General features: G+C 49.7%; 92 protein-coding genes, 1 tRNA gene, 1 other RNA gene and 1 riboswitch (1 of these 95 only partly in view). Of the genes, 31 read left to right on the forward strand and 63 right to left on the reverse strand.

Annotation, left to right across the window (positions count from 1 at the left end):
- Positions 1-118, forward strand: partial view of a thioredoxin family protein gene (locus J7E85_RS13660; protein WP_076325752.1) — the end only. 410 nt of this gene lie to the left of the window's left edge; only the last 118 of its 528 coding nucleotides appear in the window; its start codon lies beyond the left edge, outside the window; its stop codon occupies positions 116-118.
- Positions 115-570: a PCYCGC motif-containing (lipo)protein gene (locus tag J7E85_RS13665; protein ID WP_098747967.1), complete on the forward strand. Its 456-nt coding sequence runs from the start codon at positions 115-117 to the stop codon at positions 568-570. Before J7E85_RS13660 ends, J7E85_RS13665 begins: the two co-directional genes overlap by 4 nt.
- Positions 571-653: 83 nt before the next feature.
- Here the strand turns inward: J7E85_RS13665 and J7E85_RS13670 are convergent, their stop codons facing one another.
- Genes J7E85_RS13670 through J7E85_RS13680 form a run of 3 tightly spaced genes read right to left on the reverse strand, consistent with a single transcriptional unit; the run spans position 654 to position 3,018 of the window.
- Entirely contained in the window at positions 654-1,097 is a 444-nt protein-coding gene (locus tag J7E85_RS13670) for a DUF309 domain-containing protein (protein ID WP_215158606.1), read from the reverse strand.
- Positions 1,087-1,899: a GTP diphosphokinase gene (gene yjbM, locus J7E85_RS13675; protein WP_215158608.1), complete on the reverse strand. Its 813-nt coding sequence runs from the start codon at positions 1,897-1,899 to the stop codon at positions 1,087-1,089. The genes J7E85_RS13670 and yjbM overlap by 11 nt, the downstream gene beginning before the upstream one ends.
- A 24-nt stretch (positions 1,900-1,923) precedes the next feature.
- Complete coding sequence (locus J7E85_RS13680; protein ID WP_215158870.1) at positions 1,924-3,018, reverse strand: quinone-dependent dihydroorotate dehydrogenase; 1,095 nt, start codon at positions 3,016-3,018, stop codon at positions 1,924-1,926.
- Positions 3,019-3,215: 197 nt separating this feature from the next.
- Here J7E85_RS13680 and J7E85_RS13685 point away from each other — a divergent pair, with 197 nt between their 5' ends.
- Positions 3,216-3,353 (forward strand): hypothetical protein, encoded by a 138-nt coding sequence (locus J7E85_RS13685; protein WP_015736685.1) that lies wholly within the window; start codon positions 3,216-3,218, stop codon positions 3,351-3,353.
- Here the strand turns inward: J7E85_RS13685 and J7E85_RS13690 are convergent.
- From J7E85_RS13690 to J7E85_RS13705, 4 genes are all read right to left on the reverse strand, one after another.
- Entirely contained in the window at positions 3,350-4,759 is a 1,410-nt protein-coding gene (locus J7E85_RS13690; protein ID WP_215158610.1) for a L,D-transpeptidase, read from the reverse strand. The two genes, J7E85_RS13685 and J7E85_RS13690, sit on opposite strands and share 4 nt — an antisense overlap.
- A gap of 168 nt (positions 4,760-4,927) precedes the next feature.
- Positions 4,928-5,167, reverse strand: coding sequence for a ferredoxin (locus J7E85_RS13695; protein WP_009594795.1), 240 nt, complete (start codon positions 5,165-5,167; stop codon positions 4,928-4,930).
- A gap of 186 nt (positions 5,168-5,353) precedes the next feature.
- Positions 5,354-6,685, reverse strand: a complete 1,332-nt coding sequence (locus J7E85_RS13700; protein ID WP_215158612.1) for a DNA polymerase IV — start codon at positions 6,683-6,685, stop codon at positions 5,354-5,356.
- Between the two features lie 33 nt (positions 6,686-6,718).
- Positions 6,719-7,555 carry an MBL fold metallo-hydrolase gene (locus tag J7E85_RS13705; protein ID WP_215158614.1) on the reverse strand — a complete coding sequence of 279 codons (837 nt, stop codon included), beginning with the start codon at positions 7,553-7,555 and terminating at the stop codon, positions 6,719-6,721.
- Positions 7,556-7,796: 241 nt separating this feature from the next.
- On the opposite strand from J7E85_RS13705, the gene cimA reads away from it, so the two are divergent.
- Complete coding sequence (cimA, locus tag J7E85_RS13710) at positions 7,797-9,413, forward strand: citramalate synthase (RefSeq protein WP_215158616.1); 1,617 nt, start codon at positions 7,797-7,799, stop codon at positions 9,411-9,413.
- Positions 9,414-9,505: 92 nt separating this feature from the next.
- On the opposite strand, the gene J7E85_RS13715 is transcribed toward cimA, so the two are convergent.
- Positions 9,506-10,057 carry a TlpA family protein disulfide reductase gene (locus J7E85_RS13715; RefSeq protein ID WP_215158618.1) on the reverse strand — a complete coding sequence of 184 codons (552 nt, stop codon included), beginning with the start codon at positions 10,055-10,057 and terminating at the stop codon, positions 9,506-9,508.
- A 106-nt stretch (positions 10,058-10,163) separates the two neighbouring features.
- Between J7E85_RS13715 and J7E85_RS13720 the strand changes: the two genes are divergently transcribed.
- Positions 10,164-10,697: a M67 family metallopeptidase gene (locus J7E85_RS13720; protein WP_215158620.1), complete on the forward strand. Its 534-nt coding sequence runs from the start codon at positions 10,164-10,166 to the stop codon at positions 10,695-10,697.
- Between the two features lie 33 nt (positions 10,698-10,730).
- Here J7E85_RS13720 and J7E85_RS13725 read toward each other — a convergent pair whose 3' ends face one another.
- The 3 genes from J7E85_RS13725 to J7E85_RS13735 are packed head-to-tail and all read right to left on the reverse strand — an operon-like array spanning position 10,731 to position 14,035.
- Positions 10,731-11,471 carry a 3'-5' exonuclease gene (locus tag J7E85_RS13725; RefSeq protein ID WP_215158622.1) on the reverse strand — a complete coding sequence of 247 codons (741 nt, stop codon included), beginning with the start codon at positions 11,469-11,471 and terminating at the stop codon, positions 10,731-10,733.
- A complete protein-coding gene (locus J7E85_RS13730; protein ID WP_215158624.1) occupies positions 11,468-12,547 on the reverse strand; it encodes a DUF294 nucleotidyltransferase-like domain-containing protein in 1,080 nt (359 codons plus the stop codon). Before J7E85_RS13730 ends, J7E85_RS13725 begins: the two co-directional genes overlap by 4 nt.
- A gap of 48 nt (positions 12,548-12,595) precedes the next feature.
- Positions 12,596-14,035 carry an ammonium transporter gene (locus tag J7E85_RS13735; RefSeq protein ID WP_215158626.1) on the reverse strand — a complete coding sequence of 480 codons (1,440 nt, stop codon included), beginning with the start codon at positions 14,033-14,035 and terminating at the stop codon, positions 12,596-12,598.
- A 319-nt stretch (positions 14,036-14,354) separates the two neighbouring features.
- Here J7E85_RS13735 and J7E85_RS13740 point away from each other — a divergent pair, with 319 nt between their 5' ends.
- Complete coding sequence (locus tag J7E85_RS13740; protein ID WP_076325738.1) at positions 14,355-14,804, forward strand: MerR family transcriptional regulator; 450 nt, start codon at positions 14,355-14,357, stop codon at positions 14,802-14,804.
- 42 nt (positions 14,805-14,846) lie between these two features.
- Positions 14,847-15,527, forward strand: coding sequence for a zinc metallopeptidase (locus J7E85_RS13745; RefSeq protein WP_215158628.1), 681 nt, complete (start codon positions 14,847-14,849; stop codon positions 15,525-15,527).
- Between the two features lie 102 nt (positions 15,528-15,629).
- Here the strand turns inward: J7E85_RS13745 and gltC are convergent, their stop codons facing one another.
- Positions 15,630-16,565 (reverse strand): glutamate biosynthesis transcriptional regulator GltC, encoded by a 936-nt coding sequence (gltC, locus tag J7E85_RS13750; RefSeq protein WP_098748002.1) that lies wholly within the window; start codon positions 16,563-16,565, stop codon positions 15,630-15,632.
- A 91-nt stretch (positions 16,566-16,656) separates the two neighbouring features.
- Positions 16,657-17,271: a rhomboid family intramembrane serine protease gene (locus tag J7E85_RS13755; RefSeq protein WP_215158630.1), complete on the reverse strand. Its 615-nt coding sequence runs from the start codon at positions 17,269-17,271 to the stop codon at positions 16,657-16,659.
- A gap of 122 nt (positions 17,272-17,393) precedes the next feature.
- Between J7E85_RS13755 and tpx the strand changes: the two genes are divergently transcribed.
- Complete coding sequence (gene tpx / locus J7E85_RS13760) at positions 17,394-17,912, forward strand: thiol peroxidase (RefSeq protein WP_098748007.1); 519 nt, start codon at positions 17,394-17,396, stop codon at positions 17,910-17,912.
- 72 nt (positions 17,913-17,984) lie between these two features.
- Here the strand turns inward: tpx and J7E85_RS13765 are convergent, their stop codons facing one another.
- The 3 genes from J7E85_RS13765 to J7E85_RS13775 all read right to left on the reverse strand — a co-directional run bounded on the left by J7E85_RS13765 (position 17,985) and on the right by J7E85_RS13775 (position 19,561).
- Positions 17,985-18,377, reverse strand: coding sequence for a DUF1499 domain-containing protein (locus J7E85_RS13765; RefSeq protein ID WP_006211699.1), 393 nt, complete (start codon positions 18,375-18,377; stop codon positions 17,985-17,987).
- Positions 18,378-18,521: 144 nt separating this feature from the next.
- A non-coding RNA gene (gene ssrS, locus J7E85_RS13770) (6S RNA) lies at positions 18,522-18,713 on the reverse strand.
- A 44-nt stretch (positions 18,714-18,757) separates the two neighbouring features.
- Complete coding sequence (locus J7E85_RS13775) at positions 18,758-19,561, reverse strand: YesL family protein (protein ID WP_215158632.1); 804 nt, start codon at positions 19,559-19,561, stop codon at positions 18,758-18,760.
- Between the two features lie 188 nt (positions 19,562-19,749).
- Between J7E85_RS13775 and J7E85_RS13780 the strand changes: the two genes are divergently transcribed.
- Complete coding sequence (locus J7E85_RS13780; protein ID WP_215158634.1) at positions 19,750-19,854, forward strand: YjcZ family sporulation protein; 105 nt, start codon at positions 19,750-19,752, stop codon at positions 19,852-19,854.
- Positions 19,855-20,041: 187 nt separating this feature from the next.
- On the opposite strand, the gene cshA is transcribed toward J7E85_RS13780, so the two are convergent.
- Positions 20,042-21,649, reverse strand: a complete 1,608-nt coding sequence (gene cshA, locus J7E85_RS13785) for a degradosome RNA helicase CshA (protein ID WP_215158636.1) — start codon at positions 21,647-21,649, stop codon at positions 20,042-20,044.
- 287 nt (positions 21,650-21,936) lie between these two features.
- On the opposite strand from cshA, the gene J7E85_RS13790 reads away from it, so the two are divergent.
- The 4 genes from J7E85_RS13790 to J7E85_RS13805 all read left to right on the forward strand — a co-directional run bounded on the left by J7E85_RS13790 (position 21,937) and on the right by J7E85_RS13805 (position 26,347).
- A complete protein-coding gene (locus tag J7E85_RS13790) occupies positions 21,937-22,758 on the forward strand; it encodes a YitT family protein (protein ID WP_215158638.1) in 822 nt (273 codons plus the stop codon).
- Between the two features lie 172 nt (positions 22,759-22,930).
- Positions 22,931-23,125 carry a hypothetical protein gene (locus J7E85_RS13795; RefSeq protein ID WP_215158641.1) on the forward strand — a complete coding sequence of 65 codons (195 nt, stop codon included), beginning with the start codon at positions 22,931-22,933 and terminating at the stop codon, positions 23,123-23,125.
- Positions 23,126-23,512: 387 nt separating this feature from the next.
- Positions 23,513-24,700 carry a putative glycoside hydrolase gene (locus tag J7E85_RS13800; RefSeq protein WP_215158643.1) on the forward strand — a complete coding sequence of 396 codons (1,188 nt, stop codon included), beginning with the start codon at positions 23,513-23,515 and terminating at the stop codon, positions 24,698-24,700.
- A gap of 270 nt (positions 24,701-24,970) precedes the next feature.
- Complete coding sequence (locus J7E85_RS13805) at positions 24,971-26,347, forward strand: MATE family efflux transporter (RefSeq protein WP_215158645.1); 1,377 nt, start codon at positions 24,971-24,973, stop codon at positions 26,345-26,347.
- Positions 26,348-26,455: 108 nt separating this feature from the next.
- Here the strand turns inward: J7E85_RS13805 and pfkA are convergent, their stop codons facing one another.
- Together pfkA and J7E85_RS13815 are read right to left on the reverse strand one after the other, a co-directional pair.
- Positions 26,456-27,427: a 6-phosphofructokinase gene (gene pfkA, locus J7E85_RS13810; protein WP_098748019.1), complete on the reverse strand. Its 972-nt coding sequence runs from the start codon at positions 27,425-27,427 to the stop codon at positions 26,456-26,458.
- A 25-nt stretch (positions 27,428-27,452) separates the two neighbouring features.
- The gene (locus tag J7E85_RS13815) at positions 27,453-28,532 is read right to left on the reverse strand and encodes a tetraprenyl-beta-curcumene synthase family protein (protein ID WP_251035704.1); all 1,080 of its coding nucleotides are present in this window, start codon (positions 28,530-28,532) and stop codon (positions 27,453-27,455) included.
- 243 nt (positions 28,533-28,775) lie between these two features.
- On the opposite strand from J7E85_RS13815, the gene J7E85_RS13820 reads away from it, so the two are divergent.
- Positions 28,776-29,966: an MFS transporter gene (locus tag J7E85_RS13820; RefSeq protein ID WP_215158648.1), complete on the forward strand. Its 1,191-nt coding sequence runs from the start codon at positions 28,776-28,778 to the stop codon at positions 29,964-29,966.
- A gap of 192 nt (positions 29,967-30,158) precedes the next feature.
- On the opposite strand, the gene J7E85_RS13825 is transcribed toward J7E85_RS13820, so the two are convergent.
- The gene (locus J7E85_RS13825) at positions 30,159-30,356 is read right to left on the reverse strand and encodes a cold shock domain-containing protein (RefSeq protein WP_006211711.1); all 198 of its coding nucleotides are present in this window, start codon (positions 30,354-30,356) and stop codon (positions 30,159-30,161) included.
- A gap of 195 nt (positions 30,357-30,551) precedes the next feature.
- On the opposite strand from J7E85_RS13825, the gene J7E85_RS13830 reads away from it, so the two are divergent.
- From J7E85_RS13830 to J7E85_RS13850, 5 genes are all read left to right on the forward strand, one after another.
- Complete coding sequence (locus tag J7E85_RS13830; RefSeq protein WP_076325724.1) at positions 30,552-30,785, forward strand: hypothetical protein; 234 nt, start codon at positions 30,552-30,554, stop codon at positions 30,783-30,785.
- 3 nt (positions 30,786-30,788) lie between these two features.
- Complete coding sequence (locus J7E85_RS13835; protein WP_076325723.1) at positions 30,789-30,971, forward strand: hypothetical protein; 183 nt, start codon at positions 30,789-30,791, stop codon at positions 30,969-30,971.
- A 202-nt stretch (positions 30,972-31,173) separates the two neighbouring features.
- The gene (gene pepF, locus J7E85_RS13840; RefSeq protein ID WP_215158650.1) at positions 31,174-32,964 is read left to right on the forward strand and encodes an oligoendopeptidase F; all 1,791 of its coding nucleotides are present in this window, start codon (positions 31,174-31,176) and stop codon (positions 32,962-32,964) included.
- Positions 32,965-33,073: 109 nt separating this feature from the next.
- Positions 33,074-33,403 (forward strand): LapA family protein, encoded by a 330-nt coding sequence (locus J7E85_RS13845; RefSeq protein WP_215158652.1) that lies wholly within the window; start codon positions 33,074-33,076, stop codon positions 33,401-33,403.
- A 39-nt stretch (positions 33,404-33,442) separates the two neighbouring features.
- On the forward strand, positions 33,443-34,477 hold the full coding sequence (locus J7E85_RS13850) for a M42 family metallopeptidase (RefSeq protein ID WP_215158655.1): 1,035 nt from the start codon (positions 33,443-33,445) through the stop codon (positions 34,475-34,477).
- A 186-nt stretch (positions 34,478-34,663) separates the two neighbouring features.
- Here the strand turns inward: J7E85_RS13850 and taeA are convergent, their stop codons facing one another.
- From taeA to hemE, 7 genes are all read right to left on the reverse strand, one after another.
- On the reverse strand, positions 34,664-36,610 hold the full coding sequence (taeA, locus tag J7E85_RS13855) for an ABC-F type ribosomal protection protein TaeA (RefSeq protein ID WP_215158657.1): 1,947 nt from the start codon (positions 36,608-36,610) through the stop codon (positions 34,664-34,666).
- Between the two features lie 65 nt (positions 36,611-36,675).
- Positions 36,676-37,482, reverse strand: a complete 807-nt coding sequence (locus J7E85_RS13860) for a DUF92 domain-containing protein (RefSeq protein WP_215158659.1) — start codon at positions 37,480-37,482, stop codon at positions 36,676-36,678.
- Between the two features lie 32 nt (positions 37,483-37,514).
- On the reverse strand, positions 37,515-38,138 hold the full coding sequence (locus tag J7E85_RS13865) for a fumarylacetoacetate hydrolase family protein (protein ID WP_215158661.1): 624 nt from the start codon (positions 38,136-38,138) through the stop codon (positions 37,515-37,517).
- Between the two features lie 3 nt (positions 38,139-38,141).
- Entirely contained in the window at positions 38,142-38,915 is a 774-nt protein-coding gene (locus J7E85_RS13870; RefSeq protein ID WP_215158663.1) for a glycerophosphodiester phosphodiesterase, read from the reverse strand.
- A 32-nt stretch (positions 38,916-38,947) separates the two neighbouring features.
- Positions 38,948-40,264 (reverse strand): CapA family protein, encoded by a 1,317-nt coding sequence (locus J7E85_RS13875; RefSeq protein WP_215158665.1) that lies wholly within the window; start codon positions 40,262-40,264, stop codon positions 38,948-38,950.
- A 142-nt stretch (positions 40,265-40,406) separates the two neighbouring features.
- Entirely contained in the window at positions 40,407-41,348 is a 942-nt protein-coding gene (gene hemH, locus J7E85_RS13880) for a ferrochelatase (RefSeq protein ID WP_215158667.1), read from the reverse strand.
- A 35-nt stretch (positions 41,349-41,383) separates the two neighbouring features.
- Positions 41,384-42,442 (reverse strand): uroporphyrinogen decarboxylase, encoded by a 1,059-nt coding sequence (gene hemE, locus J7E85_RS13885; RefSeq protein WP_215158668.1) that lies wholly within the window; start codon positions 42,440-42,442, stop codon positions 41,384-41,386.
- 237 nt (positions 42,443-42,679) lie between these two features.
- Here hemE and J7E85_RS13890 point away from each other — a divergent pair, with 237 nt between their 5' ends.
- On the forward strand, positions 42,680-43,891 hold the full coding sequence (locus J7E85_RS13890; protein WP_215158670.1) for an MFS transporter: 1,212 nt from the start codon (positions 42,680-42,682) through the stop codon (positions 43,889-43,891).
- A 234-nt stretch (positions 43,892-44,125) separates the two neighbouring features.
- Here J7E85_RS13890 and J7E85_RS13895 read toward each other — a convergent pair whose 3' ends face one another.
- Positions 44,126-44,761 carry an O-methyltransferase gene (locus J7E85_RS13895; protein ID WP_215158672.1) on the reverse strand — a complete coding sequence of 212 codons (636 nt, stop codon included), beginning with the start codon at positions 44,759-44,761 and terminating at the stop codon, positions 44,126-44,128.
- Between the two features lie 162 nt (positions 44,762-44,923).
- Between J7E85_RS13895 and J7E85_RS13900 the strand changes: the two genes are divergently transcribed.
- Complete coding sequence (locus J7E85_RS13900; protein WP_215158674.1) at positions 44,924-46,072, forward strand: THUMP domain-containing class I SAM-dependent RNA methyltransferase; 1,149 nt, start codon at positions 44,924-44,926, stop codon at positions 46,070-46,072.
- 105 nt (positions 46,073-46,177) lie between these two features.
- Positions 46,178-48,163: an LTA synthase family protein gene (locus tag J7E85_RS13905; RefSeq protein ID WP_215158676.1), complete on the forward strand. Its 1,986-nt coding sequence runs from the start codon at positions 46,178-46,180 to the stop codon at positions 48,161-48,163.
- A 194-nt stretch (positions 48,164-48,357) separates the two neighbouring features.
- On the opposite strand, the gene J7E85_RS13910 is transcribed toward J7E85_RS13905, so the two are convergent.
- The 9 genes from J7E85_RS13910 to racE form a co-directional block, all read right to left on the reverse strand.
- Positions 48,358-49,812: a serine hydrolase domain-containing protein gene (locus tag J7E85_RS13910; RefSeq protein ID WP_215158678.1), complete on the reverse strand. Its 1,455-nt coding sequence runs from the start codon at positions 49,810-49,812 to the stop codon at positions 48,358-48,360.
- The gene (locus J7E85_RS13915; protein ID WP_215158680.1) at positions 49,809-50,363 is read right to left on the reverse strand and encodes a hypothetical protein; all 555 of its coding nucleotides are present in this window, start codon (positions 50,361-50,363) and stop codon (positions 49,809-49,811) included. The genes J7E85_RS13910 and J7E85_RS13915 overlap by 4 nt, the downstream gene beginning before the upstream one ends.
- On the reverse strand, positions 50,360-50,725 hold the full coding sequence (locus tag J7E85_RS13920) for a PadR family transcriptional regulator (RefSeq protein WP_215158681.1): 366 nt from the start codon (positions 50,723-50,725) through the stop codon (positions 50,360-50,362). Before J7E85_RS13920 ends, J7E85_RS13915 begins: the two co-directional genes overlap by 4 nt.
- Before the next feature lie 121 nt (positions 50,726-50,846).
- Entirely contained in the window at positions 50,847-51,113 is a 267-nt protein-coding gene (locus J7E85_RS13925) for a hypothetical protein (RefSeq protein WP_076325705.1), read from the reverse strand.
- 133 nt (positions 51,114-51,246) lie between these two features.
- On the reverse strand, positions 51,247-51,468 hold the full coding sequence (locus tag J7E85_RS13930) for a YuzB family protein (protein ID WP_076325704.1): 222 nt from the start codon (positions 51,466-51,468) through the stop codon (positions 51,247-51,249).
- 30 nt (positions 51,469-51,498) lie between these two features.
- A complete protein-coding gene (locus J7E85_RS13935; RefSeq protein ID WP_076325703.1) occupies positions 51,499-51,801 on the reverse strand; it encodes a heme biosynthesis protein HemY in 303 nt (100 codons plus the stop codon).
- Positions 51,802-51,904: 103 nt separating this feature from the next.
- Entirely contained in the window at positions 51,905-52,180 is a 276-nt protein-coding gene (locus J7E85_RS13940) for a hypothetical protein (RefSeq protein WP_215158683.1), read from the reverse strand.
- A gap of 198 nt (positions 52,181-52,378) precedes the next feature.
- Entirely contained in the window at positions 52,379-53,581 is a 1,203-nt protein-coding gene (locus J7E85_RS13945) for a M14 family metallopeptidase (RefSeq protein ID WP_215158685.1), read from the reverse strand.
- A gap of 231 nt (positions 53,582-53,812) precedes the next feature.
- Positions 53,813-54,619, reverse strand: a complete 807-nt coding sequence (gene racE / locus J7E85_RS13950) for a glutamate racemase (RefSeq protein ID WP_076325701.1) — start codon at positions 54,617-54,619, stop codon at positions 53,813-53,815.
- Between the two features lie 262 nt (positions 54,620-54,881).
- Between racE and J7E85_RS13955 the strand changes: the two genes are divergently transcribed.
- Positions 54,882-55,949, forward strand: a complete 1,068-nt coding sequence (locus tag J7E85_RS13955; RefSeq protein WP_251035725.1) for a nitric oxide synthase oxygenase — start codon at positions 54,882-54,884, stop codon at positions 55,947-55,949.
- 126 nt (positions 55,950-56,075) lie between these two features.
- On the opposite strand, the gene J7E85_RS13960 is transcribed toward J7E85_RS13955, so the two are convergent.
- The 5 genes from J7E85_RS13960 to J7E85_RS13980 form a co-directional block, all read right to left on the reverse strand.
- Complete coding sequence (locus tag J7E85_RS13960) at positions 56,076-56,438, reverse strand: YtxH domain-containing protein (RefSeq protein ID WP_076325699.1); 363 nt, start codon at positions 56,436-56,438, stop codon at positions 56,076-56,078.
- 15 nt (positions 56,439-56,453) lie between these two features.
- The gene (locus J7E85_RS13965) at positions 56,454-56,906 is read right to left on the reverse strand and encodes a DUF948 domain-containing protein (protein WP_215158687.1); all 453 of its coding nucleotides are present in this window, start codon (positions 56,904-56,906) and stop codon (positions 56,454-56,456) included.
- 276 nt (positions 56,907-57,182) lie between these two features.
- On the reverse strand, positions 57,183-57,605 hold the full coding sequence (locus tag J7E85_RS13970) for a DUF86 domain-containing protein (RefSeq protein WP_215158689.1): 423 nt from the start codon (positions 57,603-57,605) through the stop codon (positions 57,183-57,185).
- 44 nt (positions 57,606-57,649) lie between these two features.
- Entirely contained in the window at positions 57,650-57,937 is a 288-nt protein-coding gene (locus J7E85_RS13975) for a Dabb family protein (protein ID WP_076325696.1), read from the reverse strand.
- A 197-nt stretch (positions 57,938-58,134) separates the two neighbouring features.
- Positions 58,135-59,571 (reverse strand): NAD(P)/FAD-dependent oxidoreductase, encoded by a 1,437-nt coding sequence (locus tag J7E85_RS13980; RefSeq protein ID WP_215158691.1) that lies wholly within the window; start codon positions 59,569-59,571, stop codon positions 58,135-58,137.
- Positions 59,572-59,646: 75 nt separating this feature from the next.
- Positions 59,647-59,746, reverse strand: a riboswitch (purine riboswitch).
- Positions 59,747-60,034: 288 nt separating this feature from the next.
- On the opposite strand from J7E85_RS13980, the gene J7E85_RS13985 reads away from it, so the two are divergent.
- Complete coding sequence (locus tag J7E85_RS13985) at positions 60,035-60,631, forward strand: helix-turn-helix domain-containing protein (protein ID WP_076325695.1); 597 nt, start codon at positions 60,035-60,037, stop codon at positions 60,629-60,631.
- A gap of 168 nt (positions 60,632-60,799) precedes the next feature.
- A complete protein-coding gene (locus J7E85_RS13990) occupies positions 60,800-60,991 on the forward strand; it encodes a hypothetical protein (RefSeq protein ID WP_213643849.1) in 192 nt (63 codons plus the stop codon).
- A gap of 92 nt (positions 60,992-61,083) precedes the next feature.
- Here J7E85_RS13990 and J7E85_RS13995 read toward each other — a convergent pair whose 3' ends face one another.
- From J7E85_RS13995 to J7E85_RS14040, 10 genes are all read right to left on the reverse strand, one after another.
- A complete protein-coding gene (locus J7E85_RS13995; RefSeq protein WP_251035705.1) occupies positions 61,084-61,821 on the reverse strand; it encodes a WD40/YVTN/BNR-like repeat-containing protein in 738 nt (245 codons plus the stop codon).
- Positions 61,822-62,110: 289 nt separating this feature from the next.
- Entirely contained in the window at positions 62,111-62,842 is a 732-nt protein-coding gene (locus J7E85_RS14000; RefSeq protein WP_215158693.1) for a glutamine amidotransferase, read from the reverse strand.
- A 67-nt stretch (positions 62,843-62,909) separates the two neighbouring features.
- Positions 62,910-64,220, reverse strand: coding sequence for an ArgE/DapE family deacylase (locus J7E85_RS14005; protein ID WP_215158695.1), 1,311 nt, complete (start codon positions 64,218-64,220; stop codon positions 62,910-62,912).
- Between the two features lie 69 nt (positions 64,221-64,289).
- Positions 64,290-64,820 (reverse strand): ureidoglycolate lyase, encoded by a 531-nt coding sequence (locus tag J7E85_RS14010; RefSeq protein ID WP_215158696.1) that lies wholly within the window; start codon positions 64,818-64,820, stop codon positions 64,290-64,292.
- Between the two features lie 27 nt (positions 64,821-64,847).
- Positions 64,848-65,879 carry an autoinducer 2 ABC transporter substrate-binding protein gene (locus J7E85_RS14015; RefSeq protein ID WP_215158698.1) on the reverse strand — a complete coding sequence of 344 codons (1,032 nt, stop codon included), beginning with the start codon at positions 65,877-65,879 and terminating at the stop codon, positions 64,848-64,850.
- Between the two features lie 5 nt (positions 65,880-65,884).
- Positions 65,885-66,829 carry an ABC transporter permease gene (locus J7E85_RS14020; RefSeq protein WP_215158700.1) on the reverse strand — a complete coding sequence of 315 codons (945 nt, stop codon included), beginning with the start codon at positions 66,827-66,829 and terminating at the stop codon, positions 65,885-65,887.
- The gene (locus tag J7E85_RS14025) at positions 66,826-67,788 is read right to left on the reverse strand and encodes an ABC transporter permease (protein ID WP_215158702.1); all 963 of its coding nucleotides are present in this window, start codon (positions 67,786-67,788) and stop codon (positions 66,826-66,828) included. Before J7E85_RS14025 ends, J7E85_RS14020 begins: the two co-directional genes overlap by 4 nt.
- Positions 67,785-69,296 (reverse strand): sugar ABC transporter ATP-binding protein, encoded by a 1,512-nt coding sequence (locus J7E85_RS14030; protein WP_215158704.1) that lies wholly within the window; start codon positions 69,294-69,296, stop codon positions 67,785-67,787. Before J7E85_RS14030 ends, J7E85_RS14025 begins: the two co-directional genes overlap by 4 nt.
- Before the next feature lie 156 nt (positions 69,297-69,452).
- Complete coding sequence (gene rbsK / locus J7E85_RS14035) at positions 69,453-70,361, reverse strand: ribokinase (protein WP_215158706.1); 909 nt, start codon at positions 70,359-70,361, stop codon at positions 69,453-69,455.
- Between the two features lie 16 nt (positions 70,362-70,377).
- Positions 70,378-71,394: a LacI family DNA-binding transcriptional regulator gene (locus tag J7E85_RS14040; protein ID WP_251035706.1), complete on the reverse strand. Its 1,017-nt coding sequence runs from the start codon at positions 71,392-71,394 to the stop codon at positions 70,378-70,380.
- 966 nt (positions 71,395-72,360) lie between these two features.
- Here J7E85_RS14040 and J7E85_RS14045 point away from each other — a divergent pair.
- Entirely contained in the window at positions 72,361-73,452 is a 1,092-nt protein-coding gene (locus J7E85_RS14045) for a sensor histidine kinase (protein WP_215158710.1), read from the forward strand.
- Between the two features lie 144 nt (positions 73,453-73,596).
- On the opposite strand, the gene J7E85_RS14050 is transcribed toward J7E85_RS14045, so the two are convergent.
- Positions 73,597-73,680, reverse strand: a tRNA-Leu gene (locus J7E85_RS14050).
- A gap of 134 nt (positions 73,681-73,814) precedes the next feature.
- Positions 73,815-74,012, reverse strand: coding sequence for a hypothetical protein (locus tag J7E85_RS14055; protein ID WP_251035707.1), 198 nt, complete (start codon positions 74,010-74,012; stop codon positions 73,815-73,817).
- Positions 74,013-74,146: 134 nt separating this feature from the next.
- Here J7E85_RS14055 and J7E85_RS14060 point away from each other — a divergent pair, with 134 nt between their 5' ends.
- Positions 74,147-74,830, forward strand: coding sequence for a lysoplasmalogenase (locus J7E85_RS14060; protein WP_215158712.1), 684 nt, complete (start codon positions 74,147-74,149; stop codon positions 74,828-74,830).
- A gap of 118 nt (positions 74,831-74,948) precedes the next feature.
- On the opposite strand, the gene J7E85_RS14065 is transcribed toward J7E85_RS14060, so the two are convergent.
- The 5 genes from J7E85_RS14065 to J7E85_RS14085 all read right to left on the reverse strand — a co-directional run bounded on the left by J7E85_RS14065 (position 74,949) and on the right by J7E85_RS14085 (position 80,473).
- Complete coding sequence (locus tag J7E85_RS14065; RefSeq protein ID WP_213643831.1) at positions 74,949-75,662, reverse strand: MgtC/SapB family protein; 714 nt, start codon at positions 75,660-75,662, stop codon at positions 74,949-74,951.
- A 43-nt stretch (positions 75,663-75,705) separates the two neighbouring features.
- The gene (locus tag J7E85_RS14070; RefSeq protein WP_076325856.1) at positions 75,706-76,311 is read right to left on the reverse strand and encodes a glycerol-3-phosphate responsive antiterminator; all 606 of its coding nucleotides are present in this window, start codon (positions 76,309-76,311) and stop codon (positions 75,706-75,708) included.
- Positions 76,312-76,378: 67 nt separating this feature from the next.
- Complete coding sequence (locus tag J7E85_RS14075) at positions 76,379-77,191, reverse strand: HAD-IIA family hydrolase (RefSeq protein WP_215158714.1); 813 nt, start codon at positions 77,189-77,191, stop codon at positions 76,379-76,381.
- A 333-nt stretch (positions 77,192-77,524) separates the two neighbouring features.
- Positions 77,525-79,288, reverse strand: coding sequence for a glycerol-3-phosphate dehydrogenase/oxidase (locus J7E85_RS14080; protein WP_215158716.1), 1,764 nt, complete (start codon positions 79,286-79,288; stop codon positions 77,525-77,527).
- 327 nt (positions 79,289-79,615) lie between these two features.
- On the reverse strand, positions 79,616-80,473 hold the full coding sequence (locus J7E85_RS14085) for an AraC family transcriptional regulator (protein ID WP_076325666.1): 858 nt from the start codon (positions 80,471-80,473) through the stop codon (positions 79,616-79,618).
- 126 nt (positions 80,474-80,599) lie between these two features.
- Here J7E85_RS14085 and J7E85_RS14090 point away from each other — a divergent pair, with 126 nt between their 5' ends.
- Genes J7E85_RS14090 through J7E85_RS14100 form a run of 3 tightly spaced genes read left to right on the forward strand, consistent with a single transcriptional unit; the run spans position 80,600 to position 83,458 of the window.
- The gene (locus tag J7E85_RS14090) at positions 80,600-81,658 is read left to right on the forward strand and encodes a Gfo/Idh/MocA family protein (RefSeq protein ID WP_215158717.1); all 1,059 of its coding nucleotides are present in this window, start codon (positions 80,600-80,602) and stop codon (positions 81,656-81,658) included.
- Positions 81,655-82,512, forward strand: coding sequence for a sugar phosphate isomerase/epimerase family protein (locus J7E85_RS14095; protein ID WP_215158719.1), 858 nt, complete (start codon positions 81,655-81,657; stop codon positions 82,510-82,512). The genes J7E85_RS14090 and J7E85_RS14095 overlap by 4 nt, the downstream gene beginning before the upstream one ends.
- Positions 82,513-82,561: 49 nt before the next feature.
- Positions 82,562-83,458 carry a sugar phosphate isomerase/epimerase family protein gene (locus tag J7E85_RS14100; protein WP_215158721.1) on the forward strand — a complete coding sequence of 299 codons (897 nt, stop codon included), beginning with the start codon at positions 82,562-82,564 and terminating at the stop codon, positions 83,456-83,458.
- Positions 83,459-83,614: 156 nt separating this feature from the next.
- Here the strand turns inward: J7E85_RS14100 and J7E85_RS14105 are convergent, their stop codons facing one another.
- Together J7E85_RS14105 and J7E85_RS14110 are read right to left on the reverse strand one after the other, a co-directional pair.
- Positions 83,615-84,646: a Gfo/Idh/MocA family protein gene (locus tag J7E85_RS14105; RefSeq protein ID WP_215158722.1), complete on the reverse strand. Its 1,032-nt coding sequence runs from the start codon at positions 84,644-84,646 to the stop codon at positions 83,615-83,617.
- 23 nt (positions 84,647-84,669) lie between these two features.
- Positions 84,670-85,557, reverse strand: coding sequence for a sugar phosphate isomerase/epimerase family protein (locus J7E85_RS14110; protein ID WP_215158724.1), 888 nt, complete (start codon positions 85,555-85,557; stop codon positions 84,670-84,672).
- A 309-nt stretch (positions 85,558-85,866) separates the two neighbouring features.
- Between J7E85_RS14110 and J7E85_RS14115 the strand changes: the two genes are divergently transcribed.
- Positions 85,867-86,682, forward strand: a complete 816-nt coding sequence (locus J7E85_RS14115) for a helix-turn-helix transcriptional regulator (RefSeq protein WP_251035708.1) — start codon at positions 85,867-85,869, stop codon at positions 86,680-86,682.
- Here the strand turns inward: J7E85_RS14115 and J7E85_RS14120 are convergent.
- The gene (locus J7E85_RS14120) at positions 86,668-87,873 is read right to left on the reverse strand and encodes an aminotransferase class I/II-fold pyridoxal phosphate-dependent enzyme (RefSeq protein ID WP_215158728.1); all 1,206 of its coding nucleotides are present in this window, start codon (positions 87,871-87,873) and stop codon (positions 86,668-86,670) included. The two genes, J7E85_RS14115 and J7E85_RS14120, sit on opposite strands and share 15 nt — an antisense overlap.
- Before the next feature lie 6 nt (positions 87,874-87,879).
- Entirely contained in the window at positions 87,880-88,797 is a 918-nt protein-coding gene (locus J7E85_RS14125) for a D-alanine--D-alanine ligase (RefSeq protein WP_215158729.1), read from the reverse strand.
- Between the last annotated feature and the right edge of the window lie 275 nt (positions 88,798-89,072).

Below are 89,072 nucleotides of genomic sequence, written 5' to 3' on the forward strand. Positions count from 1 at the left end.
CGGTGTAGAGAAAGAACGCATGGTCGGCGGATTGAAACCGGAAGGTTCCAGTGAAGGCTACTCCATCGATGACTTCAAGCAAATCCTGGATAAATATAAAGGGAGCGTGACGAAATGAACCGCACTCGCGCCATCCTCTTTACCTTCGTTATTTCGGGCATGCTGCTGACCGCATGCGGTGGTAAAGAATCCGCTGCCGGGCATCAGCACGGCGCCGATTCTGAACGATATGAGACAACAGCCAGCATGACGGTTATGCCGAAGTTCTTGTCGAGCTATACCGACAATACGCAAGCAACCTATGCCACGGTCGGAGAATTAGAAGACATCATAAAGGAAATCAAATGTTATTGCGGCTGCATGGACGAGGAGAACGGCTATCACGATTCCCTTCATCGCTGCTTCATTGCCGAGAACAAGGACGGCGAAGTCAAATGGACGGACCATGGCGCTCAATGCGGCATCTGCCTGACCGAGCTGCAGGATGCCAAACGGCTTCATGACGAAGGAAAATCCGTCGAGGAAATCAAACAGTTCATCGATGATAAATACAAAGGTACCGAATCTTAATCCTAAATGGTCATATAAAAAAGAGCTGCCCAAAAGTAGATCTCTCTACAGACGGGCAGCTCTTTTTTCACTTGTTCCTAAAGTTACTTGGAATGTGCCCGCTCCGGCTTTCGCCGCTGGGGAATGTTCGGCATGATGCGCTCCGATGCCAACTGAACTGCCTGCTTAAGCTCAGTATCCCCAATTTCGATTGTCAAATCCCTATAGGGAAATGGACGAACGTCATACCACGACAGCTGCTTGGCATAGTCACGTACTTCCTTTACCAGCTTCCCCATCGAGATCCCCAGTTCATCGCCGGGATAACTCCCGAGTCGGGATACAGCGCTTGTGAACATTTTATAGGCTCCTCTTACGTTGTTGTTCCGGAAATGAAAAAGCCCGACAGCCACTTGCAGAAGTCCCTTATACCTTGGATCACGATCCCGTGCGAGCCACAGTTCCTCTAACACTTCATGACATTCGAAGTAGTCCCGATCACGATTAAAGTAGACGAGGTAAGCAACATACAGCGGTTCATAGCTCATGCTCGTTTACTTTCTTCTTAGCTTCGGCCAGCAGCTCCTTCACCTCATCCAGAAGCACCTTCATCGCATCCATGTCATGTTCCTGAAATATCGCGTTAAACCGGCTCTGAAAAGCAATCGCCTCATTGACCAGATGGAAGAAATACAGCTTGTGAATCGCGTTCAGCACCTGTGTCGTAATATTGGAATCGTCCTCGAACTGCCGCTGCGCCTCCAATATATCCTCCCGGATGCTCGACATTTCCGTATCCAGCGTATTCGCCGCTTCTCCAGCCTTCTTCAGTCGGGCCCGAATGTCATCCGGAAGGCTTTCCCGATACTTGTAGCTAAGGGAATGCTCAATCGTAGCCCAGAAATTCATAGCCAGCGTGCGGATCTGAATTTCGGCAAGTACCTTCTTTTGCCCCAAAGCCGTTTGCACCGGATATTCGATAATCATATGAAAGCTCCGATAGCCGCTCTCTTTGAAATTGGTAATGTAGTCCTTCTCGTATAATACAGTCAGGTCTTTCCGTGCCCGGATATATTCGGCCACCCGCCGGATATCCTCCACGAACTGACACATAATCCGAATGCCTGCGATATCCTCAATCCCGGTTTCCAACTCGTCCATCGGCACATCGAGGCGTTTCGCCTTGTCCAGTATGCTCGAGATCCGTTTGACCCGACCCGTTACGAATTCGATAGGTGCGTATTCCTCCCGTTTTTTCAGTTCGGAACGCATCGTCTTGAATTTAACCTTCAATTCCTCAACGGTCTGCTCATACGGAAGCAAAAATGTCCCCCAGTCTCTAACGTCCATCGCCTTGCCTCCTGTCTTTACCCTTTACCGATGATTAGCCCCGATGGCTTCGGAAATATGGCTGAAGCCATCCCGTGCAAGCAGCTCCCGGAGACCGGAATGAAGCTTGCGGTTCACCTCAGGCCCTTCATAGATAAGTGCTGTATAAATTTCCACCAGGCTTGCGCCCGCGCGTATTTTGTCATAAGCATCACTTGCCGTAAAAATTCCGCCAGACCCGATAATCGGAAGCGCACCGCCGGTCTGCCTGTAAATCCGGGATACGATCTCCGTTGATCGGTTACGCAGCGGTTTCCCGCTAAGGCCGCCGGTTTCTTTGGCGTTACCGTGCGTCAGACCATTCCTGGAAAGCGTCGTATTCGTGGCGATAATACCGGAAACGCCGCTTGCACTAATCGTATCCACCATGAATTCCAGTTCCTCATCACTCACATCCGGCGCAATCTTCACCAGGACGGCCTTCTCGCCTCCATGGATCTTCGCTTGGCGGGACATTTCGTTCTTCACGGCTTCCAGCAAGGATGACAATTCACTCCCATGCTGAAGGCTGCGCAAGTCCGGCGTGTTCGGGGAACTGATGTTGACAACAAAAAAGTCGCCATACGGAAATAAAGCTTGAATGCAAGCTTCGTAATCACCGTTGGCTTTCTCGTTCGGAGTCGCCTTGTTCTTTCCGATGTTGACGGCAACCGGAATACGGCGTTCCTTGAGTGCGGACAGCCTCTTTGCCATCGCCTCGGCCCCTTCGTTGTTGAAGCCCATCCGGTTGATGAGTGCCTCATCCGGAGGAAGCCGGAACAATCGCGGCTGTTCGTTGCCCGGTTGTCCCTTCGGGGTCACCGTCCCTACTTCCATAAATCCGAAGCCGATGGAGGAGAAACCTTTGACAGCCTGAGCATTTTTATCTAACCCGGCGGCAAGTCCGACCGGTGTCGGGAAATGAAGCCCGAACAGGTCCACTGCCAAATCCGATGTTTCGCTAACACCGTACATCCCTCGCATGACAGCGTCTGCGCCAACCACGCCGGAGGCACGTCCAAGGCCGCCAACCACAAGGTGGTGAGCTTTCTCGGGATCGAGTTTAAAAAATATAGGTTTGCCTATGTTGCGGTACAGCACATCCACTCTTCCTCTCATCCAGTTATTTCTCTATCCTTCAGTTTATCCGTTTCTGCTTCAAAAAGAAAGTTCTTCAGCATAAACCGGGCGATCGTCCTGACGAGAAAGCGATATGGCAATTTCGGGACAAACCCCTTACAATAAAGGAGGATTGTACAAATCATTTTCATGATCATGAAGAGAAAGAGGGGAAAGACATGTCAGCCAAACGTAAGCCTCCGACCTTGCAGCAGAAAAAAGAAGAGGTTAATAAGAAGGCCATACTATGGATCAGCTCCGGCATCGCTCTTCTTATTATCCTGATTATCGTTTTAATTGTGATCGCCCAGCCTTAATCCAGCCAGTGATACACCTTGTTGGGGTTGGTCTGCCCCTGGGCAAGCTTGAGCTTAAAACGCTCTTTCGGCGTCCACAGGTCCTCGGGCAGAACCCCTTCCCGAATTTTCACGACTGTTCCCATCGGAACCAGATCAAACAGCTCCTCCACATCCTCTTTAAGCATACGGATGCAGCCCTCAGATTCATTTGCTCCGATACTGTCCACGTCTAGCGTACCGTGTATCGCGTATTGCGTATTGGACAGCTGCATTCCCCGCGTCCCATAGGGGCCCTTCGTGGTCCCGTTCGGATTAACAACCTTGTCATTAATATGAAAATCACCCAGCGGCGTTTTCGCTCCTCCAAGTCCGACCGCATAATTGCGCAGCATGACGGTGCCGCTGACAACGGCAAGCCGATGATGTTTCCGGTCAATGATGACCTGAAGCGGCTGCTCAAAAAAAGGATCCCCGTTCGGCGAAGTCCCCCAATATCCAGTCTCCTCCGGGTCGTTCCCAGGCTGCTGCCCCGGCTGGTCCTCATGGCCGCCAGTTCCTTGGGACTTACGCTTCATTAAATCTCCGAACATTGCTTCCATTGCTTTCGAACGGCCGGACAGCCAATTGTTCGGATACGGCTGCGTCAGTTCATTCAAGCCTTTAGGCAGGCGTCCATGCCGAGCCTTATACTGGTTGGCCGCTTGCTGCAGCACGGCCGTCTCGACTTGCAGATCCGCCCATTGCCCCGCGCTCCGTTTAAGCTGCGAACTATCCGCAGGCTCGCAATCACACTCCAATGCCGCTCCTTCATATGGCTGGATCGCAATGGCGCCTTTAGCATCCCGATGCAATCCGTATAAACGTTCCATGTCCTTGCTCCATAACTGCCACTTGCCCGATTGCTTCATTCCCAGCGCAACCGACCAATTCGGCAATGCCTGCGGATGCCGGAGCAATGAGGACAGGGCTCCGGCGGAATCCTTCTCCTGTCCGGAAGAAACGGCGGTATACAGCGGTTCTTTACGCGAATCCCGCTTCTCTTTGTTAACGGCCGAGGCGGATACCGGCTCATTCGGCGGAAACACATCTGATGCAAAATCCCCCGGAACGGAGCCCGGCGCCTGGGCTGGAGGAAGAAATACCAGCAGCAATAACACCAGCGCAGCAAGCAAACGCCGGGTTCTTTTTCGCCTGCGGTCCTTGTCCCTCTCCATTTCCAATAAACGCTGTTCGTAATTTTTCCATATATCGGACGGGACCTGACTAAGCTCGAAGGCTTCATAGACCCCTTCTGCCTTGTTGTAGCAGTAATTTGCCTTGCCCTGTTCGCCGGCCTGCTCATATTCCTTCCCCAGCAGGTACCAGGCCATTTTATTATCAGGATGCGTCTCCACATACCTTTTGAGGTACAGCGAATTGTTCATTCGGGAGCCTCCTTTTATGACATTTTTACCTCTATTATCCTGTATATCGGAATAAACGCTCTAATTATGTATGAATCGTCGGATACGAAAAAACGCCCCCTGCCTTTGTCGGGCAGAGGGCGTCGGTATAAGTTCAAGATGGAATATCAGGGCTTAAAGCGGTATTGGTTATTCTGCGTTAAACGGCTCGTCAGCTATACGAATTGAATCTGTTGGGCAGCCATCGCAGGCATCCAGCATATCATCATGCATATCTTCGGGAATTTCAGTTACCCCGCGGTTGTTGTCTCCGTCAAAAATAACTTCTGCCAGGCCTTCGTCGTCGTAATCGTAAATATCGGGTGCTGTTGCTCCGCATGCGCCGCAAGCAATGCAGGTATCTTTATCTACCCAAGTAAACTTCGCCATAGTCTCTCTTCCTCCTGTATATCTATAAACATCTCTATAAACATAGTATAAGCTGACGGTCTCCCGCCACCATCTACATATATTAATACAATTTTTTTAGGAATACAAATATATTTCCTAACATTTTCCGACAATAATTTGTTACTTTCAAAGGAGATGAAAGAGCTTCAACTATCAAAAAAACGGCTAATCGCGGCCCGGGTCCTTCGCGGGCGGCTGAACGGAATTTTTATTATCGTTCCCCAGATCCCTTACAAAATCCATCTGTAAAGATGTACCTCTCCGCTTATGGTTGCGGATTAAGGACGACGGATCATCTCCCAGCATGCCGGCGGTCAGCACCGCACTCTCGCCGAATTTATTGCGCAATTCGTCCATGACCCGGGTCAGCGATTCTTTCTTTGGCTGTTTCTCGTAATCGAACAAGTCCAGCTGAATGGCGGATTCCTCCTTCGCGATAAGCTGCTGCAGCGTGACGCCAAGCAGACGAAGCGGCTTGTCCTGCTTCCAGTGCCGGTGATACAGCTCGCACGCTTCCCGGTAGATGTCCTCGGTATTTTCCGTCGGAATGGCCAGATGCCTCGACCGGGTGATGGTCTTCATATCCGGTTTACGCAGCGTGATCTGTATGCCGCTGGTCATTAGACCCTGCCTGCGGAGCCGGCGCGCTACCTGATCGCTCAGATTCAGCAGCACCCTTCGCGCCTCCTCCGCCGAAGTAACATCCTGCGGGAGCGTGGTCGTGTGTCCAATCGATTTGCTCTGTTCCCGCTCCGCAACGACAGGAGCATGGTCGATGCCGCTGGCTGCCCGTTTCATCCATGACCCCATTACGCCAAAAGTCGAGGTCAGCAGGCCTTCATCGGCAGCGGCCAGCTGTCCGATGGTCTGGATGTTCAGCTTACGCAGCTTGTCGGCTGTCTTGTTCCCGATGCCAAACAGCTCTGCACAGGGTCTGTTCCAGAGTACCTGCGGGACATCCCGTATCCGCAGCACGGATAGCCCGTTGGGCTTTTTCATGTCCGAGGCCATCTTGGCCAGCAATTTATTCGGAGCAATGCCGACGGAGCAAGGCAGCGACAACTCCTCGCGAATGCGCTCCTGGATCTCCCTGGCGATATCCAGGGGGGTACCGAACTGCTTTGATCCTGTTATATCCAGGTAACATTCGTCAATCGAAGTCGCCTCCAACAGCGGCGTATAAGCATAAGCTATATTCATAAATGCATTGGAATACTTGCGGTATAGGTGGAAATCCGGCTGGATGATCATCAGGTCAGGGTAGATCCGCAGCGCCTGTCTCACGTTCATTCCTGTGCGGATCCCGAGTGAGCGTGCAGCATAGGAGCAGGTGACGATGACGCCTTTTCGCAGCTCGATGCTGCCCGCGACAGCCGTGGGCTTGCCCCGGTAGAGCTCCGGCTCCTCCGCTTCGTGTACAGAACAGTAAAAAGCATTCATATCCACATGAAGTATAACGCGGCCACTGGCCGGATAATAATCGTCGATATGTCCCACGCAGAATTCCTTCTTTCTTCGGCACGGTTCTACTTAAGTCTTATTGCTGCCCTCATCTTGAAGTTCATTTTGAATGATTCTCACGTTTTCCTTATGGCACTTCGCCGTGAATTCGGAGACAAATCCGTGCTCCTGCCGCAGCTGGTCAAGAGCCGTATCATCGCCATCCATAACAGCCTGACGCAGTCGTTCCAGATAGCTCCGGGCTGCCTCCACTCTTCGATTCATCTCAGATCGGCTTGTCGTATGCCGGCCATGCCCAGGGATGAGCAAAGCAACCGGATGCTCCTTCAGGATCCTTGCAGCTTGGCGAATCGTTCCGTCATAGTCCCTCGCACTTTGGAAGATAAATGGAAGCTCAAAATCGGATAAGTAGTCACCGGCTGCAAATACGCCCACGGAATCAATCACAGTAAACAAGCCGTCGGCAGTATGTCCCGGTGCTCTATAGAACGTAAGCGTTGTGGAGCCCATTGCGAGCTGTTGTCCATCTTCCTCGATAACCATATCAAGTACCGGGAATTCTATGGGATAATCGCGAGTAATATAGTGGGAAGCATCAAAATCACGAATTGATTTCAGTTTATCCTCTTTTTCCGGGTCATCTCTGAGTCCGGCACTCCCAATCGTCTTGGCGTCCGGGAAAGCCTTATATCCGATAATGTGGTCGTAGTCCCCATGCGTGAAGATGAGATAACATTCCCTGTTTCCCCGAACCGCGTTAACATGTTCTCGAATCTCATCGATTTCGTGCGGCAGCCAGTTCGGATCGATGATAATGATACTCTCATCCAGCTGGATTACCGTTGAAGTGGTCTGAAATAACGCACTTTGAAAAATCGTCACCTGATCATTAGAATATTGAATCATGTCATAAACTCCATTCCATTATATCTTCTTTAGTCAATGAAGTGTCTTCATGTCATTATCCATGAGGAATCATGAAGGCTTCACCAACGCCTCCAGCATATCGTTACCCTTAACACGGGTCAAGAATAAGCCTCTATAGGTAAGGTTTGTTTTTTTACTCTGTTACTTTCCCGCAAAGAAATGCTATAATACAAAATTATAAACAATACGGTCCAATCCCGGACACCCAAAGGAGGACATCATGTCTAAGTCCATTTCCATCTTTGATACGACACTTCGCGACGGAACCCAAGGCGAAGGAATCAGCTTGTCGGCGGACGACAAGGTCAAAATCGCCAAGAAACTCGATGCTCTTGGTGTTCATTATATTGAAGGCGGTATCCCGGGAAGCAACAGCAAGGACATCGAATTTTTCAAAAGAGTCCAGGATCTCGGCTTAACCTCAAAAGTAACCGCGTTTGGCAGCACTCGCCGCAAAGGCTCCATCGCCGACCAGGATGCCAATCTGCTTCGGATTTTGGAATCCGGCGTTTCTGCGGCCACTTTGGTCGGGAAGTCATGGGATTTCCACGTCCACACCGCGCTTCAGACGACACTCGAAGAGAATCTGGCGATGATCTATGATTCCATCGCTTTCCTGAAGCAAAAAGGCCTCGAAGTGATTTTTGATGCCGAGCACTTTTTTGACGGCTATAAGAACAATCCCGAATATGCTGTTGCCGTATTGTCCAAAGCACGAGAGGCAGGCGCTGATTGGCTTGTCATGTGCGATACGAACGGCGGCAGTCTCCCGCACGAGATCTCGAACATTGTGACATCTTTAGCGGGTCCATTGCCCGGCGCTCCACTCGGCATTCACACCCACAACGATTGCGAGCTTGCCGTTGCCAACACCCTGAGTGCCGTACAGGCTGGTGTCCAGCATGTGCAGGGAACGATGAACGGTTATGGGGAACGTTGCGGGAATGCCAACCTGTGCTCCATCCTCCCGAATCTGCAGTTGAAGCTGGGTTATGAGTGCATCGGAGACGACAACCTACGTACGCTGACAAATACCGCACGGTATATCAGTGAAATCGCCAACGTCAATATGCCGGTCAACCAGCCGTATGTGGGTAACGCTGCCTTTGCCCACAAGGGAGGCATCCATGTTTCGGCGATCCTGCGCGATTCCAGAACGTACGAGCATATCGAACCGGAGAAAGTCGGAAACAAGCAGCGCGTGCTTGTTTCCGAGCTTGCAGGACAGAGCAACATCGTATCGAAGGCGCAAGACATGGGTCTTGACTTTGATCCGGCTAGTGAACAATCCAAGCATATTATCGGAAAAATCAAGGATCTTGAGCATGAAGGATATCAATTCGAAGGCGCGGACGCCTCTCTGGAGCTGCTTCTTCGGGAAGCGAACGGAGAGCTCAAGGAGCTGTTTACCTTCGAATCCTTCAAAATGCTGGTAGAGAAATCAGCTGGCCAGCCAGTTGTCTCCGAAGCCTTCGTTAAAGTCAACGTTGCCGGTGAAAGCATCTACACCGCAGCGGAAGGCAACGGTCCGGTCAATGCGCTTGACAACGCGCTGCGTAAAGCGCTGGTCCAATACTTCCCGACACTCAAGGAAATGCATCTTGCTGACTATAAGGTACGGGTACTGGATGACAAGGATGCGACGGCAGCCAAAGTGCGGGTGCTGATCGAATCCAAGAACTTTGAGAACTCCTGGAACACCGTCGGGGTCTCCAGCAACGTCATTGAGGCGAGCTGGGAAGCGCTGGTGGACAGTATGCGCTATGCGCTGCTCGGCCAAATCTCACCGGAACAGGTGCATGAGTCCGTGACTAGACAAGGGTTGGTTAATCACTAAGGCTGTATCCAATATAAAAAGCGCGTATCCGCCATGTCATGAACATGGTGGCCGCGCTTTTTTTGGTGTTTCTTCCGCTTTTCGCTCAACAACTAATTCAACAGCTTGGTTACCTTCTTACGAAGATCCTTGGGATCCGGAGCGCCCAGAATGATTTCCTGGATCACGCCATTTCGATCAATCAGCACACTCGTCGGGAAGACCTGTCCTTTGTACAACTCCTCGAACACTTCTCCTTTGGGATCGAGAAGGATCGGATACCGGAGTTCAAAATCCTTAACGAATTGACGCGCTTTCTTCTCATTGTCATACTTGGACACGTTCACGCCGTAGATTTCCAGCTCATCTGCATATTCCGCCGCCAACTTATCGAGCTCCGGGGCTTCTTGCTTGCACGGTTCACACCATGATGCCCAAAAATTGACGACCATTGCTTTATCGCTCGCTCCGCCGCCGGCATAGGTCTTGTCGTCCATCCCCTTCAAGGTGAAGGAGGGGGCAAGCAGTCCAGCCTTGGCACCCGTCTCCGTCGGGAGCGGCTTCTCCTGCGTGAAGACGGCTTGAATGTTGTCGCCGGCTTGGTTATAGATTACAGCGCCTACCGCAACAACAAGCAGGACGAGAATGATGATATTTCGTTTCATAGGTATAGGTTCCTTTGCTAAACTTAGTTATAGTCCCTATTGTACCCTGAAACCCTGATCTTTCAAACACGCGATCAACTTCAATTATAGCCCGGGAGGGAAAAAGATGAACCCGTCTGACATGGCCCTGGAGCAGCTTCTGCTGCACGCGGTAGTACAACAGCATATATCGGACTATACGTATGATTGTCTGCCAGAGGAAGCCTGTGGCGTCCTTATCGGGCACTCTAGCGCAACAAGCCGATCGGTAACCGTTACGCAATTTATCCCCGTAAACAATACAGCGGAGTTTCCGCTGCATTCTTTTCATCTGGACCCTGTTCAATGGACCCGCTTGGTGTTAACTGAAAAAGGAATCGTCGGTTTGTTTCACAGTCACCCGCACACATCCCCTGAGCCGTCCGGCGAGGATCTGCTGCAGCTTCCATCCTTCGGCGGATTGCTTCAAGTATATGCCATCGGATCTCCTGCAGCTCCAAACGGTCCCGGCTTGAGACCCTTGCAGCTTCATGCCTACAAAATTATGCGGGGAAAAGAAACCGCCGAATTAGTCAGCGATCTACCGTCAAATTCCTGGGTTCGTCCGGAAGCGGAGTTCTATTCCCTAGCCCCGATTCCTTGCCAGATCAAAATAGGGTAATAAGCTATTGCTGCATCCATCATGTTCAAGAGGTTATGCCTCGCTTAGATAGACATACAAATCTCCCAGCGTGGTTGCATGGCCGCGCGCCTGAATTTCTTTCATATAATCCGCCCACAGCCGGGCGGTCATGCGCGCATCGGACAGAGCATGATGCCGGCCCTCCACCGGGATGCCGCTGCTCCGGAGCAGCTCATCCAGACTGTAGTCCTTCTGCTCAGGATATAATCTCTGTGCGAGCATCATCGTATCGAGAAGCCGATGGGTTAATCGAACCTTCGATGTCTTCCACAAGGCTGCGTTCAGGAATCCACGGTCATGCGCAGCGGCATGGGCAACAAGTACCCTGCCTCCTATAAAAGCCATGAAATCATGCAGCCCCTCCATTAAAGGCGGGGCTGCATCAACCATATGCTGCGTAATTCCTGTCAGCTCCGCAATGAATGGAGGAACAGGAGCACCGCTGTTAACAATCATATGAAAGGTTTCATTCTCGATCACTTGCTCGCCGATGACCTTGATTGCACCGAATGACAAAATTTCATCACCGTGCTGGTGATTGAAGCCCGTCGACTCCAGATCAAATACGACAACCTCCAGCTCGTCCAGCGGGGTACCCAGAACCTCCGGCCTCCGGTTATCCTTCATCTGGGATCGGATGAAGGCCAGCTGCTGTGCCGTCTGCGCCCCGCGCATGGAAGCGATGGCGGAATTAAAGTTACCCAAGCGGAGTGATCTCCAGAAGCCCCCGTTCGATGGTCCCGGTTCAGTCATGGGTTCCTCCTCTCCGCAAAACGGTGCTCTCGCTGCAATGACCGGTGTATCCGTCTGACAACACCAAGCGTATCGCGAAGCTCGTACTGCATGGTTTTGTTCTTGAGCTGCTCCTGCGGGATATACCCGCTGCTCGTGATCAGCCCGTTCTCCAGCCTATGGGGCGTGTTATTTCTCAGCCGAAGGGCTGTCAAGAAAGCACGCTGCACGCTTTCCAGCAGCAAGTTGCCGCCCTCAAGCAGCATCACCTTCTCCATGCGCTTTTGCGTTGAGGTTTCGATGATGCCTCTTTGCAGCGCCATCGTGCGAATGCTGTTCACAAGCGGAATATAGACGCCATATTTTACGTCAAATTCACCGGCATGCTCACCAAACCGCTCCGTCACAATTCGCCCCATGACATTAAGCGTTGCCTTGTGCTTGACCGTGTTTCGCAGCACGGCATTGCCGATGCTCGGGTGCAGCTCGACGGAGCTTCGGAAATGGTCAACCCATTCCTCCGATAGTTTGCCATCTCCCGCTACATGACGGAGGTCCGAAGCGATGATGAAATTGCGAATCGGCTCCCACTGCTGGTCTTTACACCACTCGCTAATCTGATTTTTCCAATCGCCAAGCTTTTTGCTCCATAAGGGTTCGGAACACATTACCTTTCCCGAACATTTGGGATAGCCTGCATCCTCCAGCAGATTCGCCAGCCGAAGGCCAAATTCCCGAAAAAAGGGGAGCTGATCCTCCTCCAGCTCATCACCAATGATCAGACCATTGTCCTGATCGCTCCACAGCGTAGCTTCCTGCCTTCCGCTGCTGCCAAAAGCAACAAACGCATAACGCGCAGGAGGCCGGCCCAAGCCAGCCTCCCACATGTCCTGCTCACAGATTGCCGCGGCACGCTGTCCAATCAGATCGTGCATCGTATTGACGGATGCGATCCACTCTCTCAGCTCCATGGCATGACGCATCCCGATCAGATGGTTCTGACAAGCGATCCGTTCATCTCGTAATTGCTGGGCTGTTGCTGCTGTCTGAATTTCCAAGAACACCGGAAACAGATTGACGGATTTCAGAGGTTTCATGCCGCGGCCTCCTTATTACATGTTCATTAACCATTTCGAGTTTAGTATTTATAATGCGGTGTCGCTTCCCGGTAACGCTTTGCCTCCGGAACGAAACTCAGAGGACTTCCCTTCCGATTCCGCCAGAAGTTTCATTTGCTCCGGATATCCGTAAGTTCCGTGTTCACTGATATCAAGGCCCATCAATTCTTCTTCCTCCGTTACGCGAATACCCATCGTGACTTTCATGATATACAGAATGATGAATGAGATCACGAGAACGAATGCAAATGTTCCGACCAGCCCCAGAAGCTGAACGCCAAGCTGACCGAAGCCCCCGCCGTAGAACAAACCTTCTTTGCCTACACCTGTAATTTCAACAAGTCTCGGTGCTGCGAACAAACCGGTGGATACGGCCCCCCACATACCGGCAATACCATGTACAGAGAATGCATATACAGGATCATCAATGCCTTTGCGGTCAAACCACTGAGCCGTAAAGAAGGTAATCGTACCGGCTACTGCACCGATAACGACAGCCGCCCAAGGTTCCACGAATGCGCAAGCCCCTGTGATGGCAACAAATGCAGCAAGGATACCGTTCAGCATGCTGGGTATATCCGCTTTGCCCAGAACCGCCCAAGAGATTAGCAACGCTGCAAGCGCACCTGCCGCTGCTGCGATATTCGTATTTAAAGCCACAAACCCGAAGAAGCCGTCCGTGAGTGCGGAGATGGTGCTGCCCGGATTAAATCCGAACCAACCAATCCAGATGATGAACACGCCGAGTACCGATAAAACCTGGTTGTGACCCGGGATGCTGTTAGGCTTCCCGTCCTTATTATATTTGCCAAGTCGGGGTTTCAGAAGAACAGTAGCCACCAGCGCCGCTGTAGCACCTGTCAAGTGAACGACCGTTGATCCGGCAAAGTCCTGCATACCCAGAGCCCCGAGCCAGCCGCCGCCCCACACCCAGTGAGCAACAATCGGGTAAATCACGATGGTGAACAGCAATCCGAACACGATATAAACGCTAAGCTTCGCACGTTCGGCCATACCGCCGCAAGCGATAGCCAAGGATACGGCTGCAAAGGATAAATGGAACAGAAACATAATGGTCGTTGGCACATCGTAAGCGGACAAGGAATCAAATGAGCCTGATGCATTGTCACCACTTAAGAAAAAACCTTCAAATCCGAAAAAGCTGTTCCCGTTACCGAATGCCAGGCCAAATCCTAGCGCCCAGAAGGCGACGATCGAAATGCCGAAGGTCAGGAATGTTTTACCGGCAACGTGGCCTGCATTCTTCATACGAACCGATCCGGCTTCCAGCAGTGCGAACCCTGCTTGCATGAAGAATACGAGCAATGCTGCCAAGAATACGAACACGGAGTTCAAACCAGCCGTTAATTCAATATTCGTGGCTCCCCCATCAGCGGCGAACGCGCTCGCCGGGAATGCAAGCAATGCGATTGCTCCCGCCATTAAACCTAGCCATCTTTTGTTCATGTTTTACACTCCCCTTAATGTTAATTAATATAACATCAACTTGAATTCATATTGTCATTATAGGGGGGCGAATGAATATCTGCAACGATTTTTTTCATGATAAACACCATTTGTGTAATATAATCTAACATTAAATGCATTCAGTGCAAATCGTCTAACATCATGTAGAGTTAAAAAAGACGACTAAACATCCATGTTTTTTTGTCACAACTATGACGTTTGACTGTATGGTTCATGATCATGTATCATATTTCTATTAAAATGAAAATATAAATGCATTCATTAATGTCCAATTCAATGAAAGCTTGTGAGGTGATGAATGATGGGGATCACGAGAGGAAACCTTTTCCGGATCGGTGAGCTGGCCAAGGTTGCCGGAATCAGCGAAAGAACCATTGACTATTATACGAAGCTGGGTTTAATCTCCCCTGAGAAACGGACGTTAAAAAATTACCGGTTGTACAGTTCTGAAACCTTAAGCACTCTCGAACGTATTAATCAGTTAAAGCAAGAGAAATATACTCTCGATGAGATTAAGGAGAGACTGGATCGCTGGAAGTCGGTACCCGATGATTCCGAAATGACGGAGAAGCTAACCAAGCTCGAAATACAGATGAGACAGCTGGAACGGGATGTGAAGGAACTCAACCCGCTTCTGCGTGAATTAAAACCAAGTCAAGCCCGGGAAGTACTTGCTAACATCCTTCCTAAAGGAGCTGCCTGTATCGAGTCGATTCAAATTTTGTTGAACCAGTTCACTTCGATGTAATGGTGAAGAACCAAACGACAACTTTGTATGGGGGTATGATATATGTATTCTGACTGGATGTTTATTCTCATTATTATCGCTTTTATATTCTCGCTCTGGGCTCAGTTCCGGGTCAAAGGCACCTTTAACAAATGGGCCAAGGTTGAGAACAGCACAGGCATGACCGGATACGATGCTGCCCGGCATATGCTGGATGCCAACGGACTCCACGATGTGCCAATTGAACCGGTGCCAGGCACACTCTCCGACCACTATGATCCGACCAAACGTGTTGTGCGTTTGTCCGAGCCCGTTTATTATGAACGTAGCATCTCGGCTGTCTCCGTCGCTTGTCACGAGGTCGGCCATGCGATCCAGCATGCGGAGCACTATCCGATGCTTGTCGCCCGCCACAAGATGTTCCCGGTCGTAAACTTCGCATCGGGTATCGCTCCGTTTCTCTTGATTGCCGGATTCCTGTTCCAAGCCATGAACCTGGTCGGTCTCGGCATTCTCTTCTTCTCTTGCGCCGTTGCCTTCCAGCTCGTCACCCTGCCGGTCGAGTTTAACGCTAGTAACCGTGCCCGTCAGCTGATGGTTCAAGAAGGCTATATCGCCAATGACGAAGAACGCGGAGTCGCTAAAGTATTGAACGCTGCAGCCCTGACCTATGTCGCTGCCGCCTTGATCTCTCTGCTTGAGCTGATCCGTTATATCATGATCTTTACGAGCAACCGGGAATAATTCAATAAAGCGTAACAACAAAGGGCTTTCCTCTCTACCATGGTTTGGTGGAGAAGGAAAGCCCTCTTTTTATATAGGTTATTCTTGATGAATGAAGCCAGGTTAGGGAGTTGATGTGGAATCCGCTTTCCCTTCCTTTTTTGGTGACGGATCAATACCAAAATATTGAAGCAGAAACGCACGGAAGGCTTGCGCAACCGGTGGCAGCTTCTCGTCCGCGCGGTGAATCAGACCGATGGAACGCGTTACCTTCGGCTCCGAGATCCGGACGCGTGCCGGCTGCAGCGGATTCGTCTGGAATAGCGCCATTTCAGGAAGCAGGCTGACCCCCATACCGGCTGCAACCAACCCGCGGATCGTATCCGTTTCCTCGCCTTCAAAAGCAATTTTCGGCGTGAACCCGGCTTCCAGGCAGGCATGCCACACAATCGGACGCAAGGAGTAGCCTTTGCTGAACAGCACAAAGCGCTCCTCTTTCAACTGCTCCAGCTTGATGGACTGCTCCCCCGCAAGCGGGTGATTCGGCGGCAGGATCGCAAACAACTCCTCTGTCAAGACGATATCTCCGTCCACTTGATCATGACGATCCGGAAACGGCGACACAAATGCCAAATCCACTTCAGCCCCAACCACGTCCCGGATCAAAGTCGGGAACATCCCCTGCTTGAACCGGAACTTCACGTTCGGGTATTTCTTCCGGAATTCAGCCACAATGGACGGAATCAAATGGATGCCCAGGCTGTGTGGGAATCCGATGCGGATCTCCCCCTGCTCCGGGTCCAGAAATTCATGTATCTCGACGACCGCACGGTCCAAGTCCTTCATAATGCTCTCCACCCGTTTGCAAAAAAGCTGACCTACCGGGGTTAACTGCAGATTCCGTCCTTTTTGCATGAACAAATTAACACCAAGCTCTTCTTCCAACTGATGTATTTGACGGCTGACGGCTGACTGAGCCACATGAAGTTCTTCTGCCGCTTGGGTAACGTGTTCCTTTTGCGCAACCTTTACAAAGTATTGCAACTGTCGTAATTCCACGCCTTTTATCGCTCCATTCTTATTCCCTAGAAGACTTGAAGACTTTATCAAATCATCCAATTCTATTATAACAGACCCCTCTAAGGTCCGATTATGTTCGACGTTTAAATAATCGAATCATGAGACCGTAGAGGAAAAATCCGCCTACCAATCCGCCGACATGTGCTACAAGGCTGACCCCTGGGGTAAACGAGAACAGAATCCCCAAAATAAGCAGGGTGAACAGCGTCTTGCGGGACGACTCATCCATGACATGCCGCTGGAACAGGGCGATGTACAAATAAGCGCCATAAGCTCCGTAAATGGCTCCTGACGCGCCTACAAGGAAGGTATAGCTCTCCATGCGCTCATAATAAGCCAATCCGATTACATTACCGAGAACACCGCTGAGCAGATACAGGATGGCAAACTTCCAACTCCCCATGATTCTCTCCAGCGGGGGAACAAATACCAGCAGTGCAAAGCTGTTGAATAATAAATGATCAAATCCGTTATGCAGGAACATCGCCGTAAAGTATCTCCATGCCTGGTCAACGAATTGCGGCAAATCCGACAAAGCTCCATATTTCAGCAGCGTAACCGGATTTCTGGAACCGCCGTCAAAGGAAGTGATCGCAAACATCACCAGGTTGATCACGAGCAGCAGCGATGTAACGGGATAATAACGCAAGTAACTTTTCCAATTTTCATAACGTACGAATATCATAGCATCCTCCTCATCCTAAATCAGGCCAGGGATGCCCCTTAGTGGACATTCCCTTTTTAAAAAGATTATAATGTACCATGAACCTGATCACCAAACTTTGATATCCAAGGAGGAGATTTCTCATGGCTCAAGAACGTTCAGGAGCTGCCACTTTCAAAGGCAATCCTATTACACTCATCGGACCACAGCTCAAGGCTGGTGATGCCGCGCCGGATTTTACAGTGAGCAAAAACCTGCTCGAAGACGCATCTCTTAAGGATTATGCCGGTAAAATCAAGCTAATCAGTGTCGTTCCATCCCTCGACACCGGGGTATGCGACGCACAGACGCGCCGTTTCAACGAAGAAGCCGCTGGTCTGGGCGATGATGTGGTGATCCTTACGATCAGTGCCGACCTTCCGTTCGCCCAAGCTCGCTGGTGCGGAGCTGCAGGCGTTGACCGGGTCATTACACTGTCCGACTATAAATCGCGTTCTTTCGGTGAAGCGTATGGCGTGCTCATTAAGGAATTCCAGCTCGACATGCGTTCGATCTTCGTCGTGGATACTAACGATACCATCACCTATGTAGAATACCTTGGTGAAATGTCGGAGCACCCGAATTACGAAGCCGCGATCGATGCAGTAAAATCTTTGCGGTAACACGCCAAAGGCTACATACACTGCACACTTTTAAAAAGCGGGAGAGCAGCTCTCCCGCTTTTTCTTATTCTACTAAGCATCCACTTTATACTTGCTCAGTTTTTTATCCAGAACCGCGTACAAGTTCAAGATAACCCGATAGTTCGCTCCCAGATCCCCTAGAGAACCGCGGGACGCCGAATACATATCAACTGCGCTGCGAACCGGACTGATGCCAAGCACGGATACGGTAATGTCCAGTGTACGTCCAAACGAGGTTCGTTTCTCGAGCGTGATTTCTCCCACGGATTTAACCTCATGCAAAACTTTGTAACCCGGAATTTTTTTTAGTGTCGAGGAAACCTCTTCAAAACACTTTTCTTTTGAAAGATTGTAATAACGCGTCTTCAGCTTGGGATCTTTAGCACGGTCGCTTGTGCCGTCATAGCTGCGCACGATACCAATTAGAACTCGTTTTAATGACAAAGACCGTTCCTCCTTTATAAATGACCGTTCCATCCATACTCTAGTTTAACATTGTTTATGCTTTCAGCAAACCTTTATATATAGCAAAAAGGCACCTCTTTCACTTCGAATTCGAAATGAAAGAGGTGCCCATTCATTGGTTTAACGAAACCCGCCTATGCCGTCCGGTAAACATTGTCTTCGAACCTGCATTAGCAGGTGGGTGACCGCAGAACCGCTTATGAATTCCCCTTGTCATATAGACAGGGCATTTCAGCCACGATTACGTATAGATCTCCCTAGACATCGTCATTGGTTCAAAACAACGGAAAACCGAAACGAACATCGCAGGATGTAGTCTTATTATAGGGGGTTTTGCCGGAAAAGTAAACCTCGCATTATTAAGGTTTAGATCCATTCTTTCCCTTTTGGGCAGCATCCATGCTTTCCAGAAGAGCTTGTTCGGTTTCAGACTCCTCTTCCTCGGCTTTCTTCATCTTCTCCTGCTGTTCCTGCATTTTGGTAAAGGTAGCATAGAAGTTAAAGAACGCGAACAATGCCATGAGGCAGAACAGGAAGAACACAAACAGCACCGGCATCTGCGTGCCGATATATGCCAAGACAGCGCTTCCGATCAATGTCGAAAATACCCGGAACGGGCGAATCAATGTCAGCAGTACCGCATTTTTCAACAGCTGCAACGTTTTCATCTCATAATGAACCGTCATGGAGAAGAAATTAAACAGGGAGACAAACAGCACGATAAGCAGCACGAGCATCACAATGCCGACAAGCTGGAAACCATCAAGCTGCGTCATATAAACCGTGTAATCCACATACATAATCACGAACAGCAGCGTATAAAAAATGCCACCGATCATGCTCTGCTTGTAATTTTCCTTATAACCCTTAAAAAACGTTTTGAATACGGACACGTCCGGATTGCCCATGACCCACTTACGTACAACGGTAAATAAAGCCGCCGTAGCCGGAAACAGAACAAACGGTGATAATATTCCGAGAACCCAGTTAGACAGCAGCTGCTCATTATGCGCATCCGGTGTCTGAACGGCCATTAGGAATTTGGTCAGAATAATAAACAGGAAAGGCGATGTACAAATAACCCACAAGATGTTCGAAAAAGCAATACGGGTAATCCACTCGGTGAGCTTGTATAAGCCACCCATGGCTCCTTTCATTTCCAAATCCGTTTCCTCCTCACTCAAATCATGCATGTATCTATTAATATACCTTATTTTGTACATGCATTGCCAGAGCCTAATTTATACGCCCCTGGGTGAATGTCCAATCCAGCGCCATCGTTTTTCCATACGATATCTCGTAATCCGTTCAACAAGCTTGAATTTCCAAATTAAAAGAGGAGGGATTATGTATGTCTTGTGAAGGTGGCGGCGGTTACGGCTACGGAGGAAATGTTGGTATTGTCCTGGTTCTTTTCATTCTCCTTGTAATTATTCTCAGCACATTCTATATCTAATGACTCCTTGAATCATTCAGTGAAACAGATCAGCTGTTATTGATCTAAAACTGCAAGTTTAAAGGGGATGCACCCTGGGTGCATCCCCTTTAAACATAAATAAAAGACGAAGCGCGGCTCCACTAGCGTGCAGCTGCTTCGTCTTTTTGTGTTCGGTTACTTCTGTCAAAGGAGTTAGCCGTTAATATTATTCGTCTCCGCTCCGGTTAGGGCGACGTTCGCCGCCGCTGTAGGAACGCGGTTTACGGTCACCGCTATTGTTGCGGTCACGGTTGTAGCCACCGCCTTCGCGGTTGCCATAACTGCTGCCGCCGCCATCACGGTTGTATCCGCCTTTGGAGTAGCCGCCACGGTTACCACCGCTGCCACTTCCGCTTCCACCATCACGGCGATATCCGCCGCCGCTGCTGCGGCCACCATAGCCGCCGCTTGGCTTGCGGCCATTGCGGATGTCCGGCTTCCGGCGTTTTGCGCGGATTGGATCTTCCGGAGTCAAGTGAATATCGGATCCTTCCTTCTTGTCTCCAGTAAGGATTTTCATTGCAGCTGCCAGCAATTGTACGGAATCGTATTGTTCCAGCAATTGAATGGCAAGACCTTTATACTCGGTCAATTCACCTTGCTCAATAATTTCAAGGACACGTTCAGCGATGATACGTTGTTTGCCTTCAATCGCTTCGGCAATCGTTGGCAACGGCTTGCGTGGAATACGGTGACGAGTCACACGCTCGATGAAGTACAGATGATCCATCTCACGAGGAGTTACGAAGGACCAAGCTGTACCTTCTTTACCAGCACGGCCTGTACGTCCAATACGGTGTACATAACTTTCCGGATCTTGCGGCAAGTCAAAGTTCACAACATGGGTAACGCCCGATACGTCGAGACCACGTGCAGCCACATCTGTCGCTACGAGAACATCAATGCTGCCGTCACGGAATTTACGCATAACGGTATCACGTTGATGCTGAGAAAGGTCACCATGGAGACCGTCTGCAGAGTAACCGCGTTTTTGCAGGGCTTCTGCCAGTTCGTCTACCCGGCGCTTCGTGCGTCCGAATACAATCGCAAGCTCAGGCGATTCCATATCCAGAAGGCGGCTCAGCGCTTCAAACTTTTGACGCTCAGGAACTTCAATGTACGCTTGATCAATCAGAGGTGCACTAACGTGCTTAGGAATAACGGATACATGCTCAGGGTCTTTCAGGAACTGAGAAGCCAGTTTCTGAATGTTAGCTGGCATAGTTGCGGAGAACAGCAGTGTTTGACGTTCTTCAGGAACAAGCTTAAGGATCGACTGGATGTCTTCCATGAAGCCCATATCCAGCATTTCATCCGCTTCATCGAGTACAACGGTTTGGACATCATCAAGACGAATGGTTTTTCTGTTGATGTGGTCAAGTAATCGACCTGGTGTACCGATAATAATTTGAGGCTTCTTTTTCAAAGCGCGGATCTGACGACCGATATCCTGTCCACCATAAATAGCCAAGGAACGGATTCCTTTAAAGCGGGACAGTTTGCCGATTTCTTCAGCAACCTGGATGGCAAGTTCACGGGTCGGTGTCATAATGAGAGCGACGATACGTTCCTCTTCCTTGGCGATCTTGTGGATAAGAGGAAGGCCGAATGCTGCTGTCTTACCCGTACCCGTCTGTGCTTGTCCAATCATATCCTTGCCGATAAGAGCAATCGGAATCGATTGGGATTGGATCGGTGTGGCTTCCTCAAAGCCAAGTTCAGTAATTGCTTGCAGCACGCGCGGCTCCAAGCCAAAATCTGCGAAATTTTTCAATAGGTTCATACTCCTTCTATACTGTGGACTTCCACTTTCTTCTCTGTATTCTTAAGTAGTGGTAACGTTTATAGGCTTTCCCGGCCAGCAGGATTTTCTGCACGAGGTGAACCGGTATATTTCTCTTATCACCAGTATGTTGACTGGATAATGTATAATCATCCTGATAAGCTTGCAAAGTTATCAATGTAACGGACTACTCAAGAATATCCAATACATTATATCACAAAACATTTCTGGAATACCAGCAAGCTTAAAGAAGTCATAATAACCGGGAGGTGATTCCTATGTTGAAGCGTCTATGGACCTATTTCGCGATCGTGTTCGGCGGCATCATTATCGCCGGCGGATTTAATTTGTTTCTGATTCCCCATCATCTGCTTAGCGGTGGCGTTTCCGGCGTGGCTATGATTATCGGCTATTTCACGCCGCTAAATATCAGCATCATGTATTTTGTGCTTAATATCCCGATTCTAATAACCGGTTGGTTCAAGCTCGGCAAAAGGTTTGTTGGTCTCAGCGTGCTCTCGGTTATCGTTACTACCCTGTTCCTTGAGTTCATTCCGGTTACTCCGGTTGCAACCGATATGCTGCTCTCCTCCGTTTTCGGCGGCGTGCTTGTCGGATTCGGCACCGGCCTCTCCTTTCGGGTTGGCGGTTCCACCGGGGGCTTTGATATCATCGGCTCCCTCGTTACGAAATATCGGGACTTCCCCGTTGGAAGTGTACTCGTGACGCTGAACGCCATCGTCATTATGGCGGTTGCTTATTTGGAAGACGACTGGAACCTGGCCCTCGCCTCGATGGCTTCCATCTATGTTGCTGGAAAAATGGTGGATATGCTCCACGTCAGTCATATCAAGGTTACCGTCTTTATTGTCACGAACCAGACGGAGGCCCTGCTGGAGAAGCTGCTCAAGCGCCCCCGCGGCATAACCAAGATCAAAACCGAGGGAGCCTTCAGTCATAAAGAAAAGGATATGCTTATGACGGTCACGACGCGATATGAGCTGGCTGAGCTAAAACAAATTATTACAGAAACAGACCCCCTGGCCTTTGTTAATATCGTGGAAACCACGGCTGTCATGGGTCAATTCCGCAAGAACTAAATATTTACCACCTGTGAGGGGTTGGTAAATATGTGGTATAATATTTATGTGCGGTTCCTACAATATTCATGAGATCTGTTTCCCGGGCATCGCTTTGGCCCAATTTTAATTGTTTTTCCGTTTTACAAAAGAACGTCCTGCCTAACCAATTTGGAAGGAAAGGGTGATTTTTATGGAAATGGAAACGGTAAAATTGTCACAAATCGTCATGAAGTGGTTCCCGGAAATGATAGCGTTCTTTAGACAGAAGGAACTAAATTCCATGATTGTTCTAAGGGACGGGCTGAGTATTCTGGAGCAGGAGGATGCTCTTGAAATCATTCAGTTCAGCATTTGCGAGCATCAGAATCAAACGCCGCTTCATTAATTTTAATGCAACACATGAATATCGCACGACAAGTGTCGTTATTCACCGGTAAAATCCACCGGTGAATAACGGCATTTTTTTATGGAGAAATGCAAATTCTATAAGCACGTTGTTCCCCACCATGCAGATAAAGCTGCAAATAAACGCTATCCTCCTTCTTATGCTCATTATTTCCGATGCTAGTCACTTCCCATGTTCATAAGTTGTTCACAGACAGCGCCGAGAAATGTCGATATTTAGCGTTTAAAACACCCTTGACCCGTTTAATGAACTAGGTACGCTTACCCCCGTTTCCAATTTATTGTCGATTGTAACAATCCTGTTCTTTTTGAAGGCATCCGTTCCTTTATAATCATGATGTGAATGTACACAAGGGAGAGAGTAATTATGAATATCATCTTGGCTTTATTCATCTTAGCGTCCGCGGGCTTCGGCGGTTCCAGTCCGCAAGATAACAGCCTTACCGCCAAACTTCGGGCTTCATTAAATACCGCTATGATTCAGGGCATGCACCAAAACAACAACCAAGGTCAGGGCCACAGCGGTATCAAATCAAACACAACAGAGATCGATCCGCAGATTGAAGCGCCTAAAGTCAAGGGCATTTATGTAACGGCTTATAGCGCAGGCGGCTCCAGAATGAATCAACTCGTGGATCTTATGGACAAGACCGATCTCAATGCCATGGTCATTGACATCAAGGACGATGAAGGATACATAACGTACAAAACCGAGAATCCGAAGCTGAAGGAACTCGGTAAATCTCAGCCTTTTATCAAAGACATCAAGCAATTGATGAAGCGGCTGGAGAAACACGATATTTATCCGATCGCCAGAATTGTCGTGTTCAAGGATACGATTCTTGCCAAGAAAAACCCGGAGCTTTCCTTCCGTAAAGGAGACGGCAGCGTCTGGACCAATGGCGGGGGCGACAGCTTCGTGAACCCGTACAGCAAAGAGGTTTGGGATTACAACATCGAAATCGCCAAGGAAGCTGCAAAACTTGGATTCAAGGAAATCCAGTTTGATTATGTCCGTTTTCCGGAGGGCTTCGAGAAACGCGCCGATTCCCTGAAATATACCAAGACGGATCGATCACGCGTGGACGTGGTATCCGACTTTGTACAATATGCCCGGGAAGAACTAGCACCGCTCGGCATACGCGTATCCGTTGACATCTTCGGATATGCTGCTTCGGTACCCGCGGCAGAAGGGATCGGCCAAGACTTCGTCAAAATTTCCAAGAACGTCGACATCATCAGTCCGATGGTATACCCTAGCCATTACACGGCAGGCTGGTTTGGCTCCCCTGTACCGGATAAGGCTCCTTACCAGACCATCAAAGGCTCCATGGAAGCTACCCACAAAAAGCTGGATGAGCTGGGAGATCAAAAACCGATCATTCGGCCTTGGATTCAGGATTTTACCGCGAGTTGGCTCGGAAGCGGAAATTACGCCAAGTACGGCAAAAAGGAAATCGAGGAGCAGATTCGCGCCCTCAAAGATACAAACGTCGATGAGTATTTACTCTGGAATGCTTCCAACCGTTATACGGAAGGCGTCACTCATAAATAATTCAATTATCAGTCGCAAAGGGTCGGCCAACAACAGGGCCGGCCTTTTCTACGTTCAAACCGTTCGGTGAACTCTCTTGACAGCAGATGCTATGATGATGGATAGGACTGGTTTCACCCCTCAATCTTTGAAATTGACGTGCTCCAATTCAACCGCCGGTTGAGTTCTGGCTCGCCGCTCAATAAGCCAGTTATTGTTCCCATCCATAGCAGGACCCTACAATATGGGGACAGCGTCATAAAAACTACAATAAGAAAGGCACAAACGCACATGCAACCGACCACAACAACACGGGGAAAGCTGAAGCAATTCGCGATCATTCTGATCCCTATTCTGATTACGCAGCTAGCCTTATCGGCCATTACTTTTTTTGACACCAACATGTCCGGAAAATTCAGCTCGGCCGACTTGGCAGGCGTAGCTATCGCTACAAGCATTTGGATCCCGGTCCAAACCGGCCTTAGCGGAATTCTAATGGGGATAACCCCCATCGTTTCACAGCTCGTTGGCGGGCGACAGGAAAATAAAGTCGCTTACCAAGTGAACCAGGCGCTCTGGCTGTCCATCTTACTCGCCATCGTCGTACTTGCGATCGGGTATGCCGTTGTACCGGGCATTCTCGGAGCCATGAGCCTGGAGCCGGAAGTTCGGCGGATTGCTTCCCAGTTTCTCGCCGCCATATCGATTGGCATCATCCCGCTGTTCGCATACACCGTGCTCCGCAGCTTTATCGATGCCCTTGGGCAAACTAAAATTTCCATGGTGATCACGCTGATTACCCTGCCGGTGAACGTAAGCTTGAACGCTCTCTTCATTTATGGATTCTGGGGCTTTCCAAGAATGGGAGGCGTAGGTGCCGGCATCGCTTCTGCGATTACATACTGGACTGTTCTCATCATCGCGATCGTAATCATCCATAAAAATCAGCCCTTCTCTTCATTCAGCATCTTCAGGCAGCTTCAAGGTGTTTCCTTGAGCGCATGGAAAAGCCTGTTAAAAATCGGCGTGCCGATCGGGTTCTCCATCTTCCTCGAGACCGCCGTCTTCGCAGCGGTGACGCTGCTTATGAGCAGCTTTGATACGGCGACCATTGCCGCACACCAAGCGGCCCTGAATTTCGCTACGACACTGTATATGCTGCCGTTAAGCATATGCATGAGTCTGACGATCCTTGTAGGCTTCGAGGCCGGCTCTGGACGCATGAAGGATGCCTGGAAGTACGCTAAACTTGGCATTAGCACAGCCGTTATCCTATCGCTGATCACGGCGGTCATCCTGTTTATTGCCGGCAGACAGGTCGCCGGATTATATTCTAACGAGCCTGCAGTCGTGGCGCTGATCCAGCAGTTCCTGCTGTTCGCAATTTTCTTCCAGATCTCGGACGCGATCGCCACGCCGACTCAAGGAGCGCTGCGAGGTTATAAAGACGTGAATGTCGCTTTCATGCTCGCTTTTCTGTCTTTCTGGGTCATTGGCCTGCCTGTAGGATATGTGCTCGCCAACTACACCGATTGGCAAGCCTTCGGCTACTGGATCGGATTAATCACAGGCCTTGCCGTCGGCGCTGCCCTGATGCTTATGCGTCTGGTCAAAGTTCAACGCAAGTACACACGCCAGGTAGATGCTCCATCCCGATCCGTATCCTAAAAGTCTATCGACGTACCTTCTTAAAAAAAGACCGACTCCATGCAGAATGCGTTCTGCAATGAGAGACGGTCTTTTTGCTTATCATCAAAATTAGGCAGCAGCCTAAATTTATTGGGACAATCGCAATGCCAAATCGTAAAGCTCACGGTTAAATTCTTTCTTCGTGTTAACAACCTTGTCAATATCCGTGAGGACCAGCTCGCCCTTGATGATGCCGCATCCTTTATCGGATTGGCCGTCAATCAGACTGCGAACCGCAAAATCGCCAAGACGGCTGGCCAGGTTGCGGTCAAACGGAGTCGGAGCTCCACCGCGCTGGATATGTCCGAGCACCGTTACTCGTGCATCGATTGAGGCATGGCACTCTTTAAGATCACATACGATGTCCTCGCCGCGTCCAACGCCTTCCGCTACGATGATGATACTGTGACGTTTGCCTTTTGCAAAATTCTCGCGCAAGCGGGCTGCCACTTCATCAAGGTTATACTCTACTTCCGGCACCAGAATGGTCTCTGCGCCTGATGCAAGACCTGCATGGAGCGCAATGTCGCCGCAGTGGCGTCCCATAACCTCTACAACGGACGAGCGAGCATGGGAAGACATTGTGTCGCGCAGTTTATTAACGGCGTCTACAACGACGCTAACGGCTGTATCAAAGCCGATCGTATAATCGGTAAAGGAAATATCGTTATCAATCGTTCCTGGAAGGCCCATCGTTTTGATTCCGAGTTTACTGAGCTTGTTTGCCCCATGGTAAGAGCCGTCTCCTCCGATAACGACCAGTCCGTCGATGCCATGCTGATTCAGAATGTCGGCACCTTTCTGCTGCCCTTCCGCCGTCTTGAATTCTTCACAGCGGGCGGAACGGAGGATTGTGCCGCCGCGCTGGATGATATCCCCTACGCTGCGAAGATCCATTTTAATAATATCGTTCTCCAGAAGTCCTTGGTAACCGCGCTGAATCCCATATACTTCAAGACCATAATACATACCGCTGCGTACAACGGCGCGAAGCGCTGCGTTCATCCCTTGGGAATCGCCACCACTTGTAAGAACTGCAATTTTTTTAACCTCTGCCATGTTTCGTTTCCTCCTTCAATGTCACTCATGCTTTATGCTTACGAATCCATCGGCTGTTGACGTAGAAAAAGATCCGGGTCATCGGACTCTTCTTCATCAAACGTTTGGATACGGAGCGAACCAGCTGCTGCTCGCTGACTTTTGGATCGGATAAATATAACGCCAGTAACCCCTCAATGATCATACGATGAAAAGGGGTCGAGGGAATTGTTCTGACATCCTTCCGGGCCCACTCAACTATGGAAGCTATACGGTTCAGCAACGTATCGGCATCTTCGTAATAATTACAAAAGTTCAGATCGCCACCCAGCCTGTCTTCGTCTTGATCAATAAGATAATCCAGCATAATGTGGAGACTGCATACATTCGGAAAATAAGACGCATGAATGGACGATGCATCCTCGTCATCCAGAAACGGATCAGTTGCAGCCAAGAATAGCATGAACACACCCAAGGTTGATCCCGTTGCAGCCGCAAACTCGTTCCACCGCAGATGCGGTGTCCGATGAGCATGCTGGGACCACCATTCAAGCAATGCCGCTTCTCTCTTATCCGGATGGATGTGCTTGTGTACCTGCAAATCGGTATACAACCCAGCCAAATCCCTTATGTAGGGCTTTGCAGCTTCATATCCTGATAATTGACTGATGCAATCCCGGCATTTCTGCACAAGACGGAGAAGGTAACCTCCATCCTCCCTTTCGGTCCGGAGAGCGTAATAATCGGCCGGCTCAGTCTCAGGCGTAACGGCATCCAGCATCGACTGATGGAGCTGTCTGAAATCCGCTGGATCCAGCGAAGTACTGCGGTCACATAAATTATCGAGATAATCGCTAATTGTCTGGTAAGCTACAATCAATGGAATGAGAATATGCTTCTCCGGCAGATTGGCTGCGGCATACACCGCACCGCCCTGGCAGTGAAATCTTTTGTTATCTATACTGGCCAGTGCCTGCTTTCGTAGCTCCTCATCCGGAATTTGCTCAGCCTCCCGGCGCCACTTCTCCAATTCGATCCGCACTTCCGGAAGTATGAATTTATACACCCGGCTCATCAGCCCGACCGGACTGCGCGGAACTTTACGGCTTAGCTCTTGATTATTCAATGAACTCTGCCTCCACATGGTTGTCTTTTTATACCTATCCAAATCAAACCTATTATAATATGATCGTTCATTTTGCACAAATAACACAAATCATTGACGGCGTATGGTAGTTGAACGCGTCCTATAATCCATCTATCTCCATCCTGCGATATGTTATATACTAGTCGGAGCTGAATAACAGACCATGAACCTCACAAATAGCGTTATCTATACGGGCTCATGAAAAGAACGGAGATCCCCAGCATGAAACTTCCCGCTACGCCCAGACCGGATCAGAATTGGCTGCGCGCCTTTATGTTTACGATTTTTGGCACGACAGCCCTCGTCATTTCCTATTTCCCGCTATATTTCAAAGAAATCGGCTTCAGCAGCGCGCAGATCGGTTATCTGTATGCCATCGGCCCGCTTATATCCATGTTCTCCAATATGATGTGGAGTTACACGAGCGACAAATACCGGACCATCAAACGGATCATGAACATTCTGATTATTGGACAGCTTGTCACGATGCTTGTGTTGTGGCAGGTTGCAAGCTTCGGCGTTGTATTGTTTACGATCAGTCTGTTTTATTTTTTCTACTATCCGGTCTATCCCCTGGCGGATACGATGGCCATCCAAACGGCACAGAGGTACGGACGCAGCTTTACCGTCATTCGCGTATTCGGCTCACTCGGCTATGCGTTCTTCGCGCTTGCCATTGGATATGCCATCGGTGCTGCAGGCGCATCGGCCACACTCGCGATCGGCATTGGAATCGGCGTGTTCACACTGCTCTGCTCGTTTCTTCTCCGCGACGGAGTTGCTGTCAAGTCAGAGCCTGTTGAGTTGGGAGCCCTCCTCAAAATATTGCGTTCCAAAGAAATATTGTGGTTCTTCGGCTGCACGTTCTGCCTTGCCATCGCCCACCGTATGAATGAAGCCTTTCTTACGCTTACCTTATCCGAGCTCGGTGCGGGCGAAGGACTCATCGGCTGGTCCTTAATGGTCTCGGCTGGCAGCGAGATCCCGATTTTCTTCCTGCTGAGCAAGTATGGCGACAAGATGAAGGAGCTGCCGCTGCTGACCTTTGCAAGCCTAATGTTTGCGCTCCGTTTCCTGCTCATGGCCCTTGCAGCTGATCCGTTGTCCGTGCTCGCCGTTCAGTCGCTTCACAGCATTACCTTCGGCGTGTTCTATGTAACCGCCGTGCGTTATATTACAAGGATCATTCCTTGGCAGTACCGCGCGACCGGCATGGCTCTATTCATTATCTTCTGGTCAAGCGTTTCAGGACTTCTCAGCGGAGCCTTCGGCGGTTTGCTGTTCGAAGCGGCAGGAAGACCGGCCTTCTACCAGCTTGCAGCCCTCCTGGCCTTTATCGCTGGTCTCGGGTTTCTTTACCGGCACCTCTTTGCCAAGCCGGAGGATATGAATGTCGGCGGAATTAGCGCTTAGAGGATCCGCTTGGATTTTTCTCGCTTGCTCCAAAACAATAAAGGCAAGTACGGACCAATAATCCATCCGTACTTGCCCTTGTGCTGATGCGATAGCTTGACCCATCAGAATACAAAAAAGCACAGTTCTCAAAACCGAGAACTGTGCTTCCTGCCTTGGTAATTCTATAAGATCTCCGTATTGGGAGCTAACTTACAGTTTTGTTACGTTGGCTGCTTGAGGACCACGGTTACCTTCAGTGATGTCGAACTCAACCGCTTGACCTTCTTCCAAACTCTTGAAGCCTTCTTCTTGAATTGCGGAGAAGTGTACGAATACATCCTCGCCACCTTCAACGGAAATGAAGCCGTAACCTTTTTCTGCGTTAAACCATTTAACTGTACCTTTCAAATGAACAACCTCCTAAAAATACCGCCATCTATGGCGAATATCCATATTATATCCCATGTTTTCTGACAATGCAATCCGTCAATTCGCCCTAAGGGGCTTTTTTCGAACCACTATTTAACAGAAGATTATTTGCTTTTACGCCCACGAGTGCGTTATCATTTACCCAAAAGCCTAAGTAGCAAACGGAGAATGCATATGATCAAAAAACATGAAATATACAAAAAAGACAAGTGGAACATGATGACGGTTGAAGTTCAGGGCCGGTACATCGTTCTACGCGAAATTTCTGACCAGTGGGGCGAAGAGACCCATACCTTTATGAGTCGGCCAGCCTTGATGCACTGGGCTCAAAACCGTTTCCCCAAAGCAGATTTTGAAGGCCGGGAAGATGAGTGGAGAGAAATGATGGCTGCTTTTAAGCAGGTGTAGAGCATGGATTATACGAATATTGTCATCTTCATTATTCTCGCGTTCAGTCTCGGTGCCGTCATGATCATGTACCGGGATAAGATACCGCCAAGACTGAGGAAGGGGATGGCCCTGATTGCCGTCGCCTTCATCTTGTTTGCCTTTTACCTTATTGTATACAGTTTCTTGAATCCGGGTTCCTCGTAAATTTATAGGATGAAATTGGCGGGTACGCGGCATACTATCGCTCGGATGCTTCAATTCGAGGAGGTATTATGCCATGAGAGGCGCCAAGGTGCTCAGCATGACAATTGCAATCTGCCTGATCGCTCTATCAACTACCCGCAACGAAGTCTTATCTGAAGGAACCCGGACTCCAACTAATACATATCATTCAAGGAGGATTTCCATGGAACAATTGTTAAAACGCGCTGATGTCCCTAAAGAGCATCAATGGAAGCTTGAAGATTTATTCGCTGACCAGAAGGCATGGGATGCGAGCTTTGCGGAGCTGAAGAATCTTCTGAAACGCACAGCCGATTATCAAGGCAAGTTAACCAACGCGGCTTCCATCAAGGAATGCTTCGAGCTTGAAGACGAAATCTCATATCATGCCGAACGTTTATATGTATATGCTCATATGCATCATGATGAGGATACAGCAAATCCTACATATCAGGCGCTATCTGCCAAAGCCAAAAAATTGAATGTCGAAGCCGGAGAAGCCCTCTCCTTCATCACGCCGGAAATTCTGTCCTTGTCCGAAGCGGAGATTGACAAACTGATTGAAGACCCTTCCCTCAAGGAATTCAAATTTACGCTGTCCGAGATGAAACGGGAGAAAGCGCATGTTCTGTCCAAGACCGAAGAAGCACTGCTGGCTCAAGTCGGCAACCTTTCCTCTGCGCCACAAACCATTTTTGGTATGCTTAACAATGCGGATATGAAATTCCCGAAAATCAAAAACGAAGACGGCAAGGAAGTCGAGCTCACGCACGGCAACTATATTCAATTCCTGGAGAGCCCGAACCGCGAAGTTCGCGAGCGTGCTTTCAAAGCCGTGTACGAAACCTATGGCAAGCAGAAAAACACGATTGCGGCTACGCTGAATGCCAATGTAAACAAAAATATGTTCTATTCCCGCGTACGCAAGTACCCTTCCGTCCTGGAAATGGCGCTCTATGGCGATAACATTCCGGAGGAAGTCTACACCAACCTGATCGACACCATTCACGAGAGCCTGCCGCTCCTCCACCGGTACATGGAACTCCGCAAGAAGCTGCTGGGCGTGGATGAGCTTCACATGTACGATTTGTTCGCACCGCTCGTAGAAGAGTACAAGTGGGACATCACTTACGAAGAAGCAAAGCAAATGACCAAGGAAGGCCTTACGCCGCTTGGTGAAGATTATCTCAGCAGCCTGCAAGCCGGATATGACAACGGCTGGATCGATGTATATGAGAATGAGAACAAACGGACCGGCGCATACAGCTGGGGCGCTTACGGCACCCATCCTTATGTGCTGCTGAATCATAAAGATAACCTGAACAGCATGTTTACCCTTGCTCATGAGATGGGTCATGCGCTTCACTCTTACTATTCCGACAACGCCCTGAAATACCGTGATGCCCAGTACACCATCTTCCTGGCTGAAGTGGCATCCACCACGAACGAAGCGTTGTTGATGGATTACTTGCTGAAAAACGCCAAGGATCCGAAGCAAAAAATGTACCTGCTCACCTACTATGCCGATCAATTCCGGACCACGGTATTCCGTCAAACGATGTTTGCCGAGTTCGAGAAGATTGTGCACGAACGCGCGGAGAGCGGCGAATCCCTGACTCCTCAAGATCTATCCGACATCTATTATGAGCTGAACGTGAAATATCACGGCAAAGGCATGCAGGTGGATAAGGAGATCGGCATGGAATGGGCACGGATTCCTCATTTCTACAACAGCTTCTATGTGTACAAATACGCGACTGGCTTCTCGGCTGCGACCAGCTTCTCCAAGCAAATCCTTGAGGAAGGCCAGCCTGCCGTTGACCGCTACCTCGGCTTCCTGAAGAGCGGCGGCAGCGATTACTCCATTAACATTCTCAAGAAGGCCGGCGTGGATATGTCCTCACCAGAGCCGATTCGTGAAGCGATGAGCGTGTTTGAAGACATCATCAGCCAAATGGAGCAATTGACGAAATAAACAGCCTCTATTGCAGGATGAGCGATTCTTAAATTGACCAGTGGAATAAAATCCCTTGCCCTATACAGGCAAGGGATTTTATACTGTTTGGAGGAAGGAGGTGTTCCCCATGAAAATTCAATGGTCGCTAATCGCAGCCTTATTGTTTGCCCTGATTACGGCTGTATTCGCCGTCATCAACGTCAATCCGGTCGAAGTAAATCTGTTATTCAGCACAGTCAATGTACCGCTGATTCTGCTGATTATCGGGTGCTCACTGATCGGGGGACTGATTGTCGGCACGTTCGGCATTTACCGTCAATATCAAATGCAGAAGGAAATCCGTTCGTTAGCGGAGCAACTTATACATATCCGTGAAGTAACGGGATACACCCCTGAAGTACAAGCTGCCGAAGAGGAGAGCAAGAAAGAAGAGAAGGACGCCCCCGCCGCTGAATAGGGAGGGCTGTTCATTTGAAACAAGGAGGCTTAACAATTCGTGTCGATACAACCGAATGAAACTTATGTGCTGGACCTGTTAAAAGAACTGCTCGATACACCGAGCCCTACCGGCTATACCCAAGACATTATGAAGCGGATCGAACAGGAAGCCGCTTCGCTGAATGTCTCGCTGGAATGGAATGAAAAAGGCGGTGCCATCCTGTCCGTTCCTGGACAAGACGGCAGCCGTACAGTTGGACTGAGCGCCCATGTGGACACGCTTGGCGCGATGGTTCGTGCCGTGAAATCAGAGGGCACACTCCGGCTTACCTCCGTTGGCGGATACATGATGAACAGCATTGAGAATGAATACTGCATCATCCACACTCGCAGCGGCAAGAAATATACAGGCACCATCCTGTCCACGCATCCTTCCGTTCACGTGTACAGCGATGCACGTGATTTCAAGCGCCAGGAAGCCCATATGGAGGTCCGGATCGACGAGCTGGTGGAGTCGGCCGATGATGTGAAGAAACTCGGCATTGGGGTTGGAGATTTTGTTTCCTTTGATGCTCGTCCGGTCATTACGCCAAGCGGGTACATCAAATCGCGCCATCTGGATGACAAAGCCAGCGTTGCCGCCCTCTTCGGCTTGCTCGAAAGTATGAAGCGGGATAACTGGAAACCTAAGCAGAATGTGAAGCTTCTCATCTCGAACTATGAAGAAGTGGGACATGGCGCAGCCTACATTCCTGCCGACATCAATGAAATGATTGCGGTTGATATGGGCTGCATCGGCGATGACCTGAGCTGCAAGGAAACCGATGTATCCATCTGCGCGAAGGATTCATCCGGTCCCTATGACTATGACATGACCAGCCGTTTGATCCAGCTGGCCGAGAGCGAAGGCGTTGCTTATGCGGTGGATGTCTACCCTCATTACGGCTCTGACGCTTCTGCGGCGCTTTCCGCGGGCAGCAACATCAAGGCCGCGCTGATCGGTCCCGGCGTTCATGCATCCCATGCCATGGAAAGAACGCATAAACAAGCCGTTCTTAACACCGTTAAGCTGCTGGCAGCCTACGTAAGGTAAATCATTCATAAACAATGTCTATTTACGGACTTTCATAGAGGACCCGTCCATGTTTAGAGGATGTTGTTCTTACGAATCTCACAATGTTCCCGCTTCGCTGAAACCTTAATCTAACAAAGGGGCGTCCCGCCAAGGCATTATGCCTGGGGACGCCCCTTTGTTAGTGATATGGATCGCTTAGAATCATTACGATTTCTTGCTCTGTTCAATCTTCTCCGCGAGCTCGTTTAGATAGGTCCAGCGTTCCATCAGATGCTCAAGCTCACGTTCCGTTTCCTCTTGAGCCTTCATCAGCTCCTGAAGCCTGGCTGCATCGCTGCCGGCGGTCTCCATCTCCGATTGAATGGATGCCAGCTTGCTCTCTGCTGCTTCAATGAGACCGTCAATCTGCTCATACTCCCGCTGTTCTTTGTAACTGAATTTCAAGCGCTCTCGCGGTGCTTCTTTAGCTGAATCGCTATTCGTGCCATCATTGGTCCCCGAAACAGACTTGGAACTGGATGCTTCCGCCTTATTCCCGGCAGCTTCACCACCATGGCGCTGCATCCATTCCGCATATTCGCTGTAGGAGCCGACATGGACATGGATCTCTCCGTTGCCCTCAAACGCCATAATCTTGTCTACCGTTCGATCCAGGAAAAAGCGATCATGGGATACCACGATACAGACGCCCGGGAACTCATCCAAATACTGCTCCAAGACGGACAATGTCTGGATGTCCAAATCATTCGTCGGTTCATCCAGCAGCAGCACATTCGGTGCGCTCATCAGCACCCGGAGCAGATACAACCGTCGCTTCTCGCCTCCGGACAGCTTCGCAATCGGCGTCCACTGCAGCGCGGGCGGGAACAGGAACCGCTCCAGCATCTGGGCCGCGGTAATCGCCGAGCCGTCCGCCGTGCGGATAACCTCTGCTTCATCCTTGATATACTCAATCACGCGCTGACTACCATCCATCTCCTGATGCTCCTGTGTGAAATAACCGAGCTTAACCGTCGGTCCCAGCACGACTTCCCCGCCATCTGGCTGAATGAGCCCGGCAATCAGATTGAGCAGCGTGGATTTGCCGCTGCCGTTGGGGCCTACGATGCCAATTCGATCTTCGGGAACGGCGATGTAGGAAAGGTCCTGAATTAACGTTTTGTCGTCGATCTTCTTCCGGAGACCTTCGATCTCCAGAATTTTGCGTCCCAAGCGGGTGGAAGCGACTGAGACGTCAAGCTCACCAGAGCTGTGCACCATTTCCTGATCCTTGAGTTTCTCAAAGCGCTCAATTCTCGCCTTCTGCTTGGTCGTACGGGCCTTGGCACCTCTGCGAATCCAGGCAAGCTCGCTCCGCAGCAAATTCTGACGCTTTTGCTCGGAAGCAGCCTCGCGCTCCTCGCGTTCTGCCTTCAGCTCCAGAAAACGGCTGTAATTCGCCTCATATCGGAACAACCGTCCATGATCCAGCTCCAGCATGACATTCGCCACCCGGTCCAGAAAATACCGGTCATGCGTAATCATGAGCAGCGCACCGCGGCGCTTCTGCAAATACTGCTCCAGCCAGGCGACGGATTCATTATCAATATGGTTTGTCGGCTCGTCCAAAATGAGCAAATCGGAAGGCTGAATCAAAGCGGCGGCTAATGCCACTCGCTTACGCTGGCCGCCCGACAGCGTACCCATCTTCGCTTCATAATTCCGAATCCCCAGCTTGGACAGAATGGTTTTCGCATCGCTTTCAAGCTGCCACGCCTGCAGTGTATCCAGCGTCTGATTGAGCTTCAGCAGTTTCTGCTGCAGCTCCTCATGACTCGGATGCAGCTCCAGCAGTTCCATCGTTTCGGTGTACTCCCGCACCGCCTTCATCTCCGGAAGATCGCCCTCAAACACCTGCTGCAGGACGGTTTTGTCCGGATCAAACTCCGGGTTCTGTGCCAGGTAACGCACCCGGATGCGATTGCCCATCGATATTTTACCGGAGTCGGGCGGCTCGAGCCCTGCAATGACGCGCATAAACGTGGATTTCCCCGTGCCGTTAACGCCGATAATGCCGACTTTATCCTGATCCTCCATTCCGAAGGACGCATCTTGAAACAGAATTTTATCTCCATAGCTTTTTGTTACCTGTTCGACGGTCAAAATATTCATTGTTATGATCCCTACTTACATCTATAGATTTCGTTGAGCGTTGTTTCATCGGTAAGATGGATACATTATAACGCAATCAGCACTGCAATCCCATAAGCTGCCGCGCCGCCGAGAAGTGAACTGATCAGATTAACTGCATCGTTGGACATCCAGGTATATCCGCGCATGCGCACCGTATCTTGGCCGCAGTGTTGAGATACTTCCACTGATTTGCCGCATGCAGGGCAGCGATACATCACTTGTAAAGTCGCGCCGAGGTACGAATCGGCAAAAGCTCCAACCAATCCGCCCGCAAGGGCTGCCAGGACATACGGCCATATCGCTGCATCCATGCCGCTCCATCCGGCAAGTAGCCATCCGCCTGCCCCAATCAGTATGCTTCCCACCGCTGCAGCCGTGGAGCCGACCCAGGAGACGCCGCCGGATTCGCCGGCGGTCAACACCTTGCCGTTCAGCATGGAGCGCGGAGGCTTCCGGCTAAGGCTGCCTAACTCCGTAGCCCAGGTATCCGCCGTTACCGTAGCCATAACACCTATAAACAGGAATACCCACAGCTCGGACGGGAACCATGCGTTTAACAGACACAGCACCATACCGATGCCGCCATTGGCGAATACCTGACCTGCATCCCGCCGCCCTGTCTTGGCATAGGATTTCTCCAGGTCGGCCTTCCGCTGTTTCCCGTACCGGGAGAGCAGTGTGGACGTTATGAAAAAAAGAAGCAGGGTTCCGAACCAAAACACGTTCCCTGCTCCGTAATATATGGTACCCATCAGAATAGCGGCTGCGGCTCCGGATTCCGATAGCGATCGTTTCCTGTATGCGGCTCCTGCCACGATAAGGGCACCTGCCGCTCCGATCAGCCAATCCATCTGTGACCCCTCCCATGATAAAGCATATCAGATTACCCGATTTCGCAGCGACCCAGACGGACATCTCCCCAGAACAACTCGAACACGTCACCGGTTTCCGTCGGTCCTACGCCAGCCGGCGTACCCGTGAAGATTATGTCGCCTTGGCCAAGGCCATAATGTTCGCCGATGTAATCGATGATGCGCTGAAGGGAGAAGATCATATCCTTCACATTCCCACGCTGTACCTCTTCGCCGTTCTTCCTTACGATAAAATCATTGTCCACCAGCTTCGCGGTTCCGGGAAACGCTATGGATGGCGTAAGCGGCGCGGAAGATTTAAACGCTTTTGCCGCCGTCCAAGGATGTCCCTTCTCCTTAATGACCGACTGTACGTCACGCAGCGTGAAATCGATGCCAAGAGCCATCGTTTTTACAAGCTCGTCAACACTTTTGCCTGGCGCATAATCCTCCGCGAGCTGTATAACAAGCTCACCTTCAAAATGAAGACTGCCGCGGTCCATCGGCAGCTTCAGCACGCTGCCATCCAGCGGAACGACGGCATGCGAGGGTTTAAGGAAAATCATCGGCTCTTCTGGTACGGCATTGCCGAGCTCCGCCGCATGCAGTTGATAATTACGACCTACACAATAAACGTTATTCACTAAGGCACACATATATTAAAACCTCCATTTTCTTCGCCAGAATGGAACTTTAGGTGCAATTTTATGGATAAAAATCTGCCCCCATGTATCGGGGCGGTTCGTACAGATCATGATGGAGGGATTCATTCTGGCCAGCGATCTCATGCTCTTCGCATCATCCACCGTCCAGGCCATCGGCGTAATGCCATTCTTCACCAAATCCGACGCGAAGGCCGCATCCAGATGGGAGTAGCCGATGGATAAAAAGGAGCATTTCATTTGCTTCAGGCGTGCTACCAAATTACGAGGATGCGCATCAATAATAAGTCCGGTTCTCACATCTGGTTCCAATTCCTTCGCTTTCATCAAGGCTTTCGGCTCAAAGGAAGTAAGCACTACATCCGGAAGCATCCGGTGGGCATGAATCCGTTCCAGAACGGCCTTCTCAAGGCCGGGATACATATCTCCGCTCGTTTTGAGTTCGATATTAAGTTTCAATCGACCTTTGACAAGCTGCAGGACTTCATTGAGCGATGGAACTTGCTCTCCCCTGAATTGGCGTCCCTTCCATTCCCCGGCGTCCATCCTCCGGATTTGCTGCCAGGTCAGATCCTTCACCTTGCCCTTCCCGGTCGTCGTACGATCCACGCTGAAGTCATGTATCACTACAGGGACCCCGTCCTGAGTCAATTGCACATCAATTTCCATCCAATGCACGAAGGGCTCATCCATCGCCATCTGAATGGCTGCGCGCGTATTTTCAGGTGCTTTACCGGAAAACCCCCGGTGAGCCACACATAAATTGTTCATGGTGGGACCTCCTTGATGTAACGTTTCACGAATTATTCCACAGCCTTGCCTGCTATAACTTCACCATCAAGCGCTATTTTGACGCCGCCGACGGATCGCTTCTCCACCTCTTTCAGCAAGGATTCAGCTTCTTTGCCTTCAAGTGGGACGACCTGTCCGATCTCCGTTCGGTAAGGCGTCAGCTTCATGTCACAGTCTCCTTGGTTGCTGCATGATGCCTGAAATACGGCTGTTTTCCACGTGTCTTCATTCGAGGATTTAGTAAATATAAAATTGCCGGTACTATACGCAATCCACTTGCCTTTGTACTGTTCCAATCCCTGCAGCACATGGGAGTGCCCGCCGATAATCAGGTCAGCCCCGCCGTCAATGAACGCGCGTGAGAGATTGATCTGATGGACATTCGGCGTCTTATGAAGCTCCTCGCCCCAATGGGCAATCACGACCACCAGATCGGCCTTGGAACGCGCTGTCTGGATCGCTTCAACCGCCTTGGGCAGCACATGGTCATACGCCCCGGCCACCCCCGGCCTGTTCTCCAGCGCGTACCAGGTCGTTTCCGGGAGCACACGGCTGAATCCAAGCAATGCAACCTTCATGCCCTGAAGCTCGAAATACTGGGCCGCGAAGGCTTCTTTCTCATTCCGTCCCGCTCCCACATAACGGATATCCTGGTCCTTCAAATGCTTCAAGGTATCCAAAAGTCCTTCTTGGCCTTGATCCAGGATGTGATTGTTAGCCAGATTAACGGCCTCTACTCCCGCATCTCGGAGAGCTGGCAATACGTCCGGTGAGGACTTGAATACGAATTTTTTATTGGCCGCGCCAACGCCACCGGTCGTAACCGGCGTTTCCAGATTAAGCACGGTTAGATCGTCCTCCAGGAATGCGGTGCCCAGATGCTTGTAGGGATAATCATATCCGTGCTTCTTCAGCTCAGCCTCCACCTTGCCCGAGAACAAGGTATCCCCTGCAAAATGCATAACCACCCGCTTTGCCATCGCGGAATCGGAAGGATCATCTGTAGCGCTGCCTTCTGGCTCGGTCCTATCGGAACCTGGGGGTTCGCCAGTCTCCGTCGTCTTCGGAGGCTTCGAATTCGCCCCCTCCCCGTCAGCTTGTTGTCCGGAGCCGTGGCTATCCGTCTGATCCCCTTCCATGCCAAAGTCCGGCATATCAGGCGGATAAGCCGTTTGCTGAACAGGATCTTCCTTAAATTTAAAATGATAGACAAGCAAAGCAGCGATCATAAAAATCAGACATAAGTTAAGTATGATCCAAACCTGTCCGGTTCGCTGCTTACGGGCCTTCTTCTCGGCCTTGCTTTTCTCTGATCGTGACAGATGCATAGGCCACTCCTTTATTCACTTATGAGCTCGCGTTATAAGTCGCTTCCCCCATTATACCAGCTTCCTTATAAAGAATAGAACCCCCCGTCACCGGGGAGTTCCATATCTAAGCATTCTATTCGAATTTCCGGTAATAACGGATTTACAGACCTATCAAGGTGATCACGGAATCGCTGAGTGCTTCCATATAAAGCGGGTCACTGTTCAAGGAGTCGATGCGTTCAAGCCGCATGTCCATTTCCTTGGCAATGCTCTTGGCTTCAATATCCAGATCGTACAGGACCTCAAGATGATCCGAGACGAAACCGACCGGCGCAACCAGCACATCCTCGACCTGCTCTTCTTTATTCAGCGTTTGCAGCGTATCCAGAATGTCAGGACCGAGCCAAGGCTCCGCCGTCCGGCCAGCACTTTGCCATGTGAACTGCCACTTCTTGACGCCGGCCTGTTCGGCTACGGCTTTGGATGTCTCAAGCAGTTGCTCCTGATAGGGATCTCCGATGGACAAGATGCGTTCCGGGAGGCTGTGAGCACTGAACAGCACTCTCACGCTGTCGCGGTCAGCCCCTGCTTCCTCGAACTGGTTCAGCTTGGCTGACACCCGGTCTGCAAAGGCCTCAATCAGTTTCGGATGCATGTGATAGCTCTCCACAAACGAGATCTCAAGTCCCAACTCATCCGCTTTGGCTTGAGCGCGCTTCACGTAGGATCCGATGCTCATCGTGGAGTAATGAGGAGCCAGCACAATGCCGACAGCTTCCTTAATGCCGTCCCGCACCATTTGCTCAACACCATCTTCAATGTACGGAGCTGCGTGCTTCAGTCCCTGATAGCATACAAACTCAAGATCGATCGCGCGAGGATCCGCATTTAATGTATCCTCCAGCGTGCGTACCTGTCGGTCCGTATTCTCCCGGAGTGGAAAGACACCCCCAACAATCGCCTCATAGCGGTCAGTAAGTTCCTTGAGCTGCTCCTCCGACGGCTTGTTCCCGCGACGGATGTGGGTATAATAACTCTCGATTCCTTCCATGTTCTCCGGAGTACCGTAGGACATAACCAACACGCCAATCTTGTTCTTCATACCATCTCACCTCTGACTAATAAAATATTCAACATTTAAGAGCGTTGTGCACCTGCCTGCAGTACCTGAGCGGAGTATTCGTGAATATACGATGTCAACTCACGCAGTTTCTCTAGCGAAGCCTCCGGGAATAAACCGTGCCCTAGATTAAACACAAAGCCGGGTTCCTGAATCCCCTGATCAATAATCTCCTTCGCATACTGCTGGATGATCGGCATCGGTCCGGTCAGAACGGTCGGGTCCAGATTGCCCTGAACAGCATACTTATGCTCTAAGCGGCGGCGTCCTTCTGCAATGGACACTCGCCAGTCGAGACCGATGACATCCGTGCTAAGATCCGTAAGCGTAGGCAGCAGCTCACCTGAGCTTACGCCTGGAAAATAAATTTTCGGAACACTCAGGTCCTGAAGCTCCGCAAAAATACGCTTAATGGTTGGTAGGACAAACGTTTGGAAATCCTGTGGAGACAATGCCCCCACCCAGCTGTCAAACAATTGAAACGCTTTCCCGCCGTTAGCAACGTGGGCACGCAAATAAGCGATCACCATATCCCCAAGTTTGTCCATTAGCAAGAACCATACCTTCGGCTCACTGTACATGAGCTCTTTCGTGCGAAGATAATTTTTGGATGGTCTGCCTTCGATCAGATAGCTGGCAATCGTGAAGGGAGCACCGGCAAACGTGATAAGCGGCACTTCCAGCTCCTTGTCCAGGATGCGAATCGTCTCAAGGACATGGCCGAGATCACCTTCCACGTCGATAGGGCGTAGTTTCTCTACATCCGCCGCAGATCGGATCGGATTATCAATCACCGGGCCGATATTTTTCACAATATCGAAGTCTACCCCGATCGAGGCGACGGGATTCATAATATCGGAATATAAAATAGCCGCGTCCACACCAAGCTTCCGTACGGGCATCAAGGTTACCTCTGCCGCCAGCTCCGGTTGACTGCATATTTCCAGTAAGGAGTACTTTTCTTTAATCTTTCGATACTCCGGGTCGTAGCGTCCCGCTTGACGCATATACCATACAGGAACGTGATTCACTTCCTGCTTACGGCAAGCGCGGATGAATTGATCGTTATAGGTCATGATTAGGCCCCCATCAATGTGTATAAAGTTTCCTAAATTTCATTATGCCCTTTTTAAAAGTAAGTAACAACCGTCTTACATGGACAACCTATGAAAATCACATGACAATCTTATGACATTGTTAGCTTTTGGCACTTTTTAAATATGTTATACTGAAAGAACGGCATTTTTAGGGTAGACCCACAATTCGTCCGGTTATTCCGGGCTCGACAGCTTAGAAAGGAAGTGAAGGGCACATTGACCAATTGGAAAATCAATCTCATTGTGCTTTGGTTCGGACAGTTTTTGGTCAACTCGGGGATGACCATGATCACCCCGTTCCTGACATTATATCTGGCGCAAGACCTGAATGTTGTTGGAGACCGGGAAATAGGACTATGGGCAGGATTAATATTCGCAGCCAACTTCCTGACATCATTCATTTTTCAACCGATCTGGGGAAAAGTCGCAGATAAATATGGACGCAAAATCATGCTGCTGCGCTCCGGCTTCGGCATGGCGCTGGTCATTGCCTGCATGGGCTTTGCTACCCATCCATGGCATCTGCTGGTTCTGCGGCTGCTGAACGGTACCATATCGGGATTTAACCCTGCGGCGATATCACTCGTATCAGGCACGACGCCCAAGAATCGAATGGGATTTGCGATGGGCATCATGCAGTCCGGACAAGTCGCTGGCACGATTCTCGGTCCGTTGATCGGCGGACTTTTGGCCAGCTGGGTCGGATTCCGGCCGATTTTCTATATCACTGGCGGACTGATCTTTGCCGCTTCGATGCTTGCCTTGTTCCTCGTTAAGGAAAGTTTCAACCGTGAGCAGGCAGCCAAGGCGCCTCAACCTTCGGTTATTGCCGGGCTCAAGGAGTTGAGCCATATTCCGCAGCTGCCGGCATTATTCGCCGTCACGTTCCTGCTGCAATTCGCCATGATCAGTCCCATGGCGCTGCTCCCGCTGTACGTTCAGAAGCTGCATGGAACCGCGGAGGATATTGCGATATGGGCCGGGTTCGTTGTAGCCGTAACGGGGCTGTCGAACATGATCGCCTCCCCGATTCTCGGCAAGCTCAGCGACAAGGTCGGTGCGCACCGAATCTTGACCTACGCCTTGATCGGTACGGGACTTACACTGATCCCGCAAGCCTTCGTTCAATCGGTATGGCAGTTGATTATTGTACGGTTCATGATGGGCGTCTTCATGGGCGGGCTGCTGCCGAGTGTCAACGCGCTGATTCGCTCGTACACGCCGGACGGCATGGAAAGCCGCTCCTTCGGTTTCAATACAAGCTCGCTTGCGCTTGGCAACATGCTGGGCGCGGTAATCGGCGGATTTTTATCCGGTTTCATCGGAATCGAAGGATTGTTCATTATTTCCGGCTGCCTGTTGATCATCAATATGATGTGGGTGAGACGAAAGCTGTTCTCGCAAAAGCCTTCGCCCAAATATCGTTGATCCCCCCGGAGTCTGTCATCTAAGATGGAGCTAGTCTCCCAAACCAAACAACAAAGGCTGTCCCGTGGTCTACATCGACCCGAGGACAGCCCTTTATTATATTCATGTACCCGTCAAATCACCTACATCCATGCGCCATGCGCCGGATTATACCAGGTGGCTAGCTACAAAATGACCCGCCGCACTCCTTCCAATGGTTATCTTATCGTCCAGCACATCTTACTATTGATTGTTTCATCCTTTAACGCGTGCAAGGATCAGCCCGTCATAAGCGGGCAGCAGCGTGCTGACCAGCCTCTTGTCCGTCGCGATGATTTCATTAAACCGGCGTACCGCTTGAACCGAAGGACCGTTCTTCTCCGAGTTCAGTGTTCTGCCGCGCAAAAAGCAGTTATCCCCAGCTATAAGCGCACCCGGATTCGCAAGCTCCAAGGCAGATTCCAAGTATAGAGGATAGTTCTCCTTATCCGCATCAATAAAGAAAAAATCGAATGTCCGTCCTTCCTGCTTCAAAGCTTCCAGACTATCCGCCGCCGGACCGATGCGGTACTCCACCTGATCCTTGAATCCGGCCTTCTCCAGATGCCTGCCTGCAAGTTGCGCGTATTCTCCCTTCAGCTCGAGTGAGGTGAGTTTGCCGTCCGCAGGAAGCCCTCGGCACAGACAGATGCCGCTATAACCGCCAAGGGCGCCGATTTCGAGAATATTCCTAGCGCCGGCTGTCTGTACCAGCATGGTCAGCAGTCGGCCATATGCCGGTGCCACCGAAACCTCCGGCATCCCATGCTCGCGGATGGCCTCTATCACGAACTGAAGCTCTTCATCTTCAGGGTATAATTGGTTAACATAATCATCAGGGGTCGTAAGCAATGAAGCCGCCTCCTTTGTCTTAATAAGATGCGTTGTTTCCCGTTAAACCTAACGAGAACTATCATATGATAATTGTCTTAGTCAATGCAATCGCCTATACTATATAGATTGAACCGGCGGCGACTATCGCCGTACACATGTTAAATGGAGTTGACATCGTTAATGCCTCGATTACAATTGATCGCGACGGCCCCGATGGGGCTGGAAGCCGTCGTTGCCCGCGAGTTGAAAGAGCTCGGGTACACCGACATGGAAGTAGAGAATGGTAGAGTTACCTTTTCAGGTGACCTGATTGATATTTGCCGCTGCAATCTGTGGCTCCGGACGTCGGACCGTATTCTCGTCAAGATGGGTGAGTTTAAAGCCTTTACCTTCGACGAACTCTTTGAAGGAACCAAAGCTCTTCCATGGGAAGAGTGGATTCCGGCGGATGGCGAATTTCCTGTGGAAGGGCGTTCCCATAAATCGCAGCTTAGCAGCGTTCCCGCCTGTCAGGGCATCGTGAAAAAAGCAATCGTGGAGAAGCTGAAGCTCTCGCACCGTACGGAATGGTTTCCCGAGGACGGCCCTCGTTATGTAGTCGAGGTTTCTCTCTTGAAGGATCGAGCCATACTGACCCTTGATACTACAGGACCAGCCCTGCATAAACGTGGCTACCGCAAGCTGGTTACGGAAGCTCCGCTGAAGGAAACCATGGCTTCCGCCCTGCTGCAATTAAGCCGCTGGGGCCCACATCGTCCGCTGTATGACCCGTGCTGCGGCTCAGGCACCATTCTGATCGAAGCCGCGATGATGGCCTGGAATATTGCGCCCGGCCTGCGCCGCTCGTTCCCGTCCGAGCATTGGGATATCATCGGAGACAACCTCTGGGAAGATGCACGCGAGGAAGCTTTTGACGCTGTGAAGGACGATATTCCGCTGCATATCGCCGGAAGCGATATCGACCCGAAAGCGATCGAAGTAGCCAAAGCTGCCGCCAAAAGTGCGGGACTTGCCGGCGAAATCGACTTTAGAGTCCTCCCTGCAGCCAAAGCCATACCTGAAGGTGAATATGGTTGTATTATCACCAATCCACCCTATGGCGAGCGGTTAAGCGAGAAAGAGGAGGTTGAACGCCTCATCCGCCAGCTCGGATCCGTAACGCATTCACTCCCGACCTGGTCCTTCTTCGCACTTAGCCCGACCAAGCAATTCGAGCATTACTTCGGCCGCAAGGCGGACAAGCGCCGCAAGCTGTTCAATGGCCGGATCGAATGCCAATATTATCAATACCTGGGCCCCTTGCCGCCGCGTAACAAATCGGCGGAATAACGAAATGACGCTTCCTGCAATCGCCGCCCAAGGGCGGCTTTTTTGCTCGGTCATCCAGGCCAAGCTATAATAAAAGGATGTTTTTGAAAAAAGGAGGATACCCACGTGCTCTCATCCCCATCATGGAGCGATATCCGAAGCCGGGTCTCCAAAGGGCTGCACTACCGATACACCGCATATTTATTATTCCTTATCTTCATGATGTACAAGCTAATCATGCTTGATCATCATCTCCATATTACCAACATGAAGCTGGATCAGGCAGACTATGTGATCGCTGTTGGCTCGCTCCTGCTGATCTCCTTCTGGACCTTGTGGCTTCCGGCAAGAGGCCGGCTTGCGGCCTTAACTTTATTAAATCTCTTATGGACGGGGATTCTGTACGCCGATTTGATCTATTATCGCTACTTCGATGATTTCATTACAGTGCCGGTGCTTATGCAGGCCGGACAAGTCGGTTCCCTCGGGGATAGCATTCGTTCCCTGGTTCATGCGTCCGATCTGTTCTTTTTTATAGATTGGCTTATGATCGTCCCATTTACCGCCGTGATGGTGTTCCGCAAACGGAGATCCACCTTTGGAACCTACACACTCCCGGGTGAGTACCGCCAGCATCGGCGGAACCGGATCATTCGCCGTTTGGTAACAGGCACACTTGTGTTCATCCTGGGCATGGTCATGACTTTCATTCCGATCAAGAAAGCATCCAATACATGGGCAGTTGGCCTCTTTGAAGGCAATTGGTGGAATATTACGCTATATAATGTGACGGGACTGATCGGCTTTCACGGTTATGATATCTACCGTTATGGACGAGATCATCTCGTGGGGCAGCCCAAGCTGCCGGAAGAGGAAATCAATCAGATCAAGGCATGGTTTGATGCCAAACGTATAGAGCCGTCCGATACGGACGCCTTGTTCGGCAAGTATAAAGGCAGCAATGTCATCATGATCCAGACGGAGGCCTTCATGAATTTTGTCATCGGCCAGTCAATCGGGGGGCAGGAAATCACCCCTAACTTCAACCGATTGATGAAGGACAGTATGTATTTCAGCAATTTCTATCATCAAACCGGTCAAGGGCGAACGTCCGACGCGGACTTTGTCACGCACAGCTCCCTGCTTCCGCTGCCCACAGGTTCCGTATTTACGCGATATGCTGATCGCGAGTATGATACCCTTCCGGAGATTCTGAAAGAACAGGGCTATGGCGCAAACGTGTTCCATGCCTATGACAGCAGCTTTTGGAACCGTACCACGATGTACCGAGAAATGAATTACGACCGGTTTTACAGCAAGAAGGATTTTGAAATGAACGATGTGCAGGGGTGGTCATTGAGCGACAAAGCGTTCTTCGCGCAATCGCTGGATGCGATGAAAGGCATCAAGCAGCCCTTCTATTCCTTCCTGATTACGTTAACGAGCCATCATCCGTATTATGTCCCGAAGGATGGTGTGAAGCTGGATACAGGGGCTTTTGAAGGCTCGATATTCGGGAGCTATTTGCAGTCGATCCACTATGTTGACGAAGCATTCGGCCAGTTCGTCGAGCAGATGAAACAGCAAGGACTGTGGGATAACACCATATTAATCATCTATGGGGATCACGACAATTCGATCAAAGAAAAAGCGGACTATGAGAAATTCCTGGGACGAGAACTGAACGCACTCGACATGGAGCAAATCATGAATCAGGTTCCCCTGCTCATCCGCCTGCCTGATGGAAAGCAAGCCGGAGTATATCCGGAAGCCGCCGGCATGATGAACGTGACACCAAGTATTCTTCATCTTCTCGGCGTGCCAAAAGAACCGTATTACTGGATCGGAAGCCATCTGTTGGATGACAAGCCGCGTCTAATTCCGCTGCGCAGTGGCGCATTCTCCGATGAGAAGGTGTTCTACCTGCCAACCGAAACGGCCGGACTTGAAGGGGGAACCTGCTACGATCTTGCGGCGCGTCAGCCGACTGATATTCAGGCCTGCCGTGAAGGTTATGATGAGACACAGGAGCAGCTGCGTATTTCCGATCAAGTGATCACGTATGACCTGCTGAAGTTATTTAAATCACAGGGCGAAGCGAATGCCCGATAACCGGGCCTAACATTAGTAAATTTCAAATTTTGTTCAGCCTCTGATCGCTGTTGACATGGGGCTGCTTTAAACCAAACCAACCAGGCTGATCATATCCACAGCCTGGTTGGTTTTTGGAGCTAGGCCGTGTCCGAAGAGGCACGCCTAGCTGCATTTATGAAGGGAACATCTTTTTACTGGTAACATTTCTTATATCAAGCCCGGCGGGTAACCGACTCAAGATGTTTTCTCCGATTGACAAGCGTTCCGTACATCAGCACAAGCCCCATCCATGCCAGGATAGCTACAATCCCGAGTGTCATATAGGCAATGTCAGGTGCAAAGAGTCGTATGGAATTCCAAGGGGAGCTTGTCAGACGCGTGAAGAGCGGAATGATACCAGCTGACATCGCAAATAGAACCAAACTCAGCGGAAGCGTGAGATATAACTTCAAGTTGCGTTTCTTCATTCTTAGCAGCAACCATATCAGAATAGCGAGCAGGATGAACAAAGTTCCCGCCAATCCCCAAATCATCGGATGGACTCCAGCGGAAGGAGGTTTCGGGTCTTGTCCGTCTAGTATCCCCCTCAAATCCTTGGAGACCTGAGACAATCTGGCTTCCTCCAAAATGTGATTCTTGTTGGTTAAAATAACGGCCCCTAAGCCCCGATCAGGGATGAAGAAGATTTCCGCCCGTGCCTCCGGCGTTGATCCGGAATGCCATACCAGAGTCTCGCCTTGGTCCGTCTCGCTTATTCTCCAGCCAAAACCATAGGCGCGATCCGGTCGATGCTGAACTAAAGGCGACAGGAGCAGCTCCTTATGTTCTCGACGAAGCAACATGTCGTTATCTTGGAGCAAAAATTGGAGAGCCATATCGTCGATACTCGCCGTGATATAACCATAAGAAGCACCGCTATTGTCATAGGGAACGCTGCTCACTCGCGGATAGCCGAACCAGGATTGATACCCTTGTTCAAATCCGGATCGAACCGCCCGCTCCTCATCGGCTGCAGCCATACTCATGCCCAGCGGACCAAACACATGCTGCTCCATATAATCGGCATAGGATTGACCCGACACCTCCTCCAGAACTGCACCCAGGATCATATAATTGGCGTTACTGTATTGATGTTGTTCCCCTGGCGCTCTAGTAAGCTTCGCGTGGGAGAGATCACGCACATTCTCTTTCAGGGCAGAAGCATCCTTCGCACCCACATCGGAATACTCCATGCCCGTATATGTACTATATCCGCTCGTCTGAGCGAGCAATTGCCTTATCGTTATTGACGACGCCTCGAAAGACGCTTCGGCCGCAAACCATGGCAGATAGGTCCCAATGGACTCATCCAAGTCGACCTGGCCCGACTCCACAAGCTGGACAATCCCTAACGCTGTCATGGATTTGGAGATGGATCCGAGGAAAAATGGAGTATTGGAGCTGACCGTGCTGCCTTCTGCTGTAACGCCATAACTGTTTGTATACAGCGTGTCCCCATCCTGTACGATGGCAACGGAAAGGCCCGGAATTTGATATTCCTCCATCATCGCTTTCATGTAGAGGTCAACCTTATCGGTCATGCCTTCATCCGCTTCTACAACGTTCCCCCATGTCGGAAGTAGAAATGCCAGAACGGTTACAACGACATACGTCCACTTCTTTCTCATAACACGCTTCCTCCTTCTGTAAAACGGAGGGCACGTCTATGTTTTCTTTTACCGAAGACGTAGACCAGAATCGTAACGAGCACCGATATCGAAAGGCTGGATACGATCAACATCATATTCCACCACATCTGATCGGATATCCGGTACAACAGATTGAAGCCGGTTATCTCAAACCCCTTCACCCATGCCGTCGTTAATGAGAAGGAAAACAACAGCTGACATAGGATATAAACGGCCGCAAAGACCAGTGGATATTTCATAAAGCCCCATACACTAAGCCGCCCGCTACGCGGTTCCGGTTCTTCAGGAACAGACTCGAGATCCCTGGCGTCTTGTACTCTAACCAAACCTTGCACCTCTGCATAATCCCTGACATACATATTGGGAGAGCCCAGATCTTCAAGACCATTCTCCCCGTGCTCCCGGCTTGCCTCCAGATGCTCCTGGATCTGTTCGACAACGGCCTCCACCTGGCTTGACGTCATTTCGTACCGTTTCAACTCGCGGCGAACGGCCACGATAAATTGTTCTTCTTCATAGGATAATATCATGATCTCTGGCTCTCCTGTTCCACGCCATCTTCAAAACGCTGCACATTCGATGAAAGCAATGACCGAATATCCTGCTGCAGCTCCTGCCACTCCTGAATCTTCTTGTCCAGAAACAGATCTCCACTAGGCGTTATTTCATAATACACTCTGGCTTTACCGCTCTCGCTAAGCTCTCTCGTATCCGTCACCCATCCCTGATCTTTCAGCTTGGAAAGGATTGGATATATGCTTCCTACTCCCTTCAATTTCAGTCGGTGTTTCTCCAACTCCTTCATGATCTCGTAACCATAACTCTTGCCATGACTCAGAATGGCCAATACGCACATTTCCAAATGCCCTTTAATTAAACTTGTTCTATCCATGACAACAATTTAACAAAAATATATATCGGAATCAAGTATATAATTCAAATACGTATATCAATATGTAAAAAAGCCCGTTCATTAGCTCGAAAGCTAGGAACGGACTGCACAGGATCATAAACTACTTTTTAGCTGAACGAAGCTTGGACAGACGTTCCTTCTCATCGCCTAACAACTCTTCCGCCAATTCCACCGCGTTTCGATTTCCCTGCTCAATTACCTGAGAAACCGCTTGCTCCGTATGGGATAACGAATTCTCCGCTTGCTGAATCAGCTGTTCCGTCGGATGGGACATTGCCGAGGATACGGCACGGTGCAGCTTCTCCACGGAATCTAGCGCGCTGTTGCTGGGACTGTTGGAGTGTAGACTGGAATCGTGACTGTTCATGACGGATGCTCCCTTCTAAAGTTGTTGTTCCCGTTGCCCTCTTAGCATGGATGGCTGAGCCAGGAACTATACCCGTAGAATGGGAATTCCACTTTAACTTCAATGCAGATGTGTTAAACAGCCTGTTTGTTTGTTATTTCACAAAAGGCAGCGCCTTTGCCAGCACTTCATCCTCTGTAGGCGCACTGACATAACGGCCATTGATATACATAAATGCGCGTTTGCCGCAAGGACCGCAATAGGATTTACAGCCGATCTTAATGTCGGCATCCGGTACCATTTTCTTAATTTTCGGGATCATTGTCTTTAACTTCGTATGTCTGCACTTCTCGCAGACGCGAATATCATTAGCCATTGTACATTACCTTCTTTATTCTGAAGTAACCTAGTGGTCGCCGTGATTGCCCTGGGACGGATTCGTAATCACAAAGCCTTCCTCAGGAAAATAAAGATAGTCGATCTTGACGCCGTCCAGGAAAGGTTGTCCTGCCTCTAAAATGACGTCGATCTCTTTATCTGTGGATACGATGACATCATTTTCCTTAGGCGTGTCCAGATCCAGGCCGTAGTGGGCATGATCGCCATGCGCATGGGTAACCAGCACGCGAAGTTTCTTATCCTTGTTCTCTTCCTTGTCCAGCTCTCGCTTTAACACCTTGGCGGCATTACGGGTAATTTTACATTTCACGTATATTCATCTCCTCACGGATGTTTCATTCAATATGTTATTGTAGACCCCTGCCGACTTTTTCGCAAGGGTCCTGTCCGTATTGTTACAGCCCGAAGCTCATTTACCGTACGCGCTTGGCGGGGCCCTGGTCCTCACCGATCAGACCTGGATATTTCCGTTCAACCCGAGATACGAACCAGTTCATCAGCAGCATCGTGACTCCGATGTCATCGATCGGCAGCAAAGGCATAAAGTCCGGCAGCACCCAGTACAGCACAACGGGGACCAGAAATAACAGCTTGTCCCCGAGTGCAACCCGGGAAGAGGCTAAATACCCGAATATCCGCTGGAATACATGCGACCAGCGCCGAAGCGACCATAATCTTCTCCACTTCATATTGTTCCCTCCATTCCAGGCAGCATGTCTATATCATTACCCAATTAGCAAATCTCTAAGAAATCCCGGAAACACGGTATTCCGGTGGCTGCTTCAATAAAAGCGCGAAAAGAGGCCACTGCCTTGTGATCCATTAAAGCAGCGGCCGTATTCTTCTATATTTTATACGTTGATTAGACCTATTCGTTTCAAACGAGCCTATTCCAAAGACATAAACGCAGCTAGAATAGAACCCACCTCGACGCACAGATCCTCGAAATCCTCAAGCGGCAGCGGATTCATCCCATAACCAATCTCCACGGTAAAGCCCGGCCTCCGGTAATGCTGAATGAACCAATCCTTGTATCCTGCATCGCTGCCCTGCAGCTTCACCGGCCTGTAACCGCCGGCCTGACCTAATCTTCGGGCCATGTCCTCACTCTCCGGAGGTTCGTAGTCCCTATAATTCCAATAGATTTCCCTGCCTTGGCTGTGCAGGGAAATGGCCCGTTCCGGAGATATCGATAACGTATGCTGATAGACGGCTTCGGCTTCCGGCTCGCACAGCGGCTTGGTCCCCGCATAATCCTGAGGCGATGGACGGATTTTCCCCCTTCGCGCGACTTCCTCATGCCAATGCGCAGGGAACTGGTCACCCAAATCCACGCCGTTCATATTCGCCTTCCAGCGCCGGAAATCCTCGCGTCCGCCATTCCACTCAAGCAGACGTTCATAATATGGATGAGAAGGAGTAACGCCTTCCTGTACAAGCTCTACCCCATCCGGGTTTGCCATCGGCACGATCCATAACGTATAGTTCCGGTACCACGCATTCGGCTCCTGAAAATAAACCGGTGACTCTTGCGATAATGCCCTGCCGTATTCCTCCATGAATCGCATCAGACAAGGGGTTGTGATCCATTCATTGGCATGCAGTGCTGCATTGATGTGAAGGTTCTTAGGGCCTTTACCGATCTTGGCCGCATATAGCGGTTTGCCGAGCACACTTCGGCCGATGACACTCCACTCGATGACAGGGTAGCGATGCTGCATCTCTTGTATATCACGTTCCAGATCCCCCGGCCCGTATTCGCCGGTTAATCGTATCATGCGCCTATGCGTGGTACCCGGCAGAACGATCGTTTTTCCCTGTGGCAGATGATGAGCCGATAACCCGGGATTCAGTTCTTCCAAGGCTTCCTTCCGAAACCGGAACGTACTGGCGATACTATCAAAGGTATCATGTTCCTGAATGACATACCTTCGGCGCAACGATGCAGGAAGATAGAGCATTTGCCCCTGCTGGAGATACGGCTGCTGCGCCGCCCATGGATTCGCCGTAATCAGCTGTTCATACGCCAGACTATATCTGGCAGCCACGCGTCTTAGCGTGTCGCCTTTCTGTACGACATATTGCTGCATAATGGATTCCTTTCCGCGGCAAAGCCGCTTCAATTAGCGTCCATTCCATGTATATGAGCAGCCGGTTGTCCAACATGTATGATGCAAAAGATTGAAAAAGGCCCCGATATCCCCATCCTTTTCGAACCCTGGCACGAGAAATAATAAAGGCAGGCAAGGTGTTATCCCTTGTCCTGCCTGCGCTTGCTTGCTCTTATTCATTCCAGATAAGCTCTAAGGTATGAACGTGAATTATAGCTTCGTAATTTGCCAGACAACAGGTGTCCGCTTGATGTGCTCTCCGAGCCATTCGGTCGCAATGCTCTGAAAAATGACCGGATCTCCTGTACAGAAAAATTGATGCACCGGGCTCTCCATGCTGCTCGCGAGCTGGCCTTTATCGTACAGAATCGTGCTGACCTCGCGAGCCGTCTCATCGGCGGAGCTGATCAGTTTCACGGACGGCCCCATAACCGTCTGGATCGTATTCATCAGGAACGGATAGTGAGTACAACCCAGGATCAGGCAATCAATGGAGGTATCCTTGATGCCTCTCAAGGATTCTTGCACCACCTGCAAGGCATCCTTGGATCGGAACAACCCATGTTCGACGAGCGGTACCAGTTCGGGACAGGCTTGACTTTGCACCTCGACGTAAGGCGAGAGCTGTTTCAGAGCCGCTGTATATGCTCCGCTGCCAATGGTTCCGACAGTACCAATCACGCCGACGTTACCGGTCTTTGTTGCGCTTATGGCGGCACGCGCCCCTGGGTGAATGACACCGATGACCGGTACAGGCACTTTGGACGAAATATAATCAAGCGCCGCCGCCGTAGCCGTATTACAGGCGATCACAATCATTTTAGGATCATACTGAATTAAATAATCTACAATTTGCTCCGTAAATAAACGGACTTCTTCCGGCGTACGGGGTCCGTAGGGTGCGCGGGCTGTATCTCCAAAGTAAATAATTTTCTCTCTCGGGAGCTGTCTCATCACTTCTTTAGCGACAGTCAGCCCGCCGACACCCGAGTCTAGTATTGCGATTGCTTGCTGCACGAACCCACCGCTTCCTTCTTGTCAAATTCATGGTTTACAGTGATACCATATGTCATTTCGGATCGAAATGTACCTTAAATCTTACCCCAATTCCCCCCTATCTTCAACAAGGGCGCCGCTCCCAAAAGACCGTTGGTTAATTGTTCAGATAATTGTAGGACTCTTGCGCCGGTCGCTGACCGTAGGTAGTTTATACTATAGTAAGCACGCGTATAGTAAAGGAGAATTCTACGTGAAAGACAACATACATCATACTGACCTTATGGAGGCTGCGAAGCCGTTTATCGAGCTTTGTTATGCTGAATTAAACCGCACCCCGGAAGAAATCGAGGACCGGCTCATGAACATCCGCTCACAGATCGAGCTGACAGGTACATATGAGCATACGCTTGAAGAACTGACGCATGGAGCCAAAATGGCTTGGCGAAACAGCAACCGCTGTATCGGCAGACTGTTTTGGGATCGCCTCAAGGTATTCGATGCCAGACACTTAACGGAGACCTCTGACATTTTCTCAGCACTCCTCCACCATATCGAGGGTGCCACCAATGGCGGAAAAATCATGCCTACGATTACGATTTTCAGGGCTGCACGTCCAGGGGAGGCCCCGCTTATTATCAAAAACCACCAGTTGATTCGGTATGCCGGTTACGAAACAGCGAACGGGACGATTGGCGACCCGGCTTCTCTATCCTTCACGAAGGAATGTATGGAGCTGGGGTGGCAGGGAGACTTGACCGACTATGATGTGCTGCCGCTGGTTGTGCAGCAGGGGAATGAGCCGCCGGAGTGGCTTGCGATACCGAAATCCTACGTGCTGGAGGTCCCTTTGGAGCATCCCGAACTTCCTGCACTTAAAGCGGAAGGGATAAAATGGTACGGGGTGCCTCTCATCTCGGACATGCTGCTTGAAATCGGCGGCATTATGTATACGGCCGCACCGTTCAACGGCTGGTATATGGGAACCGAAATCGGAGCCCGTAACCTTGCAGATGAAGGTCGCTACAACAAGCTTCCGCTTATTGCCAAGCTGATGGGGCAGGATACTTCCAGCGAAACTACCTTATGGAGGGATCGCGCATTGGTTGAACTCAATGCTGCCGTGCTTTATTCCTACAAAAAAGCGGGTGTCAGCATTGTTGACCATCATTCGGCAGCAGCCCAATTCGGTTTGTTTGAACAGCGCGAACAGCAAGCCGGGCGGGAGCTCACAGGGGATTGGAGTTGGTTGATTCCTCCGGTCTCGCCGGCTACAACCCATATTTTCCACACCTCTTATCATAACGACATTCGTTCGCCGAATTTCCATTACAGGAGCAAAGGGCAGTAATCGGGGCTTTATTTCGAATCGTTTATACACAACAAAGCCGGGGCTCTGTGCCGCCCCGGCCTTCATGTATTTTGATGTGATCCTTATCCTCGTAAATGAGTGCTGAAGCGGTCATCTGATCCTAGATTAATCGTTTACCTTCACTTCGGCAGCAGTGGACACATAAGCCTCTTCTTCAAAATCCTCGTCAAACGAGGAGACCTGCGCAATTTCCTCTTCCGCCAGCCAGCTTTCTTGCCGGTTGCGCCAGGACTGAATATCGGAGATCACGTTCTCAGCCCGATCCGTCATGATGCCGATCAGGTTAACGCCCTGCTCTCCTACCTTCTCCGCTGCCTCCTGCACCTTGGTGCCGATGCCGCGGGCGCCGTCGGCAATGTCATTCCGAAGCTCTTTGCCGGATTTTGGAGCCAGAAGAAGTGCGGTAACAGAACCTGCAACACTGCCGATCAATACTCCCCAGAGGAGGCCTTTGCTCTTCTCTTTCATATTCCATCTCTCCTTCTATTTGGCTTGCCCTTCGTCGGACTTGGAGGTGTATTTGTTCCATGAATGCCAAAGCGTCATTCCGGCATCAACCCACCGGAACATCTCCCCGATCTGCCGTTCATTATCGAGGCGAGCACGTTCCAGATGCTCAATGGCGGTTATGGAAGCTTTTTTCCCTACAGCATGAACCGCATCGGCCGTCTTGGCTACCGCTGACGCAGCATCGGACATGGAGGCGGCAATAGCTTCGCCGGCCGCCAACTGACGCTGAATCATATCTAACGAGACGGATGCCTGCTCCAGCACCTGCGAGGCTTCCTGACTCAATCGGGTACTGTCTTCCTCAAGCCGGCCCAGCATGGTCTCGGCCCGCCCGATCAGCTTTTTAACCGACAGTATCATGATCACCGCCGCAACCGCGATCAGAACGATGCCGATAGCAGCGGCCAGTGCACTCCATTCTGTCATCGGGAACTCCTCCTTTCGTCCGACCGGGCGAATGCCTAGTCGCTTGATGCATTATAAGCAGCATGGGCTTGTCATGACACAACATCGGCGATTTTTTTATTCCAGCAGAGAAAAACCATGAGTATCCCCACAACTTCGGAACATCCTAGCCGCTTGAGATAAAGTCAACAAAAAAACAGACCGTTCAGGGATTCCCTGAAGGTCTGTTATGGATGAATCGTATGGAAGAGCCCATGGCGCGTCATGGATATCTCTTTTTTTAAAACTATACAAGCCTCAGTACATCTCGTTCTTTAAATACTCACGGACATTTCCCGCAAACTGCTCCAGCACATCAGGCAGAATCGGGGTTAAAGAATGAAGCGCATGCCTGTCCCAATCATAGTAGTCCTGCACGAGCGGTTTACGCAATCGCACCAGCTCCAGCAGCACCTTATGAACCTCTTCGGGGAACACCTTTTCTTCATGATTAATATCCATGATATCTTCATAACTGCTGGCATCCCGCATAATAAATCCGTCAATCAAGTAGCTGCCGACATCCGTTACGACTTCGATCGCCAGATGAAGCGCACGCTCCTGAACCAAGCCCAGCACCAGGCCTCCGTCCCATGATTGTGCCGTGGCACGCAACCCTTCCGCAATTTCAGGAATCGCGCTCAGACGCCGTTCAATTTGTTCTTGATTCACATAATACACCGCAAATCTCCTCCAGCCTGTTGTTATAAAGTCTATATCATTGCCTACACTTCAAAATCAACGCTAAGCGTATGATCTTTCACCGTATTGATGTATTGGATCACTTCCTGGTGAACAGGATGAACAGCATATGCTTGTAAATCTTCAAGATTGTCCACTTCAACGATCAAAGCCAAATCATAAGAGCGCTCGGAGCGAATAACATCGGCACCCGCCTCAAGGGATCTTAGCATCGGAATCTTGCCATCCATATCACGCAGCACCTGCACCGTCTTCTCAATATTCTCGGCGGATGAATCCTTCAATTTGAAAAAAACAATATGTTTAATCATCGTCCGTTCCTCCATCTCTAGCATGTATGTAAATCTTTCGTATCTATCATACCCCGTTCGTCCAGAAAAAGAAATCGCTCCCACTAACATATCGGACATATCAGCTGCGCCAGATCTGCCAAATAGGAGCACCGTCTGACTTACGCCAGAACGCGCTCCTGAAATCGACATTCTATTTAAGGGAACAACCACTAAAATCACGAACTTAACTGGTTCAGCATGTTCTGGGCAATCCAGACGCCGGCGGCTCCTGCCTGAGCGAGTCCCCTGGTAATTCCGGCACCATCCCCGCCACAATAAAGACCCTTGATTTCCGTCTCGAAGGACTCCGACAACTTCGGTCTTGCGGAGTAGAACTTGGCCTCCACCCCGTAGAACAGCGTGTGCTCCGACGCGATCCCCGGCGTGACTTTATCAAGCGCTTCGACCATCTCGATCAGACTTTTCATAGTGTTGTACGGCAGCACCAAGCCAAGATCTCCAGGAACGGCTTCCTTCAGCGTTGGCTCCAGAAATCCTTCACGAATTCGGCCTTCGGTGGATCTCCGGCCGCGGAGCACGTCACCGTATTTCTGTACAATGACCCCGCCGCTGGATAGATCGTTAGCCCGCTTGCATATTTCACGCGCATATTCGTTAGGCTTGTCAAACGGCTCCGTAAACTTATGGGATACGAGCAGCGCAAAGTTTGTATTGGCTGATCCCAAAGCCGGATCTTTGTAGGAATGGCCATTGGCTGCCATAACTCCACTATGGTTCTCAACCACAACATGACCGGAAGGATTGCTGCAGAACGTACGCACCCGGGTTCCAACCGAGGTGTTAAAGATGAATTTGCCTTCATACAAATGTTCATTGATCTCGCGCATGACCACATCCGAGGTTTCCACCCGAACGCCCACGTCCACTTGGTTATTATGCATTTTCAATCTGCGTTTCTTTAATATACCGGTCAACCAGGCAGAGCCGTCACGCCCAGGGGCAACCATCACTAAGTTCGCCTCATGGACCTCCCCGCCTTTCATTGTGATACCGGTAATACGGTGGGTTCCGTCTTCTTTGACAGTGACAATGTCCTCGACTTCCGCCCGGAAAGCCATATCAATTCTTGTCTTCAAATATTCATATATCGACTTCAGAATCTCCAAATTCTGCTCAGTTCCAAGATGTCTTACCTGAGCGCGAAGCAGCTTCAGGCCCGCTGCGTATCCACGTTGTTCAATATCCCGAATCGCATGGGTTGTCGGGTCCGTAATGGCAGGTGTCGCTCCATGCTCCAGATTGATGGCGTCGACATATTGGATGAGCTCCATGACTTTGGAGCCAGGCAAATAATCGGTCATCCAGCCGCCAAACTCCGTGGTGATGTTGAATTTGCCGTCGCTGTATGCCCCCGCCCCACCAAACCCGGCTGTAATCGAACAAGCCGGCAAACAACCGGCAAATTCCTTACGTCCTACTGCCGGTGGACAGAGCTTAATCTTCTCCTCCAGGATCGGGCAGCTTCTCCGGTAAATATCATGTCCCTTGTCAACCAACAGCACCTTGCTTCCTGGTGACTTCAATGTCAGTTCATAACAAGCGAAAATGCCAGCCGGACCGGCACCAACAACGATAACATCATATTTACTCATCATATCCCCCTGTGTGTTTGACTGTCGCTTTGCGCACACCGCTTCGGGCACAAAAAAATCCCGCTCCGAATAGGTATGCTTGCGCATCCTATTCGTAGTCAGGAATTTAAGGTCCCTTGTAGAAACCCCTGAACCTTATCTTCAGGGATATACGAATAAGCATCTTTTTTCTTTATCAACCATAGTTAATATAAAACGGATTTACGAATGAGTCAAGTTAAATCATGTTAATTGTTCGTGTTTTACCTCTTATACTCTGGTTTTAAACGCGATTAACCCCAGGTGTAAACACCAAAAGGCGAACGATACATTATAATAATTAAATAAACAAGTAGGTCTATCGGACCATTACATCTGACTTATAAATCATGTAACAACGAAATGGAAACAATTGTTTTATGTTTGGCTATTGAAAAGTGAGTGTCGAATATTGTAGTATTGTGTTAAAAAAATCGGAGGAATTATGCCTACACAACTGCAGCAAGAAAAACACTCCATTGAGGCGTGGTCCCTGATCAATCGTAAATATTTGGGGAAAGGTGTGCGAGTCAAGCGCTTTCGCCGGCCGACCCGCTGCCAAATTCGCAACCGCGTCCTACTAGCCGTACTTATGGCCAACGATATCAAATTGTCGCAATTGGCCGAGGAACTGGGAGTATCCTCCCGTAGTGTCAGCGCCTGGGTATATGAGGGACGCGTTCCCGGAAAAAACAACCTGGAGAAGGCCTGTGACTACTTGGGTTATCCCCGCCACATACTCTTCAGAGAGGAACTGCTGGACAAGTCTCCTTTAATCTGTCAGCCGGCACCTTCCCGCTTCATGAAACGCACCCTGACACGCTCACCGGTTAGCAACCGGATTCTGACAGGTCTGTGCATGGTTCATGATTTGTCGGTTAGCGATGTCAGCCGCTGGATCGGCGTGCACCCCGGTACATTCCGCAAATGGCTGCACCAGGGCACCGTACCATCCCCAGCATTCCAGGAAAAAGCGGAACAGTTCTTCCGTATCCCTAAATCTGTTCTATTCGCAGATTGCGCATTAAAGCAAAATTCATAATCGAAGTTGCCGTACTATCATAACCATACTTATATTTCAACCCATGCTCAGCTTGCCGGATCGCTCCGGCTAAGCCGGGCTTATTTTCTGTTATGGCATATTTCGAGACGATCTGGGAATACAAGTAACATTCAGGACCGCAACATTCAACATTGAGGTGACAGACATATGACGTTACGTCATAAACAAATTGGCGCTGCACTAGGATTGCTGGCCGGAACAACCATGGGAAGCGGTATTGGATTCCTGCTCGGTTGGCACTCCTTTAATTTGATCGTCCTGGTGGCCCTCTTCGGCTTATTCGGAGTTGCGGCTGGTCTTTGGCTAGGCTCCCGAATGATATTCAAAGAGCTCCCTTAATGAATGATATGATATTCATCGTTCTGCCTCTTCCTCGCTGAGAATGGAGGCAGAACCACACAAAGAAGACCGGAGGTTTCCGGTCTTCTTTGTTATGCATTAGTTATGGGTCCTTGTATTAACAACATACAATGGTCCAGACACAGCGCAACGTTCTTGGGAGCTTCAGCTGCTCCATCGGTGATAGCTCCCGTGGCAGGGCTGCTGGCGGTCGTATCCGGTATATCCTGGTCGCTCCAGGTTTTACCTCCGTCCTCGGTTTTGGCTTGACCGCTGAATCCTGTTTCAGGCGAGATGAAATGGAGAAATCCGGCATTCGGCGTGCTTCCAATCCGAATCCACGTCTCTCCGCCATCCGTGGTGCGGTACAGATCGTTATTCTCCATCACAGTCCAGGCCTGCTTGCCATTCAAAGCAAAGATTTGGCGTACGGTGCCTTTCGGCTGAGCTTGAACCTCCCATTCCGTACCACCGTTATCACTAAAAGCTATCCAGCCTTCTCCGCCAATCCAGCCCGAGTTATGGTTAATGAGCCGGACCGCCGTCACATCCGCTAAATCCACATCGAGTTTAGCTGCCTGATGATCGGGCGTTACGTCTGTATCATCCTGTACTTCAACGGCACTGCTTCCCGCGGTGTCATCACCTCCACCTGAAGCTGAGCCGGAAGGGGGCTCTGTCTCCGGGGTATCCTCATTCGAAGAAATCACCGATTGCTCAGGTACCGGATGCTCAGCCACATCCCCCTCATCCGTTGGTTGACATCCAACAGACAAACTCACAACAGCGAGCAGCAACAACATAAAGCCAAACTCTATTCGAGGTTTCATCACAGGACCACACCCCTTGTATTCAAAATCACCAGCCCGTAACTTCCGCTAACAGGTCTTATATTAATCCAACTCCATTGAATTCACCCTAAAGCTGAACGGTTTCTCCTGTTTAGTATAACGCGATTCCACATGAAGCGGAACGGGAAAAGTGGTGTTAATATAGAACGTATTATTCCGAAATGCTCAACTGCCTGCTTGATCATGAAGCATATGCATAATAACAGGCGCCTGCTGGCATCGAGCCAGCAGGCGCCTGTTAGGGCGTATAAAAATATTTAATGCTTCATTATTTCAAATACTTGATAAGCTTGGACCAAAAGGCCGAATAGTGCTCCCAGTTCATAAACTCCAACGATCCCCAGTGCGGCGAACAATCGCTTGCAAATGCCGCGGTCTTGCCCGCTCCGTAGGTTCCGACCGTCAGAATAGCATCCCCTTCATGGCTTAGCAGTTCCTCTGTCTCCGGCTTAGCCGACAGCTTATTATAACCTAGCAGCCTAGGCCATTCTCCCAAGTCATTGACGAGCGGATGCGGCTGCGATACGAGGGGCGAGAAGCCGCTCGGCTTCTCTACCCGATCATCCTTGTCCATCATGACAACCGGCAGCACATCGGCCAATATCGTATTTCGGTAATTGGCTTTTCCTTCGATTCCCATGAAGGTCAGGTAACCGCCGACCATCAGCAGGCCGCCTCCTTCAGCGACATATTGCTTGATTAGCTCAAGAGCATCCGGAATGATTTGCATTTGATAGAAGGTTGGATTTTGGAGCAGGAATGTGTTGGCCCCTACGTCGCTAAGCACAATTGCATCATAGGCTTTGAGCTCTTCCAACGATTGAGGAAAACGAACCTGTACTTCATGCGCAGGCATATAGGTGACGTCGATTCCTTCCTGACGCAGACAGGACAGCAGATAGGTTGCTCCCTCCTCGTACTTGGTCGAAGTAAAGCTGTCATAACCTTTCGTATGAATCATATGCACTACCCAGGATTCGCCAACAAATAAGATTTTCATCAGTTCAAGCACCTCCGTATTTTTATATCACCAGGCCCTATACCTACGGGCTGTCTTGATTTCATTTTTACGATTCCTCGATTTCACACCAGTCCACAATCGTTTTGGCAATCATCTTGACCGCCTGAATCACTTCATCGATAGGTGTAAATTCGTCGCTATGATGGGCAAGGCTTGGGTCGCCAGGTCCAAAGTTAACGGTCGGAATGCCGACGTTCACCGGCCAGCCCATATCCGTATGGAAGCCCAATCCTTCGATCTTCCCTTCCTCTCCAATGGCTTTCAAGGATTGTACACAAGTCTGAACAAAGGGATGAGACACATCCGTCTCCGCACAATCGGCATCCACCAGCCATTCGATTTCCGGCATATGCTCACGCAGCCAAGGATCCGATTCCGATACCTCGCGCAGGAAGTCCGTCAATTCTTTTTTTACGTTGCCGCCTACAAGCTTCTCGTCACGCTCCGAAGGCAGGTATTGCGCGTTAAATACGATCTCCGCCTCATTCGCGAAGGAGGTCGGATATTCCCCAGCGTTTAATTGCGCGACATGCACCTGACAAGGAATCGCCAAGTAGGGATGAGTCTTGCTGACAGCCCATTGCTCATTCAAGCGGTCCAGATGCTCCAGAATATATCTCGCTTTCTTAATTGCATCAACCGCGCCGCCGTCCTGCCATTCTGCTTGCGGCATCTCAATATGCCCGCTGCGGCCTTGAATCTTGATTTTGCCCCATAAAATTCCCCGGCAAAGCGGGGCGATCGTCAGCGAGGTTGGTTCGGTCAAAATGCAAGCATCCGCTCGATAGCCATGATGGATGAAATCAAGCGCCCCCATGCCTCCCGCTTCCTCGTCGACGACCGTGCCGACGACAACCGGCCCTTTAAGCTTAAATCCGCTGCGAAGAATCGCTTCCACAGCCATAATCATGGCTGCGACTCCGCCCTTCATATCAACGGTGCCGCGTCCGTACATCTTCCCCTCGATCACTTTGCCCTCGAACGGATCGACCGTCCATTTTGAGCCTGCCATGACAACATCAATATGGCCAAACAAGAGCAGGGACTTGCCTTCCGTTCCTTTGCCAAACGTAGCCGCCAGATTGGGTCTGCCCGTAAAATCTCTTCCCGGATAATAACCCGCCATGCCTTCATATTGCTTCAGTTCATCGGCGACGGGTTCCCAGATTTCGATGTCCGCGCCTAATTCCCCCAGCTTGCCGGCAAGAAATTGTTGCAGGTCCTTCTCTTTGGATCGCCCCGGCTCCTCGAAGAACCAGGGGTTGACGCTCGGAATTTGAATAAGCTGCTGTAAAAAATGAATGATTTCATCTTGATGATTCTCGATCCATTCCATCACTCTCTGTTCTTGGTTCATCTCTCTCTCTCCTTTTTGGCAGCACTCTCCTGATACAGCATGAATCCGATATTGCCGCAAGCTAATGTATCAGGAGCGGTGCCTGCTCGCGTATTCGAATCGAACGGTGCTACCGTTAACAAAATCAACCCACGGATTGATCATTTCATCGCCGAATTTATCCTTTTTCTTCTCAATGCCAAACAAATAGCGGGCGTCGTCTGAAGCCGGGTAGGCCGGGCTATGCCAGACCCCCCGATGAATGACGATAGCTTGTCCCGGCTTGATTCGGAAGCACTTGACGGTGGATGGATCAGGACTTTCATCCGGATCGTCAATGTCCATGCATAATGCTACAGGCTGCACAATCTCACGATCAAAGGTAAGCAGCAGCTCTTCACGACTGACATGTCTCTCCATTGCCGTGACGACAAATTCGCGTCGCTTGGTGATCACAAGGCCAAATCCGATTGGCTCCCATACGTCCAGCATTTGCACATAGCTCCAGCAATCCCATCCGTCGCCGGATTTGGAGGGATCAATCGCCGGCACATCCACTACTTTGCCATAGGGCGCGAAAGCCTCCTCCGTCAAGTCTTCTATCTTCACCTTATACTCCATTAAGGCCGCCTCCTAACAGGGGTTTTATTAGAAATCAAAGCTGTCCACATTATCGTTCGTGACTTCAAGCGTGCCAATAAAGACACTTTGTCCATCTACCTTCACAGTCCCTATCGTCGGAATCTCCATACCATCCTTAATCTCCTTGCCTTGGGCCAGTTGGTCCATGATATAGACGGTTACGTAAGCCAGCTTGCCCGGATCCCAAATAATATCTGTTTTGATCGTGCCGTTCTTGATGTAGTTTTTCACGAGGCTCGGCACGGCAATGCCTGTTATGGCCACTTGGTTTTTCTCCAACGTGCCTGCCTTTACAGCTTGCTCTACTACTTCCGCGGCTGCGGGAGGTTCGCCACCAGCAAATCCGATAATGCCCCTCAGATCTGGATAGGTTTGAAGCAGGTTTTGCGCATTGGCATACGCCTTCTGTTGATCATCGTCGCTCGCGACAGTCGTTACGACCTCAATATCCGGATAGTTGGCTGTAAAATAAGCTTTAGCCGCATTGGATTTGGCAATCTGGTTTTGTGAGCCAAGACCAGCTACCATGAACGCTACTTTTCCTTTACCGCCGATTTCCTCCCCAATCGTTTTGGCCAGAAGCTCCCCGATTTCTTGGTCTGTAGCCGGAGCAACATAATATTGGCGGTCTGTGTCCGGCGCGTCACTGTCCCAGGTCACAATATTGACACCTTGACCTGCCGCCTTTTTGAACACAGGGCCTACCGCTTTCGCATCATTGGGTGATACACCGATGCCGCTTACTTTGCGGGTCAGCATATCCTGGATCATATTAATTTGCTTGGAGGAATCCGCCTCTGTCGGCGCATTGAACAGAACTTTTACCTTCAAATCGGCTTCCGCTTTCTTCGCGCCCTTCTCAGCCGCCGCCCAATAAGCAGGGCCGATGGACTTTGGATTCATAAAGTAAGTTCTGGATCCCGAAGCTCCCTGGTTCGTTTTGCCTCCGTTATCCGTTTGGTTCCCGCTTGTACTTCCGCATGCTGCCAAATTCAAAGCCAATACGCCCGTCAGTAACGTCAATGCCAGCTTTTTCATAGGTTTCACTCTCCATTGAATTTTTTGTTTCCTACAGCAAGCAGAAGCAATGCCCCTAATATAACTGCCTGGTAAAGCACGGATACACCTAATAGATTCAATCCATTACGCAAAAACACGATAATCAGCAGCCCGACAAATGTGCCTGAAAGACTCCCCCTCCCTCCAAAAATATGTGTGCCTCCTATCAGAGTCGCTGTAATAACATCCAACTCTATATTGGTACCCGATGTCGCCTCTGCGCTTGCCAGACGCGACACCAGAAATATACCCGCCAAGGCCGAAAACAATCCGCTAAGCATAAAGAGGATAAACCGGATGCGCACGACCGAGATGCCTGAGTAGCGGACAACCTCTTCATTGTTGCCAATCCCGTACACATAGGTGCTAAATCTTGTTTTCTTCATCACGAAGCTGGCCAAGAGGAACATCACCACAAGGAAAATCGCATTAACCGGAATGCCGCCGACATATTGCTGGCCCATAAAGTAGAATGCATCCGGAAAGCCGCTAATGGGTCTGCCCTGATTGATCACGTAGACCAGACCCCGCAGCATCACGAGCATGCCAATGGTGACGACAATAGCCTGCATGCGGTGCCTTGCGATCAGATAGCCGTTAACCGCCCCGCATAGCAAGCCAGCCAGCAGCCCAATGATCACGCTGATCCATATATCGAGGCCCCGCTCAAAGGCAACTCCCATACATACAGCGGAGAAAGCCAGAATTGAGCCGACTGACAGATCCATGGCACCGGATATGATGATCATGGTCATCGGAATGGCGATCAGCCCTACTTCCACCATCTGGTTCAGCACATTCATAAAGTTGGTGACGGTCAGGAAATAGGGAGACAAGAAGCTGAACAGGACGATTATGACGAGCAGCAGCAGCATTTGAACGATCAGCTTATTTCCTTTAAACGGGAACCGGCTTGTCCATGCACTCATACCAAATCCCCCTCTTTCCCTTTGTTTTGTCGTATGCGCTGCAGCGTATTAATGACAATTGCCAGAATAATCAGAAAACCAGTTGCGGCATCAACCCAGAACGGAGAAACCTTGGATATAATGAGCCCGTTCTTAACAATGCCCATAAAGAGCACACCCAGCATCGTTCCGGCTACGGTGCCGACTCCTCCAAAAATGCTTCCTCCGCCGATAAGAACGGCTGCCATGACTTCAAACGCCAAACCGCTGCCTGCTGTCGAGGCTTGTACACTTCCTACCTTGGCTGCGAAAATAACCGAGGCGATCCCAACCAGTAAGCCGGTTAATACATAAACCTTAAACTTGGTTCGGGCTACACTGATTCCCGCAAGCTTGGCTGCCGGACCGTTCCCTCCAATGGAGTAGATTCTTCGGCCCACCCTGGTGAATTTCATTAAATAGATGAAGATCGCTATCAGAATGACGGCTATTAGCAGCGGAAAGGAAATGCCGAGCAAATACCCTTGTCCGAAGAATCGAAATCCTTCCGGAAAGTTCGTCATCCAGGTTCCTCCGCTAATACCTACCGCAATGCCCCTGAAGATGTACATGGTGGCCAAGGTGACGATGATGTCCGGTATTTTCCTCACAGCGATGAAATAGCCATTAACCATACCGCATAGAACCCCGATCCATATCCCCATTGCGGCTGCTATCCACGGATGAATGCCATGGCTGAGAAACAAGCCGACAGAAGTCGCTGTCACAGCCAGCACAGAGCCGACGGATAAATCCATGCCCCCCAGAAGAATGACCATCGTCATCCCGATCGCCACGATAAACATGGAGATGTTCTGATCCAGAATCAGCCTCATATTTTCGAATTGCAAGAAGTCGGGTGAAATGATGGAGAACAACAGTATGACGAGAACGGTAAATAAGATAATAGGCGCTTCATGCATATTGAGTAGGCGTTTCATAGTTGGCCTCCTTCTGAGAGAGGGTGTGAAGCACGCTGCAGCAATTGTTCCTGGTCAGCCTCACCATGTGCAAATTCATGTACGATCATGCCTTTGTACAGCACCAGAATCCGATCACTGAGTCCAATTACCTCCGGCATTTCGGATGAAATCAGCAGGATGCTCAATCCTTCCTCGGCCAGTTGATGAATAATATTGTAGATCTCCGCCTTTGCCCCGACATCAACTCCCCGAGTCGGCTCTTCCAGAATAAGAATATCCGGATTCGTGGCAAGCCATTTGCCAATCACGACCTTTTGCTGGTTGCCGCCGCTCAGAAAGTCTACGCTTTGTCCGTCGCTGGGCGCTTTAATCCGCAGCTTCTCCATATACTCCCCGCTCATCTCTTTAATTCGCGCCTCGTCCAGCACCGTGTACTTTGAAAGCTGGGGCAGCATCGGGATCGATAGATTTTGCCGGATGGACATCGGTTTAATGATGCCTTGACGGTGACGATCCGGCGGAACGTAAGCAATCTTCTTCGCTTTGGCTTGGCTCGGGCTATTGATTTTCACTGCTGCGCCACGAATGTTGATTTCACCCGTTCCCCGCTTTAGACCGAATAAACGCTCGGCAATCGTATGCGTGCCTGAACCCGGAACGCCGAACAGCCCTAATATCTCTCCCTTTCGCAGCTCAAAAGATACACGGTGCGCAGAATCGAGCGACAGCTGCTTGACCTGCAGCACAACCTCTTGACCCTGCTTTTGCTCCCCTACCGGATATAGCTGGCCGACCTCTTTGCCCACCATCATTTGAATCAAGCTCTGTTCAGTCACCTCTTCGATTCCTCGGGTGTCAATCTTGGCTCCATCCCGCAGCACCGTTACCTTATCCGCAATTTCAAATATTTCCTTCATGCGGTGGGAGACATAGACGATGGCTACGCCTTGCGCCCTGAGCCGGTTGACCACTTCAAACATTTTTTTCACTTCGTTTTCCGGAAGCGCTGCTGACGGTTCATCCATAATGAGCACATCCGCCTGAAAAGACAGCGCTTTCGCAATTTCGATTACTTGCTGGCTGTGGACTCCAAGATGCCGGACCTCCTGGCGGACATCAATTCCACCTCCCCCTATGGAATCAACCAAACGCTGCGCCTCATCATACATTTTGGACCACTGTATCCGTCCGAATCTGCCGACCATTTCTGGACGGTCGATAAATATATTTTCCGCGGCTGTCAAATTAGAAAACAAATTGAATTCCTGATGGATAATGGACACCCCTTGGCGCTGGGCGTCAAGCGGGTTGCCGAATGTCACTTCTTTGCCCTTCAGTCTGATCGTTCCTTGCGTCGGTGAATATACGCCGGACAAAATTTTCATCAGCGTGGATTTTCCTGCTCCGTTCTCCCCCATAAGCGCATGAACTTCGCCCGGATACAGTTCAAAGCTAACATCAGATAACGCTTTGACCCCTGGGAATTCCTTGCTGATGCCTTCCATTTTCAAAACCGGATGCCTCATCGTTCGACCTCCTATTCACCTTGCTGGGCTGCTTTTTGGATAACTTTAACAAGACTAAGCGTTAAATCGCCAAAGCCTGTGAATACAGGTGTCCCTTTCCAGGAAAGAAACCCCGTATATTACCTTTTTTTATAACGGTCTTATTAACCTATTGTTCTACCCCGTAAGAAACGATTGTACCTGTTCTTCTGTCGGAATCGAGCTTTGGGCACCTGGTTCAGATACAGCCAGCGCCGATGCCGCTGTCGCGTAGCGCAGACAATCGCGCAGCTCCGCTCCCGTTGCATATTTAGCTGCGAACGCTCCGATGAAGGTGTCTCCGGCCGCTGTCGTATCCACTACGTCAACCGAAAATGCGGTTAATGTGATTTGCCTTCCGGATTGGTCCATATAGATCGAGCCTTTGCTTCCCAAAGTAATAATGAGATGAGGAATGCCGTCATTAAGCAGTTTCTTTCCGGCCTCCAGCGCCTGGCTGCTTCCTTCAATACGGATGCCGCTCAGCTCCTCCGCCTCGACCTTATTCAGAATGAGGAAAGTGACCTTGCTCAGTTGGCTCTGGTCAAACCCGTCAATTGGAGCTGGATTCATAAATACCGGAACACGTTGCTCTGCCGCTTTATCCAGCACCCTTTGATTGGCTGTCGATGATATTTCATTTTGCAGCAAAATGACATCGAAACCAGAGAGGTCCAATTTATCTACCTCGTCTGCACCATACCTTCCATTAGCACCTGAGGATAAAATAATGTTGTTCTCGCCTGCTCCATCGATCGTAATCAAAGCAAGCCCCGTCATACACGGCTTCTCGATAACATGATCAAGATCAATCCTAGCCTCCGCCAATTCCCTGCGTATGTCGATCCCAAAGGAATCCGAGCCTAGTGCACCCGCCATAGCGACCGAAGCTCCGGAGCGAGAGGCGGCAACCGCCTGGTTAGCCCCCTTGCCTCCAATAAAGAAACGGGTCTCATTGCCCTGTATCGTTTCGCCGGGAACCGGGTGACGCTCAACCTGTGTGACAATGTCCATATTCATGCTGCCCACTACCAAGATTTTCGCCATAGCTCTCCCCCCAGTATTACTCCTTCAGTCTTTTGACTGAGCCGAATTTCTTCAATTCAACATCCAATATCATTTTTTTCAGCTTCGCCCGCTCTTTAGGCTCTCTCTTGATTTTTTGAATGAGCATTTCCGCCGCTTGAATTCCCATCTCTCTTGTCGGTCTGCTGACCACGGTCACTCTTGGCTGCACGAACTGGGCAAGCTCGTTATCATCAAAGCCAATTAAAGAAATATCCTCTCCGATTCGGAGATTCAAATCGCGTATCGCTTTAATCGCACCCGTACAGATGACGTTGTTAGCCGCAAATATAGCTGTCGGTGGCTGCTCGGATTGCATAAGCTCCGTCGTAAATCGGTAGCCGTCCTCTTCCAGCCAATTCCCCTGCTTGTGATAGGCAGGATCGGGTGTCAGGCCGCTCTCATGCATAGCTTGACGATATCCCCAATAACGGTCCTTGCCATCGTTAAAATCATGCGCCCCATCAATAATGGCAATGCGTTCATGACCATAGTCCACGAAGTGCTTGGTCGCTTCGTACGCGCCGCGGAAGTTATCGATTAAGACACCATCGTGGCCGCAATCGTTGATATAACGGTCGACAAGGATGGTAGGTTTGCGAATGTTCCGGTAAAACTCTGCATCCTTATGCGTACCGATTAAGATGATTCCATCCACATTTTTCCCTAGGAAGCTTTCAAAAAATTCTTCCTCCTCTGCCTCATCGCTATTCGTGGCGACAACTAGAGTAAAGAAGCCTTCCTTCTTGGCCACCTCTACCATACCGCCAATGACTGCGGTGTAGAAGGGATTCTGAATCTCCGGCACCACGACGGACAGCATGTTGGTTTTTTTATTGACCATCGATGCAGCCATCGTATTCGGCACGAAGTTCATCTCTTCGATTATTTTGAGTATTTTCTTGCGAGTGGCTTCACTTACGCGATCTCGTCCATTCATCACTCGGGATACCGTAGCTACAGATACATTTGCTTGCTTGGCTACGTCCTTAATTGTAATTTCCTTGTTCGTCATAGCCACCCCCCTTCCTTTAGTTTAAAGTCATAACGTTTTCTCAATATTTCCCTTTGATAATAAACGATATGAGTTCATTTCCCACTCTAAAAATGTAAACGTTTACGCAATTTCTAGTTTTATTTTAGTACATGCCCAATCAGATTACAATATGTTTTTTTAGAAATAGCGGAAATAAAACGTTTACATTTTTAATATATAACCTGATTATGTTAGGTGTTTGTTCGGTATTTAACTTAAATTTTAATATAATCTTGTGTATACGTCATATATTCTCACATTAAATCAAGCTTTTCGTTGGTATCGATTAAGTCTCAGGAAAAATCATACGACTTTTATTAGAATCTAACTGTCAGCCACTCCTCTAAAAACTAGAAGTGTTTACCCATTGTTTCCTGATTTAAAGCTTCTTTTTCCAACAATTTCTTTGTTGAAACGTTTACGCAATTTGCTTCAAAATGCGCATTGATAATGTAAACAAAAAAAGCCTGGGACAATCAGGAATAAAAACCTGAATGCCACCCGGCTTGCTGCCTCTTACTTTAAGGATGCATGACAGTTCTCAGGAGATTGCTGTTCCCAAGGGCCTTTGGCTAGATCTATTTTACAAGACTTAGGGACGGAAATTGAAGATATTACCTAATAGCTTACCCGAATCTTGGGGATGAAATGAAAATTGTATATTACTCAACTTCCCGCTTGTAATGGCGAAACATGAAATGCGCTGAATTCGTTTTCATGATCTTCGCCACAGTTGTGCCAGCCTATTGCTGGCGAACGGTGTAGTATGAAGAAGATTCAAGAATGGCTCTGTCATAGTCATTTCTCTACTACAGCAAATATTTTCCAATTCCTTCAAGGTACAACTTAATTCTTTGAAAAAAAAGCTGGCACCCTACACCGGCGATAAGGAACTGATTAAAAACACGAGAGGTTTCGGGTACTCGCTCACGAAGGAGTATGCAGATGAAACAGTTCAATAAGATTACGCTGCGATTAAGGCTGACAATATCAACCGCGCTTACGCTCGCAGGCGTTTGTTTTCTGTTGACACTTTCTCAAGTGATCACCTACTCTGAATCCGTGCCGGCTCCCCTTTTGAATGCCGATGCAAACCCCCATATACATGTTACTCCTGAAAAATCCATTTCTGGTAGACAAAAAAATTATATTGCTTCCAGTTTCGTTTACATGGTCGCCATGATTGCACTAGGTACAGGCGTCTCCTATTACATGTCCGGCAGAGCGTTAAAACCGGTTGCAAACTTAAGCGAAAACATCAAGAATATCGACGAAAACAAGCTGTTTCAGCCGCTTACAGGCTTTGATACGAATGACGAAGTGGCACAGCTCGCAACATCTTTCAACCATATGATGATGAAATTGGAAAAATCATTTAATCATCAAAAGCGGTTCGCGGCCAATGCCGCTCATGAGCTCAATACGCCGCTCGCTAGCATTATTGCCAACATTGAGGTCTTGCAGATGGAGGAATATCCTACCGTTCTGGAGTACAGAGAGGTTATGGAAGATACTTTGGCAGAAGCACAAAGGATGAGTCTCCTGGTATATGACCTGTTAAAGATGAACAGTACGTTAAATGCGGACCATCATGAACGTTTTGAAGGGAAAGCGATGTTTGACGATATTATTGAGGCTGTATCGGAAAGCAGCAGCGATAAAAGCATCCTCATTGAAAACAACATCTCGGGCATTATGCTTTCAGGCGATAAGACGCTTTTGCAAAGAGCTTTCTTTAATCTCGTTCAGAACGCTGTGAAATATAATAAAAGGGATGGAGAAGTCTTGATTACGGCAGTCATGAGCGATGATTCTGTGATCGTTCATATCGAGGATACCGGCATAGGAATTCCAGAGGAAGAACATGAAAATATCTTCGAGCCATTCTATAGAATTGACAACTCCCGTTCAAGGGAATTGGGAGGCAGCGGACTTGGATTATCCATTGTAAAAACCATCATCGACAAACACAGCGGGATTTGCACGGGTGAATTGCTCATTATTTGGGCTGAAGAAATCTACCTCCCGGCCCTTTAGCCAATTCTCATTTCCTCTGAACGTTCCAGAAAACGCAGCCTTCAATGGGCTAAACTGAATTTTATTTTTGCCCCAAGTGTATTAACATTGGAACGAAATAAAAACCCTTCTATAATTTCAGAAGGGTTTCTTTTAAGAATATGATGCGGTCGAGAGGACTCGAACCTCCACGGGGGTTAGCCCACACGGACCTGAACCGTGCGCGTCTGCCAATTCCGCCACGACCGCATATTATGTAAGTCGGCATCGTGTTGATCACCGTATTTAAGAGTATATTACGATCAGAGTTAAAAAGCAAGCATTATTTTAAAAAAATTGTCGAAACCATACATCCCACATGATTCCGACCATTCAAGGCAATATCAGATCGTCCATTGATCATGAATAATTCCGGATAACACCCATGTATTCCCTTCCTGCTGAAACACAAGGCGCAGGCTTTCCCAGTCCATGCTGGCATAATCAGGATGAACCCCATCGAAATAATACTCGACGATAACTGCCCCTTTATACTGGCTGGTCGCATTGTTCAACGTATTTCCTTCGCTTTTGGATTGCAATATTCAGAAGATTTAATTTATTTCTATATGATGTTTTACATTCCTGTTTCATGCGGACAGGAAAAGAGGAATCAGGACGCCGAGCGAAGAATTGTCTAAACATGAAAATTACATTCGCCGGGGAGGATTGTCATTTGAAACGTTACGGACTGCCATTGGTCATCCTGATCATGAGTCTGCTTTATATTTTCCTGATCCCATCCGAGCCCTTAACTGTCAAACTGCTGTTCAAGCTGATTCCGATGTGGCTCATCATTCTATTTGCTTATAGGCAACTTCCGCCCCATCGATCCAAAGTTCACTATCTCCTGTTAACCGGGCTGTTCTTCTGCATGATCGGTGATGGAACATTGATCTGGTTTGTGGTCGGTCTCACCGCCTTTCTGATTGGACATCTGTTCTATACGGCCGGCTTCCTGGGTCAATGGCGCTATACGCTCCTTCGTCTCCTCAGCATCGTTCCGGTTGCAGTCTACTCCATATGGATGGGCAATGAATTGGTGACTTCTATCAAGGCAAACGGTGACCAAGCTTTGATTATTCCGGTTATTGCCTATATCACGGTTATTTCGCTGATGCTCTGGTCGGCTATTATGACCGGGAATCAATGGGCCATGATCGGGAGCCTGCTGTTTGTGATCTCGGACTCCATCCTGTCCTGGAACATGTTTGTTGCTGATATCCGCTATTCGGGCGTGTGGATTATGACGACCTATTACGCCGCCCAATTTCTCATGGCGCGAAGCATCGCGGCTTTTGATAACCCTAACGTGCAATCCACAAACACCGCTGCCCTGAACACCTCCGTTTTCAAATAGAACGAAAAAAAGCTGAGCCCGGGTCAACTTGCACCCGGGCTCAGCCCTTTTCATCATTTTGCCATTCAAATGATCTGACCAGCGACAATTCGAACATAAAACAAATCCGATAAGGCCCTTAATCCCGCCAGTTCATACGAACCTGCTTAATCCCCTCAACCTGCCACAATTGCTCGAACAATCCGTTAATTCCCTTACTGTTAAAAGAATACACCCGGAATTCCATCGTCACCTTGGTCGAATCGTCTTCCGTCGTGTCATTGTTCACGATCATGCCTTCCACCGTCATATTTGCCTTTTGCAGCAATTCGGTAATGGTACTCACATGAACCGGACGGTCTCCAGCCTCAATGATAATCTTCAAACTGCCTGACTTTTTGATAAAGAGAAATTTCGATTCCAATTTATTCAACACCAGCGTGCTGACCAGAACGATCGCTGTCGTTATGATCGCGGGCCAGTAAAATCCGGAGCCGACACTTAAACCGATAGCCGCTGCTACCCATAGGGTTGCCGCCGTGGTAAGACCTGAAATGATATGATTGGAACGCCGCAATATAGCCCCGGCACCAAGGAAACCGATACCGCTTACAACTTGTGCCGCCAGCCGGGCAGGATCAAACCTCGCATTAGGATGATTGATCAGTGCAGAATCAAAGCCGTAAATGGAAGTCAGCATAATCAGCGTTGATCCGACAGCCACCAAGAGATGGGTTTTTAAACCGGCCTGCTTGTTTCTGCGTTCCCGCTCCCAACCGATTAAACCGCCAAGCAATGCAGCCAATAGCAGCCGCATCAGCATAGTCTCCGTATCCAGTTGAAACACATCCATTCCCTAATCTCCACCCATCTTTGTCATTTAAGGCGGCTCTTCGCTATACCATATGTTCATCCTGCCAGCGCCATAGCTCTTTGCTGGAGGTGGATATGCCAATTACACCGCTCTTCAAAGCTGTATCAAAATCCTCCAAATCGATCATGAGTCCTCCTGCGATGACGGGCACGTCCACCTCTGCACGAATCCGTTCCATAATCCGCTGACACACCATGCCCGGCAGCACTTCAATGGCATCCGGATTGGAGGCCTTAATCATCTTGATCCCGTTGTCCAGGGAAACAGAATCGAATACAAACAGTCGCTGAACCGTTAACAAGCCCAGTTTCTTCGCTTCTACAATCGCCGTGTTTTTTGTCGTGACAATACCGTCAATGCCAACCTTTTCAGCTAAATACTTAACCCCCGTCTTGTCTTTGCCAATCCCTTCAATCAGATCAAAATGCACAAACGAGAGCTTGCCGGCCTCCCGAATCTGCTCAACAATCGATTCGATGATAAAAATATCGGTTTTGAGAATAAACACGATATTCGATTCGGTTGCTAGTACATTGGGGAGTTCATCGGCATTCATTAATGAAGTAATAATGGGCTTACGCTTCAAGCAATACGAAATTCGTTGTGCACCTTCAACACTGGTTTTCATATCTTCACCTCGTTGCCGCAGCAGCATCTCCAATTCTCCCGTTGCCCCGGCCTATTTTTGTAAATACTCATGACTTGGCTTCGTCTGCCTGCTTCACGGCAGTACCGCTGAGATAAATATCGTAAACCGAATTCAGTACATAGGTGGGCTTCACGCTGCTGTTCATCAGATCGTCCCTGGTTGATACGCCTGTCAGCACCATTGCCGTACTCATCCCTGCCTGATTTCCCATCTTGATATCCGTCTCCAGCCGATCCCCTGACATCAGACAATCTTCGGCCTGCACTCCCAAAATATCAAGAGCCGTCAGTGCCGTCAAGACGGAGGGCTTGCCCATGACAGTCGTAATTGTGATGCCGGCAGTACCTTCGATGGCACCGATCATGCCGCCGCAATCCGGGACATCGCCGCCTGGCATCGGACATGTTCGATCCGGGTGGGTGGCAATCACTTCGGCGCCCCGTTTAATTGCCTGATAGGCAAAATCCAGATGACGGTAGTGAAAATCCCGATCCCACGACACAACCACAACGTCGGTTTCCTCCGGCGATGATGCAAATCGTATTCCATTGTCCAACAGCTCGTTTTTCAATATTTCCTCACCAATGACATACACATTTGCGCCGGGATGATGTTTCTGAAGATAATGAATCGTAACGAGCGCAGGATTCAATATATGATTCAGTTCCACTTGAACGCCAAGCTTCCTTAATTTCTTCAAATAGTTTTCCCTGGAATCTATCGTTTTGTTGGTCAAAAACAATAGCTTCTTATTCAGTCCCTGCAAATAATGAATGGTCTCCACAGCACCATCAATGGCCTCAGCCCCAAGATAGATCGTACCGTCCAAATCAAAAATATACCCTGAATAATGATCCATATTTCGTTCTCCTCTGCATGTTCAATCTGTATTTTCGCCCGTAAACGTAAATTGGACATGTTCTGGTCAGATCAGTTCTGTTGGACCCACAGTCCCCATCCGTAAAGTATACATATGACGGTGTCATGTCCTTTAGTCCTTTGGACAAGCAGTTCCACGCGGATACAAAAAAATGAGAAGCACTTTGCATTGAAAAAGCCTTCATTCATGACAAATGAAAGATTCTCGTTATGCAAAGGGCTTCTCATCATCTCTGCCCAGCTCTATAACTTTATATGGTTATACTACATCCACATTTTACATTTGACAAGATGATCCTGATAAATAAAATCCCTACCGATTCATCACCGACATGGCGGTGGATTGCTCGGCTTCCTCGTCGGAGCGCGATCCTGTGGCGTCTTCCCGATCCGGCGAATCCGTAAACCGTTCCATCCTGATGCCTTCCGCCATACCCCATGCCAACTGCAATTGATCCTGCAGCAGTTCCCACTGCCTGTTGACTTCCTCCTGATTCCATTCTAAATATTCTCGCATAAGCCTCATCACGGGAGCAATGGTTCGCTCGGTTTTTTGCCGGTCAAATAATATCCAGCCTGTTCTTCTTAACAGAAAATCCACTGCGGTCATCGTCATCTCATAGTCGATGGAATACTCGATTTCCGCACGTAACAATCGAGACTCGATCGTTTCTGCTTCCTGCGAAGAGGTGCCGATCCGGTTCATCAGTTCCATCGTATTGGAGCCGTACCTGTTCATGAGGTTCACTATATCTTTAGGACTGATGCCGAGGGATTCACCCTGCTTGATTAACTTCTTCCGAACCTCTTCATAGGTGAGGCCGTTCAGATCGCCTCCGCTGATGGGAAGCCGATCCGTCGTACAAGGAGGATAAATGGTGCCATCAGCGTCTTGTAGCTGTCTGGCTGCAAGGTTCACCACCTTTTCGGCCATTTTCCGGAATCCGGTCAGCTTTCCGCCTGCAATGGTGATCAACCCGGAATCGGATATGAACATCTCATCTTTTCTCGATATTTCCGAAGGACCTTTTCCTTCCTCGCGGACGAGTGGCCTTAACCCCGACCATCCGGATTCGATATCGTCCGGCTTCAGCCTTGCTTCCGGGAAAGCATGATTCACCGCATCGATAAGATACAGCAGATCCTCCTCGGTAATACCGGGCGTCTCAATCGCCCCCTCATAAACGGTATCAGTCGTTCCGATGTAGGTCTTACCCTCTCTTGGAATGACAAAAATCATTCTGCCACCCGGCACATCGAAATAAGCAGCCTGCCGTATCGGAAGCTTGGCATGATCCACCACCAGGTGAACGCCTTTTGTTAAGAGCAGCCGCTTTCCCTTGAGCGAGTTATCCTTGAGTCTGATCTGATCCACCCATGGCCCGGCGGCATTGATGATTTTTTTGGCGCATATCGTATAGGTCTTACCACTCACTTGGTCTTCTACGTGAGCCCCTACTACTTTTCCTCCCCGATACATGAATTCCTGGACTTTGGCGTAATTCGCGATGAGCGCTCCCTTGGCTCGAGCGGACTTCATCACTTCAACCGTTAATCGCGCATCATCGGTTCGGTATTCATAATAATAACCGGAACCTTTCAATCCCTCCTTTCGAAAGAGGGGTTCAAGGGTTAGAGTACTCTCGCGCCGGAACATCTTCCGCCGTTCACTGCGTTTGACCCCCGCCAACCAGTCGTACAGATACAACCCGATCGCGCTGGCAAGATAACCATAAGTACCTTTTTTATAAATAGGGAGCAGCATGGGAATGGGCTCCACCAGATGCGGAGCGCTCCGGTGAAGCAGTGCCCGTTCAGAACCTACCTCGCGTACCAAGCCGATCTCTCCTTGCTTCAAATACCGAAGACCGCCATGAATCAGCTTCGTTGATCTGCAACTCGTTCCCGAAGCAAAATCATTCATTTCCACCAATCCGACGCTCATCCCTCTACAGCTGGCGTCCCAAGCAATTCCCGCACCCGTGATACCGCCGCCAATCACCAGCACATCCAGCTTTTTAGCCGACATGTCCTGCAAATATTGGGTCCGCATCTTGGCGGATAAGCTTGTGTCCACCTGACATTCTCCTCTCTGAATTTAAAATGAAGAACCTATTCCATAATAAGAAAAACGTCTATCGACGTACTTTATCAGAAGACAGACCCCATTTAGCGGAAGTTTTTCTTGCGAGATAAGGATGCTAAGCCTCGGATGTTTATACTTTCTTATCTCTTCAAAAAAAGAACCGCTTCTGCTAAGAATGCATACCGAATACAGTACGCATTTAAGCAAAAGGGTTCTCCGTTATCTCCGCCACTTTATGCAATAATATGATTATTCATTATAGGTTGCTTTTATACTTATGTCTACACGGAGCCTATTCAGAACCGTTAAAGTTGATTCTCACTTTTTTCGTAAAGCCGATGGAGCCATGCTTTTATATTTCTTGAAGGTTCGGCTGAAATAATAAATATCATTAAATCCGGTTGCAGCCGCGATTTCAGATACCGTAAGCGGACTTTCACGAAGGAGATAATCCGCCCGGTTGAGCCTCGTCTCATTCACATACTCCGTCACGGTCCGGCCGCTGATCTCCTTGAACAACCGGCTGAAATGAAAGCGGCTGAGACCGGCCATGCTTGATAGGAGCTCCACTGACAAATCCTCTCGGTAATGCTCCTCGATATACTTGAATATCGGGGCAAAGCGCTCCACATTCTTCATCCGCTCGACGTATTCATCCAGTGTAAGGACCGTCGCTACATAACCTCGTACAAGCAGCGTAAGCAGCCGATACAGCTCTGATTTGACCGCCAGCTCATAACCGAATTCCCGCTGTTCCAGCTCATGAATGATGGACAGCATGGAGGCTAGCGCATCATCCCCGCTAATTCGATTCTCGAAGATTAGCCGGTTCTGGGTGATGGGCGTGATGAATTTCATCTCGGTTGCATCCAGCGAATGGCTCTGAAGCAGCGAAAAGTCCGCGATTAACGCATAATAAAACAAATGATCCGATAGGCTAAGGCCGTAATGCAGCTCATTCCGGTTAATGACGATCATATCGCCTTCCTTGACCGTGAAGGTGGACGAACCGCACTCCAGACTCGCTTCCCCGGATATAATATATAGAATTTCAAGATGTTCATGCCAATGATGGTTAAACAAAACCTGTCCCCGGCCATCAAACTCGCAACGATGAACCTTAATCGGAAACTGAGGATCCGGCATGGTCATCGGTTCTTGAAGTGTTTTGTCCAATGTTCTGATCTCCTTCCAGTAAGACAGCACAATTGTACAAACAAACAGCACGGTTTATCATGGTGTCTTCCTCTAAAAGCATTATAATACGAAAGTGTAATGCAGTAAATTCAGAGGAGTGAACTCATGAAATCTATTAATATTGGCGTTATTGGCACGGGATCGATCTCTGCTATGCATTTGCAATCCTATCAGAAACATGCGAACGCGAATTTGCTCGCCGTGTGCGATTTAAATGAAGAAAGAGCACAGCGTGCGGCTGAAAAATACGGTGCTACCAAAGTCTACACCGATTATAACGAACTTCTGGCTGATCCGGCAATCGATGCAGTAAGCATCTGTACCTGGAACAATACGCATGCCGAAATCAGTATTGCGGCACTGAATGCGGGCAAACACGTTCTGGTTGAGAAACCTCTCTGCCGTACCGTAGAGGAAGCGCTTCAAGTACAGGAGGCCGTTAAATCCTCCGGCAAGCTGCTTCAGGTCGGCTTCGTAAGACGTTATGACCCTAACGCTCAGATGCTCCGCGAGTTTGCAGACAAGGGTGAATTCGGGGACATCTACTTCGCGAAAGCTTCCTCGGTTCGTCGTCTCGGCAATCCAGGGGGCTGGTTCTCTGACATTGAGCGTTCCGGCGGCGGGCCTCTCATCGATATCGGCGTGCATGTCATTGATCTGTGCTGGTACATGATGGGTCGCCCTAAACCAGTTTCTGTCAGCGCCAATACATACCGGAAGCTGGGCAATCGCTCTAACGTTCGCAACCTCTCCTTCTACAAAGCGGCTGATTATGATGCTGAGAAGAACACAGTGGAGGATATGGCGAATGCGTTGATCCGTTTTGAAAACGGCGCCTCTATACTGGTGGACGTCAGCTTCACGCTGCACGCGAAGGAAAATCTGCAATCCGTTAAATTGTATGGAGACAAGGGCGGCTTTGAGATTGATCCTGAAGTGGTCATCGTCACGGAGAAACACGATACCATTATCAACATTCAGCCTCAGACAGACAGCAAAGGATTCGATTTCGACGCGGCTTTCCAAAGCGAAGTCGATCATTTCATTTCCAGCATCGAGAACGGCACGTCACCTCTCAGCCCGGTAGAAGACGGCGTTGAGATCATGAAGATTCTGTGCGGCATCTATGAATCCGCCGAAAAAGGGGTTGAAGTTCTTCTATGAAACTTGGAATAAGCTCGTACAGCCTGTATCAGGCCATGAACAAAGGCGAAATGACCATTACCGATGTCATCGACTACGTTGCAGAAATCGGCGGAGAGCATATCGAGATCGTTCCACTCGGCTTTAATCTGAAAGAAACGCCGGATTTAATCGATACGATTAAATCCCATGCCGCTTCCAAAGGGCTTGAAATCTCCAACTATGCCATCGGCGCCAATTTTGCGGAATTGGATGACGCTGCATATGAAGCGGAGATTGAACGAGTCAAAGGTGAAGTGGACATTGCGGCCGCGCTTGGCGTTAAGCTGATGCGCCATGACGTTGGCTCTTCCAAGGACTTGTCCATCACGCATTTCCTGGAGGAGCTTCCCCGTCTGGCCAATGCATGCCGGATCATAGCCGATTACGCGGCTGAACGTGGCATTACGACAAGCGTGGAGAACCATGGCTACTTCATTCAACATAGCGACCGTGTAAAAGCGCTGGTTCAGACTGTTAATCACCCTAACTTCAAAACAACCCTGGATATCGGAAACTTCCTCTGTGCAGATGAGGTATCCACTGTGGCTGTCGCGAACAACATCGGCTTGGCCTCGATGGTTCACTTCAAGGACTTCTATTATCGCCCGGCTCACCGCGCACCTGGATCCGGTTGGTTTAACACCTCCAGCGGCAACTGGCTGCGTGGCGCGATTGTCGGCCAAGGCGATATCGATATGCCGGAAGTCGTTCGCATCGTGAAGGAATCCGGTTATGACGGCTACATCTCGATTGAATTCGAGGGGCTGGAAGATTGCCGCACGGGAGCTAAGTTTGGATTGGAATATGTCCGTAAAGCCTGGAATGAAGTTTAAGTCAGACGGACGATGGATGACACAAGGATGATACAAGGGGGATATTAGGATGTCGAAGCCTATCATGCCTAACAAAATTGGCGTTATTGTTGACAGCTTTCGGGTAGGAGTAAGAGAAGGCCTTCTTAAAGCCCGGGATGTCGGTGCAGATGGCGTTCAGATCTATGCCGTTCACGGCGAAATGGATCCGGCCAACCTCTCTGCTTCGGCGCGTAAAGAATTGAAGGATTACATCGATTCACTGGGACTTGAAATCTCCGCTCTCGTTGGTGACCTTGGCGGACACGGCTTCCAGGACCCTGCCGAAAATGCGGCTAAAATCGAGAAATCCAAACGAATCATGGAGCTCGGCCTGGAGCTCGGAACCAATATCATCACCACGCATATCGGCATCGTGCCGCAAGATCATAACGGCCGCGTATACGATACGATGCACAAAGCTTGCCTGGAGCTTAGCACATTCGCGAAATCCATGAACGCCTTCTTTGCCATCGAGACAGGTCCGGAGCCTTCGGCTCATTTGAAATCATTCCTGGACGGTCTGGGTTCCAACGGTGTGTCCGTTAACTTTGATCCAGCCAATATGGTCATGGTCACTGGAGACGATCCGGTACAGGGTGTGTACAATCTGAAGGACTATATCGTTCATACACACGCGAAGGACGGAATCAAGCTGGCTGACTATATCGACCCTCGTGATGTATACGGTGATTTCGGATACGAAGCACCTGCGCTTGACCATGACAAAATTGCCGATATGGCCGAATCCGGCGAGAAGTTCCGTGAGGTACCGCTTGGAGAAGGCGGCGTTAACTGGAATGCTTACTTGCAAGCTCTCAAGGATATTGGCTATACGGGGTATCTGACAATCGAACGTGAAGTGAAAGCCAATCCGGAAGCGGATATCAAACTCGCCGTGGACTTCTTGAAAACATTCAGAGCTTAACATTTACACGATCATTGAGAGTTCTTGCTGCAGGATGTCAGGCTCTATTGCTTTGATCGTCTGCAATGAGCTCATTAACCAAATAACTAACCAAGGCCAATCAGGTTATTCCCTGATTGGCCTTGGTTATATTGTTCTACCCTATAGTAAGTGAAATTAAGATACTACCTGTTTCCCCGATACCGTCTCCAAAGCGCCGTTCGCTCTCGCGGAACGAATCTCGGCTTCAATAATTTCTAGCGATCCGGCAGCGCTTTCTGGTGTACATACCGTTACCGGCTTTCCTTGCGCAACATGCTCAATGAAATACCGGAGTTCACGGTAATAGCCGGAATCCTCGGACAGATCAGCCGTAAAGCCTGGAGCGTCTTCAGGGTACACCGTCAGTTCATTATTCTCAAACACCAGCGTAGCCTCTTCCAGATTCACCCGATATCCCATATAGAAACCGTGTTCGCCGTGCAATGTCCAATCCGCATGTGCGTTAATCACTTTGCCATCCGGGAAACTGTAGTGGGTCGATACGATATCGTACGAGCTTCCTTTAATTATCGTTTTGGCAAATGTCGATACACGCTCCGGTTTGCCCATAAGATAGTGGATCATATCCACGTCATGCACATGCATGTCCGTGATACAGCCACCACTCTTGTCTCCTTCCAAGAACCAGCCTTGAGGCGGCTCCGATCCCCGGAAGAATTCGCCTGCAACGATGCTTCCATAACGGCCGTCCTCCACACATTCTTTCAAATATTCATAGGCTGGCCAGAAACGCAGGCATTGTCCGATCATGAGTGTTTTTCCTGTGCGCTCCGCTGTTTTCACCATGCGCCAGGCTTCCTCCGAGCTGCCTGCGACAGGTTTCTCGCACATGACGTGAATGCCCTTCTCCAGCAACATGCAGGACATGTCCGCGTGCAAATAGGTCGGCAAGCATACATCCACTATATCCAGCTCTTCATTCTCGAGCATTTTGTCCACATGGTCATAAAGATGATAGGGCTCCAGGTCGTATACATCCCGCTCGGTGGCCATATTGCCGTTGGCTTTGCTGTCCTTAAGCTCATCAATACGCAGATCGCAAATCGCCACCAGTTGGATGTCCGCACCCTCTTCGGCTAGTCGAAGATAATTGTCGAAATGCATGCGGCCCATGAAACCAAATCCCAATATTCCGATTTTCAGCATTCTCTTTCCCTCCGTATCCCTTATTATGATTGGCCTTGATGCTGGCGTGCATCCGGCTTGCGCAAAGATGGCGTACGTCCAAGAATCGCATCCATTGCATTGGATGTATTAAATATGATCTGCTCCGAATAGTGGGTATACGCCGGGATCATCTCTGCCGTGACATAGTTGTCATAGCCAATCAAGCGCAGCGCTTCAACAACGGCCGGATAATTAACGTCCCCTGCCAACAGGTCAACAAAACCGTGCAATCCGCCTGCCTGTCTGCGGTAATCTTTGAAATGGACTTTTTTGATCCGCTCACCCAAAATCCGAATCCAGTGCTCCGGATAACCGTTATGCACAACATTGCCTACGTCGAAATAGGAGCCGACATATTCGGAACCGATCTCATCAATGAAGGTCCGCAATTCCAGCGGCGACAGCAGGAATTTATTCCATACATTCTCGAGCGCGATGGCAACACCGGCGCTTTCCGCGAAAGGAACCAGCTTACGAATGGATTCTTGAGCCCGCTCGTAGGCATATTCGTAGTCAATGACTGCTGAACCGGGAACGAAATCGACCCCGACTGCCCCTGGGATCACAAGTATGGCATCCACTCCGAAAGCGGACGCGAGTTCCAGCTGCTTCTTGCAAATATCCATGGCCTTCTCACGGACAGCCGGGTCATCACTTGTCATCGGGTATTCCCAATACAAACCTGTCGCCAAACCCGCGATTTCCAGGTCCGCTTCTTTCAGTTGTGCCGCTATGGCCTGTACTTCCTTGTCGCCAGCCTGAAGTCCGAGCTCCCCTGTTTGGTTTAATGACAATTCGATTCCTTCAAACCCAGCTTCTTTTGCCAATCGGATGCAGTCGGAGATGGAAGCATCTCCCGGGAACGACCAGATATTAATCCCTTTCTTCATCGTGAATCCCTCCTAAAATCAATAGGTTGATGTTGTAACACTCGTTTTCTGAAACACATCATTTGACTTTTTCCGTCAAGTTGTAAATAAACCATTCGGATGTAATAATAACTATATAATAAATAAATATTCCGCCAAATGATTTAGATAGAAAAGTGATTATTTGGACAATTCCGTTCTATTTATCATCTCTTAATAACATTTTGGAGTGAGCATACAATGGCCGATATGGATCTCAATTTTCCGATAAAACGCGAAGCGCCTTTTAGGGAATGGTCACCCTGCATTCACTATGCGCAGTTTCAACGCATGGCGACAGGATCACTCCCGCAGCGCAGATTATACGATTTTGAGCTGCTCTATGTATACCAAGGGGATGCTGCTACCACGATGTACGGGAACCGTTATCACATCGAAGCGGGTCAGCTAATCTTTCTGCCGTCCGGTATTTACCACCAGAATGAGGTGGTTTCCCATCCTGACGCGCGGTTTCTGGGGATTCATTTTGATTTCTTTGATGAGCTGGACATACAGACCGAAGCGGATATGATCGTGAATAAAGCCGTGCTGGATACGGATAAATTCGCGCATGAAGCGGTGTCCTCCGCTTTTCCCCCACTGTCTTCCCGCGTCATCTACACGCCCCCATTGCCTTGCGTTCAGATGATGGAACGAATCGTGGAGGAATTCACCCTGCGTCCAGCCGGCTATGAGCTTGCCTGCAAAGGGCTGATGCTGGATGTGCTGGTTCAATTGCTTCGGACGCATCCTTCCCAGGCCTTGACGGAAACGTCACCGCACGATGCCAAACTGATTGAACTGATGTCTCAAATCGAAAAAACTCCAGCCAAAGACTGGAGCAACAAAGTGATTGCGGAGCATTTGATGTTAAGCCTGGATCATACCGCCAAATTGTTCAAACGCTTTGCGGGGATGCCGCCAAGTGAATTCGTGCAATCCGTTCGTCACCGGGAAGCACGTCGGCTTCTCCGGGAATCCGACATCTCGATTGAGGCGGTTGGCGAAGGGGTCGGATACCCGGATATTCATTATTTTAGCCGAATCTTCCGCAGACTGGAGGGAATTACCGCTACCGATTACCGTAAACTCTCAAGAATTCTGTAAGGTGGGCAGACCACGATCAGCACTTGAATGCGTTCGAAGCCAGCGATCCATTCGATCGAGCGCTTCGCTCAATTGTTCAGACGAAGTGGCATACGAGCAGCGAATAAAGCCTTCGCCCCCGGCGCCGAACACATTACCGGGTACAACGGCGACTTTTGCCTCCCGAAGCAATCGTTCCGCAAACTGCTGCGAGCCCAGGCCGGTGCCGCTTATGCTGGGGAATGCGTAGAAAGCACCCTGAGGATCGCGGCAGCTTAGGCCGATATCGGTCAAACCTTGCACAAACATCCTTCTGCGTTCATTATAAGCCTGCTTCATCACGTCTCGATCCCCGAGTCCATTCCTTAAACATTCGAGAGCCGCAATCTGCCCCATGATGGGTGCACAGAGCGCAGTATACTGATGAATCTTGACCATAGCGCCCACCAAGTGGGAATCGCCGCAGAGGTAACCGACCCGCCAGCCCGTCATGGCAAAGGCTTTGGAAAATCCACCGATGACGATGGTGCGCTCCCGCATCCGCGGCAGCGAAGCAATGCTGGTATGCGTGCGGCCATAGGTAAGCTCGGCATACATCTCGTCTGAAATCACCACCAAATTGTGCGTAACCGCAAGGTGCGCAATCGGCATCCAATCCTCATAGGTCATCACGGCGCCTGTCGGATTGCTTGGAAAGTTAACAACGATCGCTTTCGTCCGGGGGGTAATCGCCTTCTGCAGCGCATCCGAGGTCAATTTGAAGTCATGCTCTGCGGAAAGCTCCAGTTCAACGACAGTTCCTCCGTTCAATTGCACAAGAGGAGCATAAGCGACATATCCCGGCACGGGAATAATAATTTCATCCCCCGGGGAGATGAGCGCCCGCAGCGTAAGATCAATCGCTTCGCTGCCGCCAACCGTAACCAGTATCTCTCTCGTCGGTTCATATTGCAGTTGGAATCCGGTATCCAGATATTCCGCAATCCCTTCCCTTAGCTCCATTAGCCCTTCATTCGGCGTATACATCGTGCGGCCATGCTCCAGAGCTCGTTTGCAGGCCTCAATCGCACACGATGGCGTCACAAAATCCGGTTCCCCCACGCCGAGAGAAATGACATCATCGTCCGCTTCCGCCGCATTAAAAAATTGCCGGATGCCGGAAGGCGGCATGACTTGCACCGTTGACGTTAGAAAGCTGCTCGTTGTATTCATATCCCTCTACTCCTTGCCTTCGCTTTTTCGTTCCGATAATGAAGTTTCAATGATGGCATCCAGAAGTCCGCTGAACGAATACCCCGCCGCTTCCGCGCTTCTTGGCAGCAGACTATTCTTCGTTAAACCCGGAAGCGTGTTGACCTCCAAAATATAAGGAGTCTCTTCCTTCAGGATGATATCGATTCGGGCATACACACTGCACTTCAGCGCCTTACAGCATTGAAGCGCAGCTGCGCGCACCCACTGCTGAAGTTCGGCAGGAAGCTCAATCACTTGCTCATCCGCTTCGCCTTCTTCGTATTTGGATGTATAATCGAAAAACTCGGAGTTCGGCTTGATGGACACAATCGGGAGCATCTCACCGTTCAAGACTGGGCAGGTAATCTCTTCTCCCTTGATCATTTGCTCGATCATCACCGAGCGGTCCCACCGCAATGCCTCTTCGACGGCAGAAGCAAGAGCTGCCGTCTCACGCACGATCCGAGTGCCCACGCTGGACCCTCCTGCATTCGGCTTCACCACGACAGGAAATCCGAGTCCCTCCACGTCAGCGGCGGCCAACTCCTCCATACTGCTGACCATGATCCAATCGGCTGTAGTCAATCCCTCGTACCGCAGCAGCTTCTTGCTCAGGTCTTTATCCATGCAGACGCTGCTGGAGAGAACGCCGCTGCCTGTATACGGAATGCCCAGGGAGTCGAGTGTGCCTTGCACCGTCCCGTCTTCCCCGTATTGCCCATGCAGGGCGAGCAAAGCAATATCGATGCCTTCGGTTTTGCTGATCAGCTCGCGTTTATCGTTAATCTCGATCGGATGAACCTCGTAGCGGCTTTTATCCAGATGAGCGATCATCTCTTTGCCAGTCATTAGCGAAACTTCCCGCTCGGATGATACGCCTCCCATGATGACGCCAACCTTCATGATGTAGACCTCCTAAAATCTATAATTCTATAAGCTGATTGCCTATTCATCACTCCGCATGCGGATTATTCTTCCGATCTCTGTTGCCCTCAGATTTCCACTGATTGAATATTCTTTTGTTGAAATCCGACGGCAAAGGAGAACGCTGCGCTTCTACAGAATCATTCCGCCTTCTCTGTTGAAGTCAGAGATCTTTTCCACAAACCAGCTTTCCTTGTATGCTAATCACCACTCCGCATGCGGATTATTCTTCTGATCTCTGTTGCCCTCAGATT

The organism is Paenibacillus sp. ISL-20 (assembly GCF_018613005.1).
Lineage (GTDB): Bacteria > Bacillota > Bacilli > Paenibacillales > Paenibacillaceae > Paenibacillus_AQ.

What these genes read in the sequence shown, in the direction of transcription:
- J7E85_RS14070 (WP_076325856.1), bottom strand. Translation starts at nt 76,311, where the DNA reads ATGAAAACCAGTGTTGAAGGTGCACAACGAATTTCGTATTGCTTGAAG.
- yjbM (WP_215158608.1), bottom strand. Translation starts at nt 1,899, where the DNA reads ATGGACGTTAGAGACTGGGGGACATTTTTGCTTCCGTATGAGCAGACC.
- J7E85_RS13835 (WP_076325723.1), top strand. Translation starts at nt 30,789, where the DNA reads ATGGATTATACGAATATTGTCATCTTCATTATTCTCGCGTTCAGTCTC.
- J7E85_RS14075 (WP_215158714.1), bottom strand. Translation starts at nt 77,191, where the DNA reads ATGGATCATTATTCAGGGTATATTTTTGATTTGGACGGTACGATCTAT.
- J7E85_RS14125 (WP_215158729.1), bottom strand. Translation starts at nt 88,797, where the DNA reads ATGAAGGTTGGCGTCATCATGGGAGGCGTATCATCCGAGCGGGAAGTT.
- J7E85_RS13960 (WP_076325699.1), bottom strand. Translation starts at nt 56,438, where the DNA reads ATGAAAGAGAAGAGCAAAGGCCTCCTCTGGGGAGTATTGATCGGCAGT.
- J7E85_RS13730 (WP_215158624.1), bottom strand. Translation starts at nt 12,547, where the DNA reads ATGAAACCTCTGAAATCCGTCAATCTGTTTCCGGTGTTCTTGGAAATT.
- J7E85_RS14045 (WP_215158710.1), top strand. Translation starts at nt 72,361, where the DNA reads ATGAAACAGTTCAATAAGATTACGCTGCGATTAAGGCTGACAATATCA.
- J7E85_RS14040 (WP_251035706.1), bottom strand. Translation starts at nt 71,394, where the DNA reads ATGACGAACAAGGAAATTACAATTAAGGACGTAGCCAAGCAAGCAAAT.
- J7E85_RS13875 (WP_215158665.1), bottom strand. Translation starts at nt 40,264, where the DNA reads ATGCATCTGTCACGATCAGAGAAAAGCAAGGCCGAGAAGAAGGCCCGT.
- J7E85_RS14020 (WP_215158700.1), bottom strand. Translation starts at nt 66,829, where the DNA reads ATGAGTGCATGGACAAGCCGGTTCCCGTTTAAAGGAAATAAGCTGATC.
- J7E85_RS13720 (WP_215158620.1), top strand. Translation starts at nt 10,164, where the DNA reads ATGAACCCGTCTGACATGGCCCTGGAGCAGCTTCTGCTGCACGCGGTA.
- J7E85_RS14000 (WP_215158693.1), bottom strand. Translation starts at nt 62,842, where the DNA reads ATGAAAATCTTATTTGTTGGCGAATCCTGGGTAGTGCATATGATTCAT.
- J7E85_RS13965 (WP_215158687.1), bottom strand. Translation starts at nt 56,906, where the DNA reads ATGACAGAATGGAGTGCACTGGCCGCTGCTATCGGCATCGTTCTGATC.
- J7E85_RS13925 (WP_076325705.1), bottom strand. Translation starts at nt 51,113, where the DNA reads ATGAACAGTCACGATTCCAGTCTACACTCCAACAGTCCCAGCAACAGC.
- J7E85_RS13685 (WP_015736685.1), top strand. Translation starts at nt 3,216, where the DNA reads ATGTCAGCCAAACGTAAGCCTCCGACCTTGCAGCAGAAAAAAGAAGAG.
- J7E85_RS13715 (WP_215158618.1), bottom strand. Translation starts at nt 10,057, where the DNA reads ATGAAACGAAATATCATCATTCTCGTCCTGCTTGTTGTTGCGGTAGGC.
- J7E85_RS13735 (WP_215158626.1), bottom strand. Translation starts at nt 14,035, where the DNA reads ATGAACAAAAGATGGCTAGGTTTAATGGCGGGAGCAATCGCATTGCTT.
- J7E85_RS13705 (WP_215158614.1), bottom strand. Translation starts at nt 7,555, where the DNA reads ATGATTCAATATTCTAATGATCAGGTGACGATTTTTCAAAGTGCGTTA.
- J7E85_RS13940 (WP_215158683.1), bottom strand. Translation starts at nt 52,180, where the DNA reads ATGAAGTGGAGAAGATTATGGTCGCTTCGGCGCTGGTCGCATGTATTC.
- J7E85_RS13860 (WP_215158659.1), bottom strand. Translation starts at nt 37,482, where the DNA reads ATGGATTGGCTGATCGGAGCGGCAGGTGCCCTTATCGTGGCAGGAGCC.
- J7E85_RS13945 (WP_215158685.1), bottom strand. Translation starts at nt 53,581, where the DNA reads ATGCAGCAATATGTCGTACAGAAAGGCGACACGCTAAGACGCGTGGCT.
- J7E85_RS14065 (WP_213643831.1), bottom strand. Translation starts at nt 75,662, where the DNA reads ATGGATGTGTTTCAACTGGATACGGAGACTATGCTGATGCGGCTGCTA.
- J7E85_RS13665 (WP_098747967.1), top strand. Translation starts at nt 115, where the DNA reads ATGAACCGCACTCGCGCCATCCTCTTTACCTTCGTTATTTCGGGCATG.
- J7E85_RS13910 (WP_215158678.1), bottom strand. Translation starts at nt 49,812, where the DNA reads ATGAGAAAGAAGTGGACGTATGTCGTTGTAACCGTTCTGGCATTTCTA.
- J7E85_RS13725 (WP_215158622.1), bottom strand. Translation starts at nt 11,471, where the DNA reads ATGACTGAACCGGGACCATCGAACGGGGGCTTCTGGAGATCACTCCGC.
- cimA (WP_215158616.1), top strand. Translation starts at nt 7,797, where the DNA reads ATGTCTAAGTCCATTTCCATCTTTGATACGACACTTCGCGACGGAACC.
- J7E85_RS13805 (WP_215158645.1), top strand. Translation starts at nt 24,971, where the DNA reads ATGCAACCGACCACAACAACACGGGGAAAGCTGAAGCAATTCGCGATC.
- J7E85_RS13975 (WP_076325696.1), bottom strand. Translation starts at nt 57,937, where the DNA reads ATGATTAAACATATTGTTTTTTTCAAATTGAAGGATTCATCCGCCGAG.
- tpx (WP_098748007.1), top strand. Translation starts at nt 17,394, where the DNA reads ATGGCTCAAGAACGTTCAGGAGCTGCCACTTTCAAAGGCAATCCTATT.
- J7E85_RS13740 (WP_076325738.1), top strand. Translation starts at nt 14,355, where the DNA reads ATGATGGGGATCACGAGAGGAAACCTTTTCCGGATCGGTGAGCTGGCC.
- J7E85_RS13900 (WP_215158674.1), top strand. Translation starts at nt 44,924, where the DNA reads ATGCCTCGATTACAATTGATCGCGACGGCCCCGATGGGGCTGGAAGCC.
- hemH (WP_215158667.1), bottom strand. Translation starts at nt 41,348, where the DNA reads ATGAAGAACAAGATTGGCGTGTTGGTTATGTCCTACGGTACTCCGGAG.
- pfkA (WP_098748019.1), bottom strand. Translation starts at nt 27,427, where the DNA reads ATGGCAGAGGTTAAAAAAATTGCAGTTCTTACAAGTGGTGGCGATTCC.
- J7E85_RS13995 (WP_251035705.1), bottom strand. Translation starts at nt 61,821, where the DNA reads ATGAAACCTCGAATAGAGTTTGGCTTTATGTTGTTGCTGCTCGCTGTT.
- rbsK (WP_215158706.1), bottom strand. Translation starts at nt 70,361, where the DNA reads ATGGCGAAAATCTTGGTAGTGGGCAGCATGAATATGGACATTGTCACA.
- J7E85_RS13980 (WP_215158691.1), bottom strand. Translation starts at nt 59,571, where the DNA reads ATGAGTAAATATGATGTTATCGTTGTTGGTGCCGGTCCGGCTGGCATT.
- J7E85_RS13990 (WP_213643849.1), top strand. Translation starts at nt 60,800, where the DNA reads ATGACGTTACGTCATAAACAAATTGGCGCTGCACTAGGATTGCTGGCC.
- J7E85_RS14005 (WP_215158695.1), bottom strand. Translation starts at nt 64,220, where the DNA reads ATGAACCAAGAACAGAGAGTGATGGAATGGATCGAGAATCATCAAGAT.
- J7E85_RS13985 (WP_076325695.1), top strand. Translation starts at nt 60,035, where the DNA reads ATGCCTACACAACTGCAGCAAGAAAAACACTCCATTGAGGCGTGGTCC.
- J7E85_RS13870 (WP_215158663.1), bottom strand. Translation starts at nt 38,915, where the DNA reads ATGAACAATTTATGTGTGGCTCACCGGGGGTTTTCCGGTAAAGCACCT.
- hemE (WP_215158668.1), bottom strand. Translation starts at nt 42,442, where the DNA reads ATGACCTATAACGATCAATTCATCCGCGCTTGCCGTAAGCAGGAAGTG.
- J7E85_RS14100 (WP_215158721.1), top strand. Translation starts at nt 82,562, where the DNA reads ATGTCGAAGCCTATCATGCCTAACAAAATTGGCGTTATTGTTGACAGC.
- J7E85_RS13955 (WP_251035725.1), top strand. Translation starts at nt 54,882, where the DNA reads ATGGAGGCTGCGAAGCCGTTTATCGAGCTTTGTTATGCTGAATTAAAC.
- J7E85_RS14115 (WP_251035708.1), top strand. Translation starts at nt 85,867, where the DNA reads ATGGCGACAGGATCACTCCCGCAGCGCAGATTATACGATTTTGAGCTG.
- J7E85_RS14105 (WP_215158722.1), bottom strand. Translation starts at nt 84,646, where the DNA reads ATGCTGAAAATCGGAATATTGGGATTTGGTTTCATGGGCCGCATGCAT.
- J7E85_RS14010 (WP_215158696.1), bottom strand. Translation starts at nt 64,820, where the DNA reads ATGGAGTATAAGGTGAAGATAGAAGACTTGACGGAGGAGGCTTTCGCG.
- J7E85_RS13865 (WP_215158661.1), bottom strand. Translation starts at nt 38,138, where the DNA reads ATGTGTGCCTTAGTGAATAACGTTTATTGTGTAGGTCGTAATTATCAA.
- J7E85_RS14030 (WP_215158704.1), bottom strand. Translation starts at nt 69,296, where the DNA reads ATGAGGCATCCGGTTTTGAAAATGGAAGGCATCAGCAAGGAATTCCCA.
- J7E85_RS13790 (WP_215158638.1), top strand. Translation starts at nt 21,937, where the DNA reads ATGTTGAAGCGTCTATGGACCTATTTCGCGATCGTGTTCGGCGGCATC.
- J7E85_RS13690 (WP_215158610.1), bottom strand. Translation starts at nt 4,759, where the DNA reads ATGAACAATTCGCTGTACCTCAAAAGGTATGTGGAGACGCATCCTGAT.
- J7E85_RS13745 (WP_215158628.1), top strand. Translation starts at nt 14,847, where the DNA reads ATGTATTCTGACTGGATGTTTATTCTCATTATTATCGCTTTTATATTC.
- J7E85_RS13930 (WP_076325704.1), bottom strand. Translation starts at nt 51,468, where the DNA reads ATGGCTAATGATATTCGCGTCTGCGAGAAGTGCAGACATACGAAGTTA.
- J7E85_RS13820 (WP_215158648.1), top strand. Translation starts at nt 28,776, where the DNA reads ATGAAACTTCCCGCTACGCCCAGACCGGATCAGAATTGGCTGCGCGCC.
- J7E85_RS14090 (WP_215158717.1), top strand. Translation starts at nt 80,600, where the DNA reads ATGAAATCTATTAATATTGGCGTTATTGGCACGGGATCGATCTCTGCT.
- J7E85_RS14095 (WP_215158719.1), top strand. Translation starts at nt 81,655, where the DNA reads ATGAAACTTGGAATAAGCTCGTACAGCCTGTATCAGGCCATGAACAAA.
- J7E85_RS14110 (WP_215158724.1), bottom strand. Translation starts at nt 85,557, where the DNA reads ATGAAGAAAGGGATTAATATCTGGTCGTTCCCGGGAGATGCTTCCATC.
- pepF (WP_215158650.1), top strand. Translation starts at nt 31,174, where the DNA reads ATGGAACAATTGTTAAAACGCGCTGATGTCCCTAAAGAGCATCAATGG.
- J7E85_RS13795 (WP_215158641.1), top strand. Translation starts at nt 22,931, where the DNA reads ATGGAAATGGAAACGGTAAAATTGTCACAAATCGTCATGAAGTGGTTC.
- J7E85_RS13695 (WP_009594795.1), bottom strand. Translation starts at nt 5,167, where the DNA reads ATGGCGAAGTTTACTTGGGTAGATAAAGATACCTGCATTGCTTGCGGC.
- J7E85_RS14120 (WP_215158728.1), bottom strand. Translation starts at nt 87,873, where the DNA reads ATGAATACAACGAGCAGCTTTCTAACGTCAACGGTGCAAGTCATGCCG.
- J7E85_RS14025 (WP_215158702.1), bottom strand. Translation starts at nt 67,788, where the DNA reads ATGAAACGCCTACTCAATATGCATGAAGCGCCTATTATCTTATTTACC.
- J7E85_RS13800 (WP_215158643.1), top strand. Translation starts at nt 23,513, where the DNA reads ATGAATATCATCTTGGCTTTATTCATCTTAGCGTCCGCGGGCTTCGGC.
- taeA (WP_215158657.1), bottom strand. Translation starts at nt 36,610, where the DNA reads ATGAATATTTTGACCGTCGAACAGGTAACAAAAAGCTATGGAGATAAA.
- J7E85_RS13915 (WP_215158680.1), bottom strand. Translation starts at nt 50,363, where the DNA reads ATGATATTATCCTATGAAGAAGAACAATTTATCGTGGCCGTTCGCCGC.
- J7E85_RS13670 (WP_215158606.1), bottom strand. Translation starts at nt 1,097, where the DNA reads ATGAGCTATGAACCGCTGTATGTTGCTTACCTCGTCTACTTTAATCGT.
- J7E85_RS13845 (WP_215158652.1), top strand. Translation starts at nt 33,074, where the DNA reads ATGAAAATTCAATGGTCGCTAATCGCAGCCTTATTGTTTGCCCTGATT.
- J7E85_RS14015 (WP_215158698.1), bottom strand. Translation starts at nt 65,879, where the DNA reads ATGAAAAAGCTGGCATTGACGTTACTGACGGGCGTATTGGCTTTGAAT.
- J7E85_RS13755 (WP_215158630.1), bottom strand. Translation starts at nt 17,271, where the DNA reads ATGATATTCGTACGTTATGAAAATTGGAAAAGTTACTTGCGTTATTAT.
- J7E85_RS13780 (WP_215158634.1), top strand. Translation starts at nt 19,750, where the DNA reads ATGTCTTGTGAAGGTGGCGGCGGTTACGGCTACGGAGGAAATGTTGGT.
- J7E85_RS13920 (WP_215158681.1), bottom strand. Translation starts at nt 50,725, where the DNA reads ATGGATAGAACAAGTTTAATTAAAGGGCATTTGGAAATGTGCGTATTG.
- J7E85_RS13830 (WP_076325724.1), top strand. Translation starts at nt 30,552, where the DNA reads ATGATCAAAAAACATGAAATATACAAAAAAGACAAGTGGAACATGATG.